This is a genomic window from Paenarthrobacter sp. NPDC057981 (assembly GCF_042886835.1).
Taxonomy (GTDB): Bacteria; Actinomycetota; Actinomycetes; order Actinomycetales; family Micrococcaceae; genus Arthrobacter.
Genome location: NZ_JBHVQI010000004.1, coordinates 57,672 through 173,014, shown reverse-complemented (window position 1 = coordinate 173,014; position 115,343 = coordinate 57,672). Strand labels below are relative to the sequence as shown.

The 115,343-nt window shown below is 61.8% G+C and carries 105 protein-coding genes (2 of these 105 cut by a window edge); 55 read left to right on the top strand and 50 right to left on the bottom strand.

All coding sequences use genetic code 11. The features are described 5' to 3' along the window. The 9 genes in view from ACFVSI_RS07090 to ACFVSI_RS07050 are tightly spaced (at most 52 nt apart) and all read left to right on the top strand, a layout consistent with a single transcriptional unit that may run on beyond the window. Window positions 1-512, top strand: partial view of a DegT/DnrJ/EryC1/StrS family aminotransferase gene (locus tag ACFVSI_RS07090; RefSeq protein ID WP_387821303.1) — the 3' portion only. The gene continues 655 nt to the left of window position 1, outside the view; only the last 512 of its 1,167 coding nucleotides appear in the window; the start codon falls outside the window, past its left edge; the stop codon is at window positions 510-512. Beyond that, window positions 509-1,171 carry an acetyltransferase gene (locus tag ACFVSI_RS07085; RefSeq protein ID WP_387821300.1) on the top strand — a complete coding sequence of 221 codons (663 nt, stop codon included), beginning with the start codon at window positions 509-511 and terminating at the stop codon, window positions 1,169-1,171. The genes ACFVSI_RS07090 and ACFVSI_RS07085 overlap by 4 nt, the downstream gene beginning before the upstream one ends. Continuing rightward, complete coding sequence (locus tag ACFVSI_RS07080; protein WP_387821297.1) at window positions 1,168-2,634, top strand: oligosaccharide flippase family protein; 1,467 nt, start codon at window positions 1,168-1,170, stop codon at window positions 2,632-2,634. Before ACFVSI_RS07085 ends, ACFVSI_RS07080 begins: the two co-directional genes overlap by 4 nt. Continuing rightward, window positions 2,631-3,905 (top strand): glycosyltransferase, encoded by a 1,275-nt coding sequence (locus ACFVSI_RS07075; RefSeq protein ID WP_387821294.1) that lies wholly within the window; start codon window positions 2,631-2,633, stop codon window positions 3,903-3,905. Before ACFVSI_RS07080 ends, ACFVSI_RS07075 begins: the two co-directional genes overlap by 4 nt. Continuing rightward, a complete protein-coding gene (locus ACFVSI_RS07070; protein WP_387821291.1) occupies window positions 3,905-5,092 on the top strand; it encodes a glycosyltransferase in 1,188 nt (395 codons plus the stop codon). Before ACFVSI_RS07075 ends, ACFVSI_RS07070 begins: the two co-directional genes overlap by 1 nt. After that, a complete protein-coding gene (locus tag ACFVSI_RS07065; protein ID WP_387821288.1) occupies window positions 5,082-5,984 on the top strand; it encodes a glycosyltransferase in 903 nt (300 codons plus the stop codon). The genes ACFVSI_RS07070 and ACFVSI_RS07065 overlap by 11 nt, the downstream gene beginning before the upstream one ends. A 52-nt stretch (window positions 5,985-6,036) precedes the next feature. After that, window positions 6,037-6,819, top strand: coding sequence for a hypothetical protein (locus ACFVSI_RS07060; RefSeq protein WP_387821285.1), 783 nt, complete (start codon window positions 6,037-6,039; stop codon window positions 6,817-6,819). Window positions 6,820-6,821: 2 nt separating this feature from the next. Then, a complete protein-coding gene (locus tag ACFVSI_RS07055) occupies window positions 6,822-7,553 on the top strand; it encodes a hypothetical protein (protein WP_387821282.1) in 732 nt (243 codons plus the stop codon). Continuing rightward, on the top strand, window positions 7,540-8,889 hold the full coding sequence (locus ACFVSI_RS07050) for an O-antigen ligase family protein (protein ID WP_387821279.1): 1,350 nt from the start codon (window positions 7,540-7,542) through the stop codon (window positions 8,887-8,889). The genes ACFVSI_RS07055 and ACFVSI_RS07050 overlap by 14 nt, the downstream gene beginning before the upstream one ends. A gap of 43 nt (window positions 8,890-8,932) precedes the next feature. Here the strand turns inward: ACFVSI_RS07050 and ACFVSI_RS07045 are convergent, their stop codons facing one another. The 5 genes from ACFVSI_RS07045 to rfbB all read right to left on the bottom strand — a co-directional run bounded on the left by ACFVSI_RS07045 (window position 8,933) and on the right by rfbB (window position 15,790). After that, on the bottom strand, window positions 8,933-9,709 hold the full coding sequence (locus ACFVSI_RS07045; RefSeq protein WP_387821276.1) for a glycosyltransferase: 777 nt from the start codon (window positions 9,707-9,709) through the stop codon (window positions 8,933-8,935). Between the two features lie 56 nt (window positions 9,710-9,765). Next, complete coding sequence (locus tag ACFVSI_RS07040) at window positions 9,766-11,712, bottom strand: WecB/TagA/CpsF family glycosyltransferase (RefSeq protein WP_387821274.1); 1,947 nt, start codon at window positions 11,710-11,712, stop codon at window positions 9,766-9,768. 232 nt (window positions 11,713-11,944) lie between these two features. After that, a complete protein-coding gene (locus ACFVSI_RS07035) occupies window positions 11,945-13,273 on the bottom strand; it encodes a hypothetical protein (RefSeq protein ID WP_387821272.1) in 1,329 nt (442 codons plus the stop codon). Between the two features lie 117 nt (window positions 13,274-13,390). Then, window positions 13,391-14,764 carry a sugar nucleotide-binding protein gene (locus ACFVSI_RS07030; protein WP_387821270.1) on the bottom strand — a complete coding sequence of 458 codons (1,374 nt, stop codon included), beginning with the start codon at window positions 14,762-14,764 and terminating at the stop codon, window positions 13,391-13,393. Window positions 14,765-14,791: 27 nt separating this feature from the next. After that, the gene (rfbB, locus tag ACFVSI_RS07025) at window positions 14,792-15,790 is read right to left on the bottom strand and encodes a dTDP-glucose 4,6-dehydratase (protein ID WP_387821267.1); all 999 of its coding nucleotides are present in this window, start codon (window positions 15,788-15,790) and stop codon (window positions 14,792-14,794) included. Between the two features lie 53 nt (window positions 15,791-15,843). Here rfbB and rfbA point away from each other — a divergent pair, with 53 nt between their 5' ends. After that, complete coding sequence (gene rfbA, locus ACFVSI_RS07020; RefSeq protein ID WP_387821264.1) at window positions 15,844-16,710, top strand: glucose-1-phosphate thymidylyltransferase RfbA; 867 nt, start codon at window positions 15,844-15,846, stop codon at window positions 16,708-16,710. 3 nt (window positions 16,711-16,713) lie between these two features. Here the strand turns inward: rfbA and ACFVSI_RS07015 are convergent, their stop codons facing one another. Next, window positions 16,714-17,646 (bottom strand): aldo/keto reductase, encoded by a 933-nt coding sequence (locus tag ACFVSI_RS07015; protein ID WP_387821261.1) that lies wholly within the window; start codon window positions 17,644-17,646, stop codon window positions 16,714-16,716. A 52-nt stretch (window positions 17,647-17,698) separates the two neighbouring features. Between ACFVSI_RS07015 and ACFVSI_RS07010 the strand changes: the two genes are divergently transcribed. Then, window positions 17,699-18,532, top strand: a complete 834-nt coding sequence (locus ACFVSI_RS07010; RefSeq protein WP_387821258.1) for an undecaprenyl-diphosphate phosphatase — start codon at window positions 17,699-17,701, stop codon at window positions 18,530-18,532. A gap of 15 nt (window positions 18,533-18,547) precedes the next feature. Continuing rightward, entirely contained in the window at window positions 18,548-19,825 is a 1,278-nt protein-coding gene (gene mshC / locus ACFVSI_RS07005) for a cysteine--1-D-myo-inosityl 2-amino-2-deoxy-alpha-D-glucopyranoside ligase (RefSeq protein WP_387821255.1), read from the top strand. Between the two features lie 69 nt (window positions 19,826-19,894). Here the strand turns inward: mshC and ACFVSI_RS07000 are convergent, their stop codons facing one another. Continuing rightward, window positions 19,895-20,800, bottom strand: a complete 906-nt coding sequence (locus ACFVSI_RS07000) for a PAC2 family protein (protein WP_144658842.1) — start codon at window positions 20,798-20,800, stop codon at window positions 19,895-19,897. 123 nt (window positions 20,801-20,923) lie between these two features. Here ACFVSI_RS07000 and ACFVSI_RS06995 point away from each other — a divergent pair, with 123 nt between their 5' ends. The 18 genes from ACFVSI_RS06995 (at window position 20,924) to ACFVSI_RS06910 (ending at window position 41,617) form a co-directional block, all read left to right on the top strand. Then, window positions 20,924-21,643 carry an HAD family hydrolase gene (locus ACFVSI_RS06995; RefSeq protein ID WP_387821251.1) on the top strand — a complete coding sequence of 240 codons (720 nt, stop codon included), beginning with the start codon at window positions 20,924-20,926 and terminating at the stop codon, window positions 21,641-21,643. Then, window positions 21,644-22,807 carry a site-2 protease family protein gene (locus ACFVSI_RS06990; protein WP_387821248.1) on the top strand — a complete coding sequence of 388 codons (1,164 nt, stop codon included), beginning with the start codon at window positions 21,644-21,646 and terminating at the stop codon, window positions 22,805-22,807. Window positions 22,808-22,919: 112 nt separating this feature from the next. Further along, window positions 22,920-23,984, top strand: coding sequence for a tRNA (adenine-N1)-methyltransferase (locus ACFVSI_RS06985; RefSeq protein WP_387821245.1), 1,065 nt, complete (start codon window positions 22,920-22,922; stop codon window positions 23,982-23,984). 96 nt (window positions 23,985-24,080) lie between these two features. Next, window positions 24,081-25,889, top strand: coding sequence for a proteasome ATPase (gene arc, locus ACFVSI_RS06980; RefSeq protein WP_387821242.1), 1,809 nt, complete (start codon window positions 24,081-24,083; stop codon window positions 25,887-25,889). Window positions 25,890-25,939: 50 nt separating this feature from the next. Next, window positions 25,940-27,559 (top strand): depupylase/deamidase Dop, encoded by a 1,620-nt coding sequence (dop, locus tag ACFVSI_RS06975; protein WP_387821379.1) that lies wholly within the window; start codon window positions 25,940-25,942, stop codon window positions 27,557-27,559. Between the two features lie 120 nt (window positions 27,560-27,679). Continuing rightward, window positions 27,680-27,883 carry a ubiquitin-like protein Pup gene (locus ACFVSI_RS06970; RefSeq protein WP_387821239.1) on the top strand — a complete coding sequence of 68 codons (204 nt, stop codon included), beginning with the start codon at window positions 27,680-27,682 and terminating at the stop codon, window positions 27,881-27,883. Window positions 27,884-27,962: 79 nt separating this feature from the next. Beyond that, on the top strand, window positions 27,963-28,772 hold the full coding sequence (prcB, locus tag ACFVSI_RS06965; protein ID WP_387821237.1) for a proteasome subunit beta: 810 nt from the start codon (window positions 27,963-27,965) through the stop codon (window positions 28,770-28,772). Window position 28,773: 1 nt separating this feature from the next. Beyond that, a complete protein-coding gene (gene prcA, locus ACFVSI_RS06960; RefSeq protein ID WP_387821234.1) occupies window positions 28,774-29,481 on the top strand; it encodes a proteasome subunit alpha in 708 nt (235 codons plus the stop codon). A 1-nt stretch (window position 29,482) separates the two neighbouring features. Next, window positions 29,483-30,847 carry a Pup--protein ligase gene (pafA, locus tag ACFVSI_RS06955; RefSeq protein ID WP_387821231.1) on the top strand — a complete coding sequence of 455 codons (1,365 nt, stop codon included), beginning with the start codon at window positions 29,483-29,485 and terminating at the stop codon, window positions 30,845-30,847. Window positions 30,848-30,976: 129 nt separating this feature from the next. Continuing rightward, window positions 30,977-31,900, top strand: a complete 924-nt coding sequence (locus tag ACFVSI_RS06950) for an FKBP-type peptidyl-prolyl cis-trans isomerase (protein ID WP_387821228.1) — start codon at window positions 30,977-30,979, stop codon at window positions 31,898-31,900. A gap of 74 nt (window positions 31,901-31,974) precedes the next feature. Then, window positions 31,975-32,370: an FKBP-type peptidyl-prolyl cis-trans isomerase gene (locus tag ACFVSI_RS06945; RefSeq protein ID WP_387821225.1), complete on the top strand. Its 396-nt coding sequence runs from the start codon at window positions 31,975-31,977 to the stop codon at window positions 32,368-32,370. Between the two features lie 96 nt (window positions 32,371-32,466). After that, entirely contained in the window at window positions 32,467-34,485 is a 2,019-nt protein-coding gene (locus ACFVSI_RS06940) for a helix-turn-helix transcriptional regulator (RefSeq protein WP_387821223.1), read from the top strand. Between the two features lie 9 nt (window positions 34,486-34,494). Continuing rightward, on the top strand, window positions 34,495-34,845 hold the full coding sequence (locus tag ACFVSI_RS06935) for a hypothetical protein (RefSeq protein WP_387821221.1): 351 nt from the start codon (window positions 34,495-34,497) through the stop codon (window positions 34,843-34,845). A 35-nt stretch (window positions 34,846-34,880) separates the two neighbouring features. Next, the gene (gene tatA, locus ACFVSI_RS06930; protein WP_387821219.1) at window positions 34,881-35,165 is read left to right on the top strand and encodes a Sec-independent protein translocase subunit TatA; all 285 of its coding nucleotides are present in this window, start codon (window positions 34,881-34,883) and stop codon (window positions 35,163-35,165) included. Window positions 35,166-35,171: 6 nt separating this feature from the next. Continuing rightward, complete coding sequence (gene tatC / locus ACFVSI_RS06925; RefSeq protein ID WP_387821216.1) at window positions 35,172-36,008, top strand: twin-arginine translocase subunit TatC; 837 nt, start codon at window positions 35,172-35,174, stop codon at window positions 36,006-36,008. 24 nt (window positions 36,009-36,032) lie between these two features. Continuing rightward, window positions 36,033-39,002, top strand: coding sequence for a DEAD/DEAH box helicase (locus ACFVSI_RS06920; protein WP_387821213.1), 2,970 nt, complete (start codon window positions 36,033-36,035; stop codon window positions 39,000-39,002). A gap of 57 nt (window positions 39,003-39,059) precedes the next feature. Then, window positions 39,060-40,718, top strand: coding sequence for an amidohydrolase (locus ACFVSI_RS06915; protein ID WP_387821210.1), 1,659 nt, complete (start codon window positions 39,060-39,062; stop codon window positions 40,716-40,718). A gap of 155 nt (window positions 40,719-40,873) precedes the next feature. Then, window positions 40,874-41,617, top strand: coding sequence for a polyprenol monophosphomannose synthase (locus ACFVSI_RS06910; RefSeq protein ID WP_387821207.1), 744 nt, complete (start codon window positions 40,874-40,876; stop codon window positions 41,615-41,617). A gap of 71 nt (window positions 41,618-41,688) precedes the next feature. Here the strand turns inward: ACFVSI_RS06910 and ACFVSI_RS06905 are convergent, their stop codons facing one another. From ACFVSI_RS06905 to ACFVSI_RS06890, 4 genes are all read right to left on the bottom strand, one after another. Further along, window positions 41,689-42,036: an RNA polymerase-binding protein RbpA gene (locus ACFVSI_RS06905; protein WP_011774875.1), complete on the bottom strand. Its 348-nt coding sequence runs from the start codon at window positions 42,034-42,036 to the stop codon at window positions 41,689-41,691. A 258-nt stretch (window positions 42,037-42,294) separates the two neighbouring features. Next, window positions 42,295-43,269 (bottom strand): SPFH domain-containing protein, encoded by a 975-nt coding sequence (locus ACFVSI_RS06900; RefSeq protein WP_387821204.1) that lies wholly within the window; start codon window positions 43,267-43,269, stop codon window positions 42,295-42,297. Window positions 43,270-43,367: 98 nt separating this feature from the next. Continuing rightward, window positions 43,368-43,829, bottom strand: coding sequence for an NfeD family protein (locus ACFVSI_RS06895; RefSeq protein ID WP_144658860.1), 462 nt, complete (start codon window positions 43,827-43,829; stop codon window positions 43,368-43,370). A 79-nt stretch (window positions 43,830-43,908) separates the two neighbouring features. Continuing rightward, the gene (locus tag ACFVSI_RS06890) at window positions 43,909-44,751 is read right to left on the bottom strand and encodes a methyltransferase domain-containing protein (RefSeq protein WP_387821200.1); all 843 of its coding nucleotides are present in this window, start codon (window positions 44,749-44,751) and stop codon (window positions 43,909-43,911) included. Between the two features lie 68 nt (window positions 44,752-44,819). On the opposite strand from ACFVSI_RS06890, the gene ACFVSI_RS06885 reads away from it, so the two are divergent. After that, complete coding sequence (locus ACFVSI_RS06885; RefSeq protein WP_387821197.1) at window positions 44,820-46,835, top strand: S9 family peptidase; 2,016 nt, start codon at window positions 44,820-44,822, stop codon at window positions 46,833-46,835. A gap of 21 nt (window positions 46,836-46,856) precedes the next feature. Here ACFVSI_RS06885 and ACFVSI_RS06880 read toward each other — a convergent pair whose 3' ends face one another. Continuing rightward, a complete protein-coding gene (locus ACFVSI_RS06880; protein ID WP_387821194.1) occupies window positions 46,857-47,531 on the bottom strand; it encodes a peptide deformylase in 675 nt (224 codons plus the stop codon). Window positions 47,532-47,582: 51 nt separating this feature from the next. Here ACFVSI_RS06880 and ACFVSI_RS06875 point away from each other — a divergent pair, with 51 nt between their 5' ends. Further along, the gene (locus ACFVSI_RS06875; RefSeq protein WP_387821192.1) at window positions 47,583-47,990 is read left to right on the top strand and encodes a nuclear transport factor 2 family protein; all 408 of its coding nucleotides are present in this window, start codon (window positions 47,583-47,585) and stop codon (window positions 47,988-47,990) included. Here the strand turns inward: ACFVSI_RS06875 and ACFVSI_RS06870 are convergent, their stop codons facing one another. Genes ACFVSI_RS06870 through ACFVSI_RS06860 form a run of 3 tightly spaced genes read right to left on the bottom strand, consistent with a single transcriptional unit; the run spans window position 47,991 to window position 50,972 of the window. Continuing rightward, window positions 47,991-49,121, bottom strand: coding sequence for an FAD-dependent oxidoreductase (locus tag ACFVSI_RS06870; RefSeq protein ID WP_387821190.1), 1,131 nt, complete (start codon window positions 49,119-49,121; stop codon window positions 47,991-47,993). Continuing rightward, window positions 49,114-49,839 (bottom strand): class I SAM-dependent methyltransferase, encoded by a 726-nt coding sequence (locus ACFVSI_RS06865; RefSeq protein WP_387821187.1) that lies wholly within the window; start codon window positions 49,837-49,839, stop codon window positions 49,114-49,116. Before ACFVSI_RS06865 ends, ACFVSI_RS06870 begins: the two co-directional genes overlap by 8 nt. Further along, window positions 49,836-50,972: a type III polyketide synthase gene (locus tag ACFVSI_RS06860; RefSeq protein WP_387821184.1), complete on the bottom strand. Its 1,137-nt coding sequence runs from the start codon at window positions 50,970-50,972 to the stop codon at window positions 49,836-49,838. Before ACFVSI_RS06860 ends, ACFVSI_RS06865 begins: the two co-directional genes overlap by 4 nt. A gap of 131 nt (window positions 50,973-51,103) precedes the next feature. Between ACFVSI_RS06860 and ACFVSI_RS06855 the strand changes: the two genes are divergently transcribed. Continuing rightward, entirely contained in the window at window positions 51,104-53,497 is a 2,394-nt protein-coding gene (locus ACFVSI_RS06855; RefSeq protein WP_387821181.1) for an ATP-binding cassette domain-containing protein, read from the top strand. A gap of 76 nt (window positions 53,498-53,573) precedes the next feature. On the opposite strand, the gene ACFVSI_RS06850 is transcribed toward ACFVSI_RS06855, so the two are convergent. From ACFVSI_RS06850 to ACFVSI_RS06840, 3 genes are all read right to left on the bottom strand, one after another. Beyond that, window positions 53,574-54,224, bottom strand: coding sequence for an RNA polymerase sigma factor (locus ACFVSI_RS06850; RefSeq protein ID WP_387821178.1), 651 nt, complete (start codon window positions 54,222-54,224; stop codon window positions 53,574-53,576). Window positions 54,225-54,433: 209 nt separating this feature from the next. After that, on the bottom strand, window positions 54,434-54,862 hold the full coding sequence (locus ACFVSI_RS06845; RefSeq protein WP_262275068.1) for a VOC family protein: 429 nt from the start codon (window positions 54,860-54,862) through the stop codon (window positions 54,434-54,436). 85 nt (window positions 54,863-54,947) lie between these two features. Beyond that, window positions 54,948-55,403 (bottom strand): VOC family protein, encoded by a 456-nt coding sequence (locus tag ACFVSI_RS06840; RefSeq protein WP_387821175.1) that lies wholly within the window; start codon window positions 55,401-55,403, stop codon window positions 54,948-54,950. Window positions 55,404-55,577: 174 nt separating this feature from the next. Here ACFVSI_RS06840 and ACFVSI_RS06835 point away from each other — a divergent pair, with 174 nt between their 5' ends. Together ACFVSI_RS06835 and ACFVSI_RS06830 are read left to right on the top strand one after the other, a co-directional pair. Then, complete coding sequence (locus ACFVSI_RS06835) at window positions 55,578-55,967, top strand: DUF3054 domain-containing protein (protein ID WP_387821173.1); 390 nt, start codon at window positions 55,578-55,580, stop codon at window positions 55,965-55,967. A gap of 73 nt (window positions 55,968-56,040) precedes the next feature. Next, window positions 56,041-56,319 (top strand): Lrp/AsnC family transcriptional regulator, encoded by a 279-nt coding sequence (locus ACFVSI_RS06830; protein ID WP_387821170.1) that lies wholly within the window; start codon window positions 56,041-56,043, stop codon window positions 56,317-56,319. Window positions 56,320-56,351: 32 nt separating this feature from the next. Here the strand turns inward: ACFVSI_RS06830 and trpD are convergent, their stop codons facing one another. Then, window positions 56,352-57,410, bottom strand: coding sequence for an anthranilate phosphoribosyltransferase (gene trpD, locus ACFVSI_RS06825; RefSeq protein ID WP_387821167.1), 1,059 nt, complete (start codon window positions 57,408-57,410; stop codon window positions 56,352-56,354). A 148-nt stretch (window positions 57,411-57,558) separates the two neighbouring features. Here trpD and ACFVSI_RS06820 point away from each other — a divergent pair, with 148 nt between their 5' ends. The 4 genes from ACFVSI_RS06820 to ACFVSI_RS06805 all read left to right on the top strand — a co-directional run bounded on the left by ACFVSI_RS06820 (window position 57,559) and on the right by ACFVSI_RS06805 (window position 61,891). Next, window positions 57,559-58,197, top strand: coding sequence for a heme-copper oxidase subunit III (locus ACFVSI_RS06820; protein WP_079581410.1), 639 nt, complete (start codon window positions 57,559-57,561; stop codon window positions 58,195-58,197). Between the two features lie 87 nt (window positions 58,198-58,284). Then, entirely contained in the window at window positions 58,285-59,073 is a 789-nt protein-coding gene (locus tag ACFVSI_RS06815) for a c-type cytochrome (protein ID WP_144658878.1), read from the top strand. Window positions 59,074-59,169: 96 nt separating this feature from the next. Next, window positions 59,170-60,240, top strand: coding sequence for a Rieske 2Fe-2S domain-containing protein (locus ACFVSI_RS06810; protein ID WP_387821162.1), 1,071 nt, complete (start codon window positions 59,170-59,172; stop codon window positions 60,238-60,240). After that, entirely contained in the window at window positions 60,218-61,891 is a 1,674-nt protein-coding gene (locus ACFVSI_RS06805) for a cytochrome bc complex cytochrome b subunit (RefSeq protein WP_387821159.1), read from the top strand. The genes ACFVSI_RS06810 and ACFVSI_RS06805 overlap by 23 nt, the downstream gene beginning before the upstream one ends. A 134-nt stretch (window positions 61,892-62,025) precedes the next feature. Here ACFVSI_RS06805 and ACFVSI_RS06800 read toward each other — a convergent pair whose 3' ends face one another. Further along, a complete protein-coding gene (locus tag ACFVSI_RS06800; protein ID WP_387821156.1) occupies window positions 62,026-62,814 on the bottom strand; it encodes a GntR family transcriptional regulator in 789 nt (262 codons plus the stop codon). A gap of 157 nt (window positions 62,815-62,971) precedes the next feature. Here ACFVSI_RS06800 and ACFVSI_RS06795 point away from each other — a divergent pair, with 157 nt between their 5' ends. Next, window positions 62,972-63,265: an HPr family phosphocarrier protein gene (locus ACFVSI_RS06795; protein WP_387821153.1), complete on the top strand. Its 294-nt coding sequence runs from the start codon at window positions 62,972-62,974 to the stop codon at window positions 63,263-63,265. 112 nt (window positions 63,266-63,377) lie between these two features. Here ACFVSI_RS06795 and ACFVSI_RS06790 read toward each other — a convergent pair whose 3' ends face one another. The 5 genes from ACFVSI_RS06790 to ACFVSI_RS06770 all read right to left on the bottom strand — a co-directional run bounded on the left by ACFVSI_RS06790 (window position 63,378) and on the right by ACFVSI_RS06770 (window position 68,546). After that, the gene (locus tag ACFVSI_RS06790; RefSeq protein WP_144658883.1) at window positions 63,378-63,779 is read right to left on the bottom strand and encodes a cytochrome c oxidase subunit 4; all 402 of its coding nucleotides are present in this window, start codon (window positions 63,777-63,779) and stop codon (window positions 63,378-63,380) included. After that, a complete protein-coding gene (gene ctaD / locus ACFVSI_RS06785) occupies window positions 63,776-65,497 on the bottom strand; it encodes a cytochrome c oxidase subunit I (protein ID WP_387821149.1) in 1,722 nt (573 codons plus the stop codon). The genes ACFVSI_RS06790 and ctaD overlap by 4 nt, the downstream gene beginning before the upstream one ends. Window positions 65,498-65,507: 10 nt before the next feature. Further along, window positions 65,508-66,377 carry a cytochrome c oxidase subunit II gene (gene coxB / locus ACFVSI_RS06780; protein ID WP_144658884.1) on the bottom strand — a complete coding sequence of 290 codons (870 nt, stop codon included), beginning with the start codon at window positions 66,375-66,377 and terminating at the stop codon, window positions 65,508-65,510. Between the two features lie 184 nt (window positions 66,378-66,561). Then, window positions 66,562-66,951, bottom strand: coding sequence for an iron-sulfur cluster assembly accessory protein (locus tag ACFVSI_RS06775; RefSeq protein ID WP_144658885.1), 390 nt, complete (start codon window positions 66,949-66,951; stop codon window positions 66,562-66,564). Window positions 66,952-67,112: 161 nt separating this feature from the next. After that, window positions 67,113-68,546, bottom strand: a complete 1,434-nt coding sequence (locus ACFVSI_RS06770; RefSeq protein ID WP_387821145.1) for a dipeptidase — start codon at window positions 68,544-68,546, stop codon at window positions 67,113-67,115. A 115-nt stretch (window positions 68,547-68,661) separates the two neighbouring features. On the opposite strand from ACFVSI_RS06770, the gene ACFVSI_RS06765 reads away from it, so the two are divergent. Beyond that, window positions 68,662-69,249: a DUF3043 domain-containing protein gene (locus ACFVSI_RS06765; RefSeq protein WP_387821143.1), complete on the top strand. Its 588-nt coding sequence runs from the start codon at window positions 68,662-68,664 to the stop codon at window positions 69,247-69,249. A 64-nt stretch (window positions 69,250-69,313) separates the two neighbouring features. Here ACFVSI_RS06765 and ACFVSI_RS06760 read toward each other — a convergent pair whose 3' ends face one another. Then, a complete protein-coding gene (locus ACFVSI_RS06760) occupies window positions 69,314-70,393 on the bottom strand; it encodes a quinone-dependent dihydroorotate dehydrogenase (RefSeq protein WP_387821140.1) in 1,080 nt (359 codons plus the stop codon). Between the two features lie 68 nt (window positions 70,394-70,461). Here ACFVSI_RS06760 and ACFVSI_RS06755 point away from each other — a divergent pair, with 68 nt between their 5' ends. The 3 genes from ACFVSI_RS06755 to ACFVSI_RS06745 are packed head-to-tail and all read left to right on the top strand — an operon-like array spanning window position 70,462 to window position 74,240. Continuing rightward, complete coding sequence (locus ACFVSI_RS06755; RefSeq protein ID WP_387821136.1) at window positions 70,462-72,144, top strand: FAD-binding dehydrogenase; 1,683 nt, start codon at window positions 70,462-70,464, stop codon at window positions 72,142-72,144. A 9-nt stretch (window positions 72,145-72,153) separates the two neighbouring features. Next, window positions 72,154-73,173, top strand: coding sequence for an alpha/beta hydrolase (locus ACFVSI_RS06750; RefSeq protein ID WP_387821133.1), 1,020 nt, complete (start codon window positions 72,154-72,156; stop codon window positions 73,171-73,173). Then, the gene (locus ACFVSI_RS06745) at window positions 73,170-74,240 is read left to right on the top strand and encodes an alpha/beta hydrolase (RefSeq protein ID WP_387821130.1); all 1,071 of its coding nucleotides are present in this window, start codon (window positions 73,170-73,172) and stop codon (window positions 74,238-74,240) included. The genes ACFVSI_RS06750 and ACFVSI_RS06745 overlap by 4 nt, the downstream gene beginning before the upstream one ends. A 15-nt stretch (window positions 74,241-74,255) precedes the next feature. Here the strand turns inward: ACFVSI_RS06745 and ACFVSI_RS06740 are convergent, their stop codons facing one another. From ACFVSI_RS06740 to leuA, 3 genes are all read right to left on the bottom strand, one after another. Then, entirely contained in the window at window positions 74,256-75,080 is an 825-nt protein-coding gene (locus tag ACFVSI_RS06740) for an isoprenyl transferase (RefSeq protein WP_387821127.1), read from the bottom strand. A gap of 2 nt (window positions 75,081-75,082) precedes the next feature. Continuing rightward, window positions 75,083-75,835: a DNA repair protein RecO gene (gene recO, locus ACFVSI_RS06735; RefSeq protein ID WP_387821124.1), complete on the bottom strand. Its 753-nt coding sequence runs from the start codon at window positions 75,833-75,835 to the stop codon at window positions 75,083-75,085. 84 nt (window positions 75,836-75,919) lie between these two features. After that, window positions 75,920-77,659 (bottom strand): 2-isopropylmalate synthase, encoded by a 1,740-nt coding sequence (leuA, locus tag ACFVSI_RS06730; protein ID WP_387821121.1) that lies wholly within the window; start codon window positions 77,657-77,659, stop codon window positions 75,920-75,922. A gap of 249 nt (window positions 77,660-77,908) precedes the next feature. On the opposite strand from leuA, the gene ACFVSI_RS06725 reads away from it, so the two are divergent. Then, the gene (locus tag ACFVSI_RS06725) at window positions 77,909-79,861 is read left to right on the top strand and encodes a M13 family metallopeptidase (protein WP_387821118.1); all 1,953 of its coding nucleotides are present in this window, start codon (window positions 77,909-77,911) and stop codon (window positions 79,859-79,861) included. A gap of 73 nt (window positions 79,862-79,934) precedes the next feature. On the opposite strand, the gene ACFVSI_RS06720 is transcribed toward ACFVSI_RS06725, so the two are convergent. The 5 genes from ACFVSI_RS06720 to ACFVSI_RS06700 all read right to left on the bottom strand — a co-directional run bounded on the left by ACFVSI_RS06720 (window position 79,935) and on the right by ACFVSI_RS06700 (window position 85,429). Beyond that, window positions 79,935-81,494 (bottom strand): LCP family protein, encoded by a 1,560-nt coding sequence (locus tag ACFVSI_RS06720; protein WP_306841288.1) that lies wholly within the window; start codon window positions 81,492-81,494, stop codon window positions 79,935-79,937. 108 nt (window positions 81,495-81,602) lie between these two features. After that, on the bottom strand, window positions 81,603-82,565 hold the full coding sequence (gene era, locus ACFVSI_RS06715; protein WP_387821114.1) for a GTPase Era: 963 nt from the start codon (window positions 82,563-82,565) through the stop codon (window positions 81,603-81,605). Then, window positions 82,549-83,880 carry a hemolysin family protein gene (locus ACFVSI_RS06710; RefSeq protein WP_387821111.1) on the bottom strand — a complete coding sequence of 444 codons (1,332 nt, stop codon included), beginning with the start codon at window positions 83,878-83,880 and terminating at the stop codon, window positions 82,549-82,551. The genes era and ACFVSI_RS06710 overlap by 17 nt, the downstream gene beginning before the upstream one ends. Next, window positions 83,877-84,350, bottom strand: coding sequence for an rRNA maturation RNase YbeY (gene ybeY, locus ACFVSI_RS06705; protein WP_144658898.1), 474 nt, complete (start codon window positions 84,348-84,350; stop codon window positions 83,877-83,879). Before ybeY ends, ACFVSI_RS06710 begins: the two co-directional genes overlap by 4 nt. Then, complete coding sequence (locus ACFVSI_RS06700) at window positions 84,347-85,429, bottom strand: PhoH family protein (RefSeq protein WP_387821107.1); 1,083 nt, start codon at window positions 85,427-85,429, stop codon at window positions 84,347-84,349. Before ACFVSI_RS06700 ends, ybeY begins: the two co-directional genes overlap by 4 nt. A 274-nt stretch (window positions 85,430-85,703) precedes the next feature. On the opposite strand from ACFVSI_RS06700, the gene ACFVSI_RS06695 reads away from it, so the two are divergent. Continuing rightward, window positions 85,704-86,642 carry a GerMN domain-containing protein gene (locus tag ACFVSI_RS06695; RefSeq protein ID WP_387821104.1) on the top strand — a complete coding sequence of 313 codons (939 nt, stop codon included), beginning with the start codon at window positions 85,704-85,706 and terminating at the stop codon, window positions 86,640-86,642. Window positions 86,643-86,673: 31 nt separating this feature from the next. Here the strand turns inward: ACFVSI_RS06695 and ACFVSI_RS06690 are convergent, their stop codons facing one another. From ACFVSI_RS06690 to hrcA, 3 genes are read right to left on the bottom strand one after another with little or no spacing between them, the layout of a single operon-like run. Beyond that, window positions 86,674-87,435 carry a 16S rRNA (uracil(1498)-N(3))-methyltransferase gene (locus ACFVSI_RS06690; protein WP_387821101.1) on the bottom strand — a complete coding sequence of 254 codons (762 nt, stop codon included), beginning with the start codon at window positions 87,433-87,435 and terminating at the stop codon, window positions 86,674-86,676. A gap of 2 nt (window positions 87,436-87,437) precedes the next feature. Beyond that, window positions 87,438-88,565: a molecular chaperone DnaJ gene (dnaJ, locus tag ACFVSI_RS06685; RefSeq protein ID WP_144658901.1), complete on the bottom strand. Its 1,128-nt coding sequence runs from the start codon at window positions 88,563-88,565 to the stop codon at window positions 87,438-87,440. Window positions 88,566-88,615: 50 nt separating this feature from the next. After that, window positions 88,616-89,623: a heat-inducible transcriptional repressor HrcA gene (gene hrcA / locus ACFVSI_RS06680; RefSeq protein ID WP_387821098.1), complete on the bottom strand. Its 1,008-nt coding sequence runs from the start codon at window positions 89,621-89,623 to the stop codon at window positions 88,616-88,618. A gap of 229 nt (window positions 89,624-89,852) precedes the next feature. On the opposite strand from hrcA, the gene ACFVSI_RS06675 reads away from it, so the two are divergent. Together ACFVSI_RS06675 and ACFVSI_RS06670 are read left to right on the top strand one after the other, a co-directional pair. Further along, window positions 89,853-90,704 (top strand): DUF3097 domain-containing protein, encoded by an 852-nt coding sequence (locus tag ACFVSI_RS06675; protein ID WP_387821095.1) that lies wholly within the window; start codon window positions 89,853-89,855, stop codon window positions 90,702-90,704. Between the two features lie 120 nt (window positions 90,705-90,824). Then, the gene (locus tag ACFVSI_RS06670; protein WP_387821093.1) at window positions 90,825-91,238 is read left to right on the top strand and encodes a DUF4870 domain-containing protein; all 414 of its coding nucleotides are present in this window, start codon (window positions 90,825-90,827) and stop codon (window positions 91,236-91,238) included. Between the two features lie 48 nt (window positions 91,239-91,286). Here the strand turns inward: ACFVSI_RS06670 and hemW are convergent, their stop codons facing one another. Continuing rightward, window positions 91,287-92,516 carry a radical SAM family heme chaperone HemW gene (gene hemW / locus ACFVSI_RS06665; RefSeq protein WP_387821090.1) on the bottom strand — a complete coding sequence of 410 codons (1,230 nt, stop codon included), beginning with the start codon at window positions 92,514-92,516 and terminating at the stop codon, window positions 91,287-91,289. Continuing rightward, window positions 92,517-94,370 (bottom strand): translation elongation factor 4, encoded by a 1,854-nt coding sequence (lepA, locus tag ACFVSI_RS06660; RefSeq protein ID WP_387821087.1) that lies wholly within the window; start codon window positions 94,368-94,370, stop codon window positions 92,517-92,519. Between the two features lie 160 nt (window positions 94,371-94,530). On the opposite strand from lepA, the gene ACFVSI_RS06655 reads away from it, so the two are divergent. Then, a complete protein-coding gene (locus ACFVSI_RS06655; protein WP_387821083.1) occupies window positions 94,531-95,067 on the top strand; it encodes a type II toxin-antitoxin system PemK/MazF family toxin in 537 nt (178 codons plus the stop codon). 169 nt (window positions 95,068-95,236) lie between these two features. Then, window positions 95,237-95,497: a 30S ribosomal protein S20 gene (gene rpsT, locus ACFVSI_RS06650; RefSeq protein WP_144658908.1), complete on the top strand. Its 261-nt coding sequence runs from the start codon at window positions 95,237-95,239 to the stop codon at window positions 95,495-95,497. Between the two features lie 104 nt (window positions 95,498-95,601). Here rpsT and holA read toward each other — a convergent pair whose 3' ends face one another. Together holA and ACFVSI_RS06640 are read right to left on the bottom strand one after the other, a co-directional pair. After that, the gene (holA, locus tag ACFVSI_RS06645) at window positions 95,602-96,618 is read right to left on the bottom strand and encodes a DNA polymerase III subunit delta (RefSeq protein ID WP_387821079.1); all 1,017 of its coding nucleotides are present in this window, start codon (window positions 96,616-96,618) and stop codon (window positions 95,602-95,604) included. Next, complete coding sequence (locus tag ACFVSI_RS06640) at window positions 96,537-97,445, bottom strand: ComEC/Rec2 family competence protein (RefSeq protein ID WP_387821076.1); 909 nt, start codon at window positions 97,443-97,445, stop codon at window positions 96,537-96,539. The genes holA and ACFVSI_RS06640 overlap by 82 nt, the downstream gene beginning before the upstream one ends. A 486-nt stretch (window positions 97,446-97,931) precedes the next feature. Between ACFVSI_RS06640 and ACFVSI_RS06635 the strand changes: the two genes are divergently transcribed. Together ACFVSI_RS06635 and ACFVSI_RS06630 are read left to right on the top strand one after the other, a co-directional pair. Further along, window positions 97,932-98,429 carry an Imm26 family immunity protein gene (locus ACFVSI_RS06635; protein WP_387821073.1) on the top strand — a complete coding sequence of 166 codons (498 nt, stop codon included), beginning with the start codon at window positions 97,932-97,934 and terminating at the stop codon, window positions 98,427-98,429. A gap of 452 nt (window positions 98,430-98,881) precedes the next feature. Further along, window positions 98,882-99,205, top strand: a complete 324-nt coding sequence (locus tag ACFVSI_RS06630; RefSeq protein ID WP_387821070.1) for a hypothetical protein — start codon at window positions 98,882-98,884, stop codon at window positions 99,203-99,205. 1,347 nt (window positions 99,206-100,552) lie between these two features. On the opposite strand, the gene ACFVSI_RS06625 is transcribed toward ACFVSI_RS06630, so the two are convergent. After that, window positions 100,553-101,083, bottom strand: coding sequence for a class IV adenylate cyclase (locus tag ACFVSI_RS06625; RefSeq protein ID WP_387821067.1), 531 nt, complete (start codon window positions 101,081-101,083; stop codon window positions 100,553-100,555). A 95-nt stretch (window positions 101,084-101,178) separates the two neighbouring features. Between ACFVSI_RS06625 and ACFVSI_RS06620 the strand changes: the two genes are divergently transcribed. The 3 genes from ACFVSI_RS06620 to ACFVSI_RS06610 all read left to right on the top strand — a co-directional run bounded on the left by ACFVSI_RS06620 (window position 101,179) and on the right by ACFVSI_RS06610 (window position 103,243). Further along, window positions 101,179-101,769, top strand: a complete 591-nt coding sequence (locus ACFVSI_RS06620; RefSeq protein WP_387821064.1) for a hypothetical protein — start codon at window positions 101,179-101,181, stop codon at window positions 101,767-101,769. Next, window positions 101,766-102,197 (top strand): hypothetical protein, encoded by a 432-nt coding sequence (locus tag ACFVSI_RS06615; RefSeq protein ID WP_387821061.1) that lies wholly within the window; start codon window positions 101,766-101,768, stop codon window positions 102,195-102,197. The genes ACFVSI_RS06620 and ACFVSI_RS06615 overlap by 4 nt, the downstream gene beginning before the upstream one ends. A 545-nt stretch (window positions 102,198-102,742) precedes the next feature. After that, complete coding sequence (locus ACFVSI_RS06610) at window positions 102,743-103,243, top strand: hypothetical protein (RefSeq protein WP_387821058.1); 501 nt, start codon at window positions 102,743-102,745, stop codon at window positions 103,241-103,243. 370 nt (window positions 103,244-103,613) lie between these two features. Here the strand turns inward: ACFVSI_RS06610 and ACFVSI_RS06605 are convergent, their stop codons facing one another. From ACFVSI_RS06605 to ACFVSI_RS06570, 8 genes are all read right to left on the bottom strand, one after another. After that, complete coding sequence (locus ACFVSI_RS06605; protein ID WP_387821055.1) at window positions 103,614-104,168, bottom strand: NAD(P)H-dependent oxidoreductase; 555 nt, start codon at window positions 104,166-104,168, stop codon at window positions 103,614-103,616. 369 nt (window positions 104,169-104,537) lie between these two features. Beyond that, on the bottom strand, window positions 104,538-106,241 hold the full coding sequence (locus ACFVSI_RS06600; protein ID WP_387821052.1) for a ComEC/Rec2 family competence protein: 1,704 nt from the start codon (window positions 106,239-106,241) through the stop codon (window positions 104,538-104,540). Beyond that, window positions 106,234-107,115 carry a helix-hairpin-helix domain-containing protein gene (locus ACFVSI_RS06595; RefSeq protein ID WP_387821049.1) on the bottom strand — a complete coding sequence of 294 codons (882 nt, stop codon included), beginning with the start codon at window positions 107,113-107,115 and terminating at the stop codon, window positions 106,234-106,236. Before ACFVSI_RS06595 ends, ACFVSI_RS06600 begins: the two co-directional genes overlap by 8 nt. A gap of 146 nt (window positions 107,116-107,261) precedes the next feature. Beyond that, on the bottom strand, window positions 107,262-108,296 hold the full coding sequence (locus tag ACFVSI_RS06590) for a DegV family protein (RefSeq protein ID WP_387821046.1): 1,035 nt from the start codon (window positions 108,294-108,296) through the stop codon (window positions 107,262-107,264). Window positions 108,297-108,304: 8 nt separating this feature from the next. Continuing rightward, window positions 108,305-110,833: a leucine--tRNA ligase gene (gene leuS, locus ACFVSI_RS06585; RefSeq protein WP_387821376.1), complete on the bottom strand. Its 2,529-nt coding sequence runs from the start codon at window positions 110,831-110,833 to the stop codon at window positions 108,305-108,307. A 313-nt stretch (window positions 110,834-111,146) separates the two neighbouring features. Then, window positions 111,147-112,661, bottom strand: coding sequence for a glycerol kinase GlpK (glpK, locus tag ACFVSI_RS06580; RefSeq protein WP_387821043.1), 1,515 nt, complete (start codon window positions 112,659-112,661; stop codon window positions 111,147-111,149). A gap of 79 nt (window positions 112,662-112,740) precedes the next feature. Further along, a complete protein-coding gene (locus ACFVSI_RS06575; RefSeq protein ID WP_274262826.1) occupies window positions 112,741-113,493 on the bottom strand; it encodes an MIP/aquaporin family protein in 753 nt (250 codons plus the stop codon). Between the two features lie 168 nt (window positions 113,494-113,661). After that, window positions 113,662-115,343, bottom strand: partial view of a glycerol-3-phosphate dehydrogenase/oxidase gene (locus ACFVSI_RS06570; RefSeq protein ID WP_387821039.1) — the 3' portion only. It continues 103 nt past the right edge of the window; 1,682 of the gene's 1,785 nt are visible here — the last part of the coding sequence; its start codon lies off the right edge, out of view; the stop codon is at window positions 113,662-113,664.

Below are 115,343 nucleotides of genomic sequence, written 5' to 3'. Positions count from 1 at the left end.
GCGTTTCTGCCGCGGACCGCCACGCCAGCATCCTCGCACCGGCGGAGGAGTACCTCGAAATCGGGTTCAACTACCGCATGACCGACCTTCAGGCCGCCGTCGGCCTTGTCCAACTGGGCCGCCTCGGGGCGGCAATCCAGAGGCGCCGCGAGCTGGCCGCCAACTACGCCACCGCATTTGCCGGCGTCGATGGCCTCCGCCTGGTCAGCGACCCCGACTATGGCATCAGCAACTTCCAATCGTGCTGGCTGGAAACCGGCACCACATTTCCGTTGAGCAGGGACGAGTTGATGACCCATCTGGCCCACGACGGTATCTCTGCACGGCGGGGGATCATGGCCGCTCACCGCCAGCCCGCCTATGCCGGGAGGGATACTGGTAGTGCGTCGCTGGAGGTCACCAATTGGCTGACCGACCATACGCTCATCCTGCCCCTGTACCACCAACTTGAACTCCACGACCAGGTCCGTGTCATCGACTCGGTACTTCGCGCTGCGGGGCGCTTACGATGAGCGAGCTTCTCCTCATCGCCGCCAGTGGTCTCGCCAGGGAAGTGCTGGCCATGGTCCGCAGCAGCGGACCGTTCGACGTCATTGGAATCCTCGACGACGACGAGGACAAGCTCGGGCGGGTGGTGGACGGCGCGCACGTGCTCGGGCCTGTCCGCGACGCCCTGAAATTTCCTCACGCACTGCTTTTGGTGTGCATCGGCACCGGTAGCGGCCGGGAGGGCGTGGTAATGCGGCTGCGAAGCCTCGGACTCGACGACGAACGCTACGCCACCGCCATCGATCCCTCCGTCAACGTTCCGGAAGGGTGCTTGATCGGGCGGGGAAGCATCATCCTGGCCCACGTAAGCATGACCGCCTCAGTGACCATCGGCAACCACGTGGTCGCCATGCCCGGTGTCACCTTCACCCACGACGACGTCATTAGTGATTTCGCCACCTTCGCATCAGGGGTATCCCTGGGTGGGAATGTGCACATTGGCCGGGCGGCCTACATCGGCATGAATGCCAGTGTCCGCGAGCGCCGTACCATCGGGGCCAAAGCCACTATTGGCATGGGCGCTGCCGTCCTGAACGATGTGCCGGAGGACGAGACCTGGGCCGGTGTTCCTGCCCGCGTGATCAGGCGGGGCAATACTCCGGCGCTGGAGGGGGCACAGTGACACTTCGGAGCGCGGTTACCCCCCGACGGCAAGCAACACCCACCCGGGCGTTCGTGATCAGCGTGGTCAATGCCTTCGTCACCAAGTTGGGCACGATCGGCATCGGCATCGCATTGGCACGCCTGCTGGGTCCTCAGGAATTCGGTACCTACGCAGTGGCGTTCATTGCGCTTGTCGCCGTCCTCAGCTTCAACGAGTTGGGGGTCAGCCTTGCGATCGTCCGCTGGCCAGGAGACCCGAAGGAAATCGCCGCAACCGTCACCACCATCTCCGTCGTCTGCAGCGTCCTCCTGTTCGGCATCTCGTATGCGGTTGCGCCCGTTTTCACGGCCGCCATGGGAAACGAAGCAGCTACGGATGTTGTCCGGGCCCTGGCCTTCTGCATTGTGCTCAACGGCCTGGTGGCCACGCCGGCCGCCCTGCTGCAACGAAACTTCCGCCAGGGACAGCGGATGGTCATCGACCAGGTCAACGTCTGGCTGGGGGCAGGAGTCTCCTTGGTTCTGGTCATTGCCGGGATGGGGGCCATGAGCCTGGCCATAGGCCGGGTCCTGGCCAGCCTCATAGCCGGTGTGCTGTTCCTCCTGTACTCACCTCTGCCGTATCGCTTTGGCTTCGCACCTCAGTCCGCGAAACAGCTACTGATGTTTGGTCTCCCCTTGGCCGGGGCCAGCGCCGTGGTCTTTGCGGTTGGATATGTTGACCAGCTCATTGCGGGAAGGCTGTTTGGTCCGGTCGTCCTTGGTTTCTACGTCATGGCCTTCAATATGGCCGGCTGGCCATCGAGTTTGCTGTCGCAGCCCTTGCGCAGTGTGGCACCAGCGACATTTTCCCGCCTGCAGGATCGCCCCGAGGACATGGGCGCCGCATTGCTGGCCATGATCGGCGCGGTGTCCGTTGTGGTGCTGCCCGTGACAGCTGTGATGGTCGGATGTGCCATCCCGCTGGTCACAGTCGTGTACGGGCATGAGTGGGCGCCGGCAGGATTGGCGCTGATGTGGTTAGCGCCCCTCACGGTCTTCCGCATCCTCCATGAGCTCCTGTACGACTATCTCGTCGTTCTTGGCTCATCCCTCTCCATCCTGAACGTGCAGCTTTTTGCTCTGCTCGCCCTCGTTCCTGCGCTGCTGGGCGGCGGCGCGCTCGCAGGGATGACCGGACTCGCCGCTGCACCGACGCTCGTTGCCTTGTTGGTTACGTCTCCTCTTTATCTCAGGGCACTGCGCCGGGCGAAGGTACCTCTCTCGGCTGTGGGAAAGCGGCTGTGGATGCCCTTCGCCTTGGGGGCACTGACGGCAGCGGGCTGTTTCATGGTGTCACGCACCATTGAATCCCCGCTGGCAGCCGTTATGGCGTCCACGGGTCTTGGCATCATGGCGATGGCGCTGATGATGCTCGTTCGCCGGAACGACCTGCGTGAGGTCCGGATCTGGGGCCGCGGGCGTGAAGTAGTTGCGTCATGAGAATCCTCGTCTATCCGCATGACCTCCGCATGGGTGGCAGCCAGCTGAACGCCATCGAACTGGGGGCCAGTGTTAAGCAACTGGGCCATGAAGTCATTCTCTTTGGGCAACCCGGCCCCCTCATGGAGAAGGCCACGGGACTCGGTTTGGAGTTCATCGCAGCACCCGCACCGGGGAAACGTCCGTCCCCCTCTGTCATCAGGGCATTGGTGCGCATTGTCCGCGAGCGCCGGATAGACATCGTGCATGGCTACGAGTGGCCGCCGGCATTGGAGTGCCTGGCAGCGGCCAGGCTGGTGCGTGGCACCACGGCGGCGGCGACAGTCATGTCCATGGCCGTGGCGCCCTTCATCCCCAGATCCATGCCCCTGATGGTGGGCACGGAACAGATCCGGCATGCTGAGTCGTCCTCTGGACGATCCAACGTTCACTTGCTGGAACCGCCGGTGGACCTTCCCGCAAACAGCCTTGACACGGATTTGGACCTTGGTCCGTTCCGGACACGTTGGGGGTTGGATCAACACCACTTCACCGTTGTCTGCGTTTCCCGGCTGGCTCATGAACTCAAGCTTGAGGGCATCCTGTCAGCGATTGACGCGGTCAACCAACTTGCAGGGCACTTTCCGGTGCGCTTGGTAATCACAGGCACGGGACCGGCAGAAGCCACCATAAAGGCCCACGCACTCAGCGTCAACGAAGCACGGGGGGAGGGCACGGTCATCCTCACCGGTGAACTTTCCGACCCCAGGCCGGCTTATGCCGTGGCAGATGTTGTACTGGGCATGGGTGGGTCGGCCCTTCGTGGACTGTCGTTCGGAAAGCCCCTCGTAGTCCAAGGCGAACGGGGCTTTTGGGAACTTCTGACCCCGGATTCCCTGCGGCTCTTTCTGTGGCAGGGGTGGTACGGATCCGGTCCGGGCTCCGCCGGGCCAGGCACCGCTGGGTTGGTGTTCATTCTTGGCAGGCTCGTCGAGGACGAAGCTCTACGGATTGAACTGGGCGCTTACGGCCGGTCGGTGGTCGAAAACAGGTTCAGCCTCGCTGCCGCAGCCCTACGCCAAACGGAGCTTTACCAGCAGTTCATGTCTGACACTCCCGGACTGCGGCCCAACTTATGGGCCGATGCGTCCGCTGCGTTGCGGTACTCCTCGTACGTCGCTCGACGGCGTTACCTCCGGTTGCGCGGTCAACAACCCTCTGAAGATTTCAACGCCCGTCCTGTCGCAGTCCAAGCGACTGTGCCAGGAACATTCGCTGCGAGGGAGGTCTAATGGGACCGACCATGTATATCTCCGGCGGCCGGTGGGATGACTTGCCCGGAACTGATCGCCTCCTGGCGGAATCAATGGCAGTGATGGGATCGGTCATGTGGGTTGACCAGCCTGCGCCCGTCTTCCGTTTCCCCGATGTCCGGAAGCACTTGGTGCCGAGCCTGCTCGGAGTCCCCGAGGTCCTCGCGCCGCAGCTGACACGCCTTCGACTTCCTGCGCCGCCGTTGTTCAGCAGCGGCCCGGGCCGCGCCGTGACCGAAGCCATCGCGCGGCATTGCATCCAGAAGGCGTTACGGACCTCGGACCATCCGCCAGCGGCCATAGTCAACGCCTCACCGGTTATGGGTTTCCCTGCATGGGGCTCCGGTGTGCGTTTGCTTCATCTGACCGACGACTGGTTGGCTGCGGCTGACCTGATTGGGTTCAGTTCCGATTATCTTCGGCGTTCCCTGGAGCGGAACATCGAGGCAGCCGACATCATCACAGCTGTCTCGCCCGGCTTGGCCGCTAAAATGTCCGCCTTCTCCGGCCGCACCGTGGAGGTCCTTCCCAATGGGTGCCGGCCACCAAAGCTCCAAGCCGCAGACGACCGCCGTCGACCGATAGCGGTTCTCGTGGGGCAACTCAATGAGCGCTTGGACCTGGACGTTTTGGAGGCGCTGGGCAATGCCGGGTTGAAGATCCTGGTGATCGGCCCGAGGACAGAGTCGAACCCGGTGACCGGGCACCGGCTTGATGCCTTTTTGAGCCGCGAAAATGTGGATTGGCGCGGAGCGATGGACCCAAGGGACCTGGGACGGCTGCTCGGGACCGCATCCGTAGGGATCACGCCGTACGCAGACACAGAATTCAACCGATCCAGCTTCCCGCTCAAAACGTTGGAATACCTGTCGGCAGGACTGCCCGTTGTCGCCTCCGACCTGCCCTCTGTGCGATCGCTGACATGCAGTACGTTGGCCCGGGCGAGCAGCCCTGAGGAGTTCGTTGAGTTGGTCAGGATTGCCCTGAGGGAACGGCCGGATCAAGGTCAACGCGACGAGATGAGACAGTTGGCCGAAGCGAACACCTGGGACGTGCGGGCGGCCACCCTCATTGGGCTGTGTCAACGGCCCTCAACGCGGAGAGAACCCTCCCAGCCCGATCGCACAGTTGCCCAGCCTGTTCGAGGAGTCAGCCATGAACATTGACGCATCAGTGAACCGGCCGTCTACGGTGGATCACGTACTGCTGACCAGGTTCAACCTTCCTTCCCGGGGCTTTGAGAGCCTTGTGCGGGCCCAGGAGGGTTGGCTACGTGACCGGATCATCCTGTTCGAACGCTATTGCCTTCCCTCGGTAAAGGCACAGAACAACCGCAACTTCCGTTGGATCATCTATTTCGACCCGGAAAGCCCACCCTGGCTGCAGGAACGTGTTCAGCAACTGAGCCGGGACGGAACGTTCGTGCCCCTGTTCAGGGCTGAGGTCAGCCCGCTTGAACTGCTGGAGGACATCCGATCGGTAGGTGCAGGGGGGCGCCAGATTCTCGTCACAACCAACGTGGACAACGACGACGGCCTTGCTGTCGATTTCGTCCAGCGCGTGCAGAGTGCTGCCGGCGGCCAGCGGGTTACCGCCATCTACCTGGCAACCGGCCTCGTAATGGGCAGAGGTTCCATTTTCCTGCGGAATGACCCCACCAACGCATTCTGCTCGGTCAGCGCACCCTGGTCCGCCCCCGTGACCTGCTGGGCTGCGTGGCACAACCGTCTGGGCCAGTCCATGAATGTCACGTCGCTGCGTGGCTCTCCTGCGTGGCTGCAAGTGGTACACGACCACAACGTCAGCAACAGGATCCGCGGCCGGCGTGTATCCCCCGAACCGTACAAAGGGCTTTTCCCGGACGTACTGAAGGACGTTCCCGTCCCGAGCCAAAGGACCATCATTACCGACCGGCTTTATCAGTCTCCCGTCAGGGCGCTGCGGGAACTGGCCCGAACCACAGCCAAGGCCGTGACCGTAGCTTTGCTGGGCACCCAAGGCATCGACCGCATCAAGACAACTTTCGCCGGCAGGAAAAGCACGGCGTCCAGGACCTGAACCACGTGGTTGGCCCAACCGGAAGTCACCTAACGAAAGGCAAGAGCAGGACATGCAGGTACAAAAGATACTGAAAAGCCTGATACGGCGATGGTTCATCGTCGTTCTGGGGCTTGCCTTGACCGCAGGCGCCTGCTTCTTCCTTCAGCAGAGCGCTCCTGATAATTACAAGGCCCAAGCGAGCCTGGTTCTGCTGCCTTCAACCAAGAGCGTTGGAGAAGCCGGCAACCCCTATTTGGGCCTTGGCGGCATGAGCGAGGCGCTGGACATCCTCACCCGCAAGATGTCCTCCGAAGAGTTCAAAGAGAAGATCCGCGACCAAGCAGGGGCATCCACCTTCACGGCTGAAGCCGACAAGGGGACCAGCGGCGCAATCCTCCTGATCACCGCCTCTTCCCACGACGCCGACCAAGCACTCCGGCTTCTGGACACTGTCATGAACCAAGCCCCGGTTGCCCTGACGGAGCTGCAGGATGTCCTGAACGTTCCCACCACATCCCGCATTTCCACCATGAAACTGCTGGAAGACAGCAAAGCAGTCCCTGAGGTCAAGGCGCGCACGCAGCTTCTCCTCGTTACTGCGGCAGGAGGTGTGGCCTTCAGCGTTGTGATGACCGTGCTTATCGATGGGCTCCTTTTGTCCAGGAAACACCGCCAGAGCACCGGGTCCAGCCACAAGGCCTCCGGACCAAAACCACCTGCGCCGGAATCAGCCCGCGTAAAGAAGTCCCCGCCTGCCGAACGCCTGACGGGCAGCCGGCCCAAGGCGGACGAACCGGCGTACCTTTCAGGTGAGACCACTAGCGTTGTACCCAGCTCCTATAGGCCGGGATGACCATGACGGCTGCGATCCTTCTACGTATCCTGGGCAGGCGCTGGTACATAGTGGCCGTCGGCCTTGCCATCGGACTGGTGTCCTTGGGCGCAGTCCGGACATCCGAGCCTGTTTACTGGACCAAGGCCGAAGTCACCTTCGTCGCACCGGACCGTGAACCGGCCTACTGGATCCCGGGCGACGACTACGCCTCGCTGGTAGACTTCGCGGCCATGGTGGAACGACGTGTCAACTACGACTCGGCCTCAGTTGACCTCACACTGTCCAGCGGGACCCTCTATGGCGCCGGCGTCCGGCACGGTTACTCAGTGACGCTTCTCAACAGCGGCGGACAATGGGCCAAGAGCTTCCGATGGCCTGTCTTGTCCGTTCAAGTGGTGGACTCCAGTGCTCAGACGGTGAAGGACGTACTAAGTGACGTCGTGGAAAGTATTACGGCGGCCTCAGCGAAACTTCAACAAGAAGCAGGCGTACAACAAGCACTGATCACTACCCTCACGTCTCCATCCAGCCCTGAAATCGTGTTTGGGGGAGGAACGCAAACAAACCGCGTCAAAGGGGCCGTTTTCTGGATGGGCATTGCGGCCACACTGTCAGTCTTGGCCGCGGTGGTCATCGATTCCCGGCCACGACGGCGCAGGAGGGTGCAGGCGCCAACGTCACGTGCCACGAGCACCACGAAACGGGAGACGGATAAGCAGCAGGCAGAGGTGACATTCCGTGTACCGGGCTAATGGGCTGCTTCATCGCGACAGCATCCACGGGGCTACCGGGAAATCCGATGCGCCGATCTTCCTCACCATCTATCTGGTACTCACCTGCGCTCTGCCATCAAACCTCGTCATCGCGTCCTTGGGCTCCATCGGCCGGCCCAATACACTCTTCGCGATCCTCGGATTAGCGTGGTGGGTGCTGCATCAACTTCTGCGCACAACCCCGTCGGTCAGGCGATTCCACCCCCTGAGGGCAGCACTGTCAGCGTTCCTCATCGTTGCAGCATCCAGCTACGCCTACGCCATGGTCAGAGGTCTGCCCGAAACCGAGGCCAGCCCCGCCGACGCCGGGCTCATCAGGCTCGCAGGCTGGGCCGGAATCCTGCTCATAGCTACCGACGGCCTGACTACCCGGGAAGGGGTCAGGACACTGCTACGCAGGATCGCCTTGGCAGGAGGCCTGACAGCAACACTGGGTTTGCTCCAGTTTGCCACCGGCTCGTCCCTCATCGAATGGATCAGGATTCCGGGTCTCAGCCTCAGTTCAGAGCTTGCAAACATCGATTCCCGCGGCGGCTTCGTCCGTGCGGCCGGCATGTCACTTCATCCCCTGGAATACGGAGTGGTCCTCTCAACCTCCCTTCCGATTGCCATTACCTTGGCCTTGAACGACCCCTCCAAGCGGCGGCTCCTCTGGTGGATCCCTGTGGGCCTGATTGCCGTGGCCGCAATGCTGTCCGTCTCCCGCGCCGCCCTGATCTGCATGGCACTGGCTTTTCTCATTCTCTTGCCGGTGTGGCCCAAGCAACTCCGGCGACGGGCGGTCGCAGTCTCGGCATTGCTGGTCGGAGTGATCTACGTGGTGACTCCAGGCATGATCGGCACCCTCTTCGGGCTCTTTACCATCGGCACCGACGACCCCAGCATCAGTTCCCGAACCAACGGCTACGCCACGGCGTTCGGAATGGCCAGCCAACAGTTGTTCCTGGGACGTGGTTTCGGGACCTTCCTCCCGGCCTATGTAATTGTTGACAACCAATACCTGGGACTCTTGGTGGAACTTGGCATAGCCGGTCTGGTTGCCTTCCTCCTCCTGGTTCTCGCCGGCATTATCTGTGCCTGGCGGGCCCGCAAGGCGACAAAGGACAACGAACTGCGCCAACTGAGCCAATCAGTACTGGCAAGCGTGGCCGCAGCTGCCCTGGCCTTTGGATTCTTCGACGCCTTTGCCTTCCCCATGGCAGCCAGCCTCTTGTTCCTCATGCTGGGCATATCAGGCGCACTGTGGAGGATCGCCCACCGGGAAGCCGCAGAGGCACAACTCAAGGAAAAGGCGGCCACTTCAGGGGAGCAATAAACCCACACCGGAACAACCACAGGCCAGCACCAGCCAACGCCATCTAGCGACGACTCTCATCCCGCTCCCATACGGGGGACAAAGCCCGGGACCTTGGACGACGGCGCCCCGCCACCGCGAACACCGCATAGACGACGGCGTCACAAGCCGTCCGTGGCCCACGAACCGACCCCAGCAGCTGACGAACTGTCCGCGGCAGGGAAGCCCCACCTGCCACATGGTCCTGCTCGGCGTTGCCCCGGTAGGTGCGCCGCAACACCGCCAACAAAGCCGCAGATGTCCGGGGAGTCCTGACGATCACCGGCTCCGTGGGCAGGATCGCCTTCTCCCACGCATCAAAAAGCCTGTCCACAAAGTAGTCATCCCCCGTGAGGGCAGGGAAGACGCCCATACGGTTGTGACCGGAGCGACTCAACGCGTAGGCGCCTGCACCCCACAAGCCCTCCGCATTCCCCGGGATTCTGCTGCGTGCACGATAATAGGCCCGCACCGGCGCCGAAGCTCCGTGGGTGTCATAACTGAAGGCCGGCCGGGCGGCCAATAAGGTCCCATCCTGCAAAGCTGCAAAAACATCAACGAGGGCTTTGGCGCTGACCTCAATGTCGGCATCCAAATAAAGGCGCGGCCACAACCGCGTGCACTGATCACCGGCATTCAGCGCCGCAGTCTTTGACGCCTCTGCCACATGCAGGACCGATACTCCCTGCCATCGCGACGCGATCGCCTCCGTAGCGTCCGTACACCCATTGCAGGCCACGACGACGTCCACAGTTCCCCACCCGATGACTTCCCTCAGCGACCCCAGGGTCCTGTCGATCACCGCAGCCTCATTATGGGCGGGGATAATGACCGCCCCCGAAGGAAACCCCGCACCCACTAGATCTCCCTTTCGACTGGCCGCACGGCATGCGGAAGGCGATCCCACCGCCGTCGGCTGGTCAAAGCCCACGCAGCATCGCGGTGACCAGCCTTCCCCAGCCGCGCAACCTCCGCGGCCAGGACAGCGCCACGAAAGGCCACCAGGCGCGCCGGCCCAAGATACTTTTCCGCATAACGGACGCGGTTCACAGACATCAAGGCCACGAGCTGCGGAGAAGCCCCGGATCCACCCCGCGTATGCCACATCCGGGCGGCCGGTTCGAACCAAATGGAATATCCAGCCTCCCTCATGCGGTGGCAGTAGTCGGTTTCTTCCGAATACAGGAAAAAGCGCTCATCCCAGGCGCCCACCAGAGTGGCGGCCCCTGCGTCCACCAATAACGCCGCGCCAGTAGCCCACTCCACCTGATGCCCATGCAGGTAACTCTCTTCATCGAAATCCATCTCCGACAACCACGCCGGACGGGACCTGACATGGCTGCCCAGGGCCGCATCCCCAAGCGCTCGCAGAACTCCCGGCTCGCGCCGCAGCGAGGGGTAGACTGTGCCGTCGTCGTCCATCAGGACAGGCACCACCATGCCCGCGCCGGATTGCAGCAGGCGCCTCCGCATTGCCCCGATGGATCCTTCCTCAACGCGGAGGTCCGGATTGAGGATGAGGTAGGTGCGGGCTTCCCCGGCGGCTGAGAGTGCTGCGTTGATTCCACCGGCGTATCCCAGGTTTCCCCCGGTCCTGATGGAGATGACGTCCGGATGCCGGGACAGTTCACTGATTGTGCCGTGGTTGGGGGAGTTGTCGGCCACCACCACTTTCAAGGACTGTTCCCTTGCTTCCTTGCGCAGGCTCAGGATCAAGGGCCCGATGGAGTCCTCGTTGTTGTAGGTGACGACGACGACGGCGACATCCGCGGTGGAGCTGGCCGGCAAGAAGGACCCCGGAGCGCGGCTGGGCACACGCTCCGGGACATCCACGCTGTGGACAGCGGTGCCCTGCGGGGCGGCATTCGGGTTCAGGCGTTGCCCCGGGACGACCGGGGGCAACGACAAACCGCTGTCCTTGCGCAGCCGCACGTAGGCTTCCGGTCCCTCCACGAGGTATCGACGTGCGAGCCTGCGGGGTTCCAGCGCCAGCCGCCAGGCCCACTCGAGGCTGTTGGAACTCACCCAGGACGGTGCCCGCTTGATGTGCCCTGCCAGAAAGTCCACAACGGCCCCGAAGGCGAGCAAGACTCTCGCACCTGTCATGGCCCCATATTCCGAGATCCAGAGCTCCTGCCGCGGCTTGCCCAAGCCCACGATCAGTACGTCCGGCGCCGACTCCGAAATCATGCCCGCAAGTCGGCGGGAAGCCTGAGGGTCGCCAAGAATGGTGCGCGCCGGCGCCCACCACCCAACGATCTTCAGGTGTGGCCGTTCCACTTCGAACCTGTCGCGGATCAGACGCTGGGTATCCACCGACCCACCCAGGAAACCTACCGTGAGCCCCCTGCGCTCTGCCTCCTCCAGCAAGGGGCCGACGAGGTCACTGCCTGCGAGTCTGGGCCAGCTTCTTGACGTCAGGCGCCGGGCCTCCGTCGCCAGCGGAGCGCCGTCGATAAGCGTCAACCACTCCAGTGCGCCGGACTGTTCAACGCCAGGCTGATCAAGGGTGCCCGCCCAGCGACCACCTGAGCCGAAGTGGCGGATGTGGTCCAGATTGGCAGAGCACACGCCCAGCGGCGGGGCATTGACATCGCTGGCCCTGCCAAGGATCTCCTCAATGGCTGGCTGGAACTCCATGAGCTTGACCGCGACGCCGCCCAGATTCACCCAAGGGTCTCCGGGGGCAGCGCCCAGGGTGCGTGGTGCGGTTCCGGGGCGTGGGGCCACGCGGTGGAGGACTGTCAGGTGGGGGACTACCCGGTGAATTGCCTTCCGGGTCGGCAGGACTTTCGGCAGCAGCATTCTTCGCTCCAGGCTCGGGTCAAGCTCAAGGCATAACCATGTGGCCCACGACCCGTGGCTGCTGCACTGCCAGGATCGTGGATGGCGGACAAACGCCGCCACATCGACATGTTTTCTTGAGTTGTCTCCCGGCCTCCTGCCAGAGGCTGCCGTAGGGCTACTTTAGGACGATTCTCCGGTGTCCGCCAGAGTTCCCGGCGTGCCTTTACGGCCACTGAGGGGCATCGGTTCGCTAAAGGGCGATGCGGTACACGTGATGCGTGTACTCGTTCGGGTAATCATCAGTAAATTTCCCCCCTTGAACAGGAATGGAACGGTTTTCGTCAAGCACTTCCACGGTGGAACCCGTGATCCCGGCAGGAAGTGTGAACGTTCTGCTGCCGGTGGCCCCATCGTCGGTCATCGCAAAGACATAGGCGCTTCCGTCCTTGGCCTTGAGCATGGTGTCTGTTCCGTCGCCGAAGTCCCAAACATAGGACTGGGTGTTGAGGACCGGCGCCAGGGCGCTGATGGCGTGGTTCACAACCCCCACTGCAGCGACCTGTTCCTTCAGGCAGTCGGCGCTGTGTTTCCGGGCGTCCTGGAAAGCGTCACCGGTGATGCAATCGTTGACTTCCTGTTGGTCAGGGGACTGGCTGAACCACACAATTCCCCTCGCCTCGTGGATAACCGACGCCCACACCTGGGCCTTGACTTGCTCAGGGCCCAACTGCTGGTAGCCGCGTGTTGAGCCGCCGGTGCTGACCACCGTGGGGAGCGCCCAGAGCGGGGCCTGGACACCGCGCGCGGCATTGACTTCTTGCTGAAGCTGCATGATTTTCCCATAGCTCGAGGCAGTGCGGCAGTTCGATGCCGTGATGGGATTCTGTCCGTTCGGAGTCCGCCATCTTAGCGTGCCATCGCCCCAGTCGCATTGTGGGACGGAGTAGAAGTATTGGTCCACGGAGTTCACGTTCGCGGTGCGGTAGTAGTCCGTTGAGAACTGCATGGGCACGTCATAGGTAACGATTCCCGAGGTCCAGTTCGCATAAGTGAACCTGCCAGTCACTGCAGGATCGTGCTGGGCCGCCAATTGCTTCATATGTGCCAGTCCTGCCGCGGGCTCGTACCTGCCATCCACTTCGTCATCCAGTACGCTGCCCACCTGCCGGTCCCAGTTGACAGGTGCATCTGTGGGCGCGAAAAGCGTAAACATTCCGTGCGCCGAGATGGCTGCACTGGACGCGTCCGGGTTGCCCTGCACGTAGGTATTGATTCCCAGTGCTTTGTCGTACTTCAGTTGCGCATCGCTGCCGGGGGACCCGTACCAGATGGCGATTGGGAAAAAGGACGGGTCATTCCAGCCAGCTGCGGCGGCTTTGGAAAATTGCCGCCAATATGCCGGGCCGCCCTCCCACGGAATCCTGGGGAGCTCATGGAGCGCAGCTGTCGGTTCCATGGACGTCGCTGTGGGTTCCGGCCGGGGAGGGGAAGCAACGCGTGGGACAGTTCCGGGAATCGTACTTGCCCAGAACAGCAAGCCAAGCGTCAAGGCCATCGTCGTGACGTAGCGAGCCCTCATAACGTCATCTTCTTCCGCAACCCAATGATGAGTACCTCAAAGGATGACATCCGCTCCGCAATTCCGTAAACCGCCGTCGTGTTTTTAGCGGAAGGTGCCCAATCTCAGGCGGGCTCACTACCTCTTGAGGTATTCCGCCAGACGCTGTGACCCGTCCGGGGGAGTGAAGCCCGCGGCGGTGATTTTGGCCAGGTCCAGAACGCTGTGGACCGGGCGGGGAGCCGTGCCCGGTTGCTCATATTCAGCCGTACTGACCGGATGCACCAACCCCGGATCCGCGCCGCAAAGCCGATATACCTCCGCCGCGATAGCCGCCCAGCTTTTCGGCTCGCCATTGTTACTGATGTTGTAGGTGCCGTACGGTGCCTGTGAATCAACCAGATGCCTAATACCCGCGGCAAGATCCGCCGCAAAGCTCAACCGCCCGAACTGGTCATCCACAACCTTCGGCGCTGCTCCCTTGGCAGCGAGGCTGGCGATGGTTCGAACAAAGTTCTTTCCGTCACCAACCACCCAGCTCGTCCTGACGACGTAGTGCCTCGGGACGGCTGCCACAGCCATGTCACCGGCGGCCTTGCTCTGCCCGTACACCCCCAAGGGAGCGTAGGCCTCATCTTCCGCGTGGACTTGCGCAGTGCCGTCAAAGACGTAGTCGCTGGAGACATGGACCAGCGTCAGTGAATGTTCGACGGCGGTACTCGCCAAACGGGCAACCCCGCTTGCGTTGATGGACCAGGCAGCTGCACGGCCTTCTGGCGTCTCTGCGGCATCCACCGAGGTAAAGGCGGCAGCGTTGATGATCGTGGAGTAACGTTTCCAAGCTACTGACTGGAATGAATCCTCCCCGGTGAGGTCAAAGTCCCGGTGACCGGCGAAGTCCACGGTGGGGTCGCCGTCGTATACCTGCCGCAAGGCGGTGCCCAACTGGCCATCGGCCCCCAGGACGAGAGTCCGGCGTTTTTGCATAGGGGCAACGTGGTCAAGGCGCGGATGGTTCTTGTCCTGTTCCGAGACCACAGCGCGGCTGAGGGGGATCGGCCACGGCACGGAGACGTGTTCGTCGGCAAGATTCAGGAACGTATAGTCCTTCCGGGCTTCCGGGCTCCAATGGTCGTTGACCAGATAGGTGTAGGCGGTGTCGGCTTCCAGTGTTTGGAAGGCGTTGCCTACGCCCCGGGGCACGAAGACAGCTTGGCCCGGTGTCAGCTCGGCGGTGAACAGGACCCCAAAGGTGGGTCCATCGCGAAGGTCCACCCACGCCCCGAAGATACGCCCGGAGGCCAAGGAGATGAATTTGTCCCAAGGCTCGGCATGTATGCCCCGGGTGGTGCCGGGAACGGCGTTGAAGGAGATGTTGTTCTGGACGGGGCCAAAATCGGGCAGTCCGGCATCCAGCATTTTGCTGCGGTGCCAGTTTTCCTTGAACCACCCGCGGCTGTCAGCATGCAGAGGGAGTTCGAACAGCAGCAACCCAGGAATGGGGGTTGGCACGGAGACTGGTTCCCGGGCAGCCACGGCTCAGTGCCCTTGGCCAGCGTATTTTGACTCCGTGGCCGCCTTCTGTGGACGCCACCATTCCTCGTTGGCCCTGTACCACTCAACGGTCTCGGCCAGGCCGGAGTCGAAGTCGGAGAACCGGGGCAACCAACCAAGCTCACTGCGGAGCTTGCCGGAGTCGATGGCGTAGCGCAGATCGTGTCCCGGACGGTCATGGACGAGGTCATAGGCGTCCGGTTGTTGTCCGTTCAGAATCAGTAGCTTCTCCACCACCTCACGGTTCGACCGCTCCCCGTTTGCCCCGATCAAGTAGGTCTCGCCGATCCGGCCCCGTTGAAGGATCGTCAAGACTGCCGAGGAATGGTCTTCCACGTGGATCCAGTCGCGAACATTCAATCCTTGGCCGTACAACCGGGGCCGTAGTCCGTCGAGGATATTGGTGATCTGCCGCGGGATGAACTTCTCAACGTGCTGGTATGGACCGTAGTTGTTGGAGCAATTGCTGATGGTGGCTTGGAGGCCAAACGAACGCACCCACGCCCGGACCAACATGTCCGAACCGGCTTTCGTAGCGGAGTAGGGGCTGGTGGGCCGGTACACCGAGTCCTCAGTGAATTTGCGGGGATCATCCAGCGCCAGGTCTCCATACACTTCGTCGGTGGAGATGTGGTGGAAGCGTGTTCCGTGCTTGCGGGCGGCTTCGATCAGGGTGAACGTGCCCATCAGATTGGTGTCCAGGAAAGGGCGGGGATCATCCAGCGAGTTGTCATTGTGCGACTCTGCCGCGAAGTGCACCACGGCATCCACGGAGGCCGTCAGCTCATCCACCAGACCGTCGTCGCAAATATCACCTTGATGGAATTCGAAACGGTTTGGCGGCAGTCCCGCGAGCGATTCCCGGCTGCCGGCGTAGGTCAGCTTGTCCAGGACAGTGACATGAAGGCCGGTGTGCTCCATGATGAAGTGAACAAAATTGCATCCGATGAATCCGGCCCCGCCGGTGACAAGGATTCTCTGCATGGCCATAGCGTAACCGTCCGTGACGGTGATGTGCAGCGGGAGAGGACAGTTAGATGCGCGGAATTATTCTTGCCGGTGGCACGGGGTCCAGGCTCCATCCAATTACGCTCGGAATTAGTAAACAATTGGTTCCGGTCTTCGATAAACCAATGATTTACTATCCGTTGTGCACCCTGATGCTCGCTGGAATCCGCGACATCCTCATCATCACAACCCCGGCGGATGGACCCCAATTCGAGAAACTCCTGGGCGACGGCTCGCAATTCGGAGTCAATCTGAGCTACGCCCTGCAACCCACGCCCGACGGACTCGCCCAAGCCTTCATTCTGGGGGAGGATCACATCGGCAGCGGCAAAGTGGCGCTCATCCTGGGCGACAACATCTTCAATGGTCCGGGCATGGGCAACCAGCTCCGCCATTATGCCGACGTTGACGGCGGTGCAATCTTCGGTTACTGGGTCAAGGACCCCTCTGCCTACGGGGTGGTGCAATTCGATGATAATGGTCTGGCAATTTCGATTGAAGAGAAGCCCGCAACACCCAAAAGCAACTATGCCGTGCCAGGCCTCTACTTTTATGACAACAACGTTGTTGCCATGGCAAAAGAGCTACAGCCATCACCGCGCGGGGAGTTGGAAATCACCGACATCAACCGCAAATACATGGAGCTCGGGAGGCTGCATGTGCAGAAGTTCCCCCGGGGGACCGCCTGGCTGGACACCGGAACGTTCAGCGACCTCAACGATGCCTCCAATTACGTCCGTACCACCGAGAACCGTCAAGGCTTGAAGATCGGCGCACCCGAAGAAGTGGCATGGCGGATGGGGTACCTGACTGACGACGAACTGCGTCAGCAGGCAGCCAAACTGGCCAAGAGCGGCTACGGGAGCTACCTGCTGGACATCCTGGACCGGCGCTGACTGCTACGCCGCGGAAACATCCTCAAGAGCACGTGCAATCTCAGCCGGCAGGACCGCCAGCTGCGCATCCAGCAATTCCTTGAGCTGAACGGCGTTCCTCGGTCCGACAACCGCGGTGGAGACCCCCGGCCGGGACAGCAACCAGCTCAATGAGACGTCCAGCGGTGACCGGCCCAGTCCGCGGGCGGCCATGGCCACGGCTTCCACCACCCGCGACGCCCGCGGTTCCAGATAGGGCTCGACGTACGTTGCCAGCCTCCCCTGTGCCGCGCGGGAATCAGCGGGTATTTGCCCCCGGTACTTGCCGCTGAGAACCCCACGCCCCAAAGGGGCCCAGGCCATCAGGCCGAGGCCGGCGTCTTCGACGGCGGGGATAAGTTCTTCCTCGGGTTTGCGGTGAAGCAGCGAATATTCCGACTGGTTGGCTACCAAGGTAAAGCCTGCTACGGCCGCAGCCTTGGCTGTCTGCCAGCCGTTGTAATTGGAAATGCCGACGTAACGGGCACGTCCGCTTCGCTGTGCCAGCTCCAAAGCTGAGAGCGTTTCCTCCAACGGCACGTTCGGATCCCACTCCTGGGCGAACCAGATGTCGATGTAATCCGTTCCGAGCCTGGCCAGGCTCGCATCCAGCGCAGAAAGCAGAGCGCCCCGGGAGGCATTGACGCTGCGGCGCGTTTCCGACGACGACACGCCGGCTTTGGTGGAGATGACGATTTCGGACCGGGCGACGACGTCTCCGAGCATGGAGCCCAGCATCGCCTCGGCCCGTCCCTGTGCGTAGGACGCGGCAGTGTCAACCACTGTTCCACCTGCTGCAACAAACCCGTGGAGCAGTTCGGCAGCGTCCTGCTCATCGGTTTCCTGCGCCCAGGACATGGTTCCAAGGGAAATCGAAGACACGCGGAACCCACTGTTCCCGACATAACGCTGCTGCATAGCAGCTAGCTTACGGGCAGTTACCAGTGTTCATGACGTAGGGTCTATTCACGTGAACTGGATAGAAGCAGCCTTGCTGGGCCTTGTGCAGGGCCTCACCGAATTCCTCCCGATTTCTTCGAGTGCGCATCTGCGGATTGTCGGCTCGTTCCTTCCCGACGCAGCCGATCCCGGGGCGGCTTTTACGGCCATCACCCAGCTTGGTACCGAAACTGCCGTCATCGTCTACTTTTGGCGTGACATAGTCCGCATTGTGCGGGCGTGGTTCGGCTCTCTGACGGGCAAAGTGGAACGGAACGACCCCGATGCCCGCATGGGTTGGCTGGTCATTCTGGGCAGCCTTCCCATCGTCGTCCTGGGATTGTTGTTCCAGGACCAAATCGAGTCAGTGTTCCGCAGCATGTGGATTGTTGCCACCATGCTGATTGTTTTCGGCATGATTCTCGCCGTCGCAGATGCCATTGGCCGGCAGGAGCGTGACCTCACCCAACTGAGCTACAAACACGGCATCCTGTATGGCTTTGCCCAGGCAATGGCCTTGATACCCGGCGTTTCGCGCTCCGGCGGCACCATCACGGCCGGACTCCTCATGGGTTACACCCGTGAAGCGGCCGCACGCTACTCCTTCCTGCTCGCCATTCCGGCAGTGTTCGGCAGCGGCCTCTACCAGCTCTACAAAACAGTCACCAAAGAGGGTCTGGCCGGGCCGTACGGGCTGCCCGAAACCGCACTGGCCACGGTAATCGCCTTCGTTGTGGGTTACGTCATTATCGGCTGGTTCCTGAAGTTCGTATCCACACGCAGTTACCGGCTCTTTGTTTGGTACCGCATCTTCCTTGGGTTGGCCTTGTATGTCCTGCTCGGTTTCGGTGTGATCAGTGCCTAGCACTAAGGTTGAGTCGTGAAATCGTGGATCTCCCGCCCTGTACCTGAACTGCCCGGCAGCATGCCGCCCGTGCGGCTGCACGACACCGCTCTGGGCCGTGTCGTGGAGGTGGAACGACAAGCCGAGCAGTCGATGTACGTCTGCGGCATCACGCCCTATGACGCAACGCATATGGGCCATGCTTCGAGCTATGTAGCGTTCGACCTTCTGAACCGCGCCTGGCGTGACGCAGGTATCCGCGTGTCCTATGTTCAAAACGTCACGGACGTCGACGACCCCCTTCTTGAACGCGCCACCGCCACAGGCGTGGACTGGCGTGAACTGGCCGAGAGCCAGATCGAGCTCTTCCACACGGATATGGACGCCCTGAACGTCCTCGCCCCGGATCATTACGTTGGCGCCGTCGAGGCAATCCCCGACATCGTGCCAGCCATTGAACAGCTCATCGCCGATGGCGTCGCCTACCGCGTCCAAGGTGGCGACGGAGAACCCGACGGCGACGTCTACTATGACGTCGAAGCCGCCGGCAAGAGCTCCAGCGCCACGGATGCCTGGACCCTCGGCGATGTATCAGGCCTTGGTGAAAGCGAGATGCTCGCGCTGTTCGCCGAACGCGGGGGAGACCCCGCAAGGCCAGGCAAACGAAACGCCCTGGATCCACTGCTGTGGCGGGTAGCCCGTGACGGCGAACCCAGCTGGCCGGGAGCCGGCCTTGGTGCCGGACGCCCAGGCTGGCACATCGAATGTACCGTGATCGCGCAGAAGTACCTTCCGGCGCCCTTCACGGTGCAAGGTGGCGGCTCCGACCTGATCTTCCCGCACCACGAAATGGGAGCCGGTCACGCATACTCCCTCGCCGGAGTCCCGCTGGCCCGTCACTATTCCCACGCAGGCATGGTAGGTCTGGACGGAGAAAAGATGAGCAAGTCCAAGGGAAACCTGGTCCTCGTCTCCAAGCTCCGTGCAGCGGGTGAGGAACCTGCTGCCATCCGCCTGGCAATCCTTGCCAACCACTACCGCTCCGACTGGTCGTGGACTGATGAAGATTTTGCTGCCGCCAAGGACAGGCTCGCTGTTTGGCGGGCAGCCGTGGAGCAGGCTCCGGCCGGTTCTGCGGCCGGGCTGATCGCAGCAATGCGCAAGGAGCTGGCCGAGGACCTCAACGCGCCAGGTGCGCTGGCCGCCGTCGACCATTGGGCCCAGGAGGCAGTACGCAATGGTGCGGAGAAGTCCGCTCATGATGCAGCCCTGGTTTCCGACGCCGTCAACGCTTTGCTGGGTGTGGAACTCTAGATCGCGCCAGATACACCAGACGGCCCCGACATTCGTCGGGGCCGTCTGCCGTTTTCGGACGTCTGGGCCCTAGGGACGCTCCTTGCCGCGCCGCTTCAGGTACCGCTCGAATTCCCGGGCAATAGACTCACCGGAGGCTTCCGGGAGGTCTGCCGTGTCCTTGGCTTCTTCGAGTTGACGCACATAGGCAGCGATTTCCGGGTCCTCCGTGGCGAGCTCATCCACTCCGCGTTCCCAGGCTTCCGACTCCTCAGCAAGGGCATGGCTGTCCAGTGGTACCTGGAGCAGGTCCTCGATCTTGTGCAGTATGGCCAGCTGGGCTTTGGGGGAGGGCGGCTGCGCTACGTAGTGGGGAACGGCGGCCCAGAGTGAGACAGTAGGCAGGCCCGCCAAAAGGGCGAATTCGGCCAGGACCCCAACGATTCCCACGGGCCCTTCGTATTGCGAGGCTTCCAGGTTGAGGCGTTCCCGCAAGCCGTTGTCCTCCGTGGTGGTGCTGACCGGAATGGGCCGACTGTGGGGAACGTCCGCCAGCAAAGCGCCAACCAGGATGACGGAATCCACCTTGAGGGCCTCGGCATGCACCAGCAGCTCGGTGGTGTAGGCACGCCAGCGATATGACGGTTCCGTGCCGAGGACAAAAACCACGTCCACGTTGCTGTCCGGAACGGCGGCCTTGTAGATCCGGGTGGACGGCCACTTCACTTTTCGGGCACCGGAGGAGGTGCGCCGCACGGTGGGCCTTGTGAACTGGAAATCGTAGTATTCCTCGGCGTCCACGGTGGCGACTTTCTTGCCGTCCCATAGCTTGTTCAGGTAGTGCAGAGCATCGCTGGCCGCTTCACCGGCGTCGTTCCAGCCCTCGAAGGCAGCAATCATCACGGTGACGCGCTGTCCTTCCGCGGGTTCCTTGAGGAAACGCTCGGGCTCCACGGTGATGTCCTGCCCTTCGGGGGTCCCGTCCACACTGTTCATCCACTCACCCTACGTCCAAGACCCTGATGGGTGCATGGCATTTCGCGTCAACGCGTGTCCCATATTCGCCCAGAGCACAATGCCGGGACTGAGGGACATCAGGTTCCACGTAGACTGGAAACCATGCATTCAACACCCAGCCAGCCCCTCCTCAAAGCCGTGCTCTGGGATATGGATGGCACACTCGTGGACACCGAACCCTATTGGATCGCGGCCGAGCGCGCGCTGGTGGAAGCACATGGAGGCAGCTGGAGCCACCAGCAGGCCATGCAGTTGGTGGGCCAGTCATTGCTTCACTCCGCGGCTGTCCTGCAGCGGGCCGGCGTCAAACTTGAGGCCCGCGAAATCGTGGATACTTTGAGCGCACAGGTCATTGCCCGGGTCCGCCAGGAAGTCCCGTGGCGCCCCGGAGCGCGCGAGCTGCTGGATGAACTCCACACAGCAGGCATCCGCTGCGCTCTGGTGACCATGTCGGAAGGCCCCCTCGCGGGAGTGGTGGTTGAGAGCCTCCCCAAACAGTATTTCGAGTTCATGGTCACCGGTGACACCGTCACCAACGGAAAGCCCCATCCGGAGGCTTACCTCACGGCGGTGGAGCGGCTGAAGCTGGACGACCCCGCCCTGACAATCCACCATTGCGTGGCCTTGGAAGACTCCGTGCCCGGCGCAACGGCCGCCATGGCTGCAGGCGTGGTCACCGTTGGCATCCCGCACCAGGTGCCTCTCCCCGAGGACCACCGCATGATCCTGTGGGATACCTTGGTTGGCCGGACGGCTGCCGACGTTGGCCGGTTGGTCGATGACCGCTTCCCCGCACTGAACCTCGTTGAAGGGGCCAACTAGGTGAGCAGTTCCCCGGCACCGCATCACGTGGCAACAAAGAGGGAAGGCATTCCCCTCGGTAAGATCGCCGGCGTGCCCGTCTACCTGGCGTACTCCTGGTTCGTGATTGCCGCGATCACAGTGGTCTTCTATGGTCCATCCGTCATGGACTTCTTCCCCGGTATCGGCTACTGGGGATACGTGGTGGGGCTCGCCATCGCATTGCTGCTCGCCGTCTCGGTCCTCCTCCACGAAATCGCCCACGCGCTTAGTGCCAGGGCTTTTGGTTGGCCCACTGAGAAAATCGTGCTGAACCTGTGGGGCGGCCACACCCAATTCGAAAACTTCACGGCCTCGCCCGGCCGCTCGGTCATCGTTGCCCTCGCCGGACCGGCGTCGAACTTCCTCATCGCCGGGATCATGTGGGCTGTAACGTCCAGCGGAATGCTCAGCGGCATACCGCGGATGCTCGCGGACATCCTGATGCTCGCCAATTTGGTGATCGGTATCTTCAATGTCCTCCCGGGAATGCCCTTGGACGGCGGCCGCCTCGTGGAGTCGGCTGTCTGGAAAGCCACGGGCAGCCAGGACAAGGGCACCATTGCCGCAGGCTGGTCAGGCCGGATCATCGTAGTGGCCTTGGTCATCTGGTTCATTGTTGTGCCCTTCCTCAGAGGCCAACTGCCTGATCTCATGTACACAGTCGTCACTGTCATGGTCTGCGGCTTCCTCTGGATGAGTGCTTCCAGCTCCATCCACCACGCGAAATTGCGCAGCCGTCTTTACCTGGTAACTGCCGCCGGCCTGGCGGATCGCGCTGTCGGCGTGCCGAACTCGGCGACAGTGGCAGATGTCCTGGCCATAGCTCCGGCGGGGAGTCCCGCCGTCGTGATCTGCGGACCTGACGGCAAGCCGCAAGGCGTGGTTGACGGCCCTGCGGTTGCCAGCGTCCCCTTTGAAGCGGTCACGACGACGCCGGTCACCGCGGTTGCCCACGCGCTGGCTGCAGGCGCGTACGTCCCCGAATGGTCCAAGGGCCAGGAGCTGATCCAGTACTTGGCGCAGCTGGAAGGCGGCGAATACGCTGTGGTGGACCACAACGGAGTCGTCACCGGATTGCTTCGCCAGGACGCCGTAGTGACAGCCATAACAGGTAAGGAACCCCGCAGGAGCGGTCGCGCCTGACCACAGGACCGGTAGAGTTACATGCCGGCCGTCTTAGCAAGAACCCAATACCTTTGGCGCCCAGCAGCCAGCAACACGTCGCGGCCAAGCCGTACAAGAGCGAGGAACACACATGAACCGCGAAACCCCCGCCCCCCAGGCAAGCGCAAGCCCGGACAAGGCAGCCAACGGCTCCACTGTGCAGCCAACGGGGGCCGCACGGCGTCGCGGGCCGTTCCGTGTGGGCGAGCGGGTCCAACTCACGGACGAGCGCGGGCGAATGAACACGATCATGCTGGAAGTGGGCGGCGCGTTCCATACGCACCGTGGATTCCTGAACCACGACGAAATCATCGGCAAGGTCGACGGTTCCGTGGTGAGCAACAATGTTGGCCAGCAGTACCAAACGCTGCGCCCCCTGTTGTCCGACTTCGTGTTGTCCATGCCCCGTGGTGCTGCCGTTGTCTACCCCAAAGACGCGGCCCAGATCGTTACCATGGCAGACATCTTCCCGGGCGCCCGCGTTGTGGAAGCAGGCGTCGGATCAGGCGCACTGTCCATCTCACTGCTCCGTGCCGTAGGCGACGGCGGTTACCTGCACTCCTTCGAGCGCCGCGAAGAGTTTGCTGACATCGCCCGGGGCAACGTCGAAACCATTTTCGGTGGACCACACCCGGCGTGGCAGATTTCCTTGGGCGACTTCCAGGAGGAAGTCGTCAAGGCTGAGGCCCCCGGCTCGGTGGACCGTGTGGTCCTGGATATGCTCGCTCCTTGGGAATGCGTCGACGCCGTTGCCACGGTCTTGGCACCTGGGGGCGTCTGGATCAACTATGTCGCCACGGTGACCCAGTTGTCGCGCACTGCAGAAGCAATCCGCGCCGACGGCCGCTTCACGGAACCTGACGCCTGGGAGTCGATGGTCCGCGGCTGGCACCTGGAGGGCCTCGCCGTCCGGCCTGACCACCGCATGGTTGCCCACACCGGTTTCTTGCTTGTGACCCGGCGTTTGGCCGATGGCGTCACCGGAATTTCCGTGAAACGGCGTCCTTCCAAGACAGAATTCAGCGAAGAGGACCTCAACGCCTGGACCCCCGGTGCAGTGGGGGAACGTTCAGTCTCGGACAAGAAGCTGCGCCGCGCCGCCCGTGACGCCATCGCTGGAACCAACGTCCAGGACGAACCCCCGGTCACAAACTGAAAAGGTCACAATAGGGTCCGCATTCCGGATGTCACCGGGCACCCTGGGCTTTTCGGGACTAAGGTCTTGTTAAGCGCAGGAAGGGGCTGATGAATCGTGGATACGCCAAACAACGACCTTGGACGGCCGACACCGGAGGATGCAAACACAGCGGCAGAGGAAAGGGCGGGCCGGGGTATCGCCCCAGTTCAGCCGCCTGAACCCTCGACCGACCTGACTGTTGCCGAACGGCAGATCAACATCCTTCGGGACAAGCTCCGCCACATCGACCGCCAGCTGGCAGCCGCTACCCAGAACAACAGCAAGCTCGTGAGCATGCTGGAAACCGCCAAGACCGAGATCCTTCGCCTGAAAGGGGCCTTGGAGCAGGAGGGGCAGCCGCCCTACAGCTTCGGCACCGTGCTCCAGGTCAACCCGCGCAGGCAGCCGGCACCGGGAAGCTCGGGGCAAGCAGCAACAGAAGAGTCAGTGGACATCTTCAACGCAGGTCGGAAGATGCGCGTGGGCGTCAGCCCCCTGGTCAACGTCAACCAACTCGCAGTAGGGCAGGAAGTCCTGCTCAACGAGGCCCTCCTCATCGTGGCAGGACTTGGCTACGAGCGGGCCGGCGAACTGGTCACGTTGAAGGAAATGCTCGGCAAGGACCGTGCACTGGTAGTCGGCCGCGCCGATGAAGAACGGGTGGTCCGGCTCTCCGGAGCCCTCCAGGAGCTCCACCTCAAGGTCGGCGACGCGCTGTCCCTGGATTCACGGACCGGGTACGCCCTGGAGAAGGTTCCCCGCGCCGAAGTGGAAAACCTGGTCCTTGAGGAAGTTCCGGATATCACCTACCAGGACATTGGCGGCCTCGGTCCGCAGATCGAACAAATCCGCGACGCCGTGGAACTTCCGTTCCTGCATCCGGACCTTTACCGTGAGCACGGTTTGAAGGCCCCCAAGGGCATCCTGTTGTACGGTCCTCCGGGCTGCGGCAAGACCCTGATCGCAAAGGCCGTGGCGAACTCCCTCGCCGCCCGGGCCGCCGAACGCGCCGGCAACACCGACCTCAAGAGCTACTTCCTGAACATCAAGGGTCCCGAGCTCCTGGACAAGTACGTAGGCGAAACCGAGCGGCATATCCGGTTGATCTTCGCGCGGGCCCGTGAAAAGGCGTCGGACGGCAGCCCCGTGGTTGTCTTTTTTGACGAAATGGACTCGCTTTTCAGAACCCGCGGTACCGGTGTGTCCTCCGACGTCGAGACCACCATCGTGCCCCAGCTGCTCAGCGAGATCGACGGCGTGGAGCGCCTGGACAACGTGATTGTCATCGGTGCATCAAACCGGGAAGACATGATTGACCCTGCGATCCTCCGGCCAGGGCGCCTCGATGTAAAAGTCAAGATCCAACGGCCCGACGCCGAAGCCGCCGCGGACATTTTCGCAAAATACATCACCACTGACCTTCCGTTCCACGCCCAGGACCTGGCGGAGTACGGCGGAGACATCCAGGCAACGGTCGACGCCATGGTCCAGCGGACCGTGGAAGCAATGTACTCCACCGAGAAATCCAACGAGTACCTCGAAGTCACCTACGCCAACGGCGACACGGAGATGCTGTATTTCAAGGACTTCAACTCCGGTGCTGTGGTGCAGAACGTCGTGGACCGCGCCAAGAAGTACGCCATCAAGGATCTGTTGACCAACCAGCAAAAGGGCCTCCGGATCGAGCACCTGCTGCGGGCCGTGGTGGATGAGTTCCGGGAGCACGAGGACATGCCGAACACCACCAATCCTGACGATTGGGCACGGATCTCAGGCAAGAAGGGTGAACGGATCACCTACATCCGGACCATCGTCCAAGGCAAGGCCGGGCAGGAACCTGGCAAGTCCATCGAGACCACCGCGAACACGGGCCAGTACCTGTGACAGCAAGACCCGAAGGTACACCCGCAGAGAAACTGCCCGCTGGCGGAGCGATGCGCGTCATGGGCTCGGAAACTGAATACGGTATCCACGCGCCGTCCGCGCCAGGTGCCAATGCCACCATGATGTCGGCGAGGATCATCCAGGCATACGCCGCCGTCACGCGGCAGCGTGCCGCCGGTGGCGCCGAGACGCGGTGGGACTACACGGATGAGGAACCGCTCCACGACGCCCGCGGCTGGACCGTCGACAGGGCGGCGGCAGATCCAAGCCAACTCACGGACCAGCCTCCGGTCCTCGACGCCGAAGCCGTCGCCTTGGCATACGGCCGCCAGGAACTGGAGCTTGACGGCGCGGACGAGTCCGGATCGCTCCTGATGAACATGGTCCTCGGCAACGGCGCCCGCCTGTACGTCGACCATGCCCATCCGGAGTATTCCAGTCCGGAGGTTACCAATCCCAGGGATGCGGTTGCTTGGGACGCTGCCGGTGACCTCGTGGCTCTTGCCACCGTCCGAAAGGTGGCCGCGGACACCAGCTTGCCTGCCATCAACCTGTATAAGAACAACACCGATAACAAGTCGGTGTCTTACGGCTCCCATGAGAACTATCTCATGCCCCGTTCGGTGCCCTTTGGCGACATCATTCGCGGCCTGACCCCGTTCTTTGTCTCCCGCCAGGTAGTCTGTGGTGCCGGCCGGGTGGGGCTGGGTCAGGACAGTTCAGCAGCCGGATACCAGATCAGCCAGCGGGCCGACTTCTTCGAAGCGGAAGTGGGGCTGGAGACAACCATCCGCCGCCCCATCATCAACACCCGGGACGAACCCCATGCAACGGCGGACAAGTACCGCCGCTTGCACGTGATCATCGGGGACGCCAACCTCAGTCAGGCCTCCAACTACCTCAAATTCGGAACCACGGCCATGGTCCTGAGCCTCATTGAGGCCGGCCAGGCTCCGAAGATCGAGGTCCACGAGCCGGTCCAGGCCCTTCAAGCCGTCAGCCATGACACCACACTGTCGGCAACGGTTCGGCTGCTCGACGGACGCAGGGTGACAGCCCTGGACCTCCAGTGGATGTTTTACGAGGCCGCAGCGAAACTGGCCCAGGAAACCGGCGTGGGTGATTCACTCTCCGGAGACGGCCACAGCCACGGGGTTCTCTCCCTCTGGGAATCCGTCTTGACCGCATTGGGCTCCGACGTGATGTCCGCGGCGTCGTCCGTGGAGTGGGTGGCGAAAAAGTCGATCCTGGAAGGGTACAGGAACAGGGACGGATTGGGCTGGGACGACGCCCGGCTCGGCCTGGTGGACCTTCAATGGTCGGACATCCGCCCCGAGAAGGGCCTCTACTACAGGCTGCTGTCCAACAACCGCATGCAGCGGGTAGTGGACGACGCCGACATCGCCCGGGCGGTGACGGAACCGCCGTCGGATACTCGCGCGTACTTCCGAGGTAAATGCGTCTCGAGGTTCGGCAAGGACGTGGTGGGCGCCAGCTGGGACTCTGTGATCTTCGATGTGCCGGGACTGGGGAAGCTGCAGCGCGTACCCACCCGCGAACCGTTGCGCGGGACCCAGGATCTGACCGGGGCACTCTTCGAACGCCACACTGAAGCGGGTCCTTTCCTTGCCGAATTGTTGGGTCAGAATCCGCCACCGGCAAGGGCCTGAGCCGGTGTGCGCCACAGGAACATTCGTACCTGTCCAAAGCCGCACGCGGCAGCCCGCAGCGTGGCAATATGGCAGTAGGAAGTCTCCAATTTCCGGGGACTGACAGTAGGGAGAAAGAAAATGGCAGCTCAGGAGCAGCAACAACCACAGTCACGGGAAACCGACGCTGAAGTGGACGTCCCGGAGGCTCCGCCTGCAGCGCCCGAAGCCCAGGCATCAGAGGCAACACAGGGCGTGGATGATCTCCTCGACGAAATCGACGGCGTACTGGAATCGAACGCCGAAGAGTTCGTCAGGGCCTTCGTCCAAAAGGGCGGCCAGTAACCGGCCCCACAGCAAGGACCTACCCCCGGACGGCGTGAGGCCGTCGGGCACGTGAACGCAGAGTCGAAGGAGTGCAGCAATGCAGGACCCATCAAACGGCCCCCTGGCCACCCAGGCAACGTCTTCATTCACCGAGCATCTGCAACGCTCGCGTCCTGAACTCCTTCCGTTCAATCAGCCACTGCCCGCCGGCTCCGTACCGGCCTCGCCGCATGCCACCACCATCGTGGCGTTGACGTATGCGGGCGGCGTGCTGATGGCGGGCGATCGCCGCGCCACCATGGGCAACGTCATCGCCAGCCGCCACATCGAAAAGGTGTTCCCGGCCGATGAATTCTCGGTGCTGGGCATCGCCGGCACGGCCGGCCTGGCAATCGACATCACGCGCCTTTTCCAAGTTGAGCTCGAACACTACGAAAAGATCGAAGGCACTTTGCTGAGCCTGGTGGGCAAAGCAAACCGCCTGGGTGCCATGATCCGGGGGAACCTGCCCATGGCGATGCAGGGGATGGCAGTCATTCCGCTTTTCGCCGGATTCGACCACGTCAGCGGCGTGGGCCGCTTGTTCTCCTACGACGTCACGGGCGGCCGGTACGAAGAGCAGGAACACCATTCGGTGGGATCGGGTTCAGTCTTCGCCAGGGGCGCGCTGAAAAAGCTGTGGAAACCGAATCTCTCCGAAGAAGACGCCGTCGCGGTAGCTGTCGAGGCACTCTATGACGCCGCAGACGACGACTCTGCCACCGGTGGACCGGACCCGGTACGCCAACTCTGGCCAGTGGTCTACACGGTGAAGCGCGCCGGAAACCGCAGGGTCCCGGAGCGCGATCTCGCCGCTATTGCCGGGGCAATCGTTGAATCGCGGGCCATCGCCGGACGGGAGGCCTGAGATGACGCAGCAGTTCTATGTTTCTCCTGAACAACTGATGAAGGACCGCGCCGACTTCGCGCGGAAGGGCATCGCACGCGGCCGGTCCGTCGTGGTCATCAGTTGCGCTGACGGCATTGCATTGATCGCGGAGAATCCCTCACCGTCCCTTCACAAAATCGGCGAAATCTACGACAAGATCGCCTTTGCAGCCGTAGGGAAGTACAACGAGTTCGAGAGCCTGCGGCAGGCGGGCGTCCGCTACGCCGATGTGCGCGGCTATTCCTATGACCGCGAGGACGTCACGGCCCGCGGCCTGGCCAGTGTGTACGCCCAAAGCCTCGGCGCTGTTTTCACTGCTGAACAGAAACCATTCGAGGTTGAACTGGCCGTGGCCGAGGTCGGGGCGACCCGGGAACAAGACCACCTCTACCGCCTGACCTTCGATGGTTCCATCGCTGACGAGAACGGTTTCGTCGTCATGGGCGGATTGGCGGAGCAGATTTCCGACGTCGTCAGCGGGGCTTGGGAGCCGGATCTCACCCTGCCGGGGGCCATGCGTTTGGCCTTGCGTGCTTTGGCTGCCGACAAGGAGCTCGAAGCCCTGCCGGCCACCGCCGTCGAAGCTGCTGTCCTTTACCGTGCTTCGGAGAGCCACCGCGGATCACGCAGGGCGTTCCGGAGGTTGCTGCCCGAGGACATGACCCGGTTGCTCACAGAGGAGGCCTGAGATGGACAAACGCATATTCGGCATCGAAACGGAATTCGGGATTTCCTATTCCAGCCCGGATTCGCGTCCCTTGGCACCGGAGGAAGTAGCCCGCTACCTCTTCAGGAAAGTAGTCAGTTGGGGGAGGTCTTCCAACGTCTTCCTGACCAACGGGTCGCGACTCTATCTGGATGTAGGTTCGCACCCGGAATATGCCACAGCTGAGTGCGATGACCTTGCCCAGCTCATTGCCCATGACAGGGCGGGCGAACTCATTCTCGATGACCTCGTGGACGAGGCCCAAAGCAGGCTGGCCGCCGAAGGCTTCAACGGAACCGTTTACCTTTTCAAAAACAACACGGATTCGGCGGGAAACTCCTACGGAAGCCACGAGAACTACCTGATTCCCCGCCGTGGTGAATTCTCGCGCTTGGCGGAAATCCTGATTCCGTTCCTGGTGACCCGGCAGTTGATCGCAGGCGCGGGCAAGGTATTGAAGACCCCGCACGGAGCTACGTTTGCCTTCTCCCAACGCGCAGACCACATCTGGGAAGGCGTGTCCTCTGCGACCACCCGTTCGCGTCCCATCATCAACACCCGGGACGAGCCACACGCTGACGCCGAGTTCTATCGTCGTCTCCACGTCATCGTCGGGGACTCCAACATGTCCGAAACAACGGCCCTGCTCAAGGTCGGTACTGTGGACCTGATTCTCCGGATGATCGAGTCCGGCGTCATCATGCGGGACATGCGCATGGAAAACCCCATCCGCAGCATCCGTGAGATCTCGCACGACCTGACAGGCCGGGCCCTGGTCCGCCTTGCCAACGGCAGGCAGCTCACAGCCCTTGATATCCAGCGCGAATACCTCACGAAGGTCACTGACTTCGTCGCCACCAATGGGGCGCACAACGCGCATGTTCCCTTGATCCTGGATCTGTGGAAGCGCACCCTGGATGCCATTGAAAGCGGCGACACCAGCACCATTGACACTGAGGTTGACTGGGCTATCAAGAAGAAGCTCATGGATGGCTATATGGGACGGCACGGGCTCGGCCTCGATTCGCCCCGGATTGCCCAACTCGACCTCACGTACCATGACATCTCACGGCAGCGGGGCTTGTTCTTCCTGCTCCAGGCCAGGGGAGCGGCCCGCCGCCTGGTCACTGAGACCGACGTCAAGGACGCCGTGGACGCACCTCCTCAGACCACCCGCGCCAAGCTCCGTGGCGACTTCGTTCGCCGGGCCCAGGAACTTGGCCGCGACTACACCGTCGACTGGGTCCACCTGAAATTGAATGACCGCGCGCACCAGACCATTCTCTGCAAGGACCCCTTCCGGAGCGACGACGAACGGGTGGATGCGCTTCTGGACTCCATGGGCTGATCGGCGCTTTAAGCTGGTTCCCAGCTTCGCGGGCTATTCTGGATAGTGGTCTCTTTCCAGGAGACAACCTGCTTGGAGGCGTCATTCGCTGTTCCGAGTGTCCTTTGCCCCGACGAAAGTGTCTTTTTTGTGCGCCGACTCCTAGCAATTCTTCTTCCTGCCCTGCTGCTCATCACCGCGTGCGGGGGAAGCAACGCGGCACCTGAGCCCACCAGCCAGTCCGCAGGTGACATCTCCAAGCTCGACTCCGTGAAAGTGACGGACAACGGCAACGACAAAGCACCGGGCGTTGAATTCTCCAAGCCGCTCAGCGTGTCCGAACCCACAGTCAAGGTGGTCAAGGAAGGTGACGGAGAGCGCGTGAAGGCCGGGCAAACGGCCGAACTCGTCTACGTAGCCATGGACGGCAACGACGGCAAGACCGTTGAAGACGCCTACGCCAACGGACCCCAGCCAATTGAACTGACGGACGAACTGAAGTCCGGCAACCAGCAGATCTACAACGCGATCGTTGGTGCCAAGATTGGCTCGCAGATTGCCTTCGCCGCTCCTGGCAACGCCGGAGCGTCGCCTGCGGCCGCCACCCAGCTGGTTGTCTTCAAGCTGCTCTCCGCCAAGGATCCTGCTCCGGTACTGGACAAGCCTGAAGGCGACCCCGTAACTCCTCCCGCCGGCCTTCCAACTGTGAAGGAAGACGACAAGGGTATTCCGCAGATCTCCATTGACGGCGTCGCAGCCCCCAAGGAGCTCATCGCCCAGGACCTCATTAAGGGCAAGGGTGCAGCCGTCAAGGCATCAGACACCCTGACCGTGAACTACGTTGGCGTCAACCTCGTGGGCGGAACCAAGTTCGATTCCAGCTACGACCGCGGAAAGCCCGCCAGCTTCCCCCTCACCGGCGTTATCAAGGGCTGGACGCAGGGCCTCGAGGGCAAGACCGTAGGCTCCCGTGTCCTCTTGGTTATTCCTCAGGACCTCGCCTACGGCGCGGCCGGCCAGGGCCAGGCCAAGGGTGACCTTGTCTTCGTCGTAGACATCCTGGGCGTCAAGTAACCCCATCGCAATCTGCAGGCACTGGCATAGGCTGGTTCCTGACACCAATCCATCACCCACACCAAGGAGTAACCATGTCATTTGGTCAGCGTGACTTCGACCGCACCAAGCCGGAGATTGATTTCCCCGAAGGCGACGTCCCCACGGACCTCGTCATCACGGACCTCATCGAGGGCACCGGCCGCGAAGCCCAGGCCGGGGACACCGTCTCCACCCACTATGTTGGGGTTGCCTGGTCCACTGGCGAAGAGTTCGACGCTTCATGGGGCCGTGGAGCCCCCCTGGACTTCCGTGTAGGCGTGGGCCAGGTTATCCAGGGTTGGGACCAGGGCCTGCTGGGCATGAAGGTCGGCGGTCGTCGTCGCCTTGAAATCCCCTCGGAGCTGGCCTACGGCTCGCGCGGTGCCGGCGCAGCCATTAAGCCGAACGAAGCCCTGATCTTCGTCGTTGACCTTGTGGCTGTCCGCTAAGGAACTGCCGTCCCGCAAGGCGCGTCACCTCCCGGTTAACCCCGGCTGGTGACGCGCCTTGCTGTTTTCCCCCCGGTCTTTAGTAACGTAGCAACCGTGTCCGCATCCCGCACTGAACGACTCCTGAACCTTCTCCTTGCATTGCTCAATACCAGGGTGGGCCTTTCACGCTCCATCCTGCGCGAAAAGGTCTACCACGACACCGCCGGAAATGACGTCGCTTTCGGGCGCATGTTTGAGCGCGACAAGGCCGACCTGAAGCAGTTCGGCTTCGAGGTTGAGACCTTGATGGACCCCGGCAGTTTCGGTGCGGACGATCCCGCTTCGGCCCGCTACCGGATCGGTAAGGACTCCAACAGGCTTCCGGAAGTGCACCTGACGCCAGCCGAGTGTACGGTCCTCCTGCTGGCAGCCCAACTGTGGGAACGGGCGGCCCTTGGAAACGCCGCCGCAAATGCCGTCCGTAAGCTCCAGGCCGCCGGTGGCTTCACCGACGTCGACCTTCCAGCAGGCGTTCAGCCGCGTATCAAGCCGGCGGGCCAAGCATTCGACGACGTCGTTGCAGCCATGCACGGCAGGCATCCTGTCCGCTTCGGCTACCTTGCCGTCAGCACCGGGCGCGAGGAAACACGGGAAGTGGAGCCATGGGGATTGGGCAGCCGCTTCGGCCAGTGGTACCTGGTGGGCTTTGACAGGGGGAGGGGAGCCAAACGGATCTTCAGGCTTTCACGGATGACCACGGCACTGACCGTTGTGTCCGGGAGCAGCTTTGACCCACCCGAGGGCTTCAACGCGCGCATGGAGCTTGATTCGCTCAAGGAACTGCCCCTCCAAGAGGCCACCCTGGATGTGGACAGAGACCGCTTACTGGCGCTCCGCAAACGGGCCAGCGCCACGGGACATTCGGGGGTAGACGTGACCCGGGACCGGATCGCTGTCGACTTCCGCGACCCTGAACAGCTCGCCGAAGAGCTGGCCTCCTACGGTCCCCACGTAAAGGTGACGGAACCAGCGGAGTTGCGGGCCGCCGTCGTACGCCGCCTCAAAAGCGCCCTTGACTTCGACGCCGCACCTGCTGTGGATGTGGAGTTCCCCGAGGCTGGCCGTGCACCGCGCGCCCGGAAACGCACATCGGAGGACCAGCTGGCCAGAATGCTGCAGTTGGTGCCCTTCCTGGTCCATCACCAGGGCCTGCACATCCAAGAGGTGGCAGACCGCTTCGGCATCTCGCGCAAAGAGTTGATCGACGACCTGAAAATTCTGATCTGCTCGGGGCTTCCGGAAGGCTATCCGGACGACCTGCTGGATATCCAGTGGGAAAACGACCACGTGTACATCTCAGAGCACCTGGACCTGAACCGGCCGGTGCGCTTCAGCGAAGACGAGGCAGCCGCGTTGCTGACGGGCCTTGCGATGCTGGGCGACCTGCCCGCCCTGGCGGGTATGGCGGACCAGGAATCCGGCAGTGCGTTGGAGTCCGTGACGATCAAACTGACCGGTGCCGCCGGCCAAGCAGGCCGTTTGGCCGGTTCCGTGGCCGGGCAGTCGGTAGCACCCCAGCAATCCCAAGCGTTCGCCACCATCACCCAGGCCATCAGGGACGGCCGGCAGCTACGGCTTCGGTATTTGTCCCTGCAACGCGACGAGGTGACAGAACGTGATGTTGACCCACTGCGGCTCTATTCGATGGACAACATCTGGTACTTCGAGGCGTACTGCCACAGCAAGGCAGGTATCCGTAACTTCCGGCTGGACAGGGTGGAGGCGTTGGAACCGAACGGTCGTGCGTCCTCCGGCCAGGCAGCCACGGACCAGGACTTTCCGGCGCGCCTGTTCACTCCCGGCGACGACGACGTTGTGGTGGTCCTGCAGTTGACCCGCCAGGGCGCCGGGCTTGCAGATGACTACTATGCCGAGCGCACGGCCCAACTGCCCGACGGCGGCTTGCTCGCCGAAGTGCGGTTCGGCGACGCCGGTTGGCTGCCCATGTTCGTCTCACAGCACGGCGGTACGGTCCGGATCCTGCATCCCGGGTCTTTGCGCGACGAGGCAGTGGCTTGGCTGATGGCTGCCCTGGCACAGTACGACGATGCTTCCGACGCCCAGGCTGGCTAGACTACTCAGATGCCTTGGTGGTTTTGGATCCTGCTGTGGATCGCACTCGTAGCCCTTGCCCTGCTCCTGCACCTGACCTTGGGTTATCGCCTGTTCAGGAAATTCATGGCAACTGTTCATGAACTGGGCGACGCCGGGAAACGTTTCAGCAACCTTTCTCCTGTCGCGGAAACCTCCGATGTGGAAGTGGCGGAAAAGCGCCCCGAACCTGGGTCCGCAATTTTTGCCTCACCGGATCAGATGCGTCATGATTACCTGACGGCCAAAGCCTCCCGGCAGGAAGTTCGCCGCCAGAAGCGCGTCCAGCGCAAAGCGGAGCGGGGTCAGCCGCAATCCCTGCACGACATTGAATTCAGTTAGACGTAGGATGTATCCAAAAGGAAAGGACCTCCCACATGAGGCTTGAAGGCTGGCATCTCATCATCATCATCGTTCTGGCTCTGGTGCTTTTTGCAGCACCAAAGCTGCCGTCCATGGCGCGCAGCATTGGACAGTCGATGCGTATTTTCAAGTCTGAGGTCCGGGAAATGAAGAAGGACGGTTCTTCCGAGACGAAGGATTCCCAGAACGGTTCGGACCCCGTTGAAGGCAGGGTTGTGGGCCACCCGGACGCCACGACCCCCGACATGAAGGCCCGGAACACCGGCGAAACTGACGTTCCGCCTTCCAACCGCGTCTAAAGAGAAGTGGTAGAGACGAAGGGGCGCAAGGCCAACCCCGAAGCCCGGATGGCGCTCCTTGACCATCTCAAGGAGCTGAAGAACCGGCTCTTCAAGGCTGCAATCGGCGTCATCCTCGGGACAGTGGTGGGCTTCATCGTCTATCAGCCGCTCCTGGAGGCCCTGATCAAACCGATCAAGGACCTCAATGAGAAAGAGGGTCGCGCCGCCACGCTGAACTTTGACGGCGTGGCCAGTTCGTTCGACCTCATGGTTCAAGTCTCCGTGTTCCTTGGGGTGTTGCTGTCCAGTCCCGTGTGGATTTACCAGCTCTGGGCTTTCATCGTTCCCGGCTTGCACAAGAAGGAACGCCGCCTCGCGTTGTCCTTCGTCGCTGCGGCTGTTCCGCTGTTCATCGGAGGCGTCCTTCTCGCCTGGCTTGTCCTGCCTAACGCGGTGCGGGTCCTGACGGACTTCACCCCCGTGGGTGGCTCAAACTTCATCAGCGCCGAAATCTATCTGGCCTTTGTCCTTCGGCTCCTCCTGGCCTTCGGCATTGCCTTCCTGGTACCCGTGGTACTCGTCGGCCTGAACCTGGCCGGCATCGTCAAAGGCAAGCAGCTGGTCAAGAGCTGGCGCATCACCATCTTCCTGGTGTGCCTCTTCGCCGCCATGGCCGCTCCCGGCGCGGACGCGATGAGCATGTTCTATCTTGCTGCCCCCATGCTGCTGCTCTTCTTCGCAGCTATCGGGTTGTGCCTGCTTAATGACCGCCGACGTGAACGCCGTGCCATCAAGCGCGCTGCCGAGACGGAGGCCACTGCCGATATCGCCACCCCGGCCGCAGATCTGGAGAATCTGTAGACGTTGGGCCACTAGGCTTGATGCATGTCTTCGTTTTCCGGGTCTCCATCTCCATCCGAGCGTTACCAGGCGGCAGCGCAAAGGGCAGCGGAGGCAAAAACCTACCTCGGCTCCTTCGCCGGTTCACTCGACTTCGAACTGGACGACTTCCAACGTGAAGCTTGCAAGTCACTCCAGGAGGGGCGGGGCGTGCTGGTGGCAGCCCCCACCGGCGCCGGGAAGACAATCGTCGGCGAGTTCGCCATCTACCTGGCCCTTCAGCGGGGGCTTAAGGCTTTCTACACCACCCCCATCAAGGCCCTGAGCAACCAGAAGTTCTCGGAATTGGCAGAGAAGTACGGAGCAGCGAATGTTGGCCTGCTGACAGGCGACACCACCATCAACGGCGATGCACCGGTAGTGGTGATGACCACAGAAGTGCTGCGGAACATGCTGTACGCCGATTCGGAGACGCTCAGCGATCTTGGTTATGTCGTCATGGACGAGGTCCATTACCTTGCCGACCGTTTCCGCGGAGCCGTCTGGGAAGAAGTCATCATCCACTTGCCCAGCGAAGTGCAGGTGGCGTCCCTGAGCGCAACCGTTTCCAACGCCGAAGAGTTCGGTGCCTGGTTGGACACTGTTCGCGGCGATACCGACGTCATCGTTTCTGAACACCGGCCGGTGCCGTTGTGGCAACATGTCATGGTGGGCAGGGAGATCGTGGATCTCTTTGCCGGCGACACCTCTTTCGACGAAATCGCGCCCGTGGCCCCCGGCGCGCAGGAAACCGACGCCCCGGACCTCTCGGACGCACCGGAAGTATCCAGCGAGACCAACTCACGCCGCCGCGTCTCGCCCAAGGGAGCATCCACCCCGAAAGTACGGCAAGCAGTCACCGGTCCCGAGTTTGAAGTTAACCCGGACCTTCTGGCCATGGCCCGTTCCGAGAGCCGGATGAACCTGGGAGGCCGGTTCGGACATGGCGGCCGGAGCCGTCGTCGAAACGACCGGCACCGCGACGACAGGCAACAATCAGAACAACGCAGTCCCGTCCGCAAGGCCAGCCGCCCGCAGGTGATCGAGAGCCTGAGGCGCCAGGATCTGCTTCCAGCCATCACTTTCATCTTCTCGCGTGCCGGATGCGATGCCGCCGTGGCCCAGTGCGCTGCCTCGGGGCTGTGGCTCACCACGGAACGAGAGCAGCAGATCATCGCCCAGCGGGTGGATGAGGCCAGCCATGAGATCCCTGCCGACGACCTGGATGTCCTCGGGTTCTGGGGATGGCGTGACGGCCTGGTCCGGGGCTTTGCCGCCCACCACGCCGGAATGCTGCCCACCTTCAAGGAAGTGGTGGAAAAGCTTTTCGCAGACGGACTGGTCAAGGCCGTCTTTGCCACCGAAACGCTGGCCCTCGGCGTCAACATGCCCGCGCGTTGCGTGGTCCTGGAGAAACTTGAGAAGTTCAACGGCGAAGCCCACGTCAACATCACGGCGGGGGAGTACACCCAGCTGACCGGTCGGGCCGGGCGGCGTGGTATCGATGTCGAAGGCCACGCCGTTGTCCTGTGGCAACCGGGCACGGATCCCGCTGCTGTTGCCGGCCTCGCGTCCAGGCGCACCTACCCCCTGAATTCCAGTTTCAGGCCCACGTACAACATGAGCATCAACCTCATTGCCCAGTTCGGCCGGGCGCGGGCCCGTGAAATCCTGGAGTCGTCCTTCGCCCAGTTCCAAGCGGACCGTTCGGTCGTTGGCCTGGCCAGGCAGGTCCGTGGCCGGGAAGAGTCGTTGGCCGGGTACGCGAAATCCATGCAGTGTCACCTGGGTGACTTCACCGAGTACGCCAAACTGCGGCGGGACCTCAGCGACGCTGAAAACAACGCAGCCCGCGACCACCAGCGCGCCCGAAAGTCACGCGTTGCCGACTCCCTCGCGCGGTTGATCCCCGGTGATGTCATCAGCATCTACAGCGGCCGGCTGGCGGGGCATGCGGTGGTACTGGATATCGACCCGCACGCCCGCGAACCACGTCCGTCAGTGCTGACCCAGGACAACCAGCTGCGGAGGATCGGTGTCCACGACCTCGACGGCCCTGTGTCGCCGGTGACCCGGATCAGGATACCGAAGTCGTTCAACGCCAAGGTTCCCAAGTCCCGCCGCGATCTGGCATCATCGATGCGCCACGCCGTCAGCGAAGACGCACCGAAGCGCCACCGGAACAGCAGGCATGAGGACTTCGGCCTCGGGGCCCGGCTACCGGACCAGGAACAGAGGATCGCGGACCTCCGCCGTGCCCTGCGGGCACATCCCTGCCACGGCTGCAGCGAAAGGGAGGACCATGCACGGTGGTCCGAGCGCTGGTGGAAGCTGCGCAAGGAGACGGACGGACTGGTCCGCCAGATCCAGGGCCGCACCAATACCATCGCGAAGACGTTCGACCGGGTATGCGAGGTTCTCGCCACCTACGGTTACCTGGAAACAAACGACGCCGGTCAGGTCACCATCAGTGCCGACGGACAGCGTCTTCGCCGGATCTACGGCGAGAAGGACTTGTTGATCTCCCAGTCCATCCGCCAAGGAGCCATCAACGACCTCGACGCAGCCGAACTGGCATCGTTCGCCAGCACCTTGGTGTACCAGGCCAAGCGGGAGGACCGCGGACTTAGGCCGAAGATGCCATCGGTGTCCCTGGAAACGGCTGTCGATGTGGTTGTCCGGGAATGGTCCCGGCTGGAGGATACCGAGGAACAACACCGTCTTCCCTTGACGGGAGAACCGGAGCTGGGCCTGATGTGGCCAATGTACAAGTGGGCCAAGGGCCGCCATCTCCAGGACGTGCTCAGCGGAACCGACCTGGCGGCGGGAGATTTCGTCCGTTGGGCCAAGCAGGTGGTGGACCTCCTGGACCAGCTGGCCAAGATCCCACAGCTTGACCCCCGCTTGGGCCGGATCTGCCGGGAGTCCATCGACCTGGTCCGCCGGGGTGTCGTGGCCTACTCCACAGTCGCCTAGCGCGCTGATCACCTGTCCCACGAATTATTCGTTGCCCATGCTCAAGGAGCTCACCACATGAACCAGCCCGGCACGCCTGTCGGCCAGCAACACCAAGGATCCGGCCGTCGGGTCACCATGTACCGCAACGGATCGATCTACACCGCGGCAGATCCTTTTGCGACTGCCATGGTGGTGGACGGAGACACCGTGGCGTGGGTGGGGTCTGAGCCAGCGGCCACCTCCATTGCGGATTCGTCCATGGAAATCATCGATCTCCATGGCGCCCTCCTGGCTCCGGGCTTCGTGGATTCGCACGCCCACCTGACCGAAACCGGACTGGCCCTCGGAGGACTCCAACTCGGCACCGTTCGTTCAGCAACAGAACTGCTCGACGCCGTCGCAGCCGCAGGCGGTTCGGGCACCATCCTGGGTCACGGCTGGGATGAAACGACGTGGAACGATCCCACGCTGCCCAGCCTTGAAGAGATCCAGCGCGCAGCAGGGGACCGGCAGGTCTACCTGTCCCGCGTCGATGTCCACTCCGCATTGGTCTCGGCCTCCCTGGTGGCGACTGCAGGCCTTGACGACCTCGACGGGTATACCGGGACGGCCCGTGTGGTGCGGGCGGCGCATACGGCTGCCCGCCTCCACGCACGACGATTCCCGGAAGCAGAACGGCGCACCTACCAGGAACTGGCTTTGAAGGAGGCCGCCTCCCACGGTTACGTGGCATTGGCTGAAATGTCGGCGCCGCATATATGCGGGCCGGAGGACCTGCGAATGGCCGCGTCTTGGAACGAGCACGGGGACCGCCCGCAAATCCTCCCGTACTGGGGCGAACTGGCGTCCTCGGAGGAGCACGCCCAGGAAATTCTGGAAGGTCTGGGCACCCATGTCCTGGGCCTTGCGGGTGATCTCAACATGGACGGTTCCATCGGTTCCAGAACGGCTGCGTTGCTGGAGGATTACTCTGATGCCCCCGGACAGCGCGGCAGTCTCTACCTTTCGGTGGACGAGGCCGCCAAACATCTGGCGGCGACGTCGGCCTTGGGCCTGCAGGCCGGCTTCCATGTCATAGGCGACGCCGGCCTGGGCGCCGTTCTGGACGCCCTGGATTCCGCAGCGGCCGAGGTAGGGGAGCAGCGCATCCGCGCAGCCGGCCACAGGCTGGAACATGTGGAGATGGCGGACCAGTCCGCCATTGACAGGCTTGCCAAGTACTCGGTGACCGTCAGCGTCCAGCCCGGCTTTGACGCCGCCTGGGGTGCTCCTGGCGGGTTGTATGAACAACGCCTGGGCAATCGCAGCCGCAGCATGAACCCCTTTGCTTCGTTCTATTCCAGTGGTGTGCCCATCGCCTTTGGCAGTGACAGCCCTGTCACTGCACTACGCCCTTGGTCCAGCGTCCGCGCCTGCCTTGAGCACAGCAACCCCGACCAGCGCATCTCGGCACGGGCGGCATTCCTGGGACATACCCGTGCAGGATGGCGGGCTGCCAAGCACCGCAACCCCCTCATGGGGCAGCTGGTTCCCGGCGCTCCGGCCAGCTTCGCCGTCTGGGAAGTCGACGAGCTGATGGTCCAAGTAGCGGACAGCCGGGTCCAGTCCTGGAGCACTGATCCCCGCGCACGGACACCGCTGCTGCCCGCCCTCGACACCGGGGCGGACCCGCGCTGCCTGCAGACGGTCCACCAAGGCCGTGAGCTCTTTGCCCACGAGTCACTGCGCGTGTAGCCGAGGATCATCCGGGCAACATCCCGACCACTGTGGCCGACGCCACAGACGCAAAAGTCCTGGCCGCCGTCGTCCTATAATGGAGAGTTGCGCCAGAACGCCAGCTGCCAGGCTGGTCCGGCACACTGACCGCTCCATCAAGGAAAGGCCTCTTCTTGCGTGTCCTGACGATCATTCCCACCTACAACGAGCTGGAATCGCTCCCCGTGACGCTGGGACGGCTGCGCGCCGCAGTTCCCGAATCCGACGTCCTGGTGGTCGACGACAACAGCCCTGACGGCACGGGAAAGCTTGCCGACGACTTCGCCGCAAAGGACAGCCAGGTCCACGTCCTGCACCGCAAGGGCAAGGAGGGTCTTGGGGCTGCCTACATCGCCGGCTTCAAGTGGGGCCTGGCAGCCGGTTATGACGTCCTCGTCGAGATGGACGCGGATGGTTCACACAAGCCCGAACAACTGCCACTGCTCCTTGACGCCGTGAAGGACGGAGCGGATCTGGCCATGGGCTCCCGCTGGGTCCCGGGTGGGAGCGTGGTGAACTGGCCACTCTACCGTCAGGCCATCTCCCGCATCGGCAGCACGTACGCCCGCATCATGCTCGGCGTAAAGATCAAGGACGTGACCGGCGGATACCGCGCCTTCCGCCGCAGTACGCTTGAGGCACTGAAGCTGGACGAAGTGGAGTCGGTCGGCTACGGCTTCCAGGTTGACCTTGCCTGGCGAGTGGCCAAGCTTGGCCTCCGCATCGAGGAGCGCCCCATCACCTTCGTTGAGCGCGAACTCGGGGCATCGAAAATGAGCGGCAACATTGTGGTCGAAGCCATGATCAACGTCACCAAGTGGGGATTGGCAGCGCGCTGGGCCAAGCTGACCGGCAAGTCAACCGAAATGGCAAAGTAGTTCTTACAGCAAAAGGCCGGATCTGGTTCCCAAGGGAAACCGGACCCGGCCTTTTTGCGTGTTTGTGGAAACTATGCCGAACGGCGTTCCCCGCGGCGCTCACGAAGAATGTTGAGGCGATCCTCAAGGATCTGCTCCAGCTCGGGAAGGCTGCGGCGTTCCAGCAGCATGTCCCAGTGCGTGCGGACGGCTTTTTCGTTGGCATCCACGGGACGCTCGCCATCGACCAGGAGCGCTTCCTTACCGGTTTTGGAAACCCACACAGGAGGGATCTCCGCTTCGGAAGAGAAGGTTACGAAGACCTGCTCGCCATCCTCGCAACGGTACTCGACCCGCTGGCGCGGTGCCGGTTCAACGCCGGATTCAGTTTCCATGCTTTGGGCGCCAAGACGCATACCCCGCAGGCTGCGATCGCTCATGATTACTCCCTCTGTCTGTTCGCGGAGCAGCAACTCCGCGCTAGCCGTAAGCCGTTTTCACGATCCCTACGGACTACTTCTGCACACCTTGCATCACTAATTGCAACGCCTGGCCAAGCTTTAATGTTCCGTCCACGCTGAACCAGCCGGACAAATATCCTATTATACGCTGATCTTTGCCGACTACTCAAAGCAGGCGGACGCAGCGAGCGGCCAGCCGGAATGGCTGACCGCTCTTGACCTTGCTATGAGCTGGAACTACTCCGTCGGACGGGTAGGTTCCACTGTCCCTGCCGGCTCAGGTTCCTTGGTGCCGCCGTCGAAAAGCCCTGCAACCGGGGAGTCCCCGCCGTTGCCTCCAAGTGCGCCGCCAATACCCTTGAGGGCCTCGCCTACTTCACTGGGAATGATCCAGAGCTTGTTCGAGGTGCCCTCCGCGATCTTCGGAAGGGTCTGCAGGTACTGGTACGCCAGCAGCTTCTGGTCCGGGTTGCCCTTGTGGATGGCATCAAAGACCTTTTGGATGGCCTGGGCTTCACCATCTGCGCGGAGGATGGCGGCCTTGGCATCACCTTCGGCCGCAAGGATGGCGGCTTGGCGCTGACCCTCAGCGGTCAGGATCTGGGACTGCTTGGTACCTTCGGCAGTCAGGATGGCCGCACGGCGGTCCCGCTCTGCACGCATCTGCTTTTCCATCGAGTCCTGGATGGAGTGGGGCGGGTCGATCGCCTTGAGCTCTACCCGGGAGACGCGGATTCCCCAGCGTCCCGTTGCCTCGTCCAGCACACCACGCAACTGACCATTGATCTGGTCGCGTGAAGTCAGTGCTTCTTCCAGGTTAAGCCCACCCACCACGTTACGAAGCGTGGTGGTGGTCAGCTGTTCCACGGCCTGGATGTAGTTGGCGATCTCGTACGTTGCCGCCCGTGGATCAGTGACCTGGAAGTAGACCACGGTGTCAATGGAAACAACCAGGTTGTCTTCAGTGATGACCGGCTGCGGTGGGAAGGACACGACTTGCTCACGCAGGTCGAGCAGTGGCAGGAGCCTGTCGACAAACGGTATCAGGATGGTCAGTCCCGGGTTAAGCGTGCGCTGGTACTTGCCGAGCCGTTCAACGACGCCGGCACGTGCCTGCGGAATGATCCTTACCGAGCGGACCAACACGATGATGACAAAAATGACGAGAACAATCAGCACAATTGCCGCTGCTGTTCCTCCTAAGCCGTCCATACATCTCCTTCGTTCCCCAATTGCGTGGTTTGATGCGGCTGTTCGCGGGCAGGCAACCCGGTCCGGGAACAACCTGAAATCTTGAGTGCGCCGAAGCGTCAGCGGGGGCTGTTGTCGGCAGCCGAGGCGACCACCGCCGTCGCCCCGTCAATTTTGGTGACCTGAACGGTGGCGCCGGCGTCGATGACACCAGCCGCGCTGCGGGCGCTCCAAACGTCCCCACCAATTTTCACCAGCCCGCTGGTGCTGCTCACGGCTTCAATGACGAGGGCAGGCTGGCCTATGAGCCGGTCTATGTTGGACAGCTGTTCCGTGGGGCCCTTGCGCAGGTGGTTCAAGGCTACTGGCCGGACAAAAACGATCATCAGAAGGGACACCACGCAGAAGATGACGATCTGCAGCCAAAGATCGGCGCCGGAGAAGTCCGCAATGAGCCCGGCAAGCGCACCGCCGCCCAGCATGATGAAGAAGAGATCGAGAGTCAGCATCTCCACCACTGCGAACGCGAGGAAGACTGTAAGCCATAGGGCCCACCAGTTCTCGCCGAGCCATTCAAACATCGTTCCCCCTTGGTCCCGGATCCCGCGAGCGGGATCACAGTCGCTGTTCCTCCATCCTAGCCCGCGGCGCGGTCAAGCGTCAGGACGTGGTGAACACGCTGATCCGGAACTTGGCCGTGGTGTCCATGTCCTCGTCTGACGCCGCCAGTTCGGACAGCTGCTCCTGACGGAGATGGTGTCCAGCGGGGCCCATGTAGGCGAGGTCGGCTACTTCGCTTCCCGACAACACCAGCGGCACATCCAGGGAACGGCTGGTGGGCGAATCGAACCAGCCGCTCATGGACTCGGCCAGCCGTTCTTCCTTCCCCTCCTCGATCCCGAGCATCCCTGTCCTCGCAGCGATCTCCTGGAGGTGGCCGGGCCGCGGCGTCACCACCAGCAACGATCCTCCCGGGCGCAGAACCCGCGCGAACTCCGCAGGATTCCGCGGCGCGAAAACAACCGTCACGACGTCCGCCGAGTTATCCGCCATGGGCAATGGACGCCAAATGTCCCACACCACATTGGCGGCCCCGGGGTTGAGCCGTGCCGCACGCCGAAGGGCGAACTTGGAAATGTCCATCCCAACGGCGCTAGCCCCCGTTGCGTCCATAACAGTGCGGAGGTAATGGCCGGTGCCGGTTCCGGCGTCGAGAACCAGTGGTTCCGGCCCTCGGATGGCCTCCGCAGCCATCTCTGCCAGCCCCGTGGCCAATTTCGCGTAGTGCCCTGCTTCCAGGAACCTGACCCTGGCAGCCACCATCTCGGCCGTGTCCGCTTCGAAAGCCGTTCCTTTGCCCGTAAGGAAGTTGAAATAGCCTTGCTTGGCAGCATCAAACAGATGCCCGGTCCGGCAAGCGAGGGTTGCCGGACGGGCATCACGCAACTCGAAAAGTCCTTGGCAAACAGGGCATCGCAGGGCGGAGACGGCGTCGGACAACATGGCCTCAATCCTACGGTGGACGGAGTGTCTGGTGCCGCCGGACAGGCCACCCCGCTAGGCTCACCATCGTGAAACCAGAGCAGCTGCCCCTGTTGAACTCCGTGTCCGCCCCGGCGATACACCCTGACGGCACGAAGGCGGTGGTATCGGTCACAAGACCGGATTTCGACGCCGACAGTTACGTTGGCCAGCTCTGGTCGGTCCCCTTGGACAACACCAAATACCCGCGTCGCATCACCCGAGGGTTCAGGGACACTTCCCCGGCATTCTCACCGGACGGGCTTGTCCTCGCCTTCCTGCGAAGCGATCCCGGGGGCAAGCCCCAAGTGTTCGTCGTGGAGTCAGCGGGCGGCGAACCGCAGAGGATCACAAACCAGGCCGCCGGTGTGGAAAGCTTCGTCTGGGCGCCGGACTCGCACCGCATCGCCTTCCAGGCCAGGGTCCCCGAACGGGGGCGTTATGGAACCATCGATGGCGTCGGTCCGGGAGCCGAAGACCCTCGCTATATCGTTGCCAACCAGTACATAATGAACGGCGTCGGCTATACCGCCGACCAGCGCCAGCAACTCTTCGTGGTTGACGTTCCCGAACTGGGTGGCGAGCCCGCGGTAACGCCCCGGGGACGGTCCGCCCACGAGCAACCCGTGCCGGAAGGCCTTGGTCTCCCCGCCTCTCGGCAGCTCACTTTCGGCGATTCCGACCATACATCGCCCGCCTTCTCGGCTGATGGGGCCCACCTCTATTTCGTCGCCGCGCTTCATGAAGGTCACGACGACGACCTTGTCACCTCGGTCTTCAGGGTGGATGCTGCGGGAGGCGAGCCGGTCGTCGTCGAACCTGCCAACCGGACACCGCAGACCGTCAGCGCTGTGAGGGCTTCGGAGGATGGCCGGTGGTTGTTTTTCATTGCGCAGGATCTCGGAGATACCGGCAGGGACTTCGTGGCGCGGAATTCTGTTCTCCACGCGATGCCGTCCGGTGGGGGAGAGGCCGTGGCACTTACCGACGTCGAACACCTGGACGTCTCGGGCCCGCTGGAAACAAGCGGGCCGGCAAGCGTCCTTGTGCTGAACACCGCCTTGGGCAGTGTCGAACTCCTGGATGTCACTGCGGATGGCACGATCACTCCGCTGGTCTACGGTGCCCGGGTAGTCATCGGGGCATCTGTTGCGGCCAACGGGGAGACCGCAGTGACGCTTTCTGATGCTTCAACGGTCGGGGATGTGGCGTCACTGGAACGTGGAGAACTTCGCCTTCTGACCGACTTCTCAGGGAACCTGCGGAACAACTCCACAGTAATTGAGCCCAAGGATTTCGAGGCCGAATCCAGCGACGGTCACCCCGTTCACGGTTGGCTGGTCATGCCGGAAGGCCCAGGGCCCCACCCGGTCCTCCTGACCATCCACGGCGGCCCCTTCTCCCAATACACGGGGGCTTTCTTTGACGAGGCCCAGGTGTACGCAGCGGCCGGGTATGCGGTGGTGATGTGCAACCCCCGTGGATCCTCAGGCTATGGACAGGAACATGGGCGGGCCATCAAGGGGCAGATGGGCACTCTCGACATGCAGGACGTGATTGCCTTCCTTGACGCAGTGTTGTCATCCCATGCGTCTTTGGACCCGGAGCAAGTGGGCATCATGGGCGGTTCCTACGGCGGCTACTTGACCGCGTGGATCATCGCACACCACCACAGGTTCACAGCAGCGATCGTGGAGCGGGGATTCCTTGATCCCGTCAGCTTTGCCGGCTCCTCGGACATTGGCTGGTTCTTCGGCAGCGAATACACAGGACCAACGCGGGAGCAGATGGACGCCCAAAGTCCGATGGCGGTCGTCGAAAATGTCAAGACGCCAACACTGGTAGTGCACAGTGAAAATGATCTGCGTTGCCCCATTGAACAAGGCCAGCGCTATTACGCGCACTTGAAGGCGCAGGGAGTGGATACGGCCCTGCTGGTTTTTCCGGGTGAGGACCACGAGCTGTCCCGTTCCGGGACGCCGCATCATCGACGTCAGCGCTTCGAGTACATCCTCAAATGGTGGGCAAAGTATCTTCCGACCACCGCAAACCGGCCCGCGGCATAGGACTCCGGCCACTCACCGGCTTCAACCAAGGAAACCGAGTGCGCTGCGGGCTTCTTCAATGTCCGGAGAAGCCCAACGGGCCGTGTGCTCGGCGTTGCTGGCCAAGGACCGGGTCTCAGCCTTATCCAGGTACAGGACACCGTGGAGATGGTCGGTTTCATGCTGGACGATACGCGCCTGCCACCCCGAGAACCATTCCTCAACAGGTTCACCGGAAGGCGTGGCATAGGACAACTCAACATTCCGGTGCCGTTCCACCACAGCCTGATACCCCGGGACTGAGAGGCATCCTTCATAGAACGACGCTGTTTCCTGACCCAAGGGCCGGTACGTCGGATTGACGATGGCGAAAAAGTCCAACTGCTCCCGGTGGCGCACCTCAGCGGAGACAGGATCGATTTCGTACTTGTCCTCCAGGACAGCCAGCTGCAGGGGAATACCGAGTTGTGGAGCTGCCAGGCCAACACCCGGCGCTGCATGCATAGCCTCGCGCATCCGGTCGATCAGTGCCAGGAGTTCGACGTCGTCGAGCTGGCCGTCGTACGGCGCGGCGAGCTGGCGCAGCACCGGGTGCCCCGCCTGGACGATGGCGGGCAGTTCTTCCGAGTCCAACAGTCTTCGGACGGCGTCCCGGATTTGGAGGGGATTGAAGTCCGTAGCGGGACTCTTGGCTCCGGGATGAGTTTGATGCGTCATGGATCGAGCCTATCGCCACGAGCCTCTTCGGCGGTGGGCTAGGCTCATGGGATGACCACTCCCACCCCGCTGGAGCATGTGCTCTCGTTCGTGCGGGCAGTTGAAGCCGGCGGCGGCTCCGCCGACCTGCGGCCCTTCCTGGCTGAGGACTTTAAGCTCACGGAATGGCCCCATGCACTGTCCAAGACGGGCTCCGTCCGGAATCTTGCCGAAACACTGTCGGGCGCTGACGACAGCCACGACATCGTGGCGGACCAACGCTTTGAGATCGTCCGCACCACCAGCCAGGAAGACCGTGTGGTCCTGGAGATGAATTGGTCGGCCACGCTGCTTCTGGACCTTCCGCATTGGGACCGTGGTGACACCATTCGCGCACGTAGCACGGCGGTCTTCCAGCTGAGGGATGGCCTGATCATCAGCCAGGACACCTACGACTGCTACTACACCGTGCCGGAATAGCTACCGCATGGTGAAGCGCCGCTCCACCAGCCCTGTGACACCAGGCATCACCAACATACCGGCGAAGAGTCGGTTCCTGAGCGTCATGGCTAGTGCCGGAAGCGGCCTGCCCAGTGCCATGTTGAGGCCCGCCTGCCGGGACGCCCTAAGCGCAGCCTTTCTTCGTGTCTTCTCAAAGTCCTGCAGCAGTTCACCCACATCGGATCCTTCCAAGGAGGCGTCGATGATGGGCGACAGTGCCGCTGCGTCCAGCCATCCCAGGTTCATTCCCTGCCCGCCGATGGGACTGATTTCGTGGGCGGCGTCTCCGAGCAACACGACCCGTCCGTGGACCATCCGCGGCAGCAGCCGCGACTGCACCTCAAAAGCACTGAGCATCGTATTGCCGGCCGGCTCCAGCACCTCACCCGTTCGTGACTCGACCATCCCAGCCAAGTCGTCCGCCGTCGCGCCTATGGCCGGTGCACCAAGCCGTACCACCCACCTCCGGACGCCTCCCGGCAGCGGGAAGCACTCCACAATTCCAGCGGGCTCCAGATACAGCACTGCATCCGTACCGTGTCCGGTTCTGTCGGGGAAGTCGCCCATGAGGTAGGCGTCCGGATAGCACTTTGAAGGAACGTTCGGGGCGAACCGGTGTCGAAGGGAAGAGTGGGCGCCATCGGCAAGGATCACCAGTTGGGCGGTGAACTCTTGGCTTCCCGCCGGCGATGCGGCCCGGACGCGCACTGTTGGGCCGTCGTCGCATACTTCCAGGACGTTCAAACCACGGGCGATCGCGGCCTTATCCAGCTCCAGCACTGCGTCCTCCAGCACCTTCTCGGTGACCGTCTGGGGGACCGCAAGGATGAAGGGGAAAGCGGGATCGCCGGAGAACGGCAGTTCCGCTACCTTGCATCGCCGGCTGTAGGCGACGCCCCTCGTAATGTGGACTCCGACGGAGACGAGCTCCTGCGCAACGCCGGCGCGTTCCAACTCCGCCAGGGCCGGTGGATGGATCCCTATGGCACGGGAGCGGGTGCCTCTGCTGGTCCGGCGTTCGAGGATACGGACCTTGTGGCCACTCCGGAGGAGCAGCAGCCCCATGAAAAGGCCCACAGGTCCCGCTCCAACAACGACGACGTCAAGCACGCTCCTGGTTCCCCGATCCGCGGTGCTCGTGGACCAGCATGTTATGCCAGGGTCCGTTTCGCTCAGCGCGCCAGCCGTACGATATGACGGACCTTAGTTCCGGCAAGGTGTAACTTCGCCTGATGGACAGCAGGCCGTCTTTCACGATGTAGGAACCCCACCCCAAGGGCCAAAAGCCCGCTATGAACAGGACGTAGGAGACGCGGCTTCGCGTCAGGTCATTATGGAGGGCTACGCGCCTGGCGAGCTGTTCGGAATCGCGCAGGACTCCAGCGAACTGCTGTGCGTCCAGGTGGTGAAGGATGTGGTTGGAAATTACGACGTCGAAAGTCGCTCCTTCCGCAACCAGCTCCGAACTGTGGGCCTGTCGGTACGACACTCCCGCTACGGGCCGAAGGCCGGTCGCAAAAGCATAGGCCCGAGGGTCCGGGTCAATGGCAGTCACCTCCAGCACGAAGCCATCCCGCCGCGCCCACCGTGCCAGGCTTCGGGCCACGTCACCGCTGCCGCTTCCGATGTCCAGCAATGTAGCGCGCCCTGTTTCGGACAAGAGCGGGCGAAGGAGGCGTTTATAGGTCCGCCGCCACCGTGAAAGAAGCCTGTTGACCACGGGAAACCGCGCATACGTCCTGTTGAGCAGCAGCGGGTCGCAGTCAGGGCCGTCCATGTCCTCAGTGCTGTCAAGGTCCCTCTCCCGGAGGGACCCCCAAGGGCTCACAGAGCGGGCGAGACCAGAGTGAACAGACCGGTCTCGACCGTGAGACCCGGGCCGAAAGCCATGGAACAGATCCTCTCTTCACGTTCACTGGCTGTCTGTCCCAGCATGTACTTCAGGACGAACAACACTGTGGCACTGCTCATGTTGCCGAATTCCCGCAGTGTCTCCCTTGCCGGTACCAACTGCTCCTGGGTCAGTTCCAGCTTTGACTCGACTTTGTCCAGGATGCTTCGGCCGCCCGGATGGATGGCCCAATGCGTAATGTCCCGGTAAGGCACCCCCGTCAGATCCGGCTCCCTGGCCAGCAGGGGTTCCAGCGCACCCGTGATGTGCTCCTCAATAATGTGCGGCACGTAGGAGCCGAGGACCATTTCAAATCCTTCGTCGCCGATGTTCCATGCCATGGCTTCCTCGCCAACCGGGGTCAGGACTGTTTCGAAGTGATCCAGCCGTATCACCGGCTCGTCGCCTTCCGGTTCCCTTGCCGAGATGACCGCCGCGGCCGCACCATCGCCGAAGATCGCGGATCCCATGATGGTGTCCGGATCATTGGATGTCCTGACGTGGAGAGAACAGAGTTCCACACAGATCACCAGGACCACCGCTTCAGGATCCGCCAAGCAGAACTGCTTTGCAGCTTTCATGGCCGGGAACGCGGCATAGCAGCCCATGAACCCAAGGTGGTAACGCTGGACCGCCGGGTTGAGGCCCAAGGCCCTGACCACCTTGTAGTCGGGACCGGGATTGAAGAATCCCGTACAGGACACCGTGATCACATGCGTGATGTCGTCAAGATCAACGCCTTGGGCCTGGGCCACGGCTGTCTTGCCGGCTTCGATGAACAGTTTGGTGGCTTCGGTGGCAAAAATCTCATTGCGGACTTTAGTGCTGGGGCTCAAGACCCTGTTGGTCGGGAGGTCGAAAAACTTCGGGTTTTCTGGATGCGCGTCAAGGCTCAGCTCTTCCACCGCCGTGAAGCGCGTATCGATGGCGGCCGAATCGAAACATGTCGTGACGAGCCGGGTTCCCAGCCGCGTCAGGCCTGGTTGGGAGGCGAAAACCTCACGGGCTTGCTGCTGGACAAGGATGGTTGGCGGAACAGCAGTTTCGAGGGACCTCATGTATACCGGCATGCTTCATTCTTAGTGAGTAAAGCCGGGAAGACAATGGCAGAATCAATCGTATTGACCGAGGGTGGTCAAGGAGAGCCAGGCGACGCCGACGGGGGACTGTTGTGCAGCGCCGCCCAATGGACGGAGAAACCATGACTATTGCTGCCGGATCGGACACACAATCTCCTGAGCTGCATGTTGCCGATGCCCATGAGCTCATCCGGGTACAGGGCGCACGCGAAAACAACCTGAAAGACGTCAGCATAGAGATCCCAAAACGACGACTCACCGTCTTCACAGGGGTGTCGGGGTCCGGCAAGAGTTCGCTTGTTTTTGCCACCATCGCTGCCGAATCGCAGCGAATGATCAATGAGACGTACAGCGCTTTCGTCCAAGGCTTCATGCCTTCCTTGTCACGACCTGACGTGGACGTCCTGGAAGGGCTGACGACGGCGATCATCGTCGACCAGGAGCGTATGGGCTCCAACCCCCGCTCGACCGTAGGTACAGCCACTGATGCAAACGCCATGCTCCGTATTCTGTTCAGCCGGCTTGGACAACCCCACATTGGATCCCCAAATGCCTACTCCTTCAATGTCCCCACGGTGAAAGCCAGTGGAGCAATCACCGTCGAGCGCGGCGAAGGTAAGACCAAAACGGAGAAAGCCTCCTTCAACCGGCTGGGCGGGATGTGCTCGCGTTGCGAAGGCATGGGTTCGGTCAGCGACTTCGACCTCACAGCACTTTACGATGACAGCAAATCGCTCAGCGAAGGCGCCCTCACCATTCCGGGTTACAGCATGGACGGGTGGTATGGACGCATCTTCAGCGGAACCGGCTACTTCAACATGGACAAGCCGATCGCCAAATTCACCAAAAAGGAACTCCACGATCTTTTGTATCGGGAGCCCACCAAAGTCAAGGTGGAAGGGATCAATCTGACCTACGAGGGCGTGATTCCCAAGATCCAGAAATCGATGCTCTCCAAAGACGTCGATGCCCTGCAACCGCACGTCCGCGCTTTCGTCGAGCGGGCCATCACGTTCACCACGTGTCCCGAATGTGAGGGCACCAGGCTGAGTCCGGAGGCACGGTCTTCCAAGATCAAGGGCAAGAGCATAGCCGATGTCTGCACCATGCAGATCAGCGATCTCGCAGATTGGATCCGCCAATTGGATGAGCCGTCGGTGGCGCCGCTGGTCAAGGGACTTCAGCATCTTCTGGACTCCTTTGCTGACATTGGCCTGGGTTACCTGTCGCTCGACCGTCCTGCGGGTACTCTCTCCGGGGGAGAGGCCCAGCGCACCAAGATGATCCGCCACCTCGGCTCGTCCTTGACCGACATCACCTATGTATTCGACGAACCAACCATCGGGCTGCACCCGCACGACATCGAGCGGATGAACCAGTTGCTGCTCCAGCTGCGGGACAAAGGCAACACCGTTCTGGTGGTCGAACACAAGCCGGAAACCATCGCCATCGCGGACCACATTATTGACCTGGGCCCAGGCGCTGGAAGCGGTGGCGGAACGGTTTGCTTCGAAGGGGATCTGGATGGATTGCGGGGGAGTGACACCATCACCGGGCGCCACCTCGATGACCGCGCGTCACTGAAGGCAGATGTCCGTACCGCCAAGGGGCACATGGAAGTGAGGGGAGCTTCCACCAATAACCTTCGGGATGTGGATGTGGATATCCCCCTGGGCGTTTTGTGTGTCCTGACCGGTGTCGCGGGCTCTGGAAAGAGCTCACTGGTTCACGGCTCAGTCGCCAAACGTGACGGCGTGCTGGTGATCGACCAGGGCGCCATTCGCGGTTCCCGCAGGAGCAATCCTGCGACCTACACCGGCCTTCTGGAGCCAATTCGAAAAGCATTCGCCAAGGCCAACGGCGTCAAGCCGGCACTCTTCAGTTCCAACTCCGAAGGCGCCTGCCCAACGTGCAACGGTGCTGGCGTCATCTACACGGATCTCGGAGTCATGGCCACGGTGGAGTCCACGTGCGAAGAATGTGAGGGAAAGCGCTTTCAAGCTTCTGTTCTTGAGTACAAGCTGGGTGGGCGCAATATTGCAGAAGTGCTTGCAATGTCTGTGAACGAGGCCGAGGCCTTCTTCAGCGACGGCGAAGCGCGGACGCCTGCGGCCCACAAGATCCTGGACCGCCTTTCCGACGTCGGACTGGGCTACCTGACCTTGGGGCAGCCATTGACGACGCTATCCGGCGGCGAACGGCAACGGCTCAAGCTGGCCACCCAGATGTCCGAAAAGGGTGACATCTACATCCTCGATGAGCCCACGACAGGCTTGCATCTGGCTGATGTCCAGAACCTGCTGGGAATGCTGGATCGCCTGGTCGAGTCCGGCAAATCCGTCATTGTGATCGAACACCACCAAGCGGTTATGGCTCACGCCGACTGGATCATCGACCTCGGCCCCGGAGCCGGGCACGACGGCGGCACGATAGTTTTCGCTGGAACGCCGGCTGAACTGGTGGCTGGCAAAGCGACACTGACCGGCAAGCATCTTGCCGCCTATGTGGGTGCCTGAGAGCCCCTTCCACAGGTGTTACCGTAACGCCGATAATCTACATTATGTCAACTAACGCTCTGGGAGCCCACCCCCATCAAGGCATCGCATTGGCTTCCACGTAGGCTCGTCGCAGGCCTTTACGGGCTCGAATGGACAATGCGGATGCTGCGTTTGGGCTAATCCCCATGACCTCGGCGATCTGGGCCGGCTTCATGGCTTCCACCTCGCTGAACCAGAGCACTGACTGCCAGCGATGCGGCAGGGAACGCAGTGCGTGGATCAGCACGGCAGTCTCGTCGGCATCCGGCCAGGAATGGTCATTCCCGATGTCCTCAGGCAAGGGTGACTTCATTGGGAACGCCCGCCGGCCCTGGACGTTTCGACGATGCGCCATCCGTCGGACGGTGCTCAAGAGATAGCCTCTGAATGAATGCCTCGGTCCGCCGCCTTCCTTAAGAGCCTGAAAGACGACTGCAAAAGCGTCGCCAACGATGTCCTCGGCGTCCGACGCGTTGTCTGCTTCCTTCGAGGCGACGTAGAGCGCGATACCGCCATACCTGTGGAAAAGTTCTCCGAACGCGGCAGGCTGGCTGGCCCGAACCTGGGCGATCAGGGCATCGTCGTCTGCCTCGGCAGCCTGGTCGTCCCGCCCGCTCCCCTGCCGTTTACCAACTGACTGATGCGGCAGTTCGCACTGCGGCTGCGCGTGGATGACACCGGGATCTGGCAAGGCAGCAGCGGGCATGGTTCCTCTTCGGGCGCTTGATCAAGGGGTCCTTGAATCTAGGGCGCCAGAAGCCGGGGTGACGTCAGAATGCAGCTTTTTGATGAAATTTCGGCCGTGGACGCAGGATTTTGCGGTCCACGCTCGGAAGCGGCCAACATGTTCACGGCATGGAAAAGCCCCGCTGGAAGCTTCCAGCGGGGCTTTTCCATGCGGCAGTCTACCCTCGATCAGCCCTGCTGCTGGGCTCCGGCGATATTCACCAGCCACGCTATGCCGAACTTGTCCACGCACATGCCAAAGACGTCACCCCACGGCGCGCTTTCGAGCGGCATGGTGACCGTTCCGCCGTCGACAAGTTTGTCCCAGTAGCCGCGAAGTTCCGCTTCGTCCGAAGATTCGCCGCTGAGCGATACAGAAATGTTGTTTCCCGGGTTGTACTCCATGCCGTTCGGTGTATCTGCGGCCATGATGGTCAGGCCGTTGGGCGAGACAAGCATGGCGTGCATGACTTTGTCGGCTTCGGCCGGGTCCTGGCTGGCCTGGTAATCGCCGAAGGTGCTGATATTCAACTCGCCGCCGAACACTGACTCATAAAAAGTGATCGCGTCACGGGCGTTGTCCCTGAAGGAGATGTAGGGATTCAGGCGGGAAGTCATGTGGTCAGTTCTCCTTATGGTTGTTGGGTGTATTTGCACGTCTTCGTGCGTCGCGGGCGCTGGCCGTCGGCCCTCCCCCACAGTTTCAGTCGCCGTCGTAAGCCTTTTGCAGGACGGCGAGGTCGAGTTTCCGCATTTTCAACATGGCTTCCATGGCACGTTGTGAACCTGCCGGATCCGGACCGTTCAGGAGTCCGGTCATGGCCGTGGGAACGATTTGCCAGGAAAGACCAAACTTATCTTTGAGCCACCCGCACTGGCTCTCCTCTCCCCCAGCAAGCAGCGCCTCCCAGTATCGGTCGACCTCCTCTTGGGATTCACAGTTCACCACCAAGGAAACTGCCTCATTGAACGTGAAATGTGGGCCTCCATTGAGCCCCATGAACTGCCGGCCCTCTATTTCAAACTCGACCGTCAGGGCGCTGCCGTCCGGACCGGGCACTCCAGGGCTTATTGAAGAGTTGTCGAATATCAATGTGTAAAACTGTGCTGCTTCAGCCGCTTGGCCGTCGAACCACAAACAAGTAGAGATCTTCTGCATGCGCCACTCCTCGAAGGACGACGGGAACTGCGTGTCCCCCATCAGAGGCTAGTACCGTGAGTTCACTCACACAACGGGCCGACATCGATTCCTCCTGGTGGTGGAACACGAACCGCGCTGGCGGAACGGGGATCGACTTCGCGCCTGCGGGAGGTCCCGGATAGGGTCAAAGGCATGTCTTCGTCCACTAAGTCCTGGCTGGCGGCCGCCGCCGGGGATCTTGTCCTGATTCTTGTCTTCGCCGCGATCGGCCGGGACGCCCACGCCCGCGGAGACATCATCTCCGGCGCCTTCATCACCGCCTGGCCCTTTTTGGTTGGTGCACTGGTTGGTTGGCTTGTCCTCAGGGTATGGCGCGCGCCCTTTTCCGTCTGGCCGTCGGGTGTGGCAGCGTGGCTGGGCGCTGTGGTCGTTGGGATGTTGCTGAGGGCCGCAACGGGACAAACCGTGGTGCTGCCCTTCATCATTGTTGCGTTGATAAGCCTGGGCGTCTTCCTGCTCGGATTCCGTGCGTTGTTCACCCTAATCCGTCGAGCCGCAGCCAAGCGGCAACACCGGGGGTGATCCGGACCGCGAACCTGAGGATGCACTAGGCTGGGAACCGTCCGCAACGATGCTTTTTTCGGAAAGGCCCCACGTGATCACCGCTTTCGTCCTGATCAAGACCGATGCCTCACGCATCCCGGAAACCGCCGAGCAAATTTCGGCCCTCCAAGGCATCAGCGAGGTCTATTCAGTCACCGGCGAATGGGATCTCATTGCGGTCGCCAGGGTTTCCCAGCATGAAGACCTGGCCGATGTCATCGCCGACCGCCTGTCCAAGGTCTCCTCCGTGGTCCACACCACCACGCACATCGCTTTCCGTGCGTACTCGCAGCACGACCTCGATGCCGCCTTTGCACTAGGTTTTGAATAAACCCCGCCCACCCCGGCCGGCTTAAAACCCCATCAGCTTTGGCTAAGGGCCGTCCATTTCGCCAACACTTCGGCGGCCTTGCCGGACTCAACGGACTCAGCTGCCCTGTCGAACGCTGAGCGCATGCGCTCCAGCAAGCTGCCATCGGCCTGAAGATCGAAGGCCACCAATCCGGCGGCCGCGTTAAGCAGCACTGCGTCCCTGACGGGACCAACCTTCCCATCGAGGACCTCACGAACGACGCCGGCATTCACGCTGGCGTCTCCACCGCGAAGGTCCGCCACGGTGGAAGGCTTTATGCCAAGTTCCGCAGGAGTGAAAACCTGCTCCGTCACGGAACCATCCCTGATCTCCCAAACAGTGGACGGCCCGGTGGGCGTCAACTCATCCAGTCCGTCGTCACCGCGGAATACGAGGCCACGGCTCCCCCGCCGGGCCAGGACTCCTGCAACAAGCGGGGCCATCCGCGCATTGGCCACACCCACAGCCGATGCCTGCACGTGGGCAGGGTTGGTCATGGGCCCGAGGAAATTGAAGGCGGTAGGAACGGCAAGCTCGCGACGGGGAACAGCCGTGTGCCTGAATGACGGATGGAAAACCTGGGCGAAACAGAATGTGATGCCCGCCTCTTCGGCATTGCGCGCCACCTGTTCGATGGAAAGGTCCAGCCGAACCCCGAGCGCCTCCAGGACGTCAGCCGAACCGGATGTTGACGAGGCCGCCCTGTTTCCGTGTTTTACAACCTTGGCTCCGGCTCCGGCAGCAACAAGGGCCGCCATCGTGGAGATGTTTACGGTGTTAAGCCGATCCCCACCGGTTCCGACAATGTCGAGCTTTTCACCCGAGATGGAAATCGGGTTGGCGTGCTGGACCATGGCTTCAACCAAGCCAGCAAGCTCTTCTACCGTCTCGCCCTTGGCACGGAGGGCTACAAGGAAACCGGCGATCTGCGACGGAGTGGCTTCACCGGACATGATCGTGTTCATGGCCCACTCTGTGTTGCCCACAGCAAGGTCGTCGCCGTTGATCAGTGCTGAGATGAGCCCTGGCCAGGTATTGCTGGCTGCAGGTGCCGATGCCGGAGAAGTCACTCCCTGATGCTATCGAGCCAGCCACGCCGATGACCAATGTGAACCACGCCGGGAACTTTTCCGCGCGATTTCGCGTCTTTGTAGAAAAAGTCTCCCGAATCGGTGGTTTGCATTGGGAACTCTGGACTTTTACAGACATAATGTCCTTGTGACATCTGCGACCCATGCCCCCAGTACCCCGGCGCACCCGACGCTGAACCGCCCCAACCTGGTTTCTGTTGGAACCGTTGTTTGGCTGTCCAGTGAGTTGATGTTCTTCGCCGGCCTCTTTGCCATGTACTTCACCCTGCGCTCCACATCAGGACTGATGTGGGCCGAAGAGACGGCCAAGCTCAACTTCCCGTTTGCGCTCGTCAACACCATCGTCCTGGTGGCAAGTTCCTTTACTTGCCAGATGGGCGTCTTCGCCGCCGAGCGGCTCGAACCCCGCCGTACCGGTGGGCTCCTCCAGTTCACCCGCTGGGGCATGACCGAATGGTTCACCCTCACGTTCATCATGGGTGCCTTCTTCGTCGCCGGCCAGACCACGGAATACGCCATGCTCGTCTCTGAGCATGTTTCCCTGTCCTCCAACGCCTACGGCTCGGCCTTCTACATGACCACGGGCTTCCACGGCCTTCACGTCATCGGCGGTCTGATCGCTTTCCTCTTCATCATCGGCCGCGCGTTTGCGGCCAAGAAGTTCGGACACTTTGAAGCGACGTCGGCAATCGTCACCTCGTACTACTGGCACTTCGTTGACGTCGTTTGGATTGGCCTCTTCCTGGTCATCTACGTCCTCAAGTAAGCCCGGCTTGACTCTTTTTCTACAAGAGGCAGAATTTCAAGAAGCGGCTCACGGAGCCGACGCAGGATCGAATAAAGGAACCACCACGTGAAGGCACTCTCGCAGAAGCGACGTCACCCATTGGCAGCAATTGCGCTGCTGCTGATGGGCCTCCTCCTCACTGGTGGGCTTTACGCCGTCGCCACATCTGTCAACCAGGCCAAGGCCGACACCACCAGCTACAGCGCCAGTGACGTAGAACAGGGCGGCAAGCTTTTCGCCGCCAACTGCGCCACCTGCCATGGCATGGGGGCCAGCGGAACCCAGGACGGCCCCTCGCTGGTCGGCGTGGGTGCTGCCGCGGTTGACTTCCAGGTTGGTACCGGTCGTATGCCCATGCAGATGAACGGCCCGCAGGCCCAGAAGAAGCCCGTCCAGTTCAATGAAGAGCAGACCAAGCAGCTCTCGGCCTATGTCGCATCCCTGGGTGCAGGTCCGGCCATTCCGGAAGAGCACCTGCTCGACGGCAAGGGTGACGCCGCAAAGGGTGGAGAACTCTTCCGCGTCAACTGCGCCATGTGCCACAACGCCGCTGCAGCCGGCGGTGCACTGACCCGGGGTAAGTTCGCTCCTGCCCTGGCAGATGTAACCTCGCAGCACATCTACGAGGCAATGGCTACCGGCCCCCAGAACATGCCCGTCTTCAACGACTCGAACGTCACCCCCGAAGACAAGCGCGACATCATCACGTTCCTGAAGACCATTGAAGCCAATGGTTCACCGGGTGGCGCGGACCTCGGATCCCTCGGCCCGGTCTCTGAAGGCCTGTTCGTTTGGGTTGCCGGTTTGGGTGTCATCATCGCCTTCACGATCTGGCTGACGTCACGCACGTCCTGATCGGGACACAACAAAACTTCTGCTGCACAGTCAGCAGTTTGAAACTGAAAACAACTCGGCCCCGGTCGAGACAACGAGAGAAGGATGAGGCGAATTATGGGCAACCATAGTGACGGCAGTCCGAACCACTCGGGCACCGTAGCTACGGCTGGTCAGAATGAGGTGGAGAAGTTCCAGGATCCTGGTCTTCCTCCGCATCGTTTGCGCCTGGCTGACACGGACCCGGTAGCCGCAAAGCGTGCCGAGCGTCAGGTAGCCATTCTGTTTGGCACCTCTGTCATCGGAACGCTGGTCTTCCTGGTGGCGTACTTCGCCATTGACCTTGGCGACGACACCACCATTGCAACGATCCGCACGCAGAACCTCCTTCTGGGTCTCGGTACTGCCTTCGCAATGCTTGGTATCGGCACCGGCATCGTGCACTGGGCCAAGGCCCTGATGCCCGATCACGAAGTGTCCGAGGAACGCCACGCTATCCGCACGGAAGAGGACCGTCAGGCTGCAGTGCGCATCGTCGACGATATCGTCGAGGAGACCGGCATCAAGCGCCGTCCGCTGATCCGCAACACCCTTCTTGGTGCTGTTGCTTTGGCTCCACTGCCTGCTCTCGCCATCTTCGGCGATCTGGGTCCGCGTCCGGACAAGGCACTTGCACACACCATGTGGGCTCCTCAGGATGGCAAGCTCAAGCGCCTGACCCGCGATCCCGATGGCACCCCCATCAAGGCCTCGGATGTCACCATCGGATCGGCCTTCCACGTTATTCCCGAAGGCCTTAACGAGCTCCACGAAGGCAAGTTGAACGAAAAGGCCAAGGCCGTTGTTCTGCTGATGCGCCTGGACCCGAACTCGCTGAACCCCTCCGAGGGCCGTGAAAACTGGAGCTACAACGGAATCGTTGCCTACTCCAAGATCTGCACGCACGTTGGTTGCCCCGTTGCTCTTTACGAGCAGCAGACACACCACCTTCTGTGCCCCTGCCACCAGTCCACCTTTGACCTCACGCAGGAATGCAAGGTCATCTTCGGGCCGGCCAGCCGTCCGCTTCCGCAGCTGCCCATCGCAGTTGATGCAGAGGGCTACCTCGTCGCTACCAGCGACTTCAGAGAACCTGTAGGACCGAGTTACTGGGAGCGTGACGAGCATGAGCGCCTCATCAACAGCTGAAGCCCCCTTCGTTCCGAAGACCAAGGTTGGTAGCTTTACCAACTTCGTAGACGAGCGTGTGGGCGGCTCCGGCATCCTGCGTGAGTTCGGCCGGAAGGTCTTCCCCGACCACTGGTCGTTCATGTTCGGTGAGGTGGCGCTGTACTCCTTCGTCATCCTGCTGATGTCGGGAACCTTCCTGACCTTCTTCTTCGACCCGTCAATGGCAGAAACCCACTACCAGGGTTCCTACACGCCGCTGTACAACGTCGAAATGTCTGTTGCCTACAACTCATCGCTGAACATCTCCTTCGATGTCCGCGGTGGTCTGTTCATGCGTCAGGTGCACCACTGGGCAGCATTGCTGTTCGTTGCCTCCCTCGGCGTGCACATGCTGCGCGTCTTCTTCACGGGCGCTTTCCGCAAGCCCCGCGAAATGAACTGGGTTGTCGGTGGCGTGCTGCTGATCCTGGCCATGGCTGCCGGCTTCACCGGCTACTCCCTCCCCGATGACCTGCTTTCCGGCAACGGCCTGCGCATCATCGACGGCGTGATCAAGTCCATCCCGGTCATCGGAACCTACATCTCCTTCTTCCTCTTCGGTGGAGAGTTCCCGGGAACGGCCATCATCGGCCGCCTGTACGTACTGCACATCCTGCTTGTACCTGCGCTGATCCTCCTGATGATCGTGATCCACCTGTTCATGGTGGTTGTGCACAAGCACACCCAGTACCCTGGCCCGGGCCGAAACGACGGAAACGTCGTCGGTTACCCCCTCGGTCCGGTGTATGCAGCCAAGGCCGGCGGCTTCTTCTTCATCGTGTTCGGTGTCCTGGCACTCATGGCAGCAGCCTTCACCATCAACCCGATCTGGAACTACGGTCCCTACGACCCCTCCCCTGTTTCCGCAGGCACCCAGCCTGACTGGTACATCGGATTCGTCGACGGCGCACTTCGCCTCATGCCTGGCGTAGTGAACAACTTCCACTTCGAGTGGATTGTCTTCGGACACACGCTCACGCTGAACGTGCTTCTTCCGGCCCTCGTACCGGCAGGAATCATCTTCACCGTACTGTTCACCTACCCGTGGATCGAACGCTGGGTAACCAAGGACAATCGGGAACACCACGTTCTCGACCGTCCGCGGAACGCTCCCACGCGTACAGCCATTGGCGTTGCAGGTTTCACCTGGTATTGCGTCATGTGGGCCGCTGCAGGTTCCGACCTCATCGCCACCCACTTCCACGTGTCCCTGAACGACGTGACCTACTGGCTTCGGACCTTGTTCTTCATCGGCCCGGTGATCGCTTTCATCGTCACCAAGCGAATTGCCCTGGCCCTCCAGCGCAAGGATCGTGAGATTGCTCTCCACGGCCGCGAAACCGGACGCATCGTACGTCTCCCGCACGGTGAGTTCATTGAGGTCCACGCGCCTCTGGACGAGTACAAGCGTTACAAGCTTGTCGGCTTTGAGTCACCCGCTCCCCTGCCGGCACAGCCGAACGAACATGGCGTAGTAACCCGTAAGGAGAAGCGCCGTGCGGCCCTGTCCCGCTGGTTCTTCGAAGACCGCGTTGCTCCGGCAACCCCCGCGGAACTCGAAGCAGCACACTCGCACGGCCACCACGAGGCCATTGCAGCTGGCGACGAACAGAAGAGCCTGAGCCACTAGCAGCTCAACGACAAGAGGGGCCCAGTCCACACGGACTGGGCCCCTCTTTTTTGTCTTGTCGTAATGATGAGCACGGCATGCCTGGAAGCAGGACAAGCGCACACGGCTTCACCAGCCCGCCTCGCAGGCTTGTACTAGTGCGTCCGGTATCCCGAGGCGTAGTTCCGCGTTGGACGCACACCAGGCCGCTGCAGGGGAATCCACAGCTTGTACCGGTCGGCACGGTAGTAGGACACCGAATAGTCCACCATGGCCCGGGCCACGAATGCGTGTCGCTGAATTTTCAGCAGCGGCGAACCGACGTCGACATTGAGCAGCCTGGCAGTCGATGGAGACGCGGCGGTAGCCTCGATCATGTCCTCACCCCACTCCATGACCAGGCCGTATCGTTCGCTCAGGACGTTGTACAGGGACGTGGGAGGCGCCTCGTCAAGAAGCCCCGGTACCCGATGCGCCGGGATGAAATTCTCATCCACACTCATGGGCTCGTTATCGGCCAGAAGAAGCCGCCGAAAGCGCACCAGCGGCGTCCCCTCGTCCAGCTGCAGTTCGCGCGCCAGAAAGGCGCTGGCCGCAATCTGTTCAAAGCTGAGGACCTTGGCCGCAGGCACCATGCCACGACGCTGCATTTCCTCGCTGTACGATGTCAGCTTCACCTGCAGATCAAGCTTCGGCTTCTTGACGAAGGTCCCCAAGCCCACAACCCGCTCAATGACTTCCTCGCCGACCAGGGCATCAATCGCCTGACGGACCGTCATGCGGGCAAGGCCGAAACGCTCCGAGAGATCCCGCTCGGAAGGCAGGGCTGACCCGGGCGGACAAGACTGGCCAATAAACGTCCGCAGGATTTCACGGAGCTGAATGTAGATAGGCGTGCTGCTGGAACGGTCGATCTCGCCGGCAATGTTTGCTGCGTCAGCCACGACGGTAGTCCAGCGTGTAAGTCATGGTTCTAGGATAAATCAGACGCGGCTCAGGTCTAGACCAGCTGATGCCCAAGTTGGTTCACGCTGCGCACTGGCCGCTACTCTTGTAGGGATTATTTTTCGGCGGAGTACCCGCCCAAGCAAAGGAGCTGGCTTGCCGCAGCACAAAGCACTGGTTGCCGCAAAAATCGGCCTGCACGCGCGGGCGGCGGCGGTCTTCGTCCGCGCCGTCACGGAGACAGGGCTACCGGTAACCATCCGGAAGGCTGACGGACAACCGGTGGACGCCCGCTCGCTCCTTGAGGTTATGACGGAAGACTTCGAACACGGCTGCGAAGTCGTTCTGGAAGTCGCCCCTGAGGACCTAACGGAGCCGCAAACCGTCTCAGAGGCACGGAATGCCTTGGCAACGCTTTCGTCCCTCCTGCAGGCCCCAGAGGCCCGCTGAAGGGTAAACCCGGGACAACGACGTCTGCGGGATCCAGGAATCAGATATTGGAACAAAGCAAAAAGGATGGGCCTCACCTTTCGGTGAGGCCCATCCTTTTCTTACTGAAGAACTAGTGGGCGTGGTCCCCGCGGCTGTACTCGAAGACCCAGCCAACGAGTGCGACGAGCGCCAGGCCACCGGCCACGTAGGTGACCCAGAAACCAACGGCCAGGCCGAGGAATCCACCAGCGCAGGACAGGCCGAGAACCAGGGGCCACCAGCTCCAGGGGCTGAAGTGTCCCTGCTCACCAGCGCCTTCGTGGATCTCTGCATCAGGACGGTCCTCCGGACGCATTCCGATGCGCTTGCCGGTGAAGCCAAGGTAGGCACCGATCATGCCTGCAAGCCCACCGACCAGCAGGATGCCGAGCACGCCGACCCACTCAGACCATTCAGTCAGGAAGCCATAAGCGATGGCTACTGGCACGAAGAAGAAGACTCCGGCCCCGAAGAGCCACGATTCAATTTTCATTTGCTGACGTCCCTCTGGTCGGCGTTACCCAAGACTGCTGCTGCGGGTGACGGAGCCTCGGCGGTGTGCACCTGGGCCAACTCCGGGTGGTGGAGATCCAGGGCCGGGCGTTCGGAGCGAATACGGGGCAAGGAAGTGAAGTTGTGGCGCGGCGGCGGGCAAGAGGTTGCCCATTCCAGCGAAGCACCAAAGCCCCACGGGTCATCCACTTCAACCTTCTTGTTGCTGCGCCACGTGATGTAGACGTTCCAGAAGAACGGCAGCAGTGATGCACCCAGGACGAAGGAAGAGATGGTGGAGAACTGGTTCATCCACGTGAAGTTATCCTGCGGCATGTAGTCGGCGTAACGGCGCGGCATACCCTCGACACCCAGCCAGTGCTGGATAAGGAACGTGCCGTGGAATCCGAGGAACAGGAGCCAGAAGTGGATCTTTCCGAGACGCTCGTTCAGCATCTTGCCGGTCCACTTGGGCCACCAGAAGTAGAAGCCCGCGAACATGGCGAACACGACCGTACCGAACACCACGTAGTGGAAGTGGGCCACCACGAAGTAGGAGTCGGAAACGTGGAAGTCCAGCGGCGGGGAAGCCAGGATAATGCCTGTCAGGCCACCGAAGAGGAAGGTCACCAGGAAGCCGATGCTCCACAGCATGGGCGTCTCGAAGGTGATGGATCCCTGCCACAGCGTGCCGATCCAGTTGAAGAACTTCACGCCCGTAGGTACTGCGATCAGCATGGTCATGAAGGCGAAGAACGGCAGCAGGACCGAGCCGGTGACGTACATGTGGTGGGCCCACACCGTCACAGACAGAGCGGCGATGGCGATGGTTGCGTAAACAAGGCCCTTGTAACCGAAGATCGGCTTCCGGCTGAAGACCGGGAAGATTTCGGAGACGATGCCGAAGAACGGCAGGGCGATGATGTACACCTCGGGGTGGCCGAAGAACCAGAAGAGGTGCTGCCAGAGAACGGCGCCACCGTTTTCGGGATCGAAGATGTGCGCACCGAAGCGGCGGTCAGCGCCAAGAGCGAAGAGGGCTGCAGCCAACGGCGGGAAGGCCATGAGCACCAGGATTGCCGTCACCAGGGTGTTCCAGGTGAAGATCGGCATACGCCACATGGTCATGCCCGGGGCACGCATGCAGATGATGGTGGTGATGAAGTTGACAGCACCGAGGATGGTTCCGAAACCGGAGAGCGCAAGTCCGAAGACCCACAGGTCCCCACCGACACCAGGGCTGAATGTCGTGTTCGACAACGGCGCGTAGGCGAACCAACCAAAGCTTGCCGCACCCTGCGGGGTGATGAAGCCGGAAACTGCGATGGTGGAACCGAAGAGGAAGAACCAGAAAGCCAAAGCGTTCAGACGGGGGAACGCAACATCCGGCGCACCGATCTGCAACGGCATGATCACGTTGGCGAAACCAGCGAAAAGAGGTGTTGCGAACATCAGCAGCATCACGGTGCCGTGCATCGTGAACATCTGGTTGTACTGCTCTTTGGTCTGCAGAATCTGCATACCGGGTTCGAACAGTTCTGCACGGATCAGCAACGCCATGACGCCACCGAGGCAGAAGAACACGAACGACGCGATCAGGTACATGTACCCGATGGTCTTGTGGTCCGTGGAGGTGATCCAGTTGACGACGATGCGTCCCTTGGATTTAGGAACTACGGGAGCCTCGAGGATCCCGGCGGATTGAGTGTAAGTAGCCACGTCGCTCCCCTTACTTTTCGTTCAGGTTCGGATTGCGGTCATATTCCGCACCGAGCAGGCCCGTGTTGCCATCCTGGCGGAGCTTGTCCATGTGGGCCTTGAACTCAGACTCGGAGACAACCTTGACGCGGAAAAGCATTTCGGAGTGGTATTCACCGCAAAGTTCAGCACACTTGCCATCGAAGGTGCCTTCCTTCGTCGGGGTGAACCGGATGTAGTTGGTCTTGCCTGGGATCATGTCGCGCTTCTGGAGGAACGCGGGGACCCAGAAAGAGTGGATGACATCGCGGGAGTTCAATTCCAGGTCAACTGACTTGTTGACCGGCAAGTACAGCGTGGGGAGCAGTTCCTTGTCGACCTCGTTGCCGGTCAGGTGCGCCTGGACGCCGGCCTCGTGGAGGTCCTCGGTGATGACCTGGCCCTGCTTGTAGTTGAAGTCCCATGCCCACTGCTTGCCGCGGACATCAACGACGACGTCGGCCGGCTGTGAGCGGTCATCGATCGCGCGCTGGTCCTGGTCGGTGAAGTAGAAGAACACCAGAACCATGAACAGCGGGATGGTCAAGTAGAAGACCTCGAGCGGCAGGTTGTAGCTGAGCTGCTTGGGGAACCCCGTGGTGCCCTTGCGGCGACGGTAAGCAATGATGCACCAGACCAGGAGGCCCCACGTGATGATACCGACTGCCAAAGCGGCGATCCATGAGTTGACCCAGAGGTCCATGATCCGGTCAGTGTGGTTGGTCGTGCCGCGCTCTGTAGGCAGCCAACCCTTCTCTACCTCTGGTGAACATCCGGTCAAAACCAACGCGCCGGCGAGTGCCAAGCCAGTGATCGAGGTGATCTTTATGCGTCGGCTGCCGGTTCGGTTCTGCGAACTCACAGACGGCCCTTCCTCTTGTTGCTGTCTCCCGGCAGGCCGAAGGCTCACCGGGCACACTAAAAAGTTTTACTACCCGATGTAGAGCTTACCGCTATCAGGCGGTTTTCGCGCACATGTCAGCGCCGTGGCTCCGGATGCGTTTAAAGCAGTCCGGAGTGGCGCCGACATGCGGCGATGGCTCACATCAGTGGAACGAATCACCGCAGGCGCAAGACCCGCCGGCGTTCGGGTTGTCGATGGTGAAGCCTTGCTTCGAAATGGTGTCCTCGAAGTCGATGCTTGCGCCGCTGAGGTAAGGGACACTCATCTTGTCCACGATGACCTCAACACCGTCGTAATCCCGCACAGCATCTCCGTCGAGCATCCGCTCGTCAAAGTAGAGCTGGTAGATCAAGCCGGAGCAGCCGCCAGGCTGGACTGCAACGCGCAGCCGAAGGTCGGTGCGCCCTTCCTGTTCGAGGAGGCTGCGGACCTTGCCTGCCGCCACGTCGGTCAGGTTGACCTCGTGCGTGGGCAGTTCGTCGTTGGCGACGACCTGTGTTCCGGTGCTGTTTTCGTTGGTTGCAGTGCTCATTGGCCTACCTTCTTATGAAGCTTCTGGCGGCGGCGCCGGGACGCTGCCTGCCCTTACCCAATTACATACGGGTTACAGCTAATGCTACGTCGCGCAGACGCTTAGCTATAACTCCTGACGTAACCACGGACAGCATTTCCTTGTTCCCGGCCGAACGGGTCCTAGGCGCCCAGCCCCTCGGCATTCAGACGCGCAAGCATCAGGGCTTCGGCGAGCACAGCATGGCGGAAGTCGCCGATGTGCAAGGATTCGTTGGCGCTGTGCGCGCGGGAGTCAGGGTCCTCTACACCGGTCACCAAGATCTGGACGTCCGGATACATCTCCGTAAGGTCTGCGATGAACGGGATTGAGCCACCAATCCCCATCTCCACGGGTTGGACACCCCACGATTCCTCCAGGGCCCACAAAGCGACCCTTGCGGCCACAGAGGTTGTATCCGTCGCAAAAGCATTCCCCCGCTCCCCCGGCGTAAAGGTCACCCTGGCACCGAAGGGTGCGTTTGATTCAACGTGTTGCTTCAGGGCGTCCATCGCGGCTTCGGGGTCCTGCCCCGGAGCAAGGCGCATGCTGAACTTGGCCCGGGCCGCGGGAATCAGGGTATTGGAGGCGACATCCACCGCCGGGACGTCCATACCGATGATGGACAGCGCCGGCTTGGTCCACAGGCGCGAACCAATCGTGCCGCTCCCGGCGAGCCGCACGCCGTCGAGCACTGATGCATCCGCGCGGTAGTCGGCTTCGGCGAGGTCGACCGCAACGTCGTCGCGTGCCGCCAAGCCGGCGACCGCAACGTTGCCGTCGTCGTCGTGGAGAGTCGCGATCAACCGCGAAAGAAGTGTGGGAGCGTCCAGGACCGGACCGCCAAACATGCCTGAATGGACGGCGTGGTCCAAAACCCGGACTTCGAACGTCCCATCCACCAAGCCGCGAAGGCTGGTGGTCAACGCCGGAACGCCCACCTTCCAGTTGCTCGAGTCGGCTACAACGATCACATCTGCCCGCAGCAGCTCCTGGTGTTCTTCAAGGAACGTGCGGAACGTGGGCGAGCCGGCTTCCTCCTCGCCTTCGAAGAAGAAGGTCACGCCAAGGCCGAGCTCGTCACCGAGGACCTTGCTGACCGCGCTGTAGGCTGCCAGATGTGCCATGATGCCGGCTTTATCGTCAGCGGCCCCGCGACCATAAAGTCGCCCGTCCCGCTCCTCCGCCACGAACGGTTCGGACTTCCACAGAGCCCGCTCCCCCGGCGGCTGTACGTCATGGTGGGCGTACAAAAGAATGGTTGGTTTTCCTTCCGCCGCTGGACGTCGGGCGACGACGGCAGGACCGCCCGGGGTCCCGTCGGCTTTGTCGCACCTTAAGATCCGGACATCAGTCATGCCGGCGGCCTTGACCAACGAAGAGACGGCCTCGGCGCTTCGATCCAGTTCCCTGGGGTCGAAGCTCGGCCACGCAATACCTGGAATGGAGACAAGGTCCCGAAGGGAATCCATGGTGGAGTTGAAGGACTCATCAACTGCCGTGGTCAGTGCCTCGACCGGGATGTTGCCGGAGTACCGTTGCTTGTTCTGCGGGGTGTCCGCATGTGCTGAAGTCATGGCCCACACTTTACCTCCGGCTCGACGGCCATCAGGGGATGCCGGACCAAGCCCCGAAGATGCATCGCCGGGGACGACGTAACCTACGCCACCTCTCTGAGGGTATTCTGTATGGGTGTTCGGACGTAAAAAGGAAGAGCCCAGCGCTCAGTCAGTAGTAGACCAGGCCTACGCCCCGGCGCCGGGGGCCGGCAAGGGCACCCCTACGCCCAAGCGGAAAGACCAGGAAGCAGCACGGAAGCGCCCTCTGGTGCCCACCGACCGCAAGGCTTCGAAAGCGGCAGAGCGGGTGGCCATCCAGGATCAGCGCCTGAAGATGCGGCAGGCCCTGGACACCGGTGATGAGAAGTACCTGCCCTTGCGCGACAAGGGCCCTCAGAAGCGGTACGTACGCGACTACGTCGACGCCCGTTTCAGCCTCGGCGAATACTTGATGTTCGGCGCTTTGCTGTTCGTCGTCATTTCGCTGATCATTCCGCCGACCAGTGCCGGGATCAGCTACGTCCTGGTGGGCTTCTGGATCATGTTCCTCGCGGTCTTCGTGGACGTTTTCATTCTTTCCCGCAAGCTTCGCAAGCAGTTGACGGCGAAGTTCGGCGAGGTTGAGCGGGGAGCCATCTGGTATGGCTGCATGCGCGCCCTCCAGTTCCGCAAGCTTCGACTCCCCAAGCCCCAGGTGAAACGCGGCCAGTACCCGGCCTAGGAGCCTCCACCATTATCAAGAAGACCCCGGACCACTGGTCCGGGGTCTTCTGCCTTAAGAGGCTTTAGCGGGACGCCCGCTGCCGCAGCTTGACCAGGCCTTTGTTGATGCGGGATACCCAGAACGGACCCTCGTACAGGAAAGCCGTGTACCCCTGCACCAGCGTTGCACCGGCATCGAGGCGATCCTGAACGTCGCGGGCGGTCTCGACGCCACCAACGGCAATCAGCACAAGCTCATCACCCACAGCATCCTTGAGCCGCCTGAGGACTTCCAGGGAGCGCTGCTTGAGCGGAGCACCCGACAAGCCACCGGCCCCGAGGGCCTCGACTTGTGCGGGGTCGGACTTAAGACCAGCCCTGGAGATCGTGGTGTTGGTAGCGATAATTCCATCCAGCTTCAGGTCCAGCGCGAGACGGGCGACGTCGTCCACGTCTTCATTGGACAGATCCGGAGCAATCTTGACGAGCAAGGGAACGTGCCGTCCTGCAGCTTCGTCGGCGGCGTCACCGACGGCCCTCAGCAGCGGACGCAGGGTTTCAACGTTCTGCAGCAGACGCAGGCCCGGCGTGTTCGGGGAGCTGACGTTTACCACCAGATAGTCCGCGGCAGGAGCCAGGCCGCGCGCACTGATCAGGTAGTCTGCCGTGGCGTCGTCAAGGTCCACGTTTTTGGTCTTGCCAATGTTGACGCCGATGATGGGACGTGTCTGCGGGTACAACCTCTGCAAAGCAGCCCGTGCGGACTTGAGTCTCGGCGCAACGGCTGCGGCGCCGTCGTTGTTGAATCCCATGCGGTTGACCACGGCCCGGTCTTCGATAAGGCGGAATAACCGGGGCTTGTCGTTGCCGGGCTGGGCCTGGCCGGTAATAGTGCCAACTTCGACGTGACCGAAACCAAGGTCGGCCAAAGCCTCGATACCGTGGCCTTCTTTGTCGAAACCGGCCGCCAGCCCGAAGGGCGACGGGAAAGTGAGGCCGAAAGCCTCTGTCCTCAAAGAGGCATCCGGGGCGCTCAGCCGCGCCAGAATCCGGCCGGCGCCGGTACGGTGCGCTGTCCGGATCGCCTGGAAACCGATCTTGTGGGCTTTCTCGGCATCCATCCAGGAGAAGGCCAACTTGAAGAATGTGGGGTAAACACGCATGCTCCTAGTTTTGCCGGTCCGGGACCGCTGGCCAAACCCGTGACCGCAGAAGCCGCTAGCATGTACGCATGCCGCTGGAAGATAGTGACGCACATCATGGACCCCGGCGCGTTTCTGCCGACATCGCGGTGGTTGGTGCCGGATTATCCGGACTCGTCGCGGCCGCGACCGCCTACGCCGCCGGCAAGAGCGTGGTGGTGCTGGACCAAGAGCCGGAAGCATCAGTGGGAGGCCAGGCGCACTGGTCCTTCGGCGGACTCTTCATGGTCGATACCCCGGAGCAGCGCAGGCTGGGCGTAAAGGACAGCCCCGAGCTCGCCCTGTCCGACTGGATGGCTTCCGCTGCCTTCGATCGACCGGCCGATGGGCACGCACGGGCCTGGGCGGAGGCCTATGTCCATTTCGCCGCCGGTGAGAAAAGGAGCTGGCTCAGTAACTTGGGCGTTGGCATTTTTCCGCTGGTTCAGTGGGCCGAGCGGGGTGGGTACGGTCCCCAAGGTCACGGAAACACGGTGCCCCGATTCCACGTCACTTGGGGAACGGGACCGGCGCTTGTCCAACCGTTCCTCGCCAAGGTGCAGGAAGGGGTCGCTGCGGGAAAGGTGCGGATGTTCTTCAGGCACAGGGCCGCGTCCTTGACGACGACGGCGGGCCGGGTCACCGGCGTGTCCGGCCAGGTTTTGAAACCTTCGACGGCGGTGCGGGGCCAGGAGTCCTCGCGGGTCGCCGTCGGCGACTTCGAGGTGAACGCCGGAGCGGTCGTGGTGACCACGGGAGGGATTGGGGGCAACCACGATCTCGTGCGTCGGCAATGGCCAGGTGGCTCAGCGCCGGCCAACATGCTCAGTGGCGTGCCCGCGTTCGTGGACGGTGGGTTCCTTCCGGCAGTCCAAGCAGCGGGCGGAAGATTGATCAACGGTGACCGGATGTGGCACTACCCCGAGGGCATCCACAATTACGAGCCTGTGTGGCCCAAGCACGGAATCCGCATCCTCCCGGGACCTTCGTCTCTGTGGCTCGACGCCGAGGGCAGCCAATTGCCGGCCCCGCTATTCCCGGGTTTCGATTCCCTGGGAGCGTTGCGCCATATTCTCGCAACAGGCCACGGCTACTCATGGTTCGTCCTTGACAGAACCATCGCCCTCAAGGAGCTGGCTCTTTCCGGGTCTGAACAGAATCCTGACCTCACCGGCAAGGACGTGAGGCTCCTTGCCTCGCGCCTGAAGCCGGGCACCGACTCCCCTATCCAACGTTTCCTGCAAAGGGGCGAAGACTTCATCGAGGCCACATCGGTCCGGGACCTCGCCGCGGGGATGAACCGTCTGGCTCAAAACCACCTGATCGACGCCGGCACCCTGGAGGCGTTGGTGGACGCCCGGGACCGGCAGGTGACCAGTGGCCTTGGAAAGGACCCACAGCTTGCCGCGATCAGGGCAGCACGGCGCTTCGCCACCGACAAACTGATGCGGGTCGCACCCCCGCACCGCCTGACTGACCCCAAACACGGTCCCTTGGTTGCGATCCGCCTCTCGGTCCTGACCAGGAAGAGCCTCGGCGGCCTTCAAACAGACCTGGGCTCAAGGGTATTGGGCGTGGAGGGGGAAGCGGTTCCGGGTCTTTACGCAGCCGGGGAGGCTGCCGGGTTCGGCGGAGGAGGCATCCACGGGTATCGGGCGTTGGAAGGAACGTTCCTTGGCGGCTGCCTCTTCTCGGGCAGGGCTGCAGGGCGGAACGCCGCGGACGGTGTCTAAGCTAAACCCATGGAGTGGACCCCTGACATCCTTGGAAAGGACTTCCAGTCCTGCGGCTTCGAGGCGGCGGGGCCCGACGGCGTGACCCGCCACGCCACCCTGGTCCGGCATCGGACTGAAGGGACTTCCACCTCGGATCGAGGTTCAGGACGAGCGTCCTACGGAGCCGTGCTCTTCCTCCACGGTTGGAGCGACTACTTCTTCAATACCGAGCTCGCCCGGTTCTGGGCCGGGCAGGGTTACGATTTCTACGCTTTGGACATGCACAACCATGGCCGGAGCCTGCAGTCCAACACTCCGGGCGGCTACGTAGCGGACTTGAGGTACTACGATGCCGAAATCGACAGAGCCATGGAACTCATTCGGGATGACCGCTCCGGCTACCCCGAGGGCACGCTGACCTTGATGGGGCATTCAACCGGAGGCCTGGTTGCCGCGCTGTGGGCCAGTCGGCATCCAGGCCAGGTCCAGTTCCTGATACTCGACAGTCCGTGGCTCGAAATGCACGGGAGCTCACTGGTCCGTCGAGCCGCCCACGCCATGGTCGCGCCTCTTGCCAGGTTTCGTCCGGAGACTGTATTGCGGCTGCCGGAGAGAGGTTTCTACTTCCGGAGCATCAGCAGCAGCGCAGAGGGAGAATGGGTGCTCGACGAGCAGTACCGGCCTCCTTTTGCCTTCCCCGTGCGGGCTGGATGGTTGAGCGCCGTCTTTGCAGGCCATTCGCAGGTTTCCCGTGGGCTCAACCTGGAAATACCTGTGTTGGTCCTGACTTCAGCGGCCAGCGCCAACGGCATGGTGTGGCAGGAATCCATGCGACGCTCCGACGCGGTCCTGGATGTGGGCATCATCGCCCTGCGCGCCATGGCGCTGGGACGAACAGTTACCTTGGAGCGGATTGATGGCGGCCTGCATGATGTCTTCCTCTCGGCACCAGAGGTACGGAAAGACGCCTATGAACGGCTCGCCCGCTGGATCCGCGGATTCATGCGCCACGGCGCTCTGGAAGGGCAAGAGGAAAGGGATACGTGACGGGGACAGGCAACTCCGGTCAGCAGTGGAGGCCCGACGTCCTGGGCCATAACTACGAATGCATGGACCTGCCACTCAATGATGACGACGAAGGTCCGGTCAAAGCAACGCTTGTGAGGCACGCTCCGGCTCTTGAGGACACAGCTCCGCACGGAATCCTCGATTTCCTGACGACCTTCGTCAAACGCAGGCACCGCACACCGCACGAAACAGACGGGGCACCCAAAGTCGTCCTCTACCTTCACGGCTGGGCGGACTACTTCCTCCAAACGGAACTCGCCGAATACCTCACCGCCTCAGGCTTTCTTTTCTATGCGGTGGACCTCCGCAAATTCGGCAGAAGCCTTCTCCCAGGACAAACACCGGGCTACGCATCCGACCTCAGTGTCTACGATGAGGATCTTGCCGTGGCCCTGAGGGAAATCGAACGGGACGTGGCAGCGCGGACCAACAATCATGTGCCTCCTACGATCCATGTGATTGCCCACTCCCTTGGTGGACTCATCGCCGCGCTATGGGCCGACCGCAACCCAGGCACAGTGGGCACGCTGGTCCTCAACTCCCCATGGCTTGAGCTCCAGGGCAGCAGCTTGGTCCGGAGCATCGCCATGCACCTGGTGGAACCGTTCGCCCGCACCGACCCGAAGCGTCCCTTCAGATTCCCGGAAATGCCTGCTTACTGGGAAAGCGTCAGCAATGAAGCGCATGGTGAATGGATGCTGGACCCTGTGTGGCGGCCCCGGGCTTCATTTCCCATACGGGCTGGTTGGACCAAGGCTGTCCTTGCCGGGCACGCCGCTGTTGAGCGCAAGTTGAACATTGATGCCCCTGTCCTGGTTCTGTTGTCGGGCCGGACCAGGATCCAAGCAGAATGGACGGCCGACCTGATGCGCGCGGATGCCGTCATCGACGTCGAAGAAACCTCCCGGCGCGCCCTTGGCCTGGCGCGGCGAACTGCCGTGTTCCGGTACCCGGGCGCCCTCCACGACGTCTTCCTGTCGCGCCGCACAGTCCGCCAACAGGCCTACCGCGACGTTGCGGTATGGCTCGCCGCCTACCCGTACTGAATTAGCACACGCAGGCTAATTGGCGGCGGGCGCCGCGTCCACGGCTCCTCCATAGCGCCTGTCGCGTTTGGCATAAATTTCGACGGCGTCCCACAGGGTGCGCCTGTCAACGTCCGGCCAGAGGGTGTCCATGAACACGAATTCCGCGTAAGCAGATTGCCACAGCAGGAAGTTGGAGAGCCGCTGCTCCCCCGAACTCCGCAGGAAGAGGTCGACATCCGGCAGGTCGGGCTCGTCCAGGTACTTCTGGATGGTCTTTTCAGTGACCGCACCCGGCTTGAGCCGCCCCGCTGCAACGTCTTCGGCAATCGCGGACACAGCGTCGGCAATCTCAGCCCGGCCTCCGTAATTAACACACATGGTCAACGTGCAGGTGTCATTGGCCCGGGTGTACTCCTCGGCTTCTTCCAGCTCCTTGATGACGGAGCCCCAGAGACGGGGCCGGCGGCCGGCCCAACGGATCCTGACACCCCAATCGTCGAGCTGGTTTCGCTGCCTACGAAGCACATCCTTGTTAAATCCCATCAGGAAGCGCACCTCTTCGGGTGAACGGCGCCAGTTCTCGGTTGAAAATGCGTAGACGCTGACGTACTTGATACCCAGCTCGATGGCTCCGGCCATGACATCCAGAAGGGCAGGCTCGCCAGCCTTGTGCCCCTCGATCCGGGGCAACCCGCGCTGATTGGCCCATCGTCCATTGCCATCCATGACAATGGCGACGTGCTGCGGGATAAGCTCACTCGGAATATTTGGCGGAACCGCTCCGGAAGGATGCGCATAAGGCGCCTTTACGGGGGTAGTCCGGGCCGCCGTCGTCTTGCTTTTCTTTCCAAGTGCCACTGTCAGCTTCGCTCCACATGTTTGAGGGATTTCACGGCACGTTCCAAATGCCATTGCAGGTAACTTGCCACCAGGCCCGCGGCTTCACGGCGGTGCCGCGGATCCGATGCGTCCGCAACCGTCCAGTCGCCGGTCAACAATGCTCCAAGCAGGACGACGGTCTCGGCCGCCGGCGCCGGCGAACCGGGCGGCCTGCAGTCCCCACAGACCATCCCACCCACCGGGGCGGCAAAGGCAGTATGTGGTCCAGGACGGCCACACCGGGCACAGGAGGTAAAGCTGGGAGCCCATCCCCCCGTGGCCAACGCGCGCAGAAGATAGGAGTCCAGGATCAGCTCCGGCGGATGGTCCGAGCGGCTCAGGGCTGCCAACGCACCCACCAGAAGGTTGTACTGCGCCGTCCCTGATTCGGAATCGGCGTCCGTCAGCTTTTCAGCGGTCTCGGTCATGGCCGCAGCCACCGTGAACCGGCCATAGTCGGCGGCGATGCTGCTTCCGTAGGCACCCTTGGCCACAGCCTGGGTGACAATGTCCAGCGTTCGGCCCGACACCAGCTGCAAATCTGCCACCATAAACGGCTCAAGCCTGGCTCCGAAGCGGCTGCTTGTCCTTCGGACGCCTTTGGCCACGGCACGCACTTGCCCATGGTGTTTCGTGAGCAAGGTAATGATGCGATCCGCCTCGCCCAGCTTGTGGGTACGGAGCACTACGGCATCGTCCCGATATGCCCGGGCGGCAAACGATGGATTGGCCACATCTAATCTTCGCACTATGCCTGGACCCGGGACGGACACCGGACCGTGTGGTGACAGAGTTTCCTGTCACCACACGGTTCCGGCCTAGGCCTGGGCGTCGCGGACGGCTCTGTTCACAGCCGAAATCAACGCCTTGAGCGAGGACGTCGTGGTGCTGGGGTCAATCCCTACTCCCCACAGGACACGCTCGCCGACGGCACATTCGACGTACGCGGCAGCGCTGGCGCTGCCGCCCTCGGACAGGGCGTGCTCGCTGTAGTCGAGGACCCGGACGTCGACGCCGTCCTGGTGCAGAATGTCCAGCAACGCCGCAATCGGACCATTGCCGTGTCCGGTGCGCCGCACCTCGGCACCATCAATCCGCAGGTTCGCATTCATGGTCATGGCACCGGCTTCATCGGTTTCGGTGCTCACGCTGCCCAGCGTGTAGCGGCCCCACTGGGCCTGTTCCTCGTCTGAAGGCAGGTATTCGTCCTGGAAGATCTGCCACAGCTGGGATCCGCTGACTTCGCCACCGACAGCGTCCGTGCGCCGCTGGATAACACCGGAAAACTCAATCTGGGCCCGCCGTGGCAGGTCCAGGTTGTGCTCATTCTTCAGCAGGTACGCAACTCCACCCTTGCCGGATTGGGAGTTGACCCTGATAACGGCTTCGTAGCTGCGTCCCAGGTCCTTCGGGTCGATGGGCAGGTAAGGCACTTGCCAGGTGAAGTCATCCACGGACTTGCCGGCAGCGGCGGCGTCCTTCTCCAGGGCCTCAAAGCCCTTCTTGATTGCGTCCTGGTGCGAACCGGAGAACGCTGTGAAGACCAGGTCGCCGCCATAGGGTGAGCGCTCCGGAACGGGCAGCTGGTTGCAGTACTCCACTGTTCGGCGGATCTCATCAATATCCGAGAAGTCGATCATGGGGTCCACACCCTGGACAAACATGTTCAGCCCGAGCGTCACCAAGTCCACGTTGCCGGTGCGTTCGCCGTTTCCGAAGAGGCAACCCTCAATGCGGTCCGCGCCAGCCAGGTAGCCGAGTTCGGCTGCAGCAACTCCGGTGCCACGGTCGTTGTGGGGGTGCAGGGAGATGATGATGCCGTCGCGGGGGTGCAGGTTGCGGTGCATCCACTCGATCGAATCGGCGTAGACGTTCGGGGTAGCCATTTCCACGGTGGCCGGCAGATTGATGATGACCTGCTTGTCGGCCGATGCCTCAAAGACGTCGGCAATGGCGTTGCACACACGTGCGGCGTACTCGGGCTCGGTTCCCGTGAAGGACTCGGGCGAGTACTCGTAGGTGATGTGCGTGTCCGTCAGTGTTTCTTCGTACTTCTTGCAGAGCCGTGCGCCCTGCAGTGCGATGTCCAGGATTCCGTCTTCGTCCTGGTTGAAGACGACACGCCGCTGGAGTACCGACGTGGAGTTGTACAGGTGAACAATTGCCTGCTTGGCGCCGACCAGGGACTCATAGGTCCGCTCGATCAGGTGTTCCCGCGCCTGGGTCAAGACCTGGATGGTGACGTCGTCGGGAATGTGACCGCCCTCGATCAGCTGACGGACAAAATCGAAATCGGTCTGTGATGCGGAAGGGAACCCTACCTCGATTTCCTTGTAGCCCATCTTGACCAGCAGCTGGAACATCTTCAGTTTGCGGGCCGGGCTCATGGGATCGATCAGCGCCTGGTTGCCGTCCCGAAGGTCAACAGCACACCACCGAGGAGCTTTGGTGATGACCTTGTCCGGCCAGGTACGGTCAGGGACCTCAACGATGATCTGGTCCTGGAACGGCACATAGCGGTGAATGGGCATACCGGAGGGCTTTTGTGCATTACGCATGACGTGTGGCCTTTTCTCTAAGAACTGTATGAAAGCTTGGCCGGACACAACGAAACTCCGCGGCGAGGGTGGCCCAGCGTCAAACAGCTATCAGGCCTCGCCGCGGCAGCTAAGAAGAAGCATTTCCGCACGCACAAAATTACAGTAGCACGGTGCGTATGATGACAGTGCAACACCTCATGCAACGTCCACTATGCAGACGCCGCGGCGGTGGCAACGCCGACTGCAGCGTCCCTTCAAGGAGCCACAGTGCCACAGTCGGGGATCACTCTTTCGAATATCGACCACAGCGTCCGGCCCCAGGACGACCTTTATCAACACGTCAACGGCGCGTGGCTGAACAGCACCACCATTCCTGACGACAGGCCGTTGGAAGGGACGTTCACCGCCTTGCGCGATGGAGCCGAACTTGCAGTGAAGGCAATCATCGAAGAAGCCGCAGGCAAGGGTGAAGCGGCCACGGGCATCGAACAGAAAGTGGGCGGCCTTTACACAAGCTTCATGGACGAGGCCGCGGCCGAGGCAAAGGGACTCGACCCCGTCCGGCCGCGACTTGACGAGGTACGGGCGGTGCAGTCCACCGGGGAGCTGGCAGGCTTGATTGGCCGGCTTTTCCGTTCGGATGTATCAGGGCTCTTTTCGATCTACCCCGCCCCGGATGCCGGCAACCCTGAACGCATCCTGCTGTACATCGGTCAAGGTGGCTTGGGCTTGCCTGATGAGTCCTACTACCGCGAGGACAAGTTCGCCGGCATCGTTACGGCTTACAGCGGATACATCGAAAGACTGTTTACCCTCGCCGGAGTCCCCGACGCTGCGCAGGCTGCTCAGCGCGTGGTCGCGCTTGAGACGGCCTTGGCATCGCATCATTGGGACAACGTCACGCTCAGGGATCCCCAGAAGACCTACAACCTGAAGTCCGCAGAAGAGGCAACGGCGCTGTTTCCCTTGCTGGACACGTGGTTCGACGCGGCGCGGGTCGATGCGGACAAGCGTCAGGAAATTGTTGTCAGCACACCCGACTTCTTCACCGGTGCTGCCGGCTTGCTGGAATCCGAGCCTCTGCAGACGTGGAAGGAATGGCTGACACTCCGGGTTCTCAGTTCGGCCGCCCCTTACTTGTCGTCCGCCTTCGTGGACACCAACTTTGAGTTTTACGGCACGACCCTCAGCGGGACACCACAGAACAAGGAACGGTGGAAGCGTGGAGTTGCGGTCGTGGAAGCAGCACTTGGCGAGGCAGTTGGCCAGATCTACGTCGAACGGCACTTCCCCGCCGGTCACAAGGCCCGGATGGAGACCTTGGTAGCCAATCTGATCGAGGCCTACCGCGAAAGCATCTCGTCATTGGAGTGGATGGGCGAAGAGACCAAGAAGGAAGCCCTGAAGAAGTTGGACGCGTTCCGTCCCAAGATCGGCTTCCCGGAGAAATGGATTGACTACTCTGCCGTGGAAATCGACCCCAGTGATCTTCTCGGCAACGTTGAGCGCGCCCATGACGCCGACGTGGACCGGCACCTGGACGAGATCGGCAAGCCCGTTGACCTGACGAAGTGGCTGATGACGCCTCAGACAGTCAACGCCTACTACCACCCCATGTTGAACGAAATTGTCTTCCCGGCTGCCATCCTCCAACCGCCTTTCTTCACCGCGGAGGCGGACGACGCCGTGAACTACGGTGGGATCGGCGCAGTGATCGGACACGAGATTGGCCACGGCTTCGACGATCAAGGATCGCAGTTCGATGGCAGCGGCGCACTGCGCAACTGGTGGACCGAGGACGACCGCAAGGCCTTCGAAGCACTCACGGCAAAACTCGTGGCCCAGTTCGACGCCCTTTCACCGTATGCCGCACCCGATCACAAAGTGAACGGCAAACTCACCCTGGGCGAGAACATCGGAGATCTTGGCGGACTGACCATTGCCTACAAGGCGTACCTGCTGAGCCTGGATGGTAAAGAACCGGAAGTCATTGATGGCTTTACGGGCCAGCAACGGTTCTTCATGTCGTGGGCAGCCGGCTGGCGTCAGGTCATTCGAGCCGAGGAAGCGATCCGCAGGCTCGCCACCGACCCGCACTCCCCCAATGAGTTCCGGACCAATGCCATCGCACGAAACCTCGATGCTTTCCATGAGGCCTTCGGAGTACGCGAAGCTGACGGAATGTGGACCGAGCCGCAGGAACGCGTCAGCATCTGGTAAACAAACGAACAAGAGAGGCCGGGCCAGTTCTTCAACTGGCCCGGCCTCTCTCATGAGTCGCCTGCGTTATCCGCTACTGATCGATGTAGAACGGGTTCACCTGTTGGCACACCGCGTCCTTGGCAGTTTGGTTGACCACATCTGAGGGAACCGACGCTGCTCCGTAGGCCGTGCCGGTTGTGAAGTCCGTACCCACGTAAAGCTGCACACCAGCCACGCCAGGTGCCTCTTGAACTTGGGCGGCCGGGATGCCATAGAGCTTGGCGACGTCGGCGGCCACGTCGGCAAAGCCCGTTCCGTAGTAAAGCACGGTCTGGTCCACGGGGTTGGCCAGATAGGACACAGCCTGTGCGAATCCGCCGCCCGTCAGAACGGCCATCAGTTCCTGGCCGCGGGTGGCGACACCACTGCCGTTGGCCACCGAAACAGGCTGGATCGCCTTGTCATAGGCAGGCGCGGCGGGTGTTGTGGCTGTCGGCTGCGGGGCCGGGCTTTCTGACGGCGAGGGAGTAGCCGTCGCACCAGGGGTGGTGAGGTCGAGGTCCGCGCGCAGTGCTGCGAAGAGCTGGGACGCTTGGGGTTCAACCAGTTCAAGGCGGTTCGGATCCACGGCTGCAGCCTGGGTTGGCACTGCCACGAACGCTACCTTGGACACGTCAATGTCCTTCAGCCGCCCACCGATGGTCAACAGTGACGGGACCGAGGCGAGGCCCTCGTCCACGGTCAGGTTTTGGGTGACGACGTCTGCGATTTGCAGGAGACGCTGCGGATTGCCCAGGGTGCCTTCACTCTTGAGCTTTCGAGTCAGGGAAGAAAGGAATGCCTGCTGGCCCTTGATGCGACCCAAGTCGCCTCCGTCGCCGAACGCATGCCTGGTGCGCAGGAACGCCAAGGCCTGCTCGCCTTCGACCAGCGAGTCGCCCTTCGGCAGGCGGAGGCGGGAATCCGGATCAAAGACGGGATCGCTGACGCAGACATTCACACCGCCGACGGCGTGGGAAAGTTCCTTGACGGCGTTGAAGTCCGCCATCATGAAGTGGTCGATCTCAAGACCCGTCAGCTTGTTGATAGTGTCGACTGCGCAACCGATGCCGGCCTCTGCCATGGCCTCGTTGATCATCACGCCGCTTCGGGCGGGAAACGTCTGGTTGTTCGTCCGGTCGGTGCACTGGGGCACATTCACCAGCAAATCCCGGGGGAAGCTGAGGACATTGACGCGCTTGTTGTCGGCAGAGATGTCCAGCAGCATCATGACATCCGAGTGACCATAACCCGTGGAATCCTCGCTGGTGCCGTACTCGGCATTCTTGCCGTCACGGGTATCGGAGCCAAGGATCAGGATCTGGAGCCGGTCGGTCTTGTCATTGGCTGTGGCCTCACCTGCATTGCGGCTTTCATCAGCACTCAGGGGGGCCTTGGTGATGTTGGTCTGCAGTCGGATAAACCAGAAAGCAGCAAACGCGACGCCGGCGACCAACGCGACGGAGACCACGCCGGTGACGATCTTCAACCAGAGCGGCCATCCCTTGCGCTCATTCATATGGCGCGGAGTGCCGTCGGCCTCGGCTCCATGGCGTGCCGCAACGGGGCCAGCGGTGCCGGTGCCCTCCGGGCGGGCGTCACGACGTCGCACTATTCGGTTTACCTTTCCTTAAAACAGCTCGATCCCCGCAATCATAGTTGCCGTTTCTGGGAAGTTCCTTATCGGGCCGGGAGCCACGCCGGATCCAGCTCCGCTGGTCTAGAAGCCGAGTTTGACCAGCTGCTTCGGATCGCGCTGCCAGTCCTTGGCAACTTTGACATGCAAATCGAGGTAGATCCGTGTACCGAGAAGGGTTTCGATACCCTTGCGGGCATTGGTTCCGACTTCACGCAGCCGGCTGCCACCCTTGCCAATGATGATGGCCTTCTGCGAGGGACGCTCTACATAGAGATTGACGCGGACGTCCAGGAGCGGATTGTCCTCAGTACGTCCTTCACGCGGCACGATCTCCTCCACCACTACTGCCAACGAGTGCGGAAGCTCATCACGTACCCCTTCCAAAGCCGCTTCGCGGATGAGCTCGGCGATCATGACCGCTTCGGGCTCATCTGTCAGCTCGCCATCCGGGTAGAGCGGCGGGGAGGCAGGCATGTGGCTGATCAGAACGTCCGCGACGGTGGAAACCTGGAAACCGTCGGCCGCTGAGACCGGAACGATGTCAGCCCATCCTGCTTCTCCCAGGACATCCCTGCCCAGTTCGGCGACGGCGAGCAACTGCTCGGTCAGGGCCTGGCGGTCCACGAGGTCGGTTTTGGTCACCAACGCGACGATCGGCTTGCGTCCGACGCCGGCCAGCTGGGCGGCAATGAACTTATCGCCAGGACCAATCTTTTCGTTGGCAGGCAAGCAGAATCCGATGGCGTCCACTTCAGCCAAAGTGTCGGCAACGAGCTCGTTCAGCCGCTTGCCGAGAAGGGTACGGGGACGGTGCAGACCCGGCGTGTCCACGAGAATCAGTTGTGCGTCCTCGCGGTGGACGATGCCGCGGATGGTGTGGCGCGTAGTCTGCGGCTTGGCTGAAGTGATCGCTACCTTCTGGCCAACGAGGGCATTGGTCAGGGTGGACTTGCCGGCATTCGGCCGACCGACCAGCACCGAGAAGCCCGCGTGAAAGCCGCCGAAGTCGTTGTCGGCGTCGAATTTCTTATTTTGCTTGCTCACGTGGAACTCCCTGTTGCGTTGAGTCGGCGTCGTCGAGAAGGTCTTCAAGGTCAGTGTCTTCCTTTGGCATGGCGGCCGCAATGATATGGCTGACCCTGTTACGCCGACCCTCAAGCCTATCTGCCTTTAGGAACACCCCGTTCACTTCAACGGAGCTCCCGACAATCGGAACCTGGCCGAGAGCCTTGGCGAGGAGACCGCCCACAGTGTCCACTTCGTCGTCGTCGAGTTCGATATCGAAGAGTTCGCCAAGGTCATCGATGCTCATGCGTGCGCTGACGCGGTACTGTCCGTCACCCAAGTCGACGGCCTCTTCAGCGGCCGCGTCGTATTCGTCGACGATCTCGCCAACGATTTCTTCGATGAGATCCTCCAATGTCACCAAACCGGCGGTTCCACCGTACTCGTCAATGACGATGGCCACGTGGGTCGACTCCTGTTGGAGCTCGCGCAGGAGATCGCTCACCAGCTTGGATTCGGGAACGTACCGGACATCGCGGGCCAGCGAGTCGACGTCGTGCGGCTGCAGTCCCGGCTCACCGCGGTGCATGGCCGCGGCAACATCCTTGAGGTACAGGATGCCGCGGATTTGATCCGTGTTCTCACCGATCACTGGAATTCGGGAATAGCCCGACCGCAGGAACAATCCCATGGCGGTCTCAAGGTCGGCCCCCGTGCCGATACTGACAATGTCCGTGCGGGGAACCATGACAGAACGCACCAAAGTGTCGCCAAAGTCGAAGACCGAGTGGATAAGTTCTGCTTCGTTGTCTTCGATCATGTCGGACTCGGCCGCGCGGTCCACAAACTCGCGGAACTCTTCTTCGCTGACGAAAGCATCATCGCCGGCTGGAGCGCCAGGGGCTACCGCTTGGCCAAGGGCCACAAGCCAGCCCGGAATCGGGCCCAGGATCCAACACAGGAACCTGATCAGGGGCGCGGTGAAGCGCACTACCGGTCCGGAGTGCGCGCGCCCAAGCTGCCTGGGCGAGACACCCACAAGCACAAAGCCGATAACGGCCATGATGCCCGTCGCGGCCAGCCCGGCGAGCCACACGTTGTCCAGCAAGCTGTGGAGGACAACGGCAACCGCCACGGCCGCCGCCATTTCAAACCAGACTCGCCAAAAGCGCAGCGCCCTCATATGGGCTATGGGGTTTTCCAGGATGCCGGCCAAGGCTTTGCCCTTGCTCCGGCCAAGGGATTGCTCGGCCTCGTGGCGGGGCAGGAAGTTGAACGCAGCCTCCGCTGCAGTCAGCAGGGCTACAAAGCTGAGGAAAACCAGCGCCATGCCGACCAGGATGAGCGAGGTCACTGCATGGTCTCCATGGGGGCATCCTTGCCCAGGAATTCAGACAGCAGTTCGCGCTGCAGGCCAAACATCTCTTCTTTTTCCTCGGGTTCTGCGTGGTCGAAGCCCAGCAGATGCAGGATCCCGTGAGTGGCAAGGAGCAGCATTTCATCCTGCGTTGAGTGCCCCGCATTGCGCGCCTGCACCTCAGCCACCTGCGGGCAAATGGCGATGTCTCCGAGCATGCCCTGCGGAGTCGGCTTGTCCGGCGTCCCCGGCGTCAGCTCATCCATGGGCACGGACAGAACATCCGTGGCCCCGGGCTCGTCCATCAGCTCAATGTGAAGCTTCTCCATGGCGGGTTCGTCCACCAAGAGGATCGACAGCTCCGCCTGGGGGTGGATGTAGAGGCGTTCAAAAATGAAGCGGGACAACGTCACCAGCTGTGCTTCATCGACTGCCACGCCGGACTCGTTGTTGACTTCAATGCTCATTTACGTTCTCCACGTTTATGGGTGTTGGCAGCTGCCGTGGGTCGGTGGGCGTCATCCCATGCGCTGTAGGCGGAGACGATATCGGCCACCAGGCGATGCCGCACAACGTCAGCCGCCTCCAGGATCGAGAAGTTGACGTCGTCGATACCGGTGAGGATTTCGCGGACGATCCTCAGGCCCGAGGTCGAACCAAAGGGAAGATCGATCTGCGTGACGTCGCCGGTCACCACCATCTTGGACCCGAACCCGAGACGCGTCAGGAACATCTTCATCTGTTCCGGAGTGGTGTTCTGGGCTTCGTCAAGAATGATGAAGGCGTCGTTCAGGGTACGACCACGCATGTACGCCAAAGGCGCCACCTCGATAGTCCCGGCTGCCATCAACCGCGGAATGGATTCCGGATCCATCATGTCGTGAAGGGCGTCGTACAAAGGACGCAGGTAGGGGTCAATTTTGTCGCTGAGAGTGCCAGGAAGGAAGCCCAGCCTCTCCCCCGCCTCAACGGCGGGCCGCGTCAGGATAATCCGGCTGACTTCCTTGTTCTGCAATGCCTGTACAGCCTTGGCCATGGCGAGGTACGTCTTGCCTGTACCTGCAGGACCAATTCCGAAGATCACCGTGTTGTCGTCTATGGCGTCAACATAGTTCTTTTGGTTCAGGGTCTTGGGCCTGATGGTCTTGCCCCTGCTGGAAAGGATGTTGTGGGTCAGGACATCCGCAGGATTCTGCACAGACTGGGTCCTCAGGAGGGAGACCAGTTGCTGAAGTACGTCCGGCGTGACCAAGGTCCCCTTGGCCACGAGACCACGTACCTCCTCAAGGAGGCGCATGATGCGGGGAATCACCGTGGAAGGACCGGTCATGGAGAGCTCGTTGCCACGAACGTGGAAGTTCACGTCCGGGAACTGTTCCTCGATGTACCGCAGCGCTTCATCATGGCTGCCCAGCGAGTGAACCATCTGGTCGGAGTTGTCGAACGTAACAACTTCCGTGCGCGTGCCCGGTAAGGTGTGCGGGAACTCGGTCAGCGGCTGGTTCCCGTTTCCGGTCCTGAGCCGCCCGTTCAAAGATTCACTCATAGTGCTGGCCTTGCGGCCTGTTCTCCTCCGGTTGATGGTATGACGCAATCCTACGCCAGCGCCGGGCCGGATGAACCTCGGCAAGGCGCCGGAACCTCGGCCGAAACGATGCCGACGACATTTTGTCTCAACTCGGCATCAAGCCGGTATCAATCATGTTTCAGTTGACCGCTGTCCACCCAAACCCGGCCGGACGCCGTCGTCAATGTGCCAAGCTGGCTTAATCGGGTGGTTGGAACCCCCGCAGCCCTGACCAAAAGGAAGCACCATAGCCATGCCAGCGAGCACCCGGAAAGGCGCACGAAAGCGGACACGGTCCGCCATCGCCGCGCCTGCGATGCTTGCTGTCCTGCTGCTGACCGGTTGCATTGCCAACGGCGGAGGGGGTAGCCAGGCAACGTCGAGCCCGCCATCGCTGTCCGTGCAGGACGCCCCCGCGAGCAACGCCCCCTTGGAGACAACTCAGGCTTCCACCAAAATTCCGGTCTATTGGATTGGGCGAAGCAAGGACGAGGTCTACCTCTACCGCGAATTCCGGGACATTTCCGGTGACGGCAACCCTGTCACCACCGCCCTGAAGATCATGATGGCCGAGAAGCCGTTGGATCATGATTTCTTTACGCCCTGGCAGGAACCGGGAAACCTGGCGACGTCCATCTCGGGCAAAAACGTAATCACCGTCGACGTCTCCCGCGACGCCTTCAACTCGAACCTGGATGCCGGGATGGCCCAGCGCGCCATTCAGCAGCTGGTGTACACAGCGACGGCGGCAGCCTCGTCCTCCGGACTCATCAACTCGGGCCAGCAGATCCAGGTGGTCATCCTGGTGGACGGCCACAAGGACTACATGGCGTTCGGACAAGTAAAACTTGGCGAACCGATGACACGCGACGCTTCCTTGGTCGCGCCGCTGTGGATCATTGATCCCCAGGAGGACGTTTCCCTGCCGTCCGGGCTCATCAAGTTCAACGGCCGCATCACAGACAACTCCCGGCCCATCAGCTGGCAGATCCTCCAGGACAACGGCAAGGGAGAGAAGTCGAGCCTGCTCACGGGCCAGACCAAGGCAACTGGCGAGCCCGGTCAGTACGGTCTTTTCAGCTTCGGAGCCACACTGAAACCCGGCAAGTACGAGCTCCGGGTATCCGAGGTGGACGACGCCGGCAAGGCCATCGAATCGAGCACGGATACCCGCTTGTTCAGCGTCTCCTAGGCATGTCCGCCGCGGACTGGTCGCCGGCCGGCTACCAGCGGCCCAGGACGTCGCTGGCCAGAACGACGGCGGCAGGTCCCGCCGTCGACGACCGCAACACATGGTGACCCAACAGTGCGGTGACGGCACCCGCGTCACTGAGCCGCGTTACTTCGCGCGGTGAGATTCCGCCTTCCGGCCCGACAATCAGAAGAACCTCGCGCGGTGGGGTGTCGCCAGCATCCAGCTTCTCCAGGACCTCCCGCAAGGGATTCTTGGCGTCCTCGTGGAGGATGATGGCGAGGTCGGCTTCCGCAACAGCCTTGGCCAGTCCGCTCGAGTCGACGATCGGGCGGACCGGAGGTATCCAGGCCCTGCGCGCCTGCTTTGCCGCGGCGGTCACCACAGACTCCCACTTCGCATGCGCCTTGGCTGCCCGGTCCCCCTTCCAGCGGACAATCGAGCGTTCGGACTGCCAGGGAACCACGGCATCGATTCCAAGCTCAGTAGCCGTCTCGATTGCCAGCTCGTCGCGGTCGCCTTTGGCCAAGGCCTGCACCAGGACCAAGCGCACGTGGGGCTGCTCTTCGAACACGACATCCGCCGCCGTCACCGTCAAGGTGCCAGGTCCGATGTCGGCGACGGTTCCGGTGAGCCGGGCGCCAGCGCCGTCGGCGATGTCAACGGACTCGCCGACGGCCAAGCGCTTGACCGTGACGGCGTGGCGCGCCTCCGGTCCCTCCAGGACAAAGGCGGCACCGGAGTGCAACTGGTCAAGGCTGCCGGCTGGCGCGAAGAAGACGGGATTGCTCACCGCTACAGGTTACCGAGCTTGTCCCGGAGCTTTGCGAACATTCCGCCGCTGGCCACCAGTTTGCCTTCGGTGAATTGCTCACCGCGAAGCTTGGCGAGCTGCTGCAGCAGTTCTTCCTGGGCGTGGTCCAGTTTGGTGGGCGTCTCGACGTGCAGGTGCACTTTGAGGTCGCCACGGCCGTAGCCGCGGAGATGGGTGACGCCAAGGCCGCGAAGGGTGATGATCTCCCCGGACTGCGTCCCCGCCTTTACCTCAATGTCCTGTGCGCCGTCGAAGGTGTCGAGCTCCAAGTCCGTCCCGAGGGCTGCTGCCGTCATGGGCACGCTCAGGGTGGCGTGCAGATCATCACCTTCACGAACGAACGTGGAATCGTTGTTCACGCGGATCTCCACGTAGAGATCGCCCGCCGGACCACCGGCGGGTCCGGCTTCGCCCTGGCCGGACAGCTGGATACGCGTGCCGGTGGCGACACCTGCCGGCACCTTGATGGTCAACGAACGGCGGCTCCGGATGCGGCCCTGGCCGCTGCACTCGTTGCAGGGATCCTTGATAACGGTGCCGAATCCTTCACAGGTGCCGCAGGGCGCGGTGGTCATGACCTGGCCAAGGATGGAGCGCACTGCGCGCTGGACCTGGCCGCTGCCGCCGCAAATGTCGCAGCGTTCGGGGTGGGTGCCGGGACGGCAGCAGCTGCCATCACACGTTGGGCAGACCACGGCCGTATCAACTTCAAGCTTCTTGTTGACGCCGAACACCGCGTCCTTGAGGTCGATCCGGACACTGATGAGGGCGTCCTGGCCGCGCCGGACACGGGAGGCCGGCCCTCCGTGTCCGCCGCCTCCGCCAAAGAAGGTGTCGAAGATGTCCTGGAAGGCGAAGCCCTGGCCTGCGTACCCGCCACCGAAGCCGTTGTCAGTTCCGTTTTCATTGCCGGTGGCGTCGTAGACGCGGCGTTTCTGGGGATCTGACAACACTTCGTATGCGTGGGTCACGGCCTTGAACTGCTCCGCGACATCTTCACCGGGGTTTACGTCCGGGTGGAGTTTCCGTGCCAGCTTGCGGTACGCCTTTTTGATCTCTTCCCCGGTGGCTTCCGGCGAGACTCCCAAAACGTCATAGTGGCTGCTCAAAGTCGGTATCTCTTCCTGGTTGTACTGCGGATGTTTCCTCGGGCCGCTTTTCAGCCGCCGAGAATGCGGGAAAGGTAACGGGCCACGGCGCGTACCGCCGCCATGGTGGTGGGATAGTCCATGCGGGTGGGTCCGAGGATGCCCACCTTGGCACCTGATCCGTAGCCGGTGGCCACGACAGATGCCTCGGCGAGACCGTCGTACGGATTCTCCCGGCCAATGCTGACCGTGACGCCTCGGGGATCGTCTCCCATGTCCGACAACAACCGGAGCATGACAACTTGTTCCTCAAGCGCCTCCAGCACCGGACCGATGCTCAAGGGGAAATCGACGTTGGACCGTGCGAGGTTGGCCGTACCGGCCATGAGGATACGTTCTTCACGGCTGGTGTCGCTCAACGATTCCAGTCCATTGGCGAGCGATTGTGCGAGGGCCCGAAGATCTGGCGGACACAGGGCAACAACGGACGGAAGCACCTGAGGCAAAAGGGCCAGCTGGGTGCCGGCGATGCTGCCAAGGAAACGTGACCTCAACAACATCAGGGCCTCGTTGCTCACATCGGCGCCGGCCTCGATCACCTTCTGCGCAACGCTTCCGGTATCCGCTATGAGGACCACCAGCACTTGTTTGGGTGCCAGCAGGACAAACTCCGCGTGGCGGACCAATGCGCGGTGCGAATGCGGGTACTGCACGACGGCGACCTGGTTGGTCAGCTGCGAAAGGAGCCTGACGGTGCGCTCAAGGATGTCATCGACGTCGTCGGGGCCCTCCAACAACGAATGAATGGCCCGACGCTCTGCGGCAGACAACGGCTTGACCTGCGAGATGCGGTCTACAAAGAGACGGTAGCCCTTGTCCGTGGGAATCCGGCCCGCACTGGTATGCGGGGCAGCAATGAGCCCTTCTTCTTCCAAGACCGCCATATCATTGCGGATTGTCGCACTGGAAACCCCCAGGTGATGGCGCTCAACGAGGGCCTTGGATCCCACGGGCTCCCGGGAATGCACGTAATCCTCAACGATGGCACGCAGCACTTCCAGCTTGCGTGGCTCACTCATTGCTCCACCTCCTGACAACTTCCATGGTCCTTGGGACCGTCCCCGCGGGGCCTCCAGCGGGCCACCACACTTAGCACTCAACATGCCCAAGTGCTAACAAGTCTAGTATGAGCTACCACGTTGTTAGCATTGAAACCGTCCGCGGACTGTATCCGGGACGACGAGCCAGTACAGCGGGATCGCAGCTGGTGCCCGTCCTTTCGCATACCAGCACAGAGGTAGGAATTCCTTGGCTTTCGACAATTGGGGCCCGCAGGATCTGACGGCCCCGGCCAAACGCCAACTCCCCGAGGTTCCGGTCCAACGCGGAATGGTCCTGGAGGACGTCCAGTCGGGGTGGGTGGGCGAAGTCACCCGGGTCGAAAAGACCGGCGGCATGCACATCGTGGCCCTCGAGGACAGGCGCGGCAAGACCAAGTCATTCCAACTCGGCTATGGATTCCTCCTCGAAGGGCAAGCCATCCGGTTGATGCCTCCAGCCCCCCGTCCGCCTGCTGCGGCGATTCCGGCGGGACGGACAGCCTCGGGCTCAGTCAAGGTCCAGGGACAGCGGGCACAGGTAGCCAAGGCCAGCCGGATCTGGGTTGAAGGCAAACACGACGCCGAACTCGTCGAGAAGGTTTGGGGTGACGACCTTCGGGTTGAAGGAATCGTGGTGGAGCCCCTCCATGGAGTGGACGACCTCAAATCGGCCATCGCAGCTTTCAGGCCCGGGCCCGACCGCCGGCTCGGCATCCTGGTGGACCACCTGGTTCAGGGCTCCAAGGAGTCCAGGATCGCAGCCGAGGCCATGACCGTCCCCGGCGCAGCCGGGAATGTCCTGATCGTCGGGCACCCCTACGTGGACGTGTGGCAGGCAATACGGCCCAAGGTGCTGGGCATCGAGCAATGGCCGGCCGTGGCCCGCGGGACGGATTGGAAGACCGGAATTCTCACCGCCTTCGGGTGGCCCCACGAGAGCGCCGAGGACATAGGTTTGGGCTGGCAGCGGCTCCTGGGTGCGGTGCGCAGCTATGCGGACCTTGAGCCATCGCTGCTCGGCCGTGTGGAAGAAGTCATCGACTTCCTTACCGCCCCCTAAAGGTTCGGCCAGCACAACAGGATCTGACGCATCTCCGGGGCGTTGGTCCCGGGAAGGCCGTGCGGGCCGGTATTCTTGGACAGCAACACCGCAGCATCTTTACAGCAAAGGGAAGACACCGTGGCAGATAATGCTCCTGAAGAACCGGGCAGCGCCGCAGGCCAGCCCCAGTACCACGGCGCGCCTGCCAACGCACTCCCGCTGACGGCCAGTGAGGACCGGCAGTGGGCCACTTTGGCGCACTTCGGCGGCATCCTGGGATGCTTGCCGGCTCTTTTGATCTATTTGATCTTCCGCGATCGCGGGCCGTTCACAGCACAGGAATCCAAAGAGGCCCTGAATTTCACGCTGCCTCCCACCATTGCCGCCGTGCTCGCGAACATCCTGGTGCTGCTGCCGGTGGTGGGAAACATCTTCGCAGTCATCGCCACGGGCATCTGGGTAGCGCTGACCTGCTTCTCCGTCTCCGCGGGAATCAGAGTCAACCACGGCCAGCCTCACCGCTACCGCTTCAACCTGCGCTGGATCAAGTAGGGCCCCCGTCCCGGACCGCTAGCGCACTCCTCCCGCGGCTGAGCCGATTCAGTCCGGTAGGATCCTGCGGACTACCGCATCTGCGAGCAAGCGGCCCTTCAGTGTCAGAATAAGCCGACCCTTGAACGCCTGAACGGGATCAACCAGACCATCTGCGATGAGCCCCGCCATCGCATGGCGACCAACACCATCGAGGGCATCTACGGCAAGCCCCGTTCCGAGGCGCGCCTCCAGCATGATCCGCTCCACTTCACGGGTGCCGGCGTCGAGGGTTTCACGCCCCGCAGCAGGGGAAGTTCCAGCGCCCAATCGTGACGCATAAGCCGTGGGGTGTTTGACGTTCCACCAGCGGACGCCGCCCACATGCGAATGCGCACCCGGGCCGATCCCCCACCAATCATCTCCGCGCCAATAGGCCAGGTTGTGCCTACAGGCTTGTTCCGGGGTCCGGGCCCAGTTGCTGACCTCGTACCAGTCCAGGCCCGCCGCTGAGATCATCTGGTCCGCCAGTTCATATTTGGCGGCGTGGTCGTCGTCGTCGATTCCGGGCACTTGGCCGCGCCTGATCTGCGCGGCAAGCTTGGTGCCGTCCTCAACGATCAGCGCGTAGGCGCTGATGTGGTCGGGTTCGTAGGACAGTGCCGTCTTGAGCGAGAGCTCCCAATCCTCCATGGACTCCCCCGGTGTCCCGTAGATCAAGTCCAAACTGACGGCCAGGCCAGCCTCACGGGCCCACTGAACCACCAGGGGCACCCGGCTGGGCGTGTGTGTCCGGTCCAGCACTTTCAACACGTGGGGAACGGCCGACTGCATGCCGAATGACACCCTCGTGAAACCTGCGTCCGCAAGGATCTTCAGGGATTCGGGTGTTACGGAATCCGGATTTGCTTCGGTGGTTACTTCAGCGCCGGGCTCAAGGCCAAAATGCCCGACGGCGGCACGCAGGATCTGCGCCAGATCTTCCGCGGGCAGGAGGGTGGGCGTACCGCCTCCGAAGAAGACCGTGCTGAGGGGCCGCCGCGGGAGGCCCGAAGCATCCAGGGCCGCAGCCGCGAATCCGAGCTCGGAAACCGCCGTCGCAGCATAGGCATCCTGTGACGCGCCACCGCCGAGCTCGGTCGCGGTGTACGTGTTGAAATCGCAATAGCCACAGCGCACGGCACAAAACGGGATGTGCACATAGAGGCCGAATTTGCGCTGCTCGACGCCGTCCAGCACCTGCGGCGGCAAAATGCCGTCCGCAGGTGCCGGATCGCCCAAAGGTAGGACGCTGGGCATTTACTTCTTGGCCTTGTCCTTTGACTCGTCCGTGGTCAGCGCTGCGATGAAGGCCTCTTGGGGCACCTCAACGCGGCCAACCATCTTCATGCGCTTCTTGCCTTCTTTCTGCTTTTCGAGCAGCTTGCGCTTACGGGTGATGTCACCGCCGTAGCACTTGGCAAGAACGTCCTTGCGAATGGCCCGGATGCTCTCCCGGGCAATGATGCGGGAGCCGATGGCAGCCTGGATGGGCACCTCGAACTGCTGCCGTGGAATCAGTTCGCGGAGCTTCCCGGTCATCATCACACCATAGGCGTAGGCCTTGTCGCGGTGCGTAATGGCGCTGAACGCGTCCACCTGTTCGCCCTGGAGCAGGATGTCGACCTTGACGAGGTCGGCCACTTGCTCGCCGTCGGCCTTCCAGTCCAGCGAGGCGTAGCCGCGCGTCTTGGACTTCAGGAGATCGAAGAAGTCGAACACGATTTCGGCCAGCGGGATCCAGTAACGGAGTTCAACGCGGTCCTCGGACAGGTAGTCCATGCCCTTCATCTGACCGCGACGGCTCTGGCAAAGCTCCATGATGGCGCCGACGAACTCGTTGGGCGCAAGGACGGTAGCGGAGACCATGGGCTCGCGGACTTCAGCGATCTTGCCCGTGGGGTACTCGCTGGGGTTGGTGACGTGGACAACCCGCTTGTCTTCCAGGGTGACCTCGTACTCCACGTTGGGTGCAGTGGAGATGAGGTCGAGGTTGTACTCGCGTTCCAAACGCTCGCGGGTGATTTCCAGGTGCAGCAGCCCAAGGAAGCCCACACGGAACCCGAAGCCCAGCGCAGCCGAGGTCTCAGGCTCGTAGACCAGGGCTGCGTCATTGAGCATCAGCTTTTCCAATGCGTCACGGAGCACCGGATAGTCCGTGCCGTCCAGGGGGTAGAGGCCGGAGAAGACCATCGGCTTCGCGTCGGCGTAACCACTGAGAGACTCAGAGGCCGGCTTGGCTTGGTTGGTGACGGTATCGCCAACCTTGGACTGACGGACATCCTTCACGCCGGTGATGAGGTATCCCACCTCGCCAACACCCAGGCCCTTGGACGGGGTGGGCTCGGGTGAGCTCACGCCGATTTCGAGGAGTTCGTGCGTCGCGCGGGTTGACATCATCTGGATGCGTTCGCGGGGGTGAAGCTTGCCATCCACCACACGGACGTAAGTGACCACGCCACGGTAGGTGTCGTAGACCGAGTCAAAGATCATGGCACGCGCGGGGGCGTCGGGATTGCCAACAGGTGCTGGAAGATCACGGACGATCTTGTCCAGGAGCGCTTCAACGCCAGCGCCGGTCTTACCGGAAACCTTGAGGACGTCCTCCGGGTCTCCACCGATGAGGTTCGCAAGCTCAGCCGCGTACTTCTCGGGCTGCGCCGCAGGGAGGTCGATCTTGTTCAGCACCGGAATGATGGTGAGGTTGTTTTCCATCGCCAGGTAGAGGTTGGCCAAGGTTTGGGCCTCGATGCCCTGTGCCGCGTCCACCAGCAGGATCGCGCCCTCGCAGGCTGCAAGGGACCTGGAAACCTCGTAGGTGAAGTCCACGTGACCTGGAGTGTCGATCATATTCAGGGCGTAGCTGGTGCCATCAAGTTCCCACGGCATGCGAACAGCCTGCGACTTGATGGTGATGCCGCGCTCACGTTCTATGTCCATGCGGTCCAGATACTGGGCCTTCATGTCGCGTTGCTGAACGACGCCGGTGAACTGCAGCATGCGGTCGGCCAGGGTGGACTTACCGTGGTCAATGTGGGCAATGATGCAGAAGTTCCGGATGATGGCCGGATCTGTTGCGGCGGGCACCGGTGCGGTGCGGGCCATGGGAGACACGCAGGATCCTTACTGTCGACGCTCACACGGCAAATCATGGAACTGGGCATAAGCCAGCCCGAACACGCCGCGTATCTGATCCTCTAGTCTCCCACGAACCGGCGCTTCGCCGTACATTGCGCAGCGGGTTGCCCGCCACAGTCGGATGTAGCGTATTCACATGGCCTTCGATATGCGCCCTCTGGGTAAATTCCTGCTGCGTTCTCTCCGGGTTTTGGGAGGCTCGGGCTCAAAAGTTGCCGCCCCATCAACTGGCGCCAAGAAGCCGGCCCGGCCTACCGCCGTCGGACATTCAGCAGTCGCCTACCCGGGCGACTTCGGCGGAGCCGTGAGGCCCAGCTACTCCCCCAAACCTGATGGCCAACCGGACCCGGGCGAAATCGTATGGGGATGGGTTCCCTATGAAGAGGACCATGCGCAAGGCAAAGACCGCCCCGTGCTTCTCATCGGGCGCGATGGGAAGTGGTTGCTGGGACTGATGCTCACGTCGAAGGACCATGACAACGGCAGGCGCGCCGATGACTACGTCGACATCGGCAGCGGGCCGTGGGACAGGCGGGGCAGGCCAAGCGAAGTCAACGTACGGCGCATCATCCGGCTGGATCCTTCGGCCGTCCGGCGCGAAGGCGCCGTGTTGGGTAAACGGCAATTCCAGGAGGTTTCGCGGAGTCTCCAAGCGCAGCAAAGCCGGCGGTGAGCGTCAAGTCTCCGTTTACGGGCCTCATCTGCTATCCTTTATAGCTGTGTGTCCGTGCAGGTCGACGGCCACGCATGGTTGGCTGCCATAGGCATCCCCACGCCGCTCAGTCGATGGCCAACCTGACAACCCTCTAGACCAATTTCCGCATTAAAAAGAGAGTTCATACGTGGCTAATATCAAGTCCCAGAAGAAGCGCATCCTCACCAACGAGAAGGCTCGCCTGCGTAACAACAGCGTCAAGTCTGAGCTGAAGACGGCCATCCGCGCCGTCAACACCGCCGTTGAGTCTGCTGACAAGGATGCTGCTGCAACTGCACTTGTTGCTGCCAGCCGTAAGCTGGACAAGGCTGTCAGCAAGGGCGTTATTCACAAGAACAACGCTGCGAACCGCAAGTCGGCGATCTCCAAGAAGGTCAACGCACTCTAAGGTTTTCCAGTTCGACTGAGCTGATCAAAAGGCCGGCGCCCCTTTGGGTGCCGGCCTTTGGGTTTTAACCAGACGGCGTTTGCCGCCTGGTGCATCAACCAGCTTCAGCCTCGGCTGGCAGAGGTGGCGATCACGGTCACAGCGTGCTCCACGGCGTACACCGGGTCGCGGGATTCGCCTTTCACCTGCGCGTCCGCCTCGGCAATGACCTGGATGGAACGGATCAGGCCCTCAGGGGTCCACCGACGCACGTCACGTTGGGCCTGCTCCACCAACCAAGGCTGCATTCCAAGATTTTTCGCAATGGTCGCCGATGATCCGTTCGCCCCTGCAACTTTGGCCAATGTCCGAAGCTTGGCCGCCAAGGCAGCCACCAGTGGAACGGGATCGACGCCGGTAGCCAACGCGTGCCGAAGCGTGGACAACGCCACCGGTCCGTTGCCGGCCATGGCGGCATCCGCGACTTTGAAGGCTGTGGCTTCCACACGCCCACCGTAGTAGCGCTCCACCGTCTCTGCCGTCACAGCGGTTGTGGCATCGGCAATGAGCTGGCCGCACGCCGACGCCAGTTCAGAAAGATTGGCTCCGACGGCATTCACCAGCGCCTGGACAGCCTCACCTTCAATGCGGCGGCCGCCCGCTTTGAACTCCGCGACAACGAAAGCAGTTTTGTCGGCGTCCTTTTTCAGGGGCTGACATTCGACGACGGGCCACCCGCCGGCCTTCACGGCATCAAGCAGCTTCTTGCCACGTACACCACCGCCGTGCCGAAGGACCAGGACAACGTCCTGGTCAGGATGTTGAAGGTAGGCCAGACCGTCTGCCAGGAACGCATCGTTCATGGCTTCGAGGCCCTCGACCTCTATGAGCTTGCCTTCACCGAAGAGGGACGGGGTGACAGTCATCGCCAGCGTCCCGGCCTCGTAGGAGCCGGCGTTCAGACGGGTGAGCTCCACATCCGGTGTGCTGGTGCGTACTTGCGTGCGGATCCGGTCCATGGCGCGGATCCCGAGGTATTCTTCCGGTCCCGTGATCAACACTACGGCGGCCGGAACCGCGTCCCGCCAGGAGAGGGTGTTCGCCGCGGAGTTCTTGGCCCGAGTGTTTTGGGCAGCAGCCACTGGTGTTTCCTTCCGGACGATTTCCTGCAGTTTACAAGTCTGCCATGCCCGTGCCATGAGATGCGCTCCAAAGCCACCACTACGCCTGTGTGCAGGGCCATGACGCGTGCCACAAACGGCCGCGGATGCAGCAGCAGCCAGACTGCAGTGATGGTAACCACTGAGCCGAGCATCATGGACGCAATTCCGGTCGGCCCGTCGGCCCACGGCAGTGCCGCCCCGGGCAGGCCCGCGAAATACCTGGCCACGCCCGCAACCGCCGCTGCACATCCACCGGCGACTGCCACGGGCACCACCGCCAACCAGGGCGCCAACGCGGCAAGTGGTACAGCGATCGTACCGAGAATGGTCACTGGGGCCACCAAAGGACCGGCCACTACATTGGCGATGAATGCATACGGGGTAAATTGCGGCTGGAGTGCCACGATGACGGGGCCACACAGCAGCTGGGCGGACAAGGGAACTGCCACTCCTGCAGCGATCCACCTGGGAACCCGGGCAGGGATCCAGGAAGCAATCCGGCGGGCTAAGAGCACGATACCGAGAGTGGCCAGCACGGACAGGAGGAAACCCACGTTCCCAGCCATAGCCGGGTCAATAAGCAACAGGACCGCTGTGGCAACGCAAAGGAAAGTGAGGGACCGTCCACGAAGCCCGCCCGCCATGGCAGCCAGTGCTCTGGCAACGGTCGACGGAGCACCTGCAAGTGAATGCAGACAGCCATCGACGTGGACACCTCCATGCCTCACCCTAAGCAGCGCATCAGTGTCGTACGTAGTGGCGCCTGCGAACGACCAGACAATGGCACCACCTGCGCCTACCAGCATCGTCCCTACTTTCGCTGCTCCAGCCGCCACAGACTGCCGGGGTACTGACCCCTGCAAGATCATTCCAACGAATTCTTCATTTTTGACAAGCCTCAGGACACGGCTGCCACTGAAGCGTGGGGAAATCCACTACTTCGGCCGCGTCACGAAACGAGACAACGACGCACAGTAATAGCAAAGCCGTTGAAGAGAAATGGAGTGGACGCTAATAAGAATGAGAACCATAAACACTCGTGGCGTAACGGTCTCCCTTCTACATTTCCGGCATAGTCCACAAAGCCGGAACCACGCCCGGGCGCCTGGGCAGAGGATTTGCCCACAGGACGGTTTGATTGCTAGGGGTGAAGCCAGGGCAATTGAACAGGCCCTCATCGAACGTAATCGTGGCAATTTCCAGAACAAGATCAACAGCATTTCACCCAAACGACCCTTCTTCCAAGACGCGGTCAACTGGCGCGAATCTTGGCTTCAAGCGAACGGCATCAAGTGACGAAGAACATCAGTACAAACATGCGAGTCCTCAAACCATCACGGAAAAAGCCAAAGCAAGGCGATGTTTTTGTGCTTCAGATGCCGGATGCGATGTATTCATTCGGCAGAGTGATCAACACAGATGCTAACGCCAGCCTTGGCCCTGGAGCGCAGCTAATCTACCTTTTTAAGTTTTGCTCTCCTTCGAAGGATTTACCGGAAATAAGCGAATTGCGAACAGACGCTCTTCTCCTCCCCCCCCCCCTGATGACAAACTTGCAAGCTTGGTCGAGAGGATATTTCGAGACTATCGATCAAGTTCCATTGGGTCCAGGGGAAAAGCTGGGGATTCATTGTTTTTACAATTCCATTTTCGATAGGTATATGGATGAGTATGGAATCGAACAAAGTCATCCGACGGAACCTGTTGGCAAGTATGGATTGGAAAGTTATCGGACGATTGACGACGCCGTGAGCAAAGCTTTAGGCTTCCCGTTGGCCCCTGATAGTTAAATATGTAGCGGGGCCTTCTCCCGTCCCATGGGACCGGCAGGCGAAGGATGACACCCTCTATCTTCAACGCCGACCGCCCCTTGTATCAGGGGCTACGCAAAGCCACAGCAGGAAAAGTGTTAGGTGTCATCGAGTCGTCAGCGGAGCAATCATCCTGATTGTCTCCGTCCTCACGCGAAGACTTCTTACCGATGGCTAGGACAGGTGCCGTCCAGATCAGGAATCAGCGGAAGCGCATCGGATCCCGCCGGGGGGCGGCTATGCTCGCATGCGGACGGGAGGGAAGAAGTGAGTTGGTAGCACGAAGGAAAGTTCTCGCCGGAGCTGGGTTGGCCCTGGTCTTGGCACTTACAGGGTGTTTTTTCCCCGACGGAGTGGAAGTCAGCCCAGCAGATGTCGAGGGCACGTGGGTGGCGGCAGGCCCGCAAGGTCAGGTGGCGAAACTTGTCTTCTTGCCTGACGGCACCTACTCCGGAATCGATATTCCTACCGGCCTCTCCCACGAAGATCCAGACATCCCTCCGTCAGGATCACCTGACTGGACGTCGACGAGTCCGATCACGGGTAGCTGGAAAACCGACCAGAAGGAGGGAGGGAAACAGGGGTACGTCGTGATCACAATAGAAGGGATTGGCCCATCTCGATTCCTTCATGCTGAAGAGGGAAAAAAGGGCCGCCGTCTTGTCTGGTTTATAGGCGACCCTGACAGCGATAGAATGGTCGCCTTTAAAAAGGAGGTCGGGATCGACGCTACCGCCACTGCGGATCCGTCCTGAGCCCATTGGAGGAAGAAGTGAGTTGGTAGCACGAAGGAAAGTTCTCGCCGGAGCAGGTTTTACCTTGGTCCTGGCCCTAACGGGTTGTTACTACTTTCCAGAGAGAGTGGAAGTCAGCCCGACGGATGTCGAGGGCACCTGGGTGGCCACAGGCCCGCAAGGACAGGTGGCAAAGCTTGTCTTCTTGCCTGACGGGACCTACTCCGGAACGAACCTTCCCAATGGAGTATTCCACCCCGATCCAACGGATCCTCTGTACGGGCCCCCGACTGGATGTCAGTTGATGCGATTTCTGGTGAATGGAAGACTCACTGGAATGCCAGAGGAAGTCGGGCCTCCGTTTTGATTTCGATTAAGGGCCGTAGCTCTTCTACGCCGATCAATGTTGAGGAGGGACCCAAGGGGCGACGCCTTCTGCGCTATCTAGGCGATCCGGACGGCGACAAAAAGGTCTCGTTCGCAAAGGAGGCCGGGCTCGACGCTACCGCCAGTGCGGATCCGTCCTGAGTCTATTGAGGGAGAAGTGAGCTGGTAGCACGAAGGAAAGTTCTCGCCGGAGCTAGCTTGGCTTTGGTCCTGGCACTTACAGGTTGTGACCCCAAAGGAGTGGAAGTCAGCCCGCCTGATTTGGAGGGCACCTGGGCAGCGACCGGACCGCAGGGGCAGGTAGCAAAACTTGCCTTCTTGCCGGACGGAACCTACTCAGGAACGGGCATACCAACCGGCCTATCCAACGCTGATCCGGCAATTCCTGCATTCGGATCCCCCGACTGGTCGTCGGTGGACGCGATCACAGGGGGATGGAGAACTGAATGGAACGCCACAGTGAAGCAGGCTTACATTGTGATCTCAATCCAGGGGGTTACGTCTTCCACTCCCCTTGCCATAGAAGAGGGGCCAAAAGGCCGCCACATTGTCTGGTACATAGGTGATCCCGATGGCGACAGAAAAGTCTGCTTTACAAAGGAGGCCGGGCTCGATGCTACGGCCGACGCTCATCCGTCCTGAGTTTGTTGAGGGAGAAGTGAGTTGGTAGCACGAAGGAAAGTTCTCGCTGGAGCTGGCTTGGCCCTCCTTCTGGCACTTACGGGTTGCTACTTCTCGGATGGAGTGGAGATCAGCGCGTCCGAGGTGGAGGGCACATGGGTGGCCACAGGCCCACAAGGGCAGGTGGCAAGGCTTATCTTCTTGCCTGACGGGACCTACTCCGGAACGAACCTTCCCAACGGAGTATTCCACCCCGATCCAATGGATCCTCAGTACGAGCCCCCCGACTGGATGTCCGTTGATATGATTTTTGGTGAACCTCGTCCAGAGTCCTCTCAAACGCCGGCGTAAGCCAATCCTTCACCGGACTTGCGTGATGCTGGCAGCATCGAGGAGGTCCAAGTAAGCGCCCTTCACAAGCGCGCTGTCCTCAATACCGAACGCTACGAGGAGCCGCAGAGCTTCTGACACCGCAGCGTCAGACTCCAGCGCGCCTCCAACGCTAACCTCCAGCTCCACAAAGTCGCCCAGCCCGTCGACCTGATCCAGATGGACGCTGGTCTGACCGATGCGAAACACGGTACGGCGTTTTCGAACGCGCCCCGCTTCACCGTAGGCAATCGCCAGGACTGACCTGAGACCCTCCGGGTCCGAGGTTTCTGAATGGACGTAGTACGAAGGCTTCGGCCCGGAATCGTCAGCCCTGCGGTAGTAGATCAGCGCCCCGTGGTTCTCGCCGAGAACTCGGAGCTTGATCCGCCCGTTTGGGCAGGAGAAGAAGGTATCGTCCTGCATGACATACTCGGGTCCCGAGTCCGCCAAAGACGCCACTGCCGGCAACAACACTTCGAGACTGTCCACGCGCGCTTTGATTTCGATATTCGTCGGCATGGATCCACTAGACCACGTCATGATCGTGGAGCGGGCCGGCCCCCGCTTTGCAAGGATCAGGTTCCAGCGCAGCTTCGTCCGCGAGCGGCGGACCAATGAGCTACCAACCGGCCGTCTACGCCTCGGGTGACGTCTTCATCTCCTACCCCACAAGCGCAGTCCTTTCCGTGGCTGGAGGCATCGGCGGAGGCTACCTGGCTTCCGCCCTGGGAGGAACCCGCTTCACCTCACCAGCTGTGCGCCAAGGCGGTCAATCTACCGGAGACACACACGGGGCGGACACAGGCGCAGCCCTGGCTGCAGCAAAGGCCGTCATGCACGCCGCCAGCGTCGAGGCTACAGCGAGCCTAAGTCGGGCAGCCCAAGCCGAAGCAGCGGCACGTTCGGCGGCCACTAGCGTAGCCAGCGCGGGTCAACTAAGTGCCCAGCTGGCAGGTCAGGAGATCGCTTCTGGGCATGCGTACGACAAGCATGTCGTCCAAAAGGGCGAGTATCCTCATGTGCGGACAAGAGCCCAGTTTGCAGGTTTGATCGAGGAGGTCATACTGAAAGGTGAATCAAAGTCCTTGGGGCTCGGGCGAACTGGCTACTGGTACGACGGCACCTTTGTAGTTCGTAATCCTAAGGATCCAGATGGCGGTTCAGCTCACCGTGAAACTTTCGACTACTTTAAGAGGCAGCGTTGATACGGACTTCGCTATCAAGGCCGACAGTTCAAGGGCCTATCAGCCTGCTGGTAACTCCAGAAGAGCTCAGGATACTCAGCCAGTGTGCCAATGAAGCTATGTCGGTAGTTGCTAAAAAGGCCTCAAAGCAGGGCCTTGTTGCCCCAGTGCGAGAAATCGAAAATCTTACTGACTACTTACTATCAATCTACGACGGTATCCTCATGGGAAATACTGATCTTGAATTATATGAGGATGGAAATAGTTATTCTTATGATATACATGTCGCTCTCGTTCTAAATGACATTGTGTTGCTCAAAAAGTGCATCGAGGAAGCGCTTGCGGTTATCGATGACTGGGAATTTGGCTCTCGCATAGGTGTGGAGAAGACAGTTGTTACGGAGTTGCGGGACGATTTGGTCCAGATTCTGGCGTCGACCAACGATTAAGAAGGTCACTGACACTTAAGAAAGATTCGTCCATGAAGAAGCCGACCTTTGTTGTCCTTGTCGCCGTCGTAGCAACTCTTGTTGTGGCACCCGTAGCTTGGGTGACTCTTCTTTTCCTTAGAGGAGAAGCTCCTAACCCGGTTGTAGTGGGAGTCTTGGCACTGATCGGGCCCTTGTGCGGTGCCTTCGTCGGCTCCAAGTTCTGGGATGATCGCGAAGCGCTCCGCCAACGTGCTACTCAAGACGCCCAAAATCATGAACCTTTGTAGCCGCGACTCCGATTTCTGTGTCCAGACGAGATCTGCACCGTGTAATTCATTTGCAAAGGAAGCAGGTCTCGCTGCCACGGCCTCAGCGCATCCGTCCTGAATCTGTTGAAAGAAAGAAGTGAGTTGGTATCGCGACGGAGGCGGCGATGTCATTCGACAGCACGCCTCATCAATCCGTTGGCTCGAGCTGAAGGGGATACACTTCAGCCAAATCTGCGGGTAACGCCCGCTGCACGCGAGAGGTCACAATAATTGAACCAGGAACAACAACCGGAAATGGCCCCCACCGGTTCCACAAGGGAAGCTGGCGAAGAAACGGTACCGGTCGAGGAAGCCCTTCCACTAGTTCCGGACGGGGAAACGCGGTTCCAACGGTACTGCCTGGGATTCATAGACCTGATCATGGGCTGCAGCGCTGGCTGGATTACGTTTATGAATACTGTCGACTTGAAGGAGAAATTCCAGAACCATCAGACCGTAGGAACGCCTGCAATTACGGGATGGAACGCCACGGTCGTGGCCGTGGTCGCGTCCTTCGCGGTGGTGTCCCTTTTCGGCCTCGTCGTGGGAGTCTGGAACTTGCTAAATCTGAGAACAATGAGCCGGCAACCCCTCACCGCCGCCATAGTTTTTTCCGCGCTATCTGCTGTGTTGTCGTTCATCTTTCTTACAGGGCCCGCGAGGATCCTTCTGGCGCTCTTCCATGTCTTTCTCATTATTCTGATATTCAGGATCCTTCGGCAAGAATGGTCCCGCTCCCGCAGATCTCTCGCCTGAATGAGATCTAAAGCCGTGCTAGAAGGCGCACCCGTGTCCAAAACGCAGAGTCCGGACGGGTGCGACCATCGGGCTATCGGAGTCGGCGGGGAGCAATAGCGCCAGTGCCTACTGCACCTAGGTTGTCAGAAACGCACTCCGCGCGGTGGCGCAATTCCTCAGCCCAGCCCCCAACATTCCGTGGCTCAAAACATAATAGTCATTATGTTGTGAGCCACGGATTGGAATCAGTTTTCACATGCCAGTAGAAGCATCTTCGCCTGGAACAGAAGTAATCCCCCGGCTCCTCGCGGGCGATCAATGAACCAAAGGCACCAAGCATTCAATGCATCGCCCATCCAGGCCGCTGCCGTACCGGCGGCTATAAGTGTCAGCTGACGGGGGAACCACCGGTCGCAACGAGTCGTCCGTACCCTTTGGCGTCCAGCACGAGGTCCTCGTTTGTGGGGTTGAGCATCATGCCGTAGACAGGGTGGAAACCTTGATAGTCGAATTGGCAGAACTCAAGGGTTTGGCGGACGGGAGCCAGGTACTCATCAAGGCTCCGCCGGGCGACGCCTTCTGATGTATAAGTGTCCATGGCACTGCCGACCGATACTGCCAACCAGGCCTTCTTGCCGTTGAGTTCAGAGGCCGAGCCATCAAGTGTGAAAGCAAATCCGTAGTTCAGAACGGCATCGAACCATGCCTTCATTAGCGGTGTGACGTTGTACCAGCACAGCGGGAACTGCAGGATTAGCGTTTCGTGATCTCGCAGCAACTGCTGTTCACGGGCAACATCGATCTCAAAGTTGGGATATCTCCCGTACAAGTCATGGACGGTGACGTCGGCCAAGGTCTGCATCTCTGCCAGCCGGGCGGCGTTGGCTCGGGAGTCTTCGAGATTCGGGTGCGCGACGATGACTAGTGTGCGATTGGTGCTCACAGTTTGTTCCGTTCTTATTCGATTCGCCAACCTGGATGTCCCCATGGTCTTAGGGGAAGTTGGCAAAGTGACATTGGCTCGAATTGCCACCGCCAGAGACGACAAAGCCGGCTGGGCAAGCTCCTAACCACCGGATATGAAACAATCAGCCCGGCCGCGCTTACAGCGGCCAAAGACCCCGTGAACAGCGGCATAAGACCCCATGACTGCATATCCAGGGAGCCACCCTCATAGAATCCCGCGTGGACCTGATCAGCTCCAGGTCCGGGGTTGTGGAGCTGACCAGGTCCATCGCACGAATTCCCAAGTACTCCTCAGATCCGGCGGCCAGCGCTACAGCGGCGGGCGCGGGCGTCACGCCACTCGGTGTTATTTGTCGGGATTTTCTTGGTTCTCGCGTTTTGGGCAGCAGCCACTGGCTTTAGGTCTGCCATGCCTGCGGCGTTGGCTTCGAACGGCACCCCTTGGATTCGCACGACGCGGGACACGTCGTTCCAGGGATTCCAGGCCTTTCATGATCCTGCCGTGAAAGGCCAGCACAGTGCGGAGGAACGCTGCCGGATGGAGTACGCTCCACGTCATCAGGACGGCGACGGCCGAGAACGTAAGCATTGAAGCGATCCCTACGGGCCCGTCGGCCCACGGCAGTGCCGCCCCGGGCAGGCCCGCGAAATACCTGGCCACGCCCGCAACCGCCGCTGCACATCCACCGGCGACTGCCACGGGCACCACCGCCAACCAGGGCGCCAACGCGGCCAGTGGAACAGCGATCGTACCGAGAATGGTCACTGGGGCCACCAAAGGACCGGCCACTACATTGGCTAGGAATGAATACGGCGTAAATTGCGGCTGGAGTGCCACGATGACGGGGCCACACAGCAGCTGGGCGGACAAGGGAACTGCCACTCCGGCAGCGATCCACCTGGGAACGCGGGCAGGGATCCAGGAGGCAATCCGGCGGGCTAAGAGCACGATACCGAGAGTGGCCAGCACGGACAGGAGGAAACCCACGTTCCCAGCCATAGCCGGGTCAATAAGCAACAGGACCGCTGTGGCAACGCAAAGGAATGTGAGGGATCGTCCGCGTAGCCCGCCTGCCAGGGCGGCCAGACCTACGGCCCCCATGACGGCTGCACGCAACACACTCGGATCAGGACCGACCATGACAACGAACCCCGCCAGTCCGCTTGCCGCCAAGGCGGCGGAGAGCGGGCGCGACAGCCGGAACGACCGCGCCATGACGATGAACCCTCCAAGGATTAAGCTGCAATTGGAGCCGCTAACGGCAGTCAAATGGGTCATACCGGTGGTCTTCATATCGGTACCGAGGCTCTCCGGCATCGCACTGGTATCTCCCGTAACCATCCCCGGCAAAAGCCCGGCAGCGTCAGCAGGCAACCATTGTGTGGCGCTGACAAACGCTTGCTTAAGCTGTCCTGCCGATTGACGGACATCGAACTGTGAGCGGATCACGACGGGTCCGGACGACGCCGACAGAATAGCTGCTTCTGTTTGCCCCTCCCGCACTTCCTTCAGGATCCCGGTGGTTCTGACAAGTTGGCCGGGTTGCACCTCCTTCCACGAATCGCCTCCGGTCACCACGACCTCGGCGGCTCCCCGCGTCACTGTGCCCTTGGCGGTGACTTCCTTCATGGTGGCCTCCACTGTCCATCTGGATGCACCTGTATGACCCGGCACGCTCGCTTCCTTGGGGCTTGCCTTGATCAGGAGCTGGATGACCACGCCGTCCTTGCCCGCGACTGCCTCCGCCAGGGGTCCGGCCTCGCGCTGGGTTGCTACGGCAGCGCAGTGGACTGCAACTGAGGCGCCCATGAAACACGCCAGTGCAAAGGTTGCCGGCAGTGTCCTGGCGCGGGTTCCGGCGGGTTGCCGGCGGCGTCCACCGATCATCAGGACCGCTGCGGCGAACGCCAGGACCCCGGCCGTTGCCCAAGACCAAAGGGCCCCATTGAAGCTGCCCACCAGCGCCGCACCCCAGGAGGTGGCGACGGCGGGCACCAGCCTGAGATCCGTTCGCTTGGCTGGCTCTGTTTCGGCCCTGGCCTCAGCCACCTTGCACCGTCACAAGGTCCTTGAGTGACTCCATGAGCTTGGGCCCGATTCCATCCACCGCATCAAGTTCGTCCACGGACGTGAACGCTCCGTGCTCCTTGCGCCAATCCAGTATCCGCCGTGCTGTGACTGGCCCTACCCGCGGCAATGTCCCGAGTTCCTCCAATGACGCCGTGTTGATATTGATCTTGGCGCCAACTGCTGGAGGACGAGTTGCCCCGCTGGCGATCCCGTTACCGGTACCGGAGGACGCCGTTGGTGGAGCCGCCTCTCCCACCAGGGGGACGTACAGTTTGCTTCCGTCCGTGAGCACTTCGGCGAGGTTGAGGGCCGCCAGCTCGGCGTTCGGCGCAGCCCCACCGGCGGCACTGATGGCCTGGAACACCCGGCTCCCCTGCGGCAAAGAGACAACCCCGGGCTTGCCCACCGCACCGGCCACATGGACAACGACCACCCCTGCGCCCCCTTCCGGGGCCGCAGGCAAAGAGTCCGGGGAGTCAGTCACTTCTGCTCTTGTGGTGGTACCCGGGCTGGTCGGACCTGTCGATGCCCCAGCCTCGCTTAACGGCTCCGAGGTTGCTTGTCCGTCTGCGAGCTGCCAGAGGTGCCAAGCAACGAGTGAAGCACCCACCACGGCAAGGAGCGCAGCAACCCTCCAGGATGTGCGCCACCGCAGCCGAGTTCCAGGCTGACTATGGTCCTCTCCCCCTGCCAACAGCGAGTCCAAATCGCCTGTGGCTGCCTCGGGATCAGGGGCATCAGCCAGGTCCAACAACGGTTGACCGCCGCCGTCAGGGATCATTCGGGCGGCAAACCGCTCCCGCGCGGCCCGCGCTGCGGCGTCTGGTGATACGTCGCGATTCCAGCGTGGCATGAACCGAGCCTACGGCCGGTTACGCGGCCCCGCCGCGCGGTTTCAGCGCTATGTGGATAACCGGAACAGATTGAAGTTGCCACCGCCAGCACGGCTCCCGCAGCACTCCACACGCAGAAGAGTCGGCGGAAAGTTTTGCCCCGATGTCATCCCGCCGGCGTGCTGCTCTCCCCCACAATAACCGCCAGAACTCCAAGCCCGGCATGCGCGGCCAGGACGGCGGGCAAGGCACTGATCTGCGGCGCCGGGCAGTCCGGGCAGTTTTCGTTCAACCGCGCAGCCAGGGCTTCGGCCTCGATTTGGTTGCCGAAATGATGGACTGCCAAGCGTTGTTGGCCTGACGGGCGGGAGGCAACGTCGGCAGCAACGATCTCCTCGAGACGGGCTATGGCGCGCACAGCGGAACGCACCTTCTCGAGCGGCACGATCTTGCCGCCGTCGACCGCCAATATCGGCTTGATGGCCAGCACCGTACCTAAGAGCGACGCAGCCCCGCCGATACGCCCACCCCGCCTCAGCTGCTCCAGGCTGGGGACGTAGAAGTACACCTTGGTACGTTCCATGCGCTCCACGGCGAAGCCCCGGACCTCGGCAGCCCCTCGACCGTCGGCCGCGGCAACGACAGCGCTTTGAACACCCATCCCCAGGGCCATGCCCACTGTGCGGGAATCAACGACTTCCACGGGAATCGTCACGCGGGCCGCAGCCAGGCGGGCGGCGTCGGCGGTTCCTGAGAGCTCGGAAGAAATATGGATGGAGACCACTGACTCAAATCCACGGCGTTGGGCCGCCAGATACGCCTGCTCAAATTGCCCAGGCGATGGCCGCGAGGTTTTTACCGAGGCGCCCGAAGCGAGTGCCAACGACAACGTCTGGGTGATGTCGTCTTCACCTTCGCCATAGATCTCATTCCCCACCATCACCGGCATGGGAACAACGGCCAGACGACCGTCGGCCGTAAAAGCGGAAACCCAGTCCGCGGGCAGCGCGGCTGCTGAATCGGTGACCACGGCAGTCTTGACGACGGCGGCAAGTGGCTCGTCCGCGGCAGGAACCGCCGCCGCTGGTTGCCGGAGGCGCGCAACTCTTTCCTTGAGCCACATCCAAGCGGGTGGTTCTCGCTCAGGCACGCAACCTCCAAAGATGATGGCCGGCCGCCGGCACAGTGCCGGCGGCCGCACAGTCCCCGCTAGGCAGGAACGATGTTCACCAGTTTAGGTGCCCGCACGATCACGGTGCGGATGCCACGGCCGTCCAGTGCGCGCTGCACGTTTTCCGAAGCCAAGGCGAGCTCGCGGAGCTCGTCTTCGGCGACGTCAGGAGACACTTCCAGACGATCACGGACCTTGCCTTGGACCTGGACCACGGCAGTGACGGTGTCCTGGACCAGCAGGGCTTCATCGTGGGTGGGCCAGCCGGCGTTTGCCACGGATGCCGGGTGCCCCAGCGCGTTCCAGAGGTCCTCAGCGGTGTACGGAGCGAAGAGGCTCAGGATGACGGCAACGGCTTCGACTGCCTCGCGGACGGCGGGGTCCGCTGCGCCTGCACCGGAGTCAATGGTCTTGCGGGTGGCGTTGACCAACTCCATGAGGCGTGCCACAACGACGTTGAACTTGTTGTTGTCCAAGAGCTCGGCAGCGTCGGCAATGGTCTTGTGGGTCACCGTGCGCAGGGCACGGTCGCCCGCGGCCGGGTCGACACCGGGCTCGCTGCTGACGTCCTGGCCAAGGCGCCAGGCACGGGCCAGGAACTTGGCCGAACCCGACGGCGATACATCCGCCCAGTCGACGTCTTCTTCCGGTGGGGAGGCAAAGACCATGGTGAGGCGGACGGCGTCGACGCCGAACTTGTCCAGCTGCTCACCGAGGTCCACGCCGTTGCCGAGGGACTTGCTCATGGCTTTGCCGCCGTTGAGCACCTGCCCCTGGTTCAGGAGCGCAGAGAACGGCTCGTTGGCCTCGATCAGTCCAATGTCCTTGATGACCTTGGTAAAGAACCGGGCGTACAGCAAGTGCAGGATGGCGTGCTCCACGCCACCTACGTACTGGCCCACGGGCATCCAGTCATTGATCTTCTCAGGATCAAAGGGGCCCTCGGTGTACTGGGGCGATACAAAGCGCAGGAAGTACCAGGAGGAGTCCACGAAGGTGTCCATGGTGTCCGTGTCGCGCTGGGCAGCACGTCCACAGTTGGGGCATTCAACGTTGACCCACTCGACGGCGGCGGCCAGCGGGGAGGTCCCCTTCGGGGCCAGCGCTTCGCCACGCAGGTTGTCGGGAAGCCGGACCGGCAGCTGGTCATCGGGCACGGGTACTTCGCCGCATTCACCACAGTGGATGATCGGGATGGGCGTGCCCCAGAAACGCTGACGGCTCAGCAGCCAGTCACGCAACCGGAAGTTGACGAACTTTTCGCCGGTTCCGAGCTTTTCCAGGATCTGGATGGCTGCCGGAATGGCTTCGGCCTTGGACAGTCCGTCCAGCTCGCCGGAGTTGATGAGCGTGCCTTCGCCGGCGGTTGCCACACCGGTCTCGGCCGGGTTCTCGTCGCCGGTTTCAAGCACAGGGCGTACGGGCAGGTTGAAGGCCTTGGCGAAGTCGAGGTCGCGCTGGTCGTGGGCGGGTACCGCCATGATGGCACCCGTGCCGTAGTCGGCCAACACGTAGTCTGCGGCCCACACCGGCAGCTTTTCACCGTTGAGCGGGTTGATGGCGTAACGGCCCGTGAAGACACCGGTCTTCTCGCGCTCGGTGGACTGACGTTCGATCTCCGAGAGGGCCTTGACCTTCTCGCGGTATGCCATGAGTTCGTCGTGCTGCTCCGGGGTCACCAGATCCAGCGCCAGGTGTGCATCAGCTGCGACGACGAAGAACGTTGCGCCGTAGAGGGTGTCGGGACGGGTGGTGAAGACGGTGACTTCGCGCTCGGCCCGCTCTTCCGTGGCTTCGATGACGAAGCGCACGTGGGCACCTTCGGACCGGCCGATCCAGTTGCGCTGCATGGCCAGCACGCGCTCGGGCCAGTGGCCCTGCAGCTGGTCCATATCTTCGAGCAGGCGGTCGGCGTAGTCAGTGATCTTGAAGTACCACTGGTTCAGGGACTTCTTGGTGACCGGCGTGCCACAGCGCTCACAGGCACCATTGACTACCTGCTCGTTGGCCAGGACGGTGAGGTCCTTGGGGCACCAGTTGACCGGGGAATCCTTGCGGTAGGCCAGTCCACGCTCGTAGAAGCGCTTGAACAACCACTGGGTCCACCGGTAGTACTCAGGGTCCGAGGTGTGGATGCGGCGCGACCAGTCAGCCGAGATGGCGTAGCGCTTGAACGATGCCGCCTGGGTGTCGATGTTGGCATAGGTCCACTCGCTGGGGTGGGCGTTGCGCTTGATGGCTGCGTTCTCGGCGGGCAGGCCGAAAGAGTCCCAGCCGATGGGGTGCAGGACGTCGAAGCCCTTCTGGCGCAGGTAACGTGCGACGACGTCACCCATCGCAAACGCTTCGGCGTGGCCCATGTGAAGGTCACCGGAAGGGTAGGGGAACATGTCCAGCACATAGCGGCGTTCGCGCGAGCCGTCGTCGGCAGGCGTGAAGACTTTGAGGTCCTCCCAGACCTGCGGCCACTTGGCTTCCATCGCAGCGAAGCTGTAGACGCCTTCTTCAGGCGCTTCGGCTGCGGCTGTCTGTGCTGTTCCGGTCTCTGTCTCCGGCTGAACGCTCACTGCTGCCCTCTTCTGTTCTTCGATGGCGGTATTGCCTCCTGCTGCGGCCCGGAATGCCCCGGACACACAAAAGCCCCTCAACAATGGAGGGGCGGCCGCACGGCTGATAAAGCCGGGCGGCTAGCTAAGCAGAAGGATCGCACGCATAGATCTACAATAGCGCACGATCCCCCAGCCCAGTCGCATCGAGCGGCTTAGGAAAGGCCGGCTCGCTGACGCCGTGCCGTTATGGGGGCCCGGGAACGGCTTCGGGCGTCCGCGAAGCGGGCGGGGCCCCCATAACGGCTAAGGCGTCAGGTCTGTCGAGTGATGCTTACTTAACGTCCTCGTCGACCCAGTCCATGGACTTGGTCACTGCCTTCTTCCAGAGTCGCAGCTGGCGCTCCTGTTCCTCCGCCGGCAACTGCGGCTCCCAGCGCTTGTCCTCGTTCCAGTTCGCGCTGAGCTCGCCAAGGTCCTTCCAGAATCCGACAGCAAGCCCAGCGGCGTAAGCAGCACCGAGCGCCGTGGTTTCCACGACCTTCGGGCGAACCACGGGCACACCGAGGATGTCGGCCTGGAACTGCATCAGTGCCTCGTTGGCGACCATGCCGCCGTCGACCTTCAACTCGGTGAGCGGAACGCCCGAGTCGGCGTTGACGGCGTCAAGTACCTCGCGGGTCTGGAAAGCGGTGGCTTCCAGGGCGGCACGGGCGATGTGGCCCTTGTTGGCGAACCGCGTAAGGCCCACGATTGCGCCGCGGGCGTCGGCGCGCCAGTACGGGGCGAAGAGGCCGGAGAAGGCGGGGACGATGTAGACGCCACCGTTGTCTTCCACCGCGGCGGCGAGTTGCTCGACCTCCGGGGCTGAACTGATCATGCCCAGGTTGTCGCGCAGCCACTGGATGAGCGAACCCGTCACGGCAATGGAACCTTCAAGGGCGTAGTGCGGCTTCTCGTCACCCAGCTTGTAGCCAAGGGTGGTGAGGAGGCCGTTCTTGGAGTGGACGATTTCCTCGCCGGTGTTGAAGATCAGGAAGCAACCGGTGCCATAGGTGTTCTTCGCTTCGCCCGGCTGGAAGGCGGCCTGGCCGAATGTGGCGGCCTGCTGGTCACCCAGAATGCCGGCAACAGGGGTCTCGCGCAGCAGCTGCGAGGTGTGGACCTGGCCGTAAACCTCGGAGGAGGACTTGATGGTGGGCATCATGGACGCCGGAACACCGAAGATGTCCAGGATTTCCTGGTCCCATTGCAGGGTCTCAAGGTCCATGAAGAGGGTGCGCGAAGCGTTGGTGACGTCGGTGACGTGCACGCCGCCGTCGACACCGCCGGTCAGGTTCCAGAGGACCCAGGCGTCGGTGTTGCCGAGGAGGAGGTCGCCCGCTTCGGCCTTCTCGCGGGCACCGTCAACGTTGTCCAGGATCCACTTGATCTTGGTGCCGGAGAAGTAGGTAGCCAGGGGAAGGCCCACCTTCTGCTTGAACCGCTCAAGGCCTCCATCCTGTGCCAACTGGTCGACGATCGGCTGTGTGCGGGTGTCCTGCCACACAATGGCGTTGTAGACAGCCTCGCCGGTGTTCTTGTCCCACACCACGGCCGTTTCGCGTTGGTTGGTAATGCCGACGGCGGCAATGTCGTGCCGTGTCAGGTTCGCCTTTGACAGTGCCGAGGCAATGACTTCCCGGGTGTTGTTCCAGATTTCCGCCGGGTTGTGCTCAACCCAGCCGGCCTGCGGGAAGATCTGCTCGTGTTCCATCTGACCGGTGGAGACAATGTTCCCCGAGTGGTCGAAGACGATGGCGCGCGAACTGGTGGTGCCCTGGTCAATGGCGATGACGTATTGGTTCATTGTGACGTCCTTGTCTGTTCTTGTTGGTTACTCGGTTGGATCTGAAGCGTGCGGATAAGAACGATTTCTGCTGGCGGGCTCAGCCGGCAAGTGCCGGCATGATGCCCGGCACCAAAAGGCCCACGAGCCCGGCCAGGGCGCCGCCAACCAGGGGTCCTACGACAGGAACCCAGGAGTAGGCCCAGTCGCTGGAACCTTTGCCCTTGATGGGAAGGACGGCGTGTGCGATGCGCGGCCCGAGGTCACGTGCGGGATTGATGGCGTAACCGGTAGGACCACCGAGGGACACGCCGATACCTACGACGAGCAGCGCTACGGCCAGTGGCCCGAGGCCCGAGGGGGTGCCGCCAAAGGTCAGGATGACGAACACCAGGACAAACGTGCCGATGATTTCGGTGATGAGGTTCCACGGAGTTGAGCGGATGGCCGGGCCGGTGGAGAAGGTACCCAGCTTGTTAGCTGCCAGGGGCTCTTCATCGAAGTGCTGCTTGTAGGCGAGCCAGCAAACCACTGCGCCCAGGAAAGCGCCAAGGAGTTCACCACCGAAATAGGTCAGGGTCGAGCCGAAAGTGACGGCTACGTCCGGCGCATACTCCCCCTTGCCGTTGACCAGCAGGCCCAAGGTGACCGCCGGGTTCAGGTGCGCACCGGACTTGGCAGCCACGAAAACGCCCGCGAAGACCGCAATACCCCAGCCCCACGTCACCATCAAGAATCCAGCATTGTTGCCCTTGGTGCCTTTGAGCGCAACGTTGGCCACAACACCGCAACCCAACAGGGTCAGCATCATGGTTCCGAATACTTCGGAAAGGAAAACAATTCCAAGAGACATCTTTGACTCCTCTATTTTCTGTTGTCAGCCTCCTCGCGGGTGAAGAGGCTGTTGGGACGGTTCCGTTGTCTCCGGAACCGTCCCGGTGTGGTGGTCCCCGAACGGGCCCACCTACCCCCATTCCGTCCCTGCCGCGTGGTGGGACGGTCAAGCTGTTTTCAGTGCCGGCTAAGCTACGAGGCTGTGCACGTCCACCTTGTGGAACCTTTGGAGAACCTCCTGTGCGTGCCGGATCTCGGCCTCACGCGTTGCTGCATCCCAACCAAGCGGCTCGGACAGTGCTGCGGCGATCTCGTTGAGCAGTTCCCCGGTCACGAGGCCACGGAACGCCAGGGATGTCCTGCGGATGAGGACATCTATCAGGTGTCCGATCTGCTCGTGCTCGGCCATGAAGGCCAATTCACGGACACTGAGTTCGCGGGTTGAACGCAGCGGCTGGTCCTGGCCGGCATTGAGGTACTCGATGACGGTCTCTGCCCGGGTTCCGTAACGAGTCAGCAGGACGGCAACACGGTCGGCGTCCAAGCCCGGACCCATGTGCTTCTTGATCCATTCCTGTTCGCCCTGTTCCGTATCCGGGAAGCCGGCGCCCCCGCCGATGGCGAGTTTCGCCGTCGAGACCTTGCGCTCCATCCCCAGTTCGCGCAGGACGTCGTTCGTCATGTGTTCCGCCAAAGCGCGGAAGGTGGTCCACTTGCCGCCTACCAGGCTGAGTACGACGGCGTCCTTGCCGCCTGTCGTTGTCACGGCGTCTTTTCCGGTGCGGACGTTGCGCTCGATGCGGTAGTCGCGGGAGACGAAACCTGGCTGGGTCTCATCGTGCCGTGGCAAGGGACGGACACCTGCGAAGCTGTAGACGATCTGGTCGCGCTCCACTTTGATGGTGGGGAAGACATGGCCCACCAGGTCGAAGAAGTAGTCGATTTCTTCTTCGGTGCAGACGGCGTCCTCGGACATATCTGCGTCCACGTCGGTGGTACCCACCAGCACGCGGTCGCCCATCGGGTAGATCAGCACGATGCGCCCATCGGTGTGCTCGAAGAAGATCTCGCGGCCGTTGCAGGCCGCAAGCAGTTCGGGGTGGTCCAGGACAATGTGGGAACCCTTGGTGCCGCCCATGAACCTGCTGGCAGCCCCCATGGCCTGGTTGGTGAGATCCACCCATGCGCCAGTGGTGTTGACGATGACGTCGGCCTGGAAGTCGAATTCCTTGCCGGTCAGTTCGTCGCGCAGGCGGGCTCCGTCCGTTCCCATGGAGACAAGAGAGACGTAGTTGCTGGCACGGGCGCTTCCTCCGGGAAGTCCACCGCCGAGGCCGGCCTTCTCGCCATCCTGCAGGACGTCCAGGGTCAGGCGCTCAGGGTTGTGCACGGAGGCATCGAAGTAGGTTGCGGCGTACTTGATGCCGGAGTGCAGCTTGGGGAGCTCTGCAAGTGCCCGGGTCCGTCCGCGGAACTGGTGGCGCGGAACGCTGCCGCCGTCGCGGGAGAAGAAGTCATACATGCTCAGGCCGACCTTGATGAGGAACGCACCGCGTTCCTTGGGCTTGCCCTGCTTGTGGGTGAGGAAGCGCGTCGGAGCGGAGAGGATTCCCGAGAAGGTACTGAAGATCGGAATGGTGGTCTGCAGCGGCTTCACGTAGTGCGGGGCAATGCGGAGCAGCCTGTTGCGCTCAACGACGGACTCCTGGACAAGGCGGAACTCGCCGTTCTCGAGGTAACGGATGCCGCCGTGGATCATGTGCGACGACGCACCGCTGGCTCCTTGGCAGTAGTCGCCGCGTTCCACGAGCGCGACGTCGACGCCTTGCAGTGCGAGGTCCCGGAAGGTTCCGACACCATTGATGCCAC

Excerpts from the sequence above, each read along its gene's own strand:
- ACFVSI_RS07085 (WP_387821300.1), top strand. The coding sequence starts at position 509 with ATGAGCGAGCTTCTCCTCATCGCCGCCAGTGGTCTCGCCAGGGAAGTG.
- ACFVSI_RS07075 (WP_387821294.1), top strand. The coding sequence starts at position 2,631 with ATGAGAATCCTCGTCTATCCGCATGACCTCCGCATGGGTGGCAGCCAG.
- ACFVSI_RS07070 (WP_387821291.1), top strand. The coding sequence starts at position 3,905 with ATGGGACCGACCATGTATATCTCCGGCGGCCGGTGGGATGACTTGCCC.
- ACFVSI_RS07065 (WP_387821288.1), top strand. The coding sequence starts at position 5,082 with ATGAACATTGACGCATCAGTGAACCGGCCGTCTACGGTGGATCACGTA.
- ACFVSI_RS07060 (WP_387821285.1), top strand. The coding sequence starts at position 6,037 with ATGCAGGTACAAAAGATACTGAAAAGCCTGATACGGCGATGGTTCATC.
- ACFVSI_RS07055 (WP_387821282.1), top strand. The coding sequence starts at position 6,822 with ATGACGGCTGCGATCCTTCTACGTATCCTGGGCAGGCGCTGGTACATA.
- ACFVSI_RS07040 (WP_387821274.1), bottom strand. The coding sequence starts at position 11,712 with ATGCTGCTGCCGAAAGTCCTGCCGACCCGGAAGGCAATTCACCGGGTA.
- ACFVSI_RS07035 (WP_387821272.1), bottom strand. The coding sequence starts at position 13,273 with ATGAGGGCTCGCTACGTCACGACGATGGCCTTGACGCTTGGCTTGCTG.
- rfbB (WP_387821267.1), bottom strand. The coding sequence starts at position 15,790 with ATGCAGAGAATCCTTGTCACCGGCGGGGCCGGATTCATCGGATGCAAT.
- rfbA (WP_387821264.1), top strand. The coding sequence starts at position 15,844 with ATGCGCGGAATTATTCTTGCCGGTGGCACGGGGTCCAGGCTCCATCCA.
- ACFVSI_RS07015 (WP_387821261.1), bottom strand. The coding sequence starts at position 17,646 with ATGCAGCAGCGTTATGTCGGGAACAGTGGGTTCCGCGTGTCTTCGATT.
- ACFVSI_RS07000 (WP_144658842.1), bottom strand. The coding sequence starts at position 20,800 with ATGAACAGTGTGGACGGGACCCCCGAAGGGCAGGACATCACCGTGGAG.
- ACFVSI_RS06995 (WP_387821251.1), top strand. The coding sequence starts at position 20,924 with ATGCATTCAACACCCAGCCAGCCCCTCCTCAAAGCCGTGCTCTGGGAT.
- ACFVSI_RS06985 (WP_387821245.1), top strand. The coding sequence starts at position 22,920 with ATGAACCGCGAAACCCCCGCCCCCCAGGCAAGCGCAAGCCCGGACAAG.
- dop (WP_387821379.1), top strand. The coding sequence starts at position 25,940 with ATGCGCGTCATGGGCTCGGAAACTGAATACGGTATCCACGCGCCGTCC.
- ACFVSI_RS06970 (WP_387821239.1), top strand. The coding sequence starts at position 27,680 with ATGGCAGCTCAGGAGCAGCAACAACCACAGTCACGGGAAACCGACGCT.
- prcB (WP_387821237.1), top strand. The coding sequence starts at position 27,963 with ATGCAGGACCCATCAAACGGCCCCCTGGCCACCCAGGCAACGTCTTCA.
- prcA (WP_387821234.1), top strand. The coding sequence starts at position 28,774 with ATGACGCAGCAGTTCTATGTTTCTCCTGAACAACTGATGAAGGACCGC.
- pafA (WP_387821231.1), top strand. The coding sequence starts at position 29,483 with ATGGACAAACGCATATTCGGCATCGAAACGGAATTCGGGATTTCCTAT.
- ACFVSI_RS06945 (WP_387821225.1), top strand. The coding sequence starts at position 31,975 with ATGTCATTTGGTCAGCGTGACTTCGACCGCACCAAGCCGGAGATTGAT.
- ACFVSI_RS06935 (WP_387821221.1), top strand. The coding sequence starts at position 34,495 with ATGCCTTGGTGGTTTTGGATCCTGCTGTGGATCGCACTCGTAGCCCTT.
- tatA (WP_387821219.1), top strand. The coding sequence starts at position 34,881 with ATGAGGCTTGAAGGCTGGCATCTCATCATCATCATCGTTCTGGCTCTG.
- ACFVSI_RS06920 (WP_387821213.1), top strand. The coding sequence starts at position 36,033 with ATGTCTTCGTTTTCCGGGTCTCCATCTCCATCCGAGCGTTACCAGGCG.
- ACFVSI_RS06915 (WP_387821210.1), top strand. The coding sequence starts at position 39,060 with ATGAACCAGCCCGGCACGCCTGTCGGCCAGCAACACCAAGGATCCGGC.
- ACFVSI_RS06905 (WP_011774875.1), bottom strand. The coding sequence starts at position 42,036 with ATGAGCGATCGCAGCCTGCGGGGTATGCGTCTTGGCGCCCAAAGCATG.
- ACFVSI_RS06900 (WP_387821204.1), bottom strand. The coding sequence starts at position 43,269 with ATGGACGGCTTAGGAGGAACAGCAGCGGCAATTGTGCTGATTGTTCTC.
- ACFVSI_RS06895 (WP_144658860.1), bottom strand. The coding sequence starts at position 43,829 with ATGTTTGAATGGCTCGGCGAGAACTGGTGGGCCCTATGGCTTACAGTC.
- ACFVSI_RS06890 (WP_387821200.1), bottom strand. The coding sequence starts at position 44,751 with ATGTTGTCCGACGCCGTCTCCGCCCTGCGATGCCCTGTTTGCCAAGGA.
- ACFVSI_RS06880 (WP_387821194.1), bottom strand. The coding sequence starts at position 47,531 with ATGACGCATCAAACTCATCCCGGAGCCAAGAGTCCCGCTACGGACTTC.
- ACFVSI_RS06875 (WP_387821192.1), top strand. The coding sequence starts at position 47,583 with ATGACCACTCCCACCCCGCTGGAGCATGTGCTCTCGTTCGTGCGGGCA.
- ACFVSI_RS06860 (WP_387821184.1), bottom strand. The coding sequence starts at position 50,972 with ATGCCGGTATACATGAGGTCCCTCGAAACTGCTGTTCCGCCAACCATC.
- ACFVSI_RS06855 (WP_387821181.1), top strand. The coding sequence starts at position 51,104 with ATGACTATTGCTGCCGGATCGGACACACAATCTCCTGAGCTGCATGTT.
- ACFVSI_RS06850 (WP_387821178.1), bottom strand. The coding sequence starts at position 54,224 with ATGCCCGCTGCTGCCTTGCCAGATCCCGGTGTCATCCACGCGCAGCCG.
- ACFVSI_RS06845 (WP_262275068.1), bottom strand. The coding sequence starts at position 54,862 with ATGACTTCCCGCCTGAATCCCTACATCTCCTTCAGGGACAACGCCCGT.
- ACFVSI_RS06840 (WP_387821175.1), bottom strand. The coding sequence starts at position 55,403 with ATGCAGAAGATCTCTACTTGTTTGTGGTTCGACGGCCAAGCGGCTGAA.
- ACFVSI_RS06835 (WP_387821173.1), top strand. The coding sequence starts at position 55,578 with ATGTCTTCGTCCACTAAGTCCTGGCTGGCGGCCGCCGCCGGGGATCTT.
- ACFVSI_RS06810 (WP_387821162.1), top strand. The coding sequence starts at position 59,170 with ATGGGCAACCATAGTGACGGCAGTCCGAACCACTCGGGCACCGTAGCT.
- ACFVSI_RS06805 (WP_387821159.1), top strand. The coding sequence starts at position 60,218 with ATGAGCGCCTCATCAACAGCTGAAGCCCCCTTCGTTCCGAAGACCAAG.
- ACFVSI_RS06790 (WP_144658883.1), bottom strand. The coding sequence starts at position 63,779 with ATGAAAATTGAATCGTGGCTCTTCGGGGCCGGAGTCTTCTTCTTCGTG.
- ACFVSI_RS06775 (WP_144658885.1), bottom strand. The coding sequence starts at position 66,951 with ATGAGCACTGCAACCAACGAAAACAGCACCGGAACACAGGTCGTCGCC.
- ACFVSI_RS06770 (WP_387821145.1), bottom strand. The coding sequence starts at position 68,546 with ATGACTTCAGCACATGCGGACACCCCGCAGAACAAGCAACGGTACTCC.
- ACFVSI_RS06760 (WP_387821140.1), bottom strand. The coding sequence starts at position 70,393 with ATGCGTGTTTACCCCACATTCTTCAAGTTGGCCTTCTCCTGGATGGAT.
- ACFVSI_RS06755 (WP_387821136.1), top strand. The coding sequence starts at position 70,462 with ATGCCGCTGGAAGATAGTGACGCACATCATGGACCCCGGCGCGTTTCT.
- ACFVSI_RS06750 (WP_387821133.1), top strand. The coding sequence starts at position 72,154 with ATGGAGTGGACCCCTGACATCCTTGGAAAGGACTTCCAGTCCTGCGGC.
- leuA (WP_387821121.1), bottom strand. The coding sequence starts at position 77,659 with ATGCGTAATGCACAAAAGCCCTCCGGTATGCCCATTCACCGCTATGTG.
- ybeY (WP_144658898.1), bottom strand. The coding sequence starts at position 84,350 with ATGAGCATTGAAGTCAACAACGAGTCCGGCGTGGCAGTCGATGAAGCA.
- ACFVSI_RS06700 (WP_387821107.1), bottom strand. The coding sequence starts at position 85,429 with ATGAGTGAATCTTTGAACGGGCGGCTCAGGACCGGAAACGGGAACCAG.
- ACFVSI_RS06695 (WP_387821104.1), top strand. The coding sequence starts at position 85,704 with ATGCCAGCGAGCACCCGGAAAGGCGCACGAAAGCGGACACGGTCCGCC.
- hrcA (WP_387821098.1), bottom strand. The coding sequence starts at position 89,623 with ATGAGTGAGCCACGCAAGCTGGAAGTGCTGCGTGCCATCGTTGAGGAT.
- hemW (WP_387821090.1), bottom strand. The coding sequence starts at position 92,516 with ATGCCCAGCGTCCTACCTTTGGGCGATCCGGCACCTGCGGACGGCATT.
- ACFVSI_RS06655 (WP_387821083.1), top strand. The coding sequence starts at position 94,531 with ATGGCCTTCGATATGCGCCCTCTGGGTAAATTCCTGCTGCGTTCTCTC.
- ACFVSI_RS06640 (WP_387821076.1), bottom strand. The coding sequence starts at position 97,445 with ATGCTGGTAGGCGCAGGTGGTGCCATTGTCTGGTCGTTCGCAGGCGCC.
- ACFVSI_RS06625 (WP_387821067.1), bottom strand. The coding sequence starts at position 101,083 with ATGCCGACGAATATCGAAATCAAAGCGCGCGTGGACAGTCTCGAAGTG.
- ACFVSI_RS06620 (WP_387821064.1), top strand. The coding sequence starts at position 101,179 with ATGAGCTACCAACCGGCCGTCTACGCCTCGGGTGACGTCTTCATCTCC.
- ACFVSI_RS06610 (WP_387821058.1), top strand. The coding sequence starts at position 102,743 with ATGGCCCCCACCGGTTCCACAAGGGAAGCTGGCGAAGAAACGGTACCG.
- ACFVSI_RS06595 (WP_387821049.1), bottom strand. The coding sequence starts at position 107,115 with ATGCCACGCTGGAATCGCGACGTATCACCAGACGCCGCAGCGCGGGCC.
- glpK (WP_387821043.1), bottom strand. The coding sequence starts at position 112,661 with ATGAACCAATACGTCATCGCCATTGACCAGGGCACCACCAGTTCGCGC.
- ACFVSI_RS06575 (WP_274262826.1), bottom strand. The coding sequence starts at position 113,493 with ATGTCTCTTGGAATTGTTTTCCTTTCCGAAGTATTCGGAACCATGATG.